Here is a 110,590-nt window from a genome sequence, read left to right as displayed (position 1 = left end):
CGTCGACACCGTGGAGTTGCGGGTGCCGCTGCGGGAGACGTTCGGCGGGAAGGCGAAGGGGCACGGGCGGCACGTGAAGCAGTCCGGCGGGCACGGTCAGTACGCCGTCTGCGACATCGAGGTGGAGCCGCTGCCGGAGGGGTCCGACTTCGAGTTCGTCGACAAGGTGGTCGGCGGGGCCGTGCCGCGGCAGTTCATCCCGAGTGTGGAGAAGGGCGTGCGGGCCCAGATGGAGAAGGGGGTCGCGGCCGGGTACCCGGTGGTCGACATCCGGGTCACGCTGCTCGACGGGAAGGCCCACAGCGTCGACTCGTCCGACATGGCGTTCCAGATGGCCGGTGCGCTGGCGCTGCGGGAGGCGGCGAACGCGACGAGGATCAGTCTGCTCGAGCCGGTGGACCTCGTGTCGGTGATGGTGCCGGACGAGTTGGTCGGCGCGGTGATGAGCGACCTGTCCGGGCGGCGCGGACGACTGCTGGGGACGGAGCGGGTGGGCGAGGACCGGACGCTGGTGAAGGCCGAGGTGCCGCAGGTGGAGATCACCCGCTACGCCATCGACCTCCGGTCGCTGTCCCACGGCGCCGCGTCGTTCACCCGGTCGTTCGCCCGGTACGAGCCGATGCCGGAGTCCGCCGCGGCGAAGGTGAAGGCCTCGTCGTCCTGAGTAGGTCGGGCAGGCGCGGCCCCGCGGTCGTGCCTGCTCAGCCCTTGGCGTCCCGGCTCAACCGGCGGCGCACGTCCCGGGACTTGAGGTACGACGCGACGTCGTCGTACCGCTCGCTCTGGTTGGCGAACTCGATGTACGAGCGGACCCGGTGCAGCCAGTCGAGCGTCGACGGCTTGACCGTGGGCAGCACCTCTGTCAAATGACGCATGGTCAGCGGCGGCTCGCCTCCGCTGCGGAGCGCGTCGTCGATCACCCGGTCGATACCGCGCTCGATCAGCGCGCGCAGGTCCGCGCCGCTGAACATCGGGGTCTGCCCGGCGAGCGCCTTCAGGTCCAGGCCGTCCGCGGGCACGTCCTTCACCAGCACCTGCAGGATGTCGGCGCGGGCCGGCTCGTCCGGCGGCGGCACGAAGATCACCCGGTCGAACCGGCCCGGGCGGAGCATCGCCTCGTCGACGTCCCACGGCGCGTTCGTCGCGGCCAGCACGAGCAGGCCGTCGTTCTCGGAGCCGATCGCGTCCAGTTCCTGCAGCAGTACGTCGACCAGTCGCCGGGCCTCGGAGCCGCCGTGCTTGTGCCGGGCGAAGGCGAGCGCGTCGAGCTCGTCGAGGAACAGCACGCACGGCGCGTTCGCCCGGGCGCGTTCGAAGGCGGCGTGCAGGTTGCGCTCGGAGACGCCCAGGTACGGGTCCATCACGTCCTCGATGCGGACGTTGACGAACGGCAGACCGCACTCCCCCGCGGTCGCCCGGGCCAGCAGCGTCTTTCCGCAGCCCGGCGGCCCGTAGAGCAGCACGCCGCCGCCCGACTTCCGGCCGTACTTCTGGTACAGCTCGGGTCGGCTCTGCGGCAGGATCACCATCCGGTGGATGACCCGCTTGACGTCGTCCATCCCGCCGACCTGGTCGAAGGTGGTGGTCTCCTTCGGCGTGTCCACCTCGTACGGCGTCTCGGCCTCGGGACCGACCTTGATCTTGACCCCACTGCGCTCGGCGATCATCTCGTCGACGAGTTGCTGCAGCCGCCCGGTCCCCTCGACGACGCCCCTCTGCCGGGCCGCCTCGAGCAGGCTCCGCAGCAACGCCAGCCGCCCGTTGGCCGCCGCCAGCTCACCGACCGGAACCAACTGGTCGTCCGGCAACCCCTGCTGGTCGAGCAGTAAGACGTACTGATCCAAAGCCGACTCGATGTCGCCGGCCGTCACCAGCGACTCGGCCAGCACAAGCCGCAACAACACATCCTCCGGATTAGCCTCGACCGCTTTCCGTAAGGCCTCGATCCGGTCGTTCCTCATGCTCCCCACCTTCGGTTGAGCCAGCGGCGGAGCAGGGGTGGTGCCACCCAGGAGTAGATGCAGAAGCCGAACCAGCCGATGGCGGCGACGAACGCGAGAGGGGCCAGGCCGGCCACGCGGAGGCCGTAGATCACCGCGACCGCGCCGATCCACACGACCAGCGGGTTGAACCGCTGGAACGGGCGGAGCGGGCGCATCAGCGGGTGGTTGATCAGCTTCGCCTCACGAGCGGCCGCGCGCAGGTCCGCGTCGCCGGGTTGGGACGCGGCAGCGGAGGCGAGGGAGTTGTAGCCGGACCGCGAGTCGCCGGTCAGCATCGACGCCGTGCCGTGCAGCGCACGGGCGCCGGGGTCCTCCGGGTCGTGTGAGAGCGCTTCGGTGCTGTGGCGGTGCATGTCGCGGTCCTTGCCGAGGGCGAACGCGACCTGTGCCCGCGCGGCCGAAACCGCGGCGCTCTCCGGCGCATGCGAGGCGGCGCGCTCGACCAGGGCGCTCGCCTTCTCGGCCTGTCCCGCGGCCAGACACACGTGCGCGTACCCGATCAGCAGGTCCGGGTCGTTCGGGTCGAGGCTCAGGCCTTGCAGGAACGCGGCCTCGGCCTCCGGCAGGCGGCCCTCGGCACGCAACGAGGAACCGAGCACGTGCAGCATCGGGAGGAACGGCCCGTGCTGGGCGAGACCGTCCTTCAGCACGTCGATCGCCTCGGCGTTGCGGTTGAGCGCGTGCAGGGCGGCTCCGCGGAACAGGTACGCGCGGTAGTCGAGCGCGGCGTCGCCCCAGAGGCCCTGGAGTTCGTCCAGGGTGCGTTCGGGGTGGCCGATGCTGAGCCAGTGGCCGGCCAGTTGCAGGCGGGCCTCGGTCGGTTCGTTCACAGTGCCCCCGCAACGATGACCAGGATGAATGCTTCCGCGATCGCGCCGCCGATCGCCACCGCGACGCCTGGGCCCCACAGCGAGGCGTAGTCGGTCCCGCGGAGCTGGAAGGCGCGGTCCAGCCGGCGCTGGATGCGAAGCTGGACGAGGCAGCACAGGACGGCCACGACCCGGACCGCGACGCGGAAGCCGGAGGTGACGTCCTCGTCGGCGTTCAGCAGGGCGAAGACGGCGATCACCGCGACCAGCCCGGCCGCGCCGGTGAGCAGGATCAGGCGGCGCCCGGCCGCGTCCACGCCGAGCCGGCGGGCGTTGAGGAAGGCGATCACCGTCGAGGCGATCACGCCGCCGAAGAAGGCGACGTACGTCTGGGACATCAGCCGCCACGGGCGAACCTTCAGGTCCACACCGGCCGCGATGGTCGGGCGCAGCAGTTCGTCCGGCATGGGGCTCCTCGGTGGGCGCTTCGACCGGCCCTCGGGTCGGTGGGGTCCGGCCCGCGCAGTCTAACGCCGAGGCGGGCACTAGCCTGGGCCGATGACCGAGAACTGTCTTTTCTGCGGGATCGTGGCCGGGGACATTCCGTCGACGCAGGTGGCGTCGAACGAGCGGGCGGTCGCGTTCATGGACATCAATCCGGCGACACCGGGGCATCTGCTGGTGGTGCCGCGGGCACACTCGACCGACCTCCGCGAGGCGGACGCCGAGGACCTGACGGCCGCGACCCTGCTGGCTCAGTCGCTGGTCAGCCGGGTGATGGAGCGGCTGGACGCGGACGGCGCGAACCTGCTCAGCTGCATCGGTGCGACGGCGTGGCAGAGCGTGTTCCACACCCACCTGCACGTGGTGCCGCGCTACAAGGACGACCCGCTGCGGCTGCCGTGGCACCCGGCTCCCGGTGACATGGAGGAGATCCAGGCGACCGCGGCCAAGCTCGTGTAACACTCCGGGCCGCTCGTGACACTGCAGGGCTGACCGGATAACCCGAGCCCTGCAGAGGTCGTCATGTCCAACATCACCACCGCGGTTGAACCTCACGAGTGCTCCGCGCTGCGCGCCGGGGTGACGGAGGAGGCGGCGACGCCGGCCGGTCGAGCAGACGTTCGCGACCGCTCGGCGCTCGGTCGACGGCTGCGGCTCGGGCGGCGGTTCCGGCTCGGCCGCAGGTCGGCGCTCGGAGCGCGGCTGGGGGCGTTGTGGGTGGGGACCTTCCTGCAGGGGTTTGCCTTGTGGGTGCCGGTCGAGAAGCTCTTCATGAGTGAGATCGGGTTCGACGCGGCGACGCTCGGGGTCATGGTGGCGGCGTACGCGGCCCTGGTCCCGCTCGCCGAGGTGGCGTCGGGGATCCTCGCCGACCGGTGGTCCCGCCGGGGTGTGCTGAGGCTCGCGGGGGTCGCCCTGGTGTTGAGTGTGTTCGTCGGCGCGGTGAGCTGGAACGTGCCGACCTACATCGTGGCGGCTCTGCTCTTCGGTGTGTACGTCGCGATGTTCACCGGGACCATCGAGGCCGTCGTGTACGACGTGGTGCTCGAGGAGACCGGCGACAGTACGGCGTACGAACGGGAGATCGGCCGGGTCCGCTTCGTCGAGAGCGTGGCGCTGGTGGGGAGCGCCCTGGCCGGCGGCTGGCTCGCCTCCGTACTGTCGACCCGGGCGACGTACTTCCTCACCCTCCCGTTCGTGGTGCTCTACCTGGTCGCGCTGAGCCGGTTCTGCGAACCACGACTCCACCAGACCGGCGAACGGGTCTCCCTGCGGCGGCACCTCACCATCACCTACCAGGCGATCACGCACCGCGGGCGGCTCGTTCCGATCGCGACGGCGTCGATCACGGCGGCGATGATCCTGCAGGCGATGTTCGAGTTCGGACCGCTGTGGCTGATCACGCTCGAGGCGTCGGCGGTGTACTACGGCCCGTTCTGGGCTCTCTTGGTCGCCACGCTCGGTCTCGGCGGGCTGCTCGCCGGCCGGCTCCACCTGGATCGGCCGGTGCCGCTGACGATCGTCGTCCTGGTCATGCTCGCCGCCTGCCTGACGCTGACGAGCAGCCGCGACCTCGGCCCGCTGACCGCCGCGATGGTCGTGCTCACGCTTCTGCTGGTGGTGATCGGTATCCACCTCAGCCGGTTGATGCACGACGCCGTACCGTCGACGATCCGGGCCGGTGTCGCGTCCGGGATCGGGGCGGCGTCCTGGCTGGTGCTCACGCCCTTCGCGTTGGTGTTCGGTGCTGTGAGCAAGCAGTTCGGCGTCTACGTGTCGGGGTGGATGCTGACCGGCGCGGTCGCGCTGGCCGGTGCGGCACTGGTCTGGGTCCGGCACCGTGCTGCACTACGCTGAGCCGATGGCTGGGTTGCCGGCTGACGACATACTGGCCGAGCGGTTGCGGAGCGGCGACGAGGACACGTTCGCGCTGCTGCTGGACAGGTGGTCGGGCGGGATGCTGCGGGTGGCGCGGTCCTTCGTGTCGACCGAGGAGTCGGCCGCGGAGGTCGTGCAGGAAACCTGGCTCGCGGTGATCGAGGGCATCGAGGGGTTCGAGGGCCGGTCCTCGCTGAAGACCTGGGTCTACCGGATTCTCACCAACACGGCGAAGCGGCGCGGCACCCGGGAGCACAAGGTGGTGCCGCTGAGCAGCGTCGACGACTCCGGCCCGACCGTCGACCCGAGCCGCTTCCGCCCGCCCGGAGATCCGTTCCCCGGTCACTGGTGGGAGTTCCCACCGGCCTGGCCGTCGCCCGAACAGGGCCTGCTGAGCGGCGAGGTCCGGGAACGCCTCAGCGAAGCCCTGACCGAGTTGCCCGAGCGGCAGCGGCTGGTCGTCGTACTGCGTGACGTCGAGGGACGCCCGTACGACGAAGTGTGCGAGCTGCTCGGGATCACGGCCGCGAACCAACGGGTGCTGCTGCACCGTGCGCGGGCGTTTCTGCGCGGCAAACTGGAGGAGTATTACAGGCAGGAGGGCCGAGCCTCATGAGCGATTTGGAGTGTCGGGAGTTCGTCGAGCAGGTCACGTCGTACCTGGAAGGCGACCTGAGTACGGCGGCCGAGCAGGACTTCATCGACCACCTGGCGCTGTGCGACGGCTGTGAGCGCTATCTGGAGCAGATGCGCCTCACCGCGGCGTCGCTGGCCGACCTGCCCGCCGACTCCATCCCGACCGACGCACGCGCCGCGCTGCTCGACGCCTTCCGGGCCCGCCGCGCCTGACTCCGCGCCCGGTGGGTACCGGGAGACCCCGGAGTGGAAGGAGTGCCGATGGGCGAGGGTGTGATGGTGTTCGCGCCGCTGCCGCAGCTGACCGTGATGGTCGAACAGGTGAGCGAAGAACCCGAACTCCACCTGCACGCCGGCGGCCAGGGCCTGTGGCAGGCCCGGATGATCACGGCCCTGAAGGTCCCGGTGACGTTCTGCGCCCTGCTCGGCCAGGGCGAGGTCGGGCGCGTGCTGACCTCCCTGATCGAGACCGAAGGGCTGGATCTCAAAGCGGTACGACGCCACGCGGACAGCGGCTGGTACATCCATGAGCGCCGCGACGACGAGCGGCACGTGCTCGCGGAGAACCCAGGCTCACCGCTCGGCCGGCACGACGGCGACGAGTTGTACGCGCTCGCTCTGGCCGAGGGCCTGAAGGCGAAGATCTGCGTCCTCAGCGGTGCCGCGGACCCGTCCCTGGTCCCGCCCGACTTCTACGCACGCCTCGGCTCTGACCTGCAGCGCAACGGTACGGCGATCGCCGCCGACCTGTCCGGTGACCATCTGAACGCCGTACTCGAGGCGAAGCCCGCCTTCATCAAGGTCAGTGACGAGGAACTGCACGCCGACGAACTGGCCGACAAGGACGACGAGAAGTCGATCGTCAAGGCGGCCCGGATGCTGCAGGACCGCGGCGCGGGCACGGTCGTGGTCAGCCGGGCCGAAAAGCCCGCGATCGCGTTGATCGAGGGCGAGGCCTACCAGGTGAAGGTCCCCGAACTGACCGTGCGGGACCACCGTGGCGCCGGCGACTCGTTGACCGCCGGCGTGGTCGCCGTGCTGGCTCAGGACGGTGACATGAAGGAAGCGATCCGCACGGGTGCGGCGGCCGGCACACTCAACATCACCCAGCACGGACTGGGCGCCGGCCGCGCCGACGCGATCGCCGAACTGGTCAAGCTGGTCGAACTCGAACCACTGGAGTCGTCGTGACCCAACGCGTCCTCATCACCAACGACGACGGTATCCACTCCCCCGGCCTGCGGGCGCTCGCCCGGGCAGCCGAGCAGGAGGGCTTCGATGTCGTTGTCGCCGCCCCCTCCGAGGAGGCCAGCGGTGTCAGCGCGGCCCTGAGTGCCTATACGGCCGACGGCCGGGTCGCGATCACCCGCAACGACTTCGACGGCATACCGGCGTACGGCGTTGCGGCCTCGCCGGCGTACATCGTCGTGCTGTCCACTCTCGACACCTTCGGCGCCGCACCCGATCTGGTGCTGTCGGGAATCAACCGCGGCGCGAACGCCGGCCGGGCGATCCTGCACTCCGGGACGGTCGGGGCTGCCTTCACGGCGGCGGCGTACGGGATGCCGTCGATGGCCGCGTCGCTCGACGTGCTGTCGCCGCTCAGCGCCGAGCGCGGCGGCAACGCACTGCAGGTCCTCGACGAGGCCAGCGACGAGGCTCACCACTGGTCGACGGCCGCCGACTACGTTCGCCGGCTCCTGCCGAGGCTCACGACGCTCCAGGACGGGTTCGTGCTCAACCTGAACGTGCCGGACCGGCCGGCCGAAGAGGTGAAGGGCCTGGAACAGGCGACGCTGGCAACCTTCGGTCAGGTGCAGATGGCGGTCGCCGAGGCCGGACAGGACTTCGTGCGTACGGCGGTGGAGGAGAACCGGGACCGCGCCGACGAGGGCACGGACCTGGCTCTCCTCACGGCCGGCTACGCGACGCTGACCACCGTCCGCGCCGTCGCCGAACTCACCTGAGTCCGGCGAAGAACTCGCGAAGGTCGCCTACCAGCAGGTCGGGTGCGTCCTGGGTCGCCCAGTGGCTGCCGCGGTCGAATTCGTGCCACGACACGATGTTCGCGTGGTCGCGCTCGGCGAACCGGCGCAGCGGGCGGAAGTCGAACGCGAAGCTGGCCAGCCCCGTCGGCGCGGTGGTCGGCTCCTTCGGGTGGTCGGCGTGCTTGTCCTCGTAGTAGAACCGCGCCGAGGACGCTCCGGTGTTCGTCAGCCAGTAGATGGTCGCGTTCGTGAGCACGTGCTCGTCACTGCATCCACTGAGCAGCTGTGCGATCCACGCGAGCTGCCCGGTCGGTGAGTCGGCCAGCGCGTGTGCGATGTTCTGCGGCGCCTGCTCCTGCAGCTTCGCGTACGCACCGAGGTTCTCGTTGAAGTACTGCAGGAACTGCAGATATCCCTGCTCCTCTTCGGTGAGGTTCTCCAGCTCCGCCGGGTCACCACTCGGGAACGAGAACAGCTGCGTCACGTGCACGCCGATCACGTGCTCGGGATCGACCCGGCCGACCTCCGGCGAGACGTACGAACCGCCGTCGTTGCCGTGGGCGCCGTACCGCTCGTAGCCAAGCCGGCGCATGAGCTCCGCCCACGCGGCCGCGGTGCGATAACGGTTCCAGCCACGGTCGTGGGTCGGCCCGGAGAAGCCGAATCCGGGGATCGACGGGATGACGAGGTCGAAGGCCTGCTCGCCGTTCGGCGGCGCGGTCAGCGGTTCGATCAGGTCGACGTACTCGAGGAAGGTGTTCGGCCAGCCGTGGGTGAGGATCAGCGGGATCGCGTCCGGGTCGGCCGAGCGGACGTGCAGGAAGTGGACGTTCTGGCCGTCGATCTCGGTGACGAACTGCGGGTACGTGTTCAGCCGCTCCTCCACTTTGCGCCAGTCGTACGACGTCAGCCACTGCTCGACCAGACGCCGGACGTACGACAGCGGGACGCCGTACTCCCACTCCGGCGGAAGCGGTCCGGTCTGGACGGCGTCGGTGTGGTCGAGGTCGAGTTCGTTGGCCCAGCGGGTCCGGGCCAAGCGGTCACGCAGGTCGTCCAGATCGGCCTGCGGAATGTCGATGCGGAACGGTCGGATCTCGGTGTTGTTCGTCATGTCTTCTACGCTAGGAGTCCATTAGGCGAATTAGCTTCCTAATGGTCTGGCAGAGTTGTACACATGATCGAAACGTCCGCACGGCTGCTCAAGCTGCTCACTCTGTTGCAGTCACCCCGCGACTGGACCGGTGCCGAACTCGCGGAGAAGCTGCAGGTCAGTGCACGAACGGTGCGAAGCGACATCGAGCGGCTGCGCGGGCTGGGCTACCCGGTCGACGCGACCCGAGGGTCCGTGGGTGGTTACCGGCTGGGCGCCGGTGGAACGCTGCCCCCGCTGTTGCTGGACGACGACGAAGCTGTGGCAGTCGTGATCGGTCTGCGGAGGGCGGCCGGCATTGCGGGCGTCGAAGAAATGTCTCTTCGGGCGTTGACCAAGCTGGAGCAGGTGTTGCCGCCACGGCTGCGTCGTCGGGTCAACACGCTGGCGAGCTACACGGTGCAGGTGCCGCAGGATCGTGACGGACCGCAGGTTGATCCGGAGTTGCTGACGCAGTTGGCCGCGTTGTGCAGGGACCGGGAGCAGCTGCGCTTCGACTACTCGTCTCACTCAGGTGCTTCCTCTGTACGGCGGGTGGAGCCACATCGACTGGTGAACTGGGGCCGCCGGTGGTACCTGGTCGCTTTCGACCTGGAGAAGCAGGACTGGCGGACGTTCCGGGTCGACCGGGTGCAGCCGCGCATCCCGACCGGGCCGCGGTTCACTCCCCGGGAGCTGCCGGAAGGTGGGGATGTGGCCGCGTACGTGTCGCGGCGGGTGTCTGCGGCGGCCTGGCGGTGGCGGGCGTCGGTCGTCGTACACCTGCCGGCTGCCGCACTGGCAGACCGGCTCACACCTGCCGTGGGGACCGTCGAGCCGCTGGACTCGGAGACCTGCCTGCTCGAGACAGGCGCTGATTCGGTGGAGAGCCTCGCGGTGCATCTGAGTCTGCTCGACGCCGACTTCGTCGTACGCGAAGGCCCCGCGGAGCTGATGGACTACCTGGACCGACTTGCGGAGCGCTACCGCCGCGCGACCAGCTCGTAGACGGACAGGATCTCGGGAAGCAGCACCGACCAGTCATAGCGCTGTACGGCGCCCAGACCGGCACGGCGGAGCTTGTGACGCTCTTCAGGCGTACTCAACAGCCGCAGCGCGCGCGTGGTGAGCTCCTTGTGGTCACCTGGTTCGAACAACTCCCCTAGGCGCCCGCCGTCGAGCACCTGCCGGAACGCAGCCAGATCGCTCGCCAGCACCGGCGCTCCGGCGGCCATCGCCTCGAGCAGGACGATGCCGAAGCTCTCACCGCCGAGATGCGGCGCGATGTACACGTCCGACCCCGAGAGCATGTCCGCCCGGGCCCGATCGTCGACGGCGCCGAGGAACAGGACGTTGTCGCGGCAGCCCGCCGGCAGCGATCGCCGTGCCTCCTCGGCCTGACCGGCCCCGGCGACGATCACCTTCAGCCCGGGGCGCTCGGCAACCAACGCCGGAACGGCCTTCAGCAGGACCTCGAGTCCCTTGCGCGGCTCGTCCATCCGGCCGAGGAAGCTGATCGTGCCGTCGTCGCCCTGCCACTCCGGGCGCGGAACGCCGTGGAACCGGTCGACGTACAGGCCGTTGGGGATGACGACCGCCTCGCCACCGATGTGCTGCACCATCATCGACCGGGCGTTCTCCGACACCGCGATCCGGGCGTCGATCTTCTCCAGCGCCGGCCGCAGCAACCCGGCCGCGGCACTCATCGCACGCGATCTCACCTGCCAGGTGTGGAACGTCGCGACGAACGGCCCGTCGGACGACCAGAGCGCGATGATCGAGGCGCTCGGAGTGGTCGGTTCGTGCACGTGGACGACGTCGAAGCGGCCCTCGGCCAGCCAGTTCTTCACCCGGGCCGCCGTCCGCGGGCCGAAGGTCACGCGAGCGACGGAGCCGTTGTACGGGACGCCGACGGCGCGACCGGACGAGACGACGTACGGCGGGACCGCGTCGGTGTCGTCGACCGGCGCGAGCACCGAGACCTGGTGACCGACGGCCAGCAGCGCCTCGGCGAGATCGCGGACGTGGTTCTGCACCCCGCCGGGCGTGCCCAGCGAGTACGGGCACACCACACCGATCCTCACAGGACGATTCTTACTCGTCCAGGAAGATCCTCTGCAGCATGTGCCAGTCCTCGGGGTGCGCCGCGATGCCCGCGGCGAACGCGTCCGCGCAGCGCTGTGTCATCGCCGCCGCGCCGCCCTCCGGTTCGACCGCGTCGTGGAACGTGATCACCAGGTGCGGCCCGTCGTAGTGCAGGGTCGCCGGGATCAGCGGCGCACCGGTCCGCAGACTCAACGCGGCCGGCCCGGCCGGCATCCGCGACGGGCGGCCGAAGAACCTCACCGGGACACCCCGCTCCGACAGGTCCCGGTCGGCCACCAAACAGACGAAACCGCCGGCCCGCAGGCGTTCGGCCAGAACGATGGCGACGTCCTGGTCCCCACCGGTGAGCGGGAGCACGTCCATGCCGAGCTTCTTGCGGTAGGCAATGAAGCGGTCGAACAGCGACTCCGGCCGCAGCCGCTCCGCCACGGTCGTGACCGGCATCCCGGTCCGGCCCGCCCAGGCGCCGGCATGGTCGTAGTTCGCCAGGTGCGGCAGCGCGCAGATCACACCGCGGCCGGCCGCGTACGCGTCCCGCAGCAGCTTCTCGTTGACCGTCCGGACCCGGCCGACGATCTCCTGGTCGCTCAACTCCGGCAGCCGGAACGCCTCCTGCCAGTACCGCAGGTACGACCGCATCCCGGCGAGCGTGAGCGCGTCGAGTTCCGGCGCCCCCGCATCCGGGCGGACCACGGCCAGGTTTGCGCGCAGCCGCCGTACGCCGCGCCCGTTCCGCCGGAAGGCCAGGTCCGCGGCCTGCCGGAACAGCCCGCTGAGGACGCGCTCGGGGAGGCGGCGCACCAGCATCCACGCAAGGGCGAAGACCAGGTCGACAACCCGGTGCCGGACCCCGTCCATCACGTCAGTTCTTCGAGTCCGGCTCAGCCGGTGGAGTGTCCAGACCGGCGTTCGCCGGGTCGGCCAGGGCCTGCTTGCGGACCGACAGGGACCGCTGGATCACCGTGATCGTGCTCGCCACCGCGACCGCCCAGATCACGATCTTCAGCAGGATCGGCAGGTCCAGCACGTCGGAGAAGAACGCGATGACCAGGGTGAACACCAGCCGGTCCGCGCGCTCGGCCAGACCACCGCTCGCCTTCAGGCCGAGGCTCTCGGCCTTGGCCCGCGCATACGACGTGACCGCACCCATCACCAGCGCCCACAGCGTCACCGCGGCCATCAGCGTCGAGTCACCGGCGCGCGAGTTGGCGTAGTACATCACCAGGCCGCCGTAGATCGCGCCGTCGCCGATCCGGTCCAGGGTGGAGTCCAGGTACGACCCCCACTTCGACGACGTGCCCGACGTCCGGGCCATGTGGCCGTCGATCAGGTCGGAGAAGACGAAGCAGGTGATGACCACCACGCCCAGCCACAACTGGCCGCGCGGGAAGAAGATCAGCGCACCGGCGGACACCCCGAGGGTGCCCACCAGCGTGACCACGTCGGCGCTCACACCGAGCTTGAGCAGGAGGTTGGCGATCGGGGTGATCACCTTGGTCCAGAACTGCCGGAATCTGTTAAGCATGGCGACGCGATCGTAGTCGAGCCGGATCACCTTCCGGTCACACACCACCCGACCGACGACCGATCGGGCCCCCGCGCTCCTGCGCGATCACCGGTTTCGCGCGATGCTTGAGGCAGCACGGTGAGGGTTGGAGGTGCCTGCATGCGACGGAGGACCCGGCCGCTCTGCGCCGTCGCCTGTGTGGTCGCGCTCGGCCTGGCGACCTCCGGCTGCTCGATCGCCCGCCGCGCCGACGGCGCCCGCCCGCTCCCCAGCCCGTCCCCCGCGCCGGCCGTCGTACCAACCGTGATCGCCCCGCCCCAGGCCAAGGGCCTCGACGGTACGGCGGGCGCACCCGGACCACAGGTGTGTACGGCGATCGCCGGCACCCTCACCACATCCCTCCGCGTCGCCGTCACCGCCAAACCGAACTCCTGGAACGACGGCGGCCTGCCAGCGATGGACCTCTGCACGCTCCTGGTCGGAGGACGGCCGGTGACGATCGGAGTCAGCGCGCTCGCCCGCCAGTCCGACACCCTCGACCGGCTCCTCGCCGGTGCCGGTTCCCCCGAGCCCCTGACCGAACTCGGTCCGGATGCCCGGATCGCCGAGTCCCGGGTCGTCTTCCCAGTGGACGACCGAGCCGTCCGGATCACAGCGGCCGGCGGTATCGACCGCAGTACCGCTGCCGGCATCGACCGGACCAAGGCGGTGGCGATCGCGTCGGCCACTCGGGACGCCGTACCGAAGACACTTCGCAAGGCAAGGCAGTCGGATGCCGCCTGCCAGCTCTCGAACTCGGCAGCGGAGCGGTTCGTCGGAGCACACGTCCAACTGCGCCGGGACTACCGGGTGAACGGCGCCTTGACCTGCATCTGGGGCACGTACGACGCCACCGTCTCGATCGTCGAGGCCTTCGGCCAACCCGACATCCCGGAGGCGCAACGGGTGCCGCCACCCCGCCTCGCCCCGATCGGCCGGCCCGGCTACTACCTGCCCGGCGAGGGCGTGCTCGTCTTCCGGCAAGGACGCCGCGTCGTCCGCGTCAGTGGTCTGACGAACCCTGCCCGCGAGGTCTCGCTCGACACGCTGCTCGGCATCGTCGACCCGCTGCTGCCGTTGTTCCTCCGCTGACAACTTCCCGGTTCGGTCCGCATCCAACCGCCGTCGACGCACCGCGATTCGGAGAGTGATCGAACTTTCCGGTCCAGTCCGGCATCCAACGACCGACAACGCAGAAAGTGGGGGCTTCACACATGACCAACTGGACCAAATACGGCGGCTTCGTGGCTGCCGGTGTACTCGCGACGGGGCTGCTGACGACCGGCCTGGCGTCGGCACAACCGAGCACCACGACCGCGCCGAACCGGGCCGCGGCGACGTGTCAGCTGTCGGTCGGTTCGGTGACGGCCGGCGGCCATCACCGGCTGCAGACCTTCACCGCCACCGGGGCGAAGGTCGCCGACAAGATCGTTGCCAAGGACATCTACCCGGACGGGCAGGTCCGGCTGAGCGCGACGATGCGGTACGGGAAGGGCGACGTCGGCGCCGAGTCGCACAGCGGCCCGGTCATCATGGGATCGACGCTGTACGACACCGACTACCTGACGCCGTACGGCGGCGGGCCGGTGTCGCAGAAGAAGGTGACCCGGGTCGGCCCCGGGTGGGGGGTCTACCGCACCCTCGACCGCTCCACCTTCGTGACCGCGACCAAGCAGCGGGACACCGAGTACTCGCTGCACACCGACGGCACGATGTACCGCCGGAACGTCGGCTACACCAACGGCACCCCGTACCGGCAGGTCACCGGCTACCAGTCCGGCTATCGGGGGGTCAAGGCGCTCACGCTGATCAGCCAGACGTCGACGTACGACACGTTCCTCATGACGCTGACCAGTGGCAAGCTCTACACCGCGCGGCTGCCGCTCGCCGGTGGGCACATCATCCCCGGTGTCGTGAAGCAGGTCCGCGGCTCGACCTGGCAGGGATTCGAGTCGCTGGTGGCGGCGCCGTGCGGCACCGGCACGCTGCTGCTCGGCATCGACAAGGACACCGGCTCGGGCTACCTGTACTCGATGGGGCACGCGAACGGGACGGCAACGGCGATCAAGGGACTCGGTAAGGTCCCCGGCTCGTTCACCGACCCGGTGTACTTCCGGTGGGCCAACTACGCCGACCCGCACCTGGCCGGCGAGTGATCAAGCACTGATCGGATCGCCCCACCCGGCATCCCGGGTGGGGCGATCTGCCGTCTACGGCTCGCTGGGCCAGGACTTGGCCAGCAGGGCTCTGGTGTCGGGGAGCAGTTGCGGCAGCACCTTCGTGTGCGCGATGGCCGGCATGAAGTTCGTGTCGCCGGACCACCGTGGTACGACGTGCTGGTGCAGGTGGGCCGCGATACCGGCCCCCGCGATCTCGCCCTGATTCATGCCGATGTTGAAACCGTGCGCCCCTGACACCGCCCGGATCGCGTGCATCGCCTGACGGGTCAGCGTCGCGACGTCCGCCACCTCGTCCCCGGTCAGCTCGGTGTAGTCCGCGACGTGGCGGTACGGCACCACCATCAGGTGGCCGGGGTTGTACGGGTACAGGTTCAGCACAGCGTACGCCGCCGTACCCCGATGCACGATCAGCGCGTCGGCGTCCGGCAGCCCGGGCAGCCGGCAGAACGGGCACCCCGACCCGGCCTCGGCGCTGGTCGGCTTGTTCTCACCCTCGATGTAGGCCATCCGGTGCGGCGTCCACAGCCGCATGAACGGATCCGGCACCCCGACGCCGTCCTGCGGCACCACCTCGCCCGGCGCGTACGGCGAATCCGGCACCCCGCTCCGTTCGGCACCGGACGGCTGGTCGGGGGTATCGGTCATACTTGCACGCGCTTCGAGACTGCCTCGACGATCTCGGTGACCGCGTCGGCGATCGGGACACCGTTCTTCTGCGAGCCGTCCCGGTACCGGAACGACACCGACCCGGCGGACATGTCGTCGTCACCGGCGATCAGCATGTACGGCACCTTGGACTTCTGCGCGTTGCGGATCTTCTTCTGCATCCGGTCGTCGGAGGCGTCCACCTCGATCCGGATGCCTTGCGCCTTCAGCTTCGCGGCCACGTCGTACAGGTAGTCGACGTGCCCGTCGGTGACCGGGATGCCGATCACCTGGACCGGGGCCAGCCAGGGCGGGAACGCGCCGGCGTAGTGCTCGGTCAGGACCGCGACGAACCGCTCGATCGAGCCGAACAGCGCCCGGTGGATCATCACCGGCCGCTGCCGCGAACCGTCCGGCGCGGTGTACTCCAGCTCGAACCGCTCCGGCAGGTTGAAGTCCAGCTGGATCGTCGACATCTGCCAGGTCCGGCCGATCGCGTCCTTGGCCTGGACCGAGATCTTCGGGCCGTAGAACGCCGCGCCGCCCGGGTCCGGGACCAACTCGAGACCGGAGCCCTCGGCAACCTCCCGAAGCGTCTCGGTGGCCTCTTCCCAGACCTCGTCGGAGCCGACGAACTTGTCCGGGTTCTTGGTCGACAGCTCGAGGTAGAAGTCGTCCAGGCCGTAGTCGGCGAGCAGGCCGAGCACGAACGTCAGCAGGTTGCGCAACTCGTCGCGCATCTGCTCGCGGGTGCAGTAGATGTGCGCGTCGTCCTGGGTGAACCCACGGGCCCGGGTCATGCCGTGCACGACGCCCGACTTCTCCAGCCGGTAGACGGTGCCGAACTCGAACAGCCGCAGCGGCAACTCCCGGTACGACCGGCCGCGGGCCCCGAAGATCAGGTTGTGCATCGGGCAGTTCATCGGCTTCAGGTAGTAGTCCTGGCCCTGCTTGCGGAGCTGCCCGTCCGCGCCGCGCTCCTCGTCGAGGTGCATGGGCGGATACATGCCGTCGGCGTACCAGTCCAGGTGGCCGGACGTCTCGAACAGCTGCGCCTTGGTGATGTGCGGTGAGTAGACGAACTCGTAGCCGTCCTCGACGTGCCGCTGACGGGAGTAGTCCTCCATCACCTTGCGCAGCACGCCGCCCTTGGGGTGGAAGACCGCGAGGCCGGAGCCGATCTCGTCGGGGAAGCTGAACAGGTCCAGCTCGGTGCCGAGCTTGCGGTGGTCGCGCTTGGCGGCCTCCTCCAGGCGGGTCAGGTACGCCTTCAGCTCGTCCTTCGACTCCCAGGCCGTGCCGTAGATGCGCTGCAGCTGTGGGTTCTTCTCGCTGCCGCGCCAGTACGCCGCCGCGGTCCGCATCAGCTTGAAGTGGCCGAGATACCCGGTCGCGGGCACGTGCGGGCCGCGGCAGAGGTCCTTCCACGCCACCGAGTCGTCACGCCGTACGTTGTCGTAGATCGTCAGCTCGCCGCTGCCGACCTCGACCGAAGCGCCCTCGGCCGCGTCGGCCGCGGCGCCCTTGATGCCGATCAGCTCGAGCTTGTACGGCTCCGCGGCCAGCTCGGCGCGGGCATCGTCGTCGGAGACCACCCGGCGGCTGAACCGCTGCCGCTCCTTGATGATCTGCTGCATCTTCTTCTCGAGCTTGCCCAGGTCGTCCGGGGTGAACGGCGTGGGCACGTCGAAGTCGTAGTAGAACCCGTTCTCGACCGGCGGGCCGATGCCCAGCTTGGCCTCCGGGAACAGCTCCTGCACCGCCTGCGCGAGCACGTGCGCGGTCGAGTGCCGGATGATCGCGCGGCCGTCCTCCGACCCGGCCCTGACCGGCTCGATCTCGTCACCGTCGGCGACCACGCGGGACAGGTCCCGCAGTTCGCCGTTGACCCGGGCGGCGATGGCGGAGCGGTCCTGACCGAAGATCTCGGCGAACAGCTCCCCGATCGTCGTCGTCTCGGTCACACTCCGCTCAGCCTCGCCCTCGACGCCGATCAGACGGACCTTGACTTCCGACACGTTCACTCCTCGGGACAGCGTTGCGTCTCTCGGACGGCTCGCGGAACTGCGGGCCGTTCACGCACAGATGGTATCGACTCCCCGACCGCGCCCCGACGCCGTATCCACAGCCGCCGATCACCTGACGAAAGTAGGGGGTCGGACCAGTCGTCCGTCCGATGTGGCCGGGGTGCCCGGGTTCCTAGGTTCGAGTCAACTACTCGTAGCAGGAGGGGCCCGGCGTGATAACGCTCGAAGGACTCAGCAAGAGGTACGGCGACACGGTCGCGGTGGACTCACTCGACCTCACCGTCGCGCCCGGCCGGGTGACCGGCTTCCTCGGCCCGAACGGCGCGGGCAAGTCGACCACCATGCGGATGATCCTCGGACTCGACACCCCGACCGAGGGCAGCGCACTGATCGACGGCCGCCCGTACGCCGCCTGGCCCCGGCCACTGACCAAGGTCGGCGCCCTGCTCGACGCCAAGGCCCTGCATCCGCGCCGGAGTGCCCGCAACCACCTGGTCGCGATGGCGCAGAGCAACGGCCTCCCGGTCAGCCGGGTCGACGAGGTGCTGTCGGTCGTGGGGCTGGACTCGGTCACCCGGAAACGGGCCGGCCAGTTCTCGCTCGGCATGGGCCAGCGACTCGGCATCGCCGGCGCCCTGCTCGGCGACCCGGAGGTGCTGATGTTCGACGAGCCGGTGAACGGCCTCGACCCGGACGGCGTCCGCTGGGTCCGCCGGCTGATGCGCTCACTCGCGGCCGAGGGCCGGACCGTGTTCGTCTCCAGCCACCTGATGAGCGAGATGCAGCTGACCGCCGACCAACTCGTGGTGATCGGCCGAGGCCGGCTGATCGCCGATGCCCCGGTCGCCGAGGTGATCGCGGGCTCGTCCCGTACGACGGTCGTCGTCCGCGTGCCGGATCGCCACGATCGCGTCGTACTGCGGGATCGGCTCGCCGGCGAGGCGGACCGGGTGGAGTCGGCGGACGACCGGTTGATCGTGACCGGCGTACAGGTCGAGCGGGTGGGTGACCTGGCGCACGAACTGGGTGTGCGGTTGCACGAGCTCCACACCGAGCACGCCTCGCTGGAAGAGGCCTACATGGAGCTCACCGCCGACAGCGTTCAGTACGGCGTCGCGTCATGAGTGAAGCGATTCTGCACCTTACCGAGCAGCTGATGTCGTCGTGGTGGATCTATGTGGCGCTGTGGGGGTTCGCAGCGCTGGACGGGTTCTTCCCGGCCATCCCGAGCGAGACGCTGGTCGTCACGGCCGGAGTGTTTGCAGCCACCGGCGAGCCCAAGCTGTGGGGCGTCGTGGTCGTTGCAGCCGCAGGCGCCTTCGTCGGTGACCACGTCTCGTACGCACTGGGCCGTGGGGCCGGTGGACGGCTTCTGGACCGGTTGCAACCAGGGACGAAGCGCCACGCCATGAGCTTGTGGGCGCGGCGAACACTGGCCGAGCGAGGCGGACTGGTCCTGGTAGTCGCCCGCTACATCCCGGGCGGCCGGACCGCTGTCACGCTGACGATGGGGTCGGTGCGCTACCCGCTCCGGAAGTTCTCCTTCTTCGCCGGGCTCGCGGCGATCAGCTGGGGCCTGTACTGCGCCCTGGTCGGCTACATCGGCGGCAAGGCGTTCGAGGACAACCCGCTGAAGGGTGTCGTCCTCGGTATCGGTCTCGCCCTCACGGTGACGGTGATCGTCGAGATCGTCCGTCACCACCTCCGCAAGCGTCAGGCTCGAGCTGAGGTCGAGCCGGTACTGGTCGAAACAGGTGGAAAATGACGACGGCAACCAACACGCTCAGGTCGAGGTCGCGGCTGGCTGACGCGGCACGATCCGAGTGGACCAAGCTCTGGACCGTCCGGTCCAGCTGGCTGAACATCGTGTCCGCGGTAGGGCTGACCGCGCTGCTGGGCGTCCAGTTCGGCTTCAGCACTGCGTACGACAACACCCACCCCGAGCCGGGACGGGTCGTCGGGCCACAGGCGGTGGGCGGGTACGGCATCTCGGCCGTCCTGATCCTGCAGGTGATCGTCGCCGCGTTCGCGTTGCTGGCAGTCACGTCGGAGTACGCGACCGGCAGCATCCGCTCGACGATCCAGTGGACTCCCGTACGGCGGAACGTCGTACTGGCCAAGGCGGTCGTCCTGGCGCCCGTGCTGTTCGTCTACGGGCTGGTGCTGGCGGCGATCGCTGCTGTCGCAGGAGGCCTGGCCGCGGGCTCCTGGGCCGACTGGACTGCCCGTCCGCTGCTGACGGACCTGCTCTCGGTCGCCTTCTATTTGACTGCGGCCGGGTTGTTCTCGGCGGGCATCGCGTGGGTCGTCCGCAGTACAGCAGGGACTCTGACCGCAGCGTTCCTGTTGCTGATGGTGCTGCCGCTGATGCTCGGGCAGAGCGGCCTCCGACCGCTCGTCTGGGTCGCCGCCCTTCTCCCGGGAGGCGCGGGCCAGAACTTCCTGAGCCGCTCCACCGACCCGCTCTCCCCCACGCTGAGCGTCGTCGTCCTGCTCGCCTGGACCACGGCCGCCCTGATCCTGGGCACCCGAGTGCTGAGCCACCGAGACGCGTAGAAAGACGAAGTCGCCCAGGCCCTGCGTGGGCCTGGGCGACTTCGACGTGCTGACTAGCGCGGGACGTTGAGGGCGATGGTGATCTGCTCGGACACCTTGGCCGCCAGCTCCAGGGCGGCCCGGCGGGTGGCCGGCTGCAGCGCCGAGTGGTCGAGCGGCCCCTCGGCCGCGATGTGCGGGTCCGTGGGGATGTCGACCACGGCGGCCGCCCGGGAGTCGAAGTACGGCCGGAGCTGCTTCTCGACCTCCTTGTTCACGTCGCCCGGACCGTTGGAGACCGCGATCACCGCGCGGCGGATCAGCCGCTGCGCCTCCGGGCCCTGGTTGTCCAGCTCCTCGAGCATCTGCACGGCGGCCGCGCAGGACAGGCTCTTCCACTTGATCGGGATGACCAGGGCGTCGGCCGCCTTCATCGCCTCACGCCAGTTGCTGGAGCCCTCGTTGTTCCCGGTGTCGATCACCAGGACCTTGTAGAACCGGCTGAGCAGCCGGTGGATCTGGTCGAAGTCCTTCGCCTCGATCTGCGCGTACGTCGTGGTCGCGGACGTCAGTACGTCGTACTGCCCGGCGACCTGGTGACGCAGGTAGGCCGCGACGTCGCCGAGCCGGGCGTCCGGCTGGGTCAGCATCGGCATCGCCTGCAGCATGTCCGTGACCGTGGACCGGCTGTTCGTGTCGTGCGTCCGCAGATGCATGTTGCCGCGCAGCTCATTGTTGTCCCAGGCGACGACACCGCCGCCGCGGGCCTGACCGAGCGCACCGGCCAGCAGCAGCGTGGTCGGCGTCTTGCCGGAGCCGCCCTTGGGGTTGGCGACCACGATCGTCACCGGCCGCCGGAACGCGGTCGCCGCGGTCGCCCGCGCGATCCGCTCCGCCCGCTCGGCGCTACCGGGACGCAGCCGCAGCACACTGCGCACACCGCGCTCCGCCGGAGCCTCCCGCGGCAGCGGCAACGCCTGGATCAGCTCGTCGGTCCGGTACGACACCTCACGCTGCTGCGGGGGGTGCTGGCCGGGAATGCCCTGTGGGAAGAACTGCTGGGCAGCCGGAGACAGCTGCTGACCGCCCGGAGCCGGGCTGCTGGGCACCTGACCGCTGCCGGAGCCGTGGAAGGAGGAGCCGCCGAACACCGGCGCACCCGACGGCACACCCTCGGCCGTGCCGCTCGCACCACCGGCCACACGGGCGCTGCCTGCAGCGCCCGCCAAACCGGCTCCCGCCACACCGGGGCCGCCCGCGCCGCCCGCGAGACCAGCACCCGTCACACCGGCGCCGCCTGAAACGCCCGCCACGCCGACACCCGTCACGCCGGAGCCGCCTGCGCCTGCTGTATCCGCCACGTCAGAGCCCCTGGCCCCCGCCGTACCGGAGCTCGCGGCGCCTGCTGTGCCCGTGCTGCCGGCGCCGTGCTTGCCCGCAGGGTGGTCATCACCGGCGCCGGGCTCACCAGCCGGCTTGTCGGCCTCGTCGAACTCGTCCGGCTCACTCGCCGGCTGTGTCCACGAGGCGCCCGGATCGGCCACCGGCTGCGTCCAGGACGGGCCAGCCTGCGAATGGGCGGGCGGCTGGGACTGAGGCTGAGCCCAGGGCGCCGGCTGGGCGGCGGGCCGGGACCAGGAGTCGCCCGGGAAGTCCGCGGACAGCGCGTCCGGCTGCTCCTCGGCGTTCTCGGCCGGTTCGGGGTCGCGGGCGGGCACCGGGTTCGGGTCCGGCTGGGTCCAGGAGGGAGTCGGTTGCCACATTCTCCGGACCTCGGCCGCCGCCGCTTCCCGGTCCTTGTGCTGTCCGGAGTTGTGCGAGTCGGTCACGACCTGGATCCCCGATTCTGTGAGAGGGGGCCGGTGGCCCCAGAGCTTGCTGGATCGGTTCCGGAGGTGAGGTCTCCGGGGAAGGTCCACTATCCCATGACCGGGTGTCCACACGGTGTCACCACCCGGAGCGTCGTACCACCACCTGACCACCGATGCCGGACCCGGGGGCACGGGTGTCAGCAACAGGTCAGCCGGCGACCAGACCGGCTTCGTAGGCGACGATCGCGGCCTGGACCCGGTTCCTCACGCCCAGCCGGAGCAGGATGGCGCTGACATACGCCTTGACCGTGCCCTCGACCAGGAACAGACGCCGGGCGATCTCGGCGTTGGACAGACCCGCGCCGACCAGGCCGAGGACCTCCAGTTCGCGCGGGCTCAGGACGGTGACCTGCTCCTTCGCGGCCGCGGCCCGGGCCATCGCGCCGCCGCCGGATCCCGCGCCCAGTTCGGCGATCACCCGCTTCGCGACCCGCGGGGACAGGTAGGCGGCACCTTCCGCGACTGCTTTCAGGCCGGCGATCAGTTCGCGCGGATCGCCGGACTTGAGCAGGAACCCGCTCGCGCCGTCGCCGAGCGCGCGGGCGATGTACGCGTCCTCGGAGAACGTCGTCAGGATGACCACCGCCGTCTCGGGCATCGTGCGCCTGATCTCCGCACCGGCGGCCAGCCCGTCCATCCGCGGCATCCGGATGTCCAGCACGGCCACGTCCGGGCGATGCCGGCGGACCGCTTCCACCGCCTCGATGCCGTCGGCCGCCTCGGCGACGACCTCGATCTCGTCGTCGGTCCCGAGGATCGCCCGTACGCCGGCCCGCACCATGGCCTCGTCGTCGGCCAGCAGAACCCTGATCACGCGGTCATCCTGTCGTCTCGGCGGTCGGGGGCACGGAACCACTCTGCACGATCGCCTTCGCCACCAGGACGCCGTCGGCGAAGCAGAGCCGGTAGGCATAGGTGATGGAGAACGGCGCGTCCGGGCGGTAGTAGCGGCAGGTCCACCCCGCGGGAGGTGTGTAACCCTCGCCCGGCGGGTCGATCATCTGCATCGCGGGCAGCACCTTCTCCACCTCGTCTTCCGGCTGCCCGACGCTCAGGCCGTCGTACTCACCGGGCTTCAGGATCGAGCTGTAACCGGCGATCAGGTAGTAGCCGAGGGCAACCACGCCGATCACCGCGCCGAGGATCAGCGGTGCGGCGAAGACCGTGATCAGTCCGCGCCGCACACTGCGACGTACCGTGGCACGTTCCGCGGCCGCCGCGGAGACCGGCTGCTCCTCCGGCTCGGGCCGGCCACCCGCCCGCGGCATCGTCGCCACGACCTCGAACCCGCCCTTGCTCGGTCCGGCGGTCAGCGTCCCACCCACGAGCCGGACCCGCTCACGCAATCCTTCAAGACCGCGACCCGACGACGGGACCGACGACGGGACCGGCCGCACGGCTCCGGTGTCGGCGACGCGCACGCGTACGTCGTCCTCACCCATCGTCACGGTGACGGTCACGGACGCGCCGGGCGCGTGCTTGCTCGCATTGGTCAGCGACTCCTGTACGACGCGATGCACGGCCCGATCCACCATCGGCGACAGCTCGGCGTCACCCTCCTGGACGAGTCGCACCGAGAGCCCGGAGGCGGCGGCCCGGTCGACCAGCGAGGCCACGGTCTCGTCGCGCGGGACCAGCGGGGCATCGGTGTCCCGCAGTACGCCGATGATGTCGCCGAGCCGGTCGGTCGCCGTACCCGCCATCTCCCGCAGTTCGGACGCGGCGCGACGATGTTTCTCCGGCAGCGAAGGATCGAGCTCGAGCGCCGCGGCCCGTAGCGCGATCAGACTCAGCTCGTGGCCGACCGAGTCGTGCATGTCCTGAGCGATCCGCGAACGTTCCCGGAGTCGCTCCTGGTCGATCGCCATCCGCTGCTCGCGTTCGATCCGCTCCGCCCGGTCCCAGCCCGCGGACACGAGGAGCGCCTGCTGAGCCCGGTAGCGCCCGACCAGCCATGGCAACACGACCAGCAGCAACGCGAGCAGCAGCATCCCCAGCCAGGTCAGCACCGCCTCCGTCGCCTGCTCCTCCCGACGCACGATCAGGCTGAGCAGGAGCATCCCGATCAGCGACCAGCTGCACACCAGGACGAAGTGCTTGAGCTGTGTCTCCCGCCGCCCGGCCAGATAGGCCAGCAGGGTGATGGCCGGGACCAGGGCGATCTGCACGCCGTTCGTCGTACCGAGGGCGAGGGCGAGGATCACGATCTGCGCCCAGGCCACCACCGTGAAGGCGAGCAAAGGTCGCGCCCGGCGGAGGAAGACCCCAACGAACAGAACGGCGAAGCAGGCGCCCTGCAGCCAGTACGGATCGTTGCGGGCGCCACTCTCCGCGAGCACGAGGGAACACAGCCCGGCCCACAGGCCGACGTCTCCCACGCGTCGCCAGGTCATGCTCAGACGCTACACAGTCGCGCCGACGGCGCCGTACTGCCGAAAGTCAGGTTCCTCAGTTGCCTTCCGCATCGACGAGCTCGAACGGCACCAGCGTCAGGTTCGGCACCGACTCACCGCGCAGCTGAGCCATCAGCAGGTCGACCGCGCGCCGGCCCATCTCCCGCTGGTTCTGCCGGACATGCAGGTACGGCGGCCCGCCGATCGAGTCGCCCGGGGAGTCGAAGCAGGCGACCAGCAGCTCACCGTCCAGTGCCCGGTCGACCATCCGGGCCAGGTTGTACTCACAGGCGATGTACGCCGTCACGTCCGGCACCCGCTCGCGGAAGGCCCGGATGACGTCGATGTCCGCCCGGATGCTCTCCGGCGTGGTCGAGCCGGGCAGAGTGCTCCGCAGCTCGGTCAGCTCGTACGCCTGGCCGCGGCCCTTGAAGGCGGACCGGAATCCCTCCAGCCGTTCTTCGATCGACGAGGTGTTGACCGGCGGCGGCGAGACGAACGCGATGCGCCGATGCCCGCGGTCGAGGAGCCGGGTCGTCAACGCCCGCGACGCCGCCACGTTGTCCGTGTGCACGGCTGCGACCGGGATGCCCGACAGGTGCCGGTCGACCAGGACCACCGGATAGCCGTCCAGCACCTGACGCAGCAGGCTCGCGTTGTAGAAGTCGCCGTGCACCGGGAAGACGATCAGTCCGTCCACCTCGCCGGTCGCGACCAGGGAGTCCACGGCCTTCTCCTCGTCGGACTGCCGGCCGTGCGTCCGCCGTACCACGAGGTGAGCGCCGTACTCGGCACATCGCTCCTCGATCGCGTTGAGCAGATCCAGGCCGTACGCCTCGGACATGTCCGGTACGACGAACGCCACCGAACGGGCCTCGTGCCTCGGCCGGGACACCCGGCCCTTGAGCGGGACGGTGACACCGGTAAGGTCGGGCAGGTTCCGCACCACGAACGTGCCCCGGCCGCGGATCCGCTCGACCAGACCGGCCTCGCGCAGCACCTCGAGCGCCCGCTTGGAGGTGATCCGGCTGACCTCGAACTGGGTCGCGAGCTCCATCTCGGACGGCACCCGGTCGCCCGGCCGCAGCGCGCCGCGGCGGATCTGCTCCAGCACGTGTGTGCTGAGCTGCTCGTAGAGCAGGCCGGTTCGTTGTCCGGTTGACATACCAACATCATGTCGCATTGTCGGTGGGCAGTGGCACCGTGGGTTCCGGAGGTGGTCATGGATGCGGATCGACGGGAAACGGGCAGTCGTCACCGGGGCAGCGGTCGGCATCGGGCGCGCCGTCGCCCAACGGCTGGCGACCGAAGGCGCCGAAGTGGTCGTCGCGGACATCGACGTGGCCGGCGGGCGGGAGACGTGCGACGCGATCGGCGCCGCCGCGCGCTTCGTCGAGGTCGACCTGCGGGACGACGACGCGGTCGCGGACCTGATGGCATGTCAACCGCAGATCCTGGTCAACAACGCGGGCGGCGGCCCGTCGCTGCGGCCGTGCTTTCCAGAGGCGTCGGTCGAGCGTTGGTCGGCGTCGCTGGCACTGAATCTCCGGGCACCGATGCTGACCACGCAGCTCGCGCTGGAGGCGATGCGCGAGGCCGGCGGTGGGGCGGTCGTCAACGTGGGCTCGACGGCTGGAGTGGGATTCGGGCCGCATATTTCGCCGGAGTACAGCGCCGCGAAGGCGGGACTGATCCGGCTGACGGCGACACTGGCTCCGCTCGCTCACAGCCACGGCGTGCGAGTGAACTGCGTGGTGCCTGACTGGGTGGCGACGGAACGCGGTCTTCGGGAACAGGCCGAGTTGCCCGCCGACGAGCGCGGCCCGGAACTCGTTCCGCTCTCGCTGCTGACCGATGCGGTGGTCCGGTTCGTCGAGGACGAGACGCTGGCCGGCCGCGTCCTGCTGCTCGACCGCGCGGAGCGGCCGTTCTTCCTCAACTGAACCGCTGGTTCTGGCCCTGTCCGCCTGCCAGCATTCCGTCCATGACCGCCACGCGTCCGCCGGTGCCCGCATTCGCCACCGTTCCCGTCTTCGCGGTCGCTGCGGTCGTGGCCGCCGTACTCACTGCCCTGTCCGGGCGGTACGGGTACCACCGGGACGAGCTCTACTTCGTGGTGGCCGGTCAGAAGCTGGCCTGGGGGTACGTCGACCAGCCGCCGCTCACCCCACTGCTGGCTCGGGTCTCCTCGGAGGTGTTCGGCGACACCCCTGCAGGCCTGCGGGTCATAGCGACGATGGCGTGCGCGGTCACGATCGTTGTAGTCGCGTTGATCGCGCGGGAGTTCGGCAGCGAGCGGCGCGGGCAGGTGCTGGCTGCGGTGTGTGCGGCTGTGTCCGGGTTCGTCCTCGGTGTCGGGCACATGGTGTCGACGGCCACGTTCGACCTGCTGGCATGGATGCTGATCTGTCTGTTCGCGGTGAAGCTGCTGCGGACTGGTGACGGTCGCTGGTGGTTGGCGCTCGGTCTCACGGCCGGTGTGGCTTTGGAGAACAAGTACCTGGTCGTCCTGCCTGTCGGCGCGTTGTTGCTAGCGCTGCTGATCGTGGGGCCGCGTGGAGTCCTGCGTTCCTGGTGGCTGCCGGCCGGTCTGGTGGTGGCTGGGCTCGTAGCGTTACCCAACGTGCTGTGGCAGTTCCAGCACGACTGGCCGCAGCTCACAGTGGCTGGTGGCATCAGCGAGGACGACGGCACCGAGAACCGAATCATGTTCGTCCCGCTGCAGGTACTGCAACTCTCGCCGTTCCTGGTCCCCGTCTGGGTGCTCGGCTTCCGGCGGCTGTGGCGAATGCCGTGGGCGCGGGCCGTGGCGTTGGCGTATCCCCTGCTGTGCGTCGTCGTGCTGGCTGTCGGCGGGAAGTCGTACTACGCCTTGCCGTTGCTGCTCGTCCTGGTCGCGGCCGGTGCAGAGCGGGTGCTGTCGTGGTCTCGTGGGGTTGTGGCTGTCGGTCTGGCGCTGACGGCTGTGACGTCCGCCGTCTTCACCTTGCCGGTGTTGCCGGTGTCGGCGGTCGACTTCGTCATCCCGGTCAACAAGGAGCAGGGTGAGCAGATCGGCTGGCCCGGTTTCGCTGCTGCTGTCGCCGACCAGTGGAACCGCATACCGGCGGAGCAACGCTCGTCGGCCACGATCTTCACCGGCAACTACGGCGAGGCCGGTGCCCTGCGCCGCTACGGGCCTGAGCTCGGGCTGCCGCCGGCGTACTCGGGCCACATGAGCTTCGCGGACTGGGAACGTCCCGCGGACACCCAGAACGGTCCGGTGCTCCTGGTCGAAATGGAACGCAGTCCGGCGTACGAGGCCCACTTCCGCGGCTGCGAACAGGTCGGCACGATCGACAACGTCGTCGCCAACGACGAGGACGGCGCCGCCATCGTCCGCTGCGACTCCCCCGCAGAGCCGTGGTCAATCCTGTGGCCGAAGCTCAGGCGCTACTACTAGGGTTCCCGGATGGCGCGGACGGCGTACCCCTCACCGACCTGAGCTGGTACGCCGCCGTTGCCTTATGCAACCAGTAGTCGGCCGAGGCTCCACGGTCCGCCGCCGCTCCCATCCCACCTTCGCCATCGAAGACCTGGGGCTTCGGGTGGCGCAGTCCGGCTAGGGCTTCAGTGCGATCTTTCCGACGGTCGCGCGTGCCTCCAGCTCTGCCAGGGCCTTCGGGCCGTCGGCCAGGTCGTACACCGTCGGCTCGCCGGGCGGGTACACGCCGATCTCGATCAGCCTGCCCAACTCCTCGTGGAGTTCGGCGAACGTCTCCGGCGCATGCTCGGCCAGCAGGCCGATGTGCAGCCCGATCACGTGCACCTGGTGCTTGAAGTTCAACTCCCAGTTGCTGACTGACGCCTCCCCACCCGCGACGCCGAACACGACCACCTTCCCCGTCACCGGTTTCGCGACCTGAAGGCTCTTGCGGAACGTCTCGCCACCAACGGACTCCAGTACGACGTCCACACCCTTGCCGTCGGTCAGCCGCCGTACCGCGTCGGTGATGTCCTCGGTCCGGTAGTCGACCACGTGATCGGCGCCGAGCCGCCGTACCACCTCGTGCTTCTCGGACGACGCCGTTCCGATCACGGTCGCCCCGTAATGCTTCGCGAGCCGCACCGCCGCCTGTCCCACCGCCCCGGCTGCCGCGTGGACCAGCACGGTCTGGCCGGCTTTGAGCTGTCCCAGAGGCCTGAGCGCGGCCAACGCAGTCGCCCAGTTCAGCACCAACCCGAGTGCCTGCTCGTCCCGCCAACCCTCCGGCACCCGAGCGAGGTTGGCTGCCGCCATCACCATGTACTCCGCAAACGCCCCTGGGCCGGTCCCGATCACCCGGGTCCCCACGAGCGCGGGATCCACCTCGGCGCCCACGGCAACCACTTCACCCGCCGCCTCGAAACCCGCCACGTAAGGCGCTTGAGGCCCACCGTCGTACGTCCCCCGGGTCTGCATCACGTCCGCAAAATTGACCCCCGCGGCCCCGACCTTCACCAACACCTCCCCCACCCCGGGCGCCGGCACCGCCACCCCGTCCCGCACCGACAGCCCTCGCGGCCCTACCAACTCCTCCAGCACCAACGCCCGCACAACTCACCCCTAATTCGACGCCGATCGTAGTTCGACGATGATCGTATCGACACGTCGCGGGCTCATCCCGGCATCCGCCCAGCAATACACCCACCAACCCGCACCAACCCCAGTCGGCGGCCGCGGGCAACTAACGTCGGACGGCTGGCCGCGTCAAGCCCTCCGGGAAGGCCAACCGCGGCGCGCAACCCCGCGGGACAGCCGAACCGCGGCGATCAGCCCAGGACCGGGAAGCGGACGGCGGGGGCTGGCCCGAGACGCCGAGCGAAGCGAAGGCTCCAGAGGTGCGGGGGGCGAAGCCCCCGGCCCGCGGGGAGCGCAGCGGAGGGCGCGCAACACGACGAAGGCGACCCGGTCCGCGCTGTGCGCGGGCACGAGTCGCCCATTGTCTTCGTGGACGATACTGGGATCGAACCAGTGANNCACTCCACCAGTGAGAAAGCTGGCCTGCCGAACCCTCTCCGAGCGGACGACCGGGTTCGAACCGGCGACCTCAACCTTGGCAAGGTTGCGCTCTACCAACTGAGCTACGTCCGCGCTGCGACCCGGGATTCCGTGTCCCCCGGCGCGAGAAGAACATTAGCCCATCTCCGCCGGAGTTCAAAAATCGGGGTCCCCCGGAGTACGACGTACGGTCATCGGCCGGTCACCTGTGGACAGCCCGAACGGCCCGGATCGCCTGCGCACTAAGGTGTTCTGCGGAAGGAGCATCCATGCGTATCTGGCTGAACGGCACCCTGCAGGACGACCACGCCGTCGTCTCGCCACTCGATCACGGGCTGACGACCGGTGACGGGGTGTTCGAGACGATCAAGATCGTCGACGGTCGCCCGTTCGCGGTCACCAGGCATCTGGACCGGCTGGTCCGGTCGGCCGTCGGCCTGGGCCTGCCGGAGCCGGATGTCGCGCAGATCGAGGAGGGCATCGCGGCGGTCGTGAAGGCCGACCCGGACATCCCGTTCGGCCGGCTGCGGATCACCTACACCGGCGGCGTCTCCCCGCTGTCGTCCGATCGCGGTACGTCGGGTCCCACGACCGTGGTCGCGTCCCAGGCCATCGAGCGCCCTGGCCGGACGTCGGCGGTCGTGACGGTCCCCTGGGTCCGCAACGAACGCAGCGCGGTGGCCGGCCTGAAGACGACGTCGTACGCCGAGAACGTCCGCGCCCTCGCCTACGCGAAGGAACGCGGCGGCAGCGAGGCGATCTTCGCCAACACCGTCGGCAACCTCTGCGAGGGCACCGGCTCGAACATCTTCTGCGTGTACGACGGTGAACTGGTCACACCGACCCTCGAGTCGGGCGCACTGGCCGGCGTGACCCGAGCCCTGGTCCTCGAATGGTTCGGCGCCACCGAACGCGACGTACCTCTGGAACGCCTCTTCGACGCCGACGAGATCTTCCTCACATCCACAACCCGCGACGTCCAAGCCATCCACCGCGTCGACAACCACAACCTCCCAGCCCCGGGCCCCATCACCACCCAGGTAGCCCAAGTCTTCACAGCCCGCTCCACCGAAGACCTGAACCCGTAACACGGCCGCCGCAGTAGGAACGGCCAGATTCACGCAGTACGACGAGACACTCCGCCCGGCACCGGGACCCATCCGCCCTCTCGGGCGCAAACCAAAACAGCTCTCCGCGTGGAGCGGAGAGCTGTGGGATGGGGACTATTCGCCTGAGGCTTTGCGGCGCTCGCGGTAGGCGGCGACGTGGAGGCGGTTGCCGCAGGTGCGGGCGTCGCAGTAGCGCTTCGAGCGGTTGCGGGACAGGTCGATGAGGGCGTCGTCGCAGTCCGGGGCTTCGCAGCGACGGAGGCGTTCGCGTTCGCCGGCCGAGATCACCTGGGCAAGCGCGATCCCGCACTCGACGGTTATCCGGCACGCCAGCGACGCACCGTCGCGCGAGTAATGGATGTGCCACGGGTGACCGTCGTGGTTCGTCAGCCGCGGCGTCGTCGTACCGCGGGCGATGATCGCGTTGATCATCGCCGCCGCGGTGGCATCGGAATCCGTGGTGAAGACCGGCGAGAACAGCGGCCGTAGGTCCCGCACGTCGGCGAGATCCTTCTCCGTCAGCGTCCCGACCGCACTGAACTCCCGCTCCTGGACGAACTTCTCCAGGTCCTCCAGCGTTGCCATCGTGTCGACCTGGCTGTTCGGCCCGGGCAGCGTATTGACCAGCCGGACCAGCGTGCCGAGCGCCTGCTCGGTGTCGTGCGAGAAAGTCACAATCACGTCTCCAACGCGACGGGGTCTCCGTCTTGCAGCAAGAGTAGCCCGGCCCGATTAGATCGTCGCCGACTGATGCGCTATGGTTTCACCCGCAAGGCACCACAAGGCAACACCAGCACCACCTGTCCGGGCGATTGGCGCAGTGGTAGCGCGCTTCGTTCACACCGAAGAGGTCACTGGTTCGAACCCAGTATCGCCCACCCATACCGAGGCCGGTCCCCATCGGACCGGCCTTTTGCGTGCCGGGGACGAACCACGCGAATGACTGCGTTGACGACCGCTCTCTCCGTCGAGGTCGGGACCCGGCGGGAATGACGTCAGAGGCTGCAGAATGGCGAGATGGGTTTGCTGGGGCGGGGTAAACGGCGGTCGGCGCGAGTGGTGTGGGCGGAGTGGGCGGAGGCCGGCCGGGCTGGGGATGCGGAGGGCGCGGGGCGGCTGGTGCGTGAACTGGTGGAGCTGGCGCCGGAGTCGTTCGATGCCTGGTTCGAGGCGGGGTTGTACTCGAAGGCACGTGGTGAGTGGGCGGAGTCCGCGGCGCGGAACCAGCGGGCCATGGAGTTGTTCACGCCGCGGGTCGCCCGAGAATTCGATGGTGTCAATCCGGCAGCCTGGAACCTGGGGATCGCGGCCACCGCTCTCGGCGATTGGGCGACTGCTCGGCGGGCTTGGGCGGCGTACGGGATCGACGGGATCGCATCCGGGTCCGAGCCGATCGACGAAGACTTCGGCCTGACGCCCGTCCGGCTGAATCCCGATCGGCCGAGCCTGTCGCATCAAGTAGCCCCGAACCTGGGTGACACCGAGGTCGTCTGGTGCTGGCGTCGCAGCCCGGCTCATGCCGTGATCTCGAGCGTTCCGCTGCCGGAGTCCGGTCATCGTTTCCGGGACGTCGTACTGCACGACGGCGAACCCAAGGGACAACGGCGCCTCGGCGACCGGGAGGTGCCGGTCTTCGACGAACTGGCCCGGCTCGAAGAGTCGGGTCTGCCGACCTGGCAGGCGCAGTTGCTGGGCGCCGGGCCTTCCGACCTGGCGGCTCTCGCCGACATCATCGGGCCCCGAGGGCTCGGACTCGACGACTGGTCGGGGATCCGGTTGATGTGTTCGGAGTGCTCCCACGGGTCGCCAGGTCCGGCACACGACCACGCGCCCGCGCCGACCGACACGACCGTCGTCGGACTCGCCGGCTCGGAGGATGACCTGCGTGCTGGTTTCGACGAATGGCTCGCAGACCGACCGCAGGTCACCCTGGCGGAACTCGCCTTCCTTTGGTGACGGTTCGCCGGGCTAGACGAGCCAGACGCCGTCCTGCATGAGAAGACGGTCCTTCAGTTCGTTGACCTCACGCCAGGCTTGGATTCTGGTGGGGGTGATGCGGAAGTACGGGTAGCCGGACTTCCGCGGGTCGAATCCTGCCTTGGCCGTGAACGCGTCTCCTTCGGTCTCCGTGAGGTCATCGGCGTCCACGAACTGCGAGGTGCCTGCGATGTGGATGACGTCTCGGGTGTGGCCGAGGGTCAGGTGGGTGGTGGGGTTCGCGCGGAGGTTGCGGGCGGTGGGGTTGGCGGCGGCTGTGGAGAGGAGGAAGGTCTTGCCGTCCCACAGGAAGGAGAGGGGCATCAGGTACGGCGCGCCGTCGGGGGACGCGGTCGCGACCCAGAGGTCGACGTCCTGTTCGAGGCGGCGCAGCGTGTCCTGCTTGCGTACGGACAGCGGGCGGGCCGGCTCTGTCATGGTCAACTCCTCCGAGGATGGGACTGCAGTGTCACATGTACGGCGAATTCTCCGTCAGACCCATGACGACGCCCGGCCGCGGGTGTGACCGGTGGAGAGGAACGTGGTGGAGATGAGTGAACACGACTGGCTGGCGGCGCGGTTCGAGGAGAACCGCGACCATCTCCGGGCGGTCGCGTTCCGGATCCTGGGCTCTCCGACCGAGGCCGAGGACGCCGTGCAGGAGGCGTGGATCAGGTTGAGCCGTTCCGACGCCGACACGATCGAGAACCTCGGCGGCTGGCTGACCACGGTGGTCGGGCGGATCTGCCTCGACATGCTGCGGTTGCGGCGTGCGCGGCCCGAGCAGCCCGTCGATGACCACTCCCCTGCGCTGGCCGACGTCGACGTACCCGATCCTGAGCTCGAAGCGGTTCAAGCTGATTCGGTCGGTCTTGCCCTGCTCGTCGTACTGGAGACGTTGACGCCTGCTGAGCGGTTGGCGTTCGTTCTGCACGACATGTTCGCCGTACCGTTCGAGGACATCGCGCCGATCCTGGGAAAGTCACCGGCGGCGGCGCGGCAGCTGGCGAGCCGGGCGCGGCGGCGGGTGCAGGGCGCGCCGGAACCGTCCGACGCCGACGCGAGCCGGCAGAAGGAGATCGTCACCGCGTTCCTCGCGGCGTCGCGGGGTGGGGACTTCGAGGCGCTGCTGGAGATGCTCGACCCGGAGGTGGTGCTGCGCGCCGAAGAGGCGGTCGTGGCGCGCGGTGCGAACGCGTTGGTGCGCGGGGCAACGGCCGTGGCGGAGCGGTTCTCCGGCCGGGCGCAAGCAGCCCGGCTCACCCTGGTCGACGGCCTCGCCGGCGCCGTCTGGTCCCACCGCGGCGAACCCCAGGTCGTCTTCAACTTCACCATCACCAACGGCCGAATCACCACCATCGAACTCCTCGGCAACCCCGACTACCTCTCATCCGTCGACCTGGCCCCGCTCGAAACCTGACCCCCGGGTACGACGTCTCGCCGTACGCCTGGCCCGGGGATGGAGGTGCGTTGTCGGTGCCAAGAGGCAGCTGTGGGCGGGTCGGCGAGCCGTGGGTGTGGGTGTGGCTGGTGGTGCTGGTGTGACGGAATCCACGCTGGAGGGTTCGGGAATGCGACACCCCGGAATCCGGTTTTTACAGACGCGGAAAGTGCGCTACTGTTCTGCTCTCGCACCGAGCGGAACAGTCGCCGGAGCGATGCGGACGTAGCTCAGTTGGTAGAGCGCAACCTTGCCAAGGTTGAGGTCGCCGGTTCGAACCCGGTCGTCCGCTCGGAGAGGGTTCGGCAGGCCAGCTTTCTCACTGGTGGAGTGGCCGAGAGGCGAGGCAACGGCCTGCAAAGCCGTGTACACGGGTTCGAATCCCGTCTCCACCTCGAAACCCGCACTGCCAGGTTTCACCACGTTGGACGATTGGCGCAGCGGTAGCGCGCTTCCCTGACACGGAAGAGGTCACTGGTTCGATCCCAGTATCGTCCACGAAGACAATGGGCGACTCGTGCCCGCGCACAGCGCGGACCGGGTCGCCTTCGTCGTGTTGCGCGCCCTCCGCTGCGCTCCCCGCGGCCGGGTGCTCCCCCCGCCCCCCTCGCACTGTCGGCTGTCCCGCGGGGCTGCCGTGAGGGGCTACCTGCGGGTAATGTCTGGGTATGGTGCTTGGGCGGCGGGTGGTGGGGTGGGGGGTGTTGGTTGCCCTGGTGCAGGGGCGGCGGCGGGTTTCGGATGAGCGGTTGGCGGGGGCTGTTCGGGGGCGGGTCGTGCTGGTCACCGGGGCGTCGTACGGGATCGGGGAGGCGACGGCTCGGCGCCTCGGCCGGGCTGGGGCCCGGGTGCTGCTGGTGGCGCGGACTGCGGAGCGGTTGGAGGAGGTCGCCGCGGAGATCCGGGCCGCGGGCGGGGAGGCATTCACGTACGCCGTGAACCTCGCCGACCCGACAGCCGTCGAGGAGCTGGTCCGGGACGTGCTCCGCGACCACGGGCATGTGGATGTGCTGGTGAGCAACGCGGGACGGTCGATCCGGCGGTCGATCGCGGACTCGTACCAGCGGTTCCACGACATCGAGCGAACGAATGCGATCAACTATCTCGGCCCGTCGAAGCTCGTGCTCGAGTTGCTGCCGTCGATGCGCGAGCGCGGGTCCGGCCACATCGTCAACGTGTCGACGGCCGGCGTACGGACGCCGCCGATGGCGCGTTGGTCGGCGTACCTGGCGTCGAAGAGCGCATTCGACGTCTGGCTGCGCTGTGTCGCCCAGGAGATCCGCGGCGACGGCGTGACCGTGTCGACCGTCTACATGGGGCTCGTGCACACAAGGATGAGCGAGCCGACGCCGGTGCTGAACAAGATGCCGGGGCTGACGCCGGAACAGGCCGCGGATCAGGTGTGTACGGCGATCGCCGAAAGAACCCACAACATCACGCCGCCCCTGGTCCGGCCCGCCGAGCTGCTCGGCAACCTGTGCCGCGTCCCGACCGACCGGCTGCTGGAACTGTACTTCCGGCTGAGTGGTGGCGGCTCCAAGCGCAGGCGGACAACAGGAGGCGACCAGTCGTGAGGCCGCCGCGCCCGATCCCACCGATCCGGCCGCCGGACTGGCTGGTGCAGACCGCGGCCGAGCTCGGCGGCGTGTCCGTCGCCCTGATCAAGTCCGGCGTATGGCGCCCGGCGCGCCCGTCGCACCTGGTGGGCATCGAGCGGGCGCTGCGCCACTGGGGTCAGTCGATGGCCGCGCTCGGCGCCATCGCCGCGATCAGGTTCCCGGACCGTCTCGCGGTGATCGACGAAACAGGCAGTACGACGTACGCCGAACTGGACCGCCGCTGCGAGCGGATCGCCTCCGCCCTGCACGCCGACCACGGGATCGTTGCCGGCAGCAAGGTTGCTGTCCTGTGCCGGAACCATCGCGGCTTCCTCGAGGCGACGCTCGCGGCGTCTCGGGTCGGCGCGGACGTGCTGTTCGTCAACACCGAGTTCGCTCCCCCGCAACTGCAGGCCGTCCTCGAGCGGCACGCACCCGACGTACTCATCCACGACGCGGAGTTCGAGCCGCAGACCGACACCCCGGCCGTCCAGGCCGAGCAGCTCGACCACCTCGCCGGCTCGAAGGCGCCCGCGGCTCCCAAACCCGCCACGCCCGGTCACATCACGATCCTGACGTCAGGTACGACGGGTACACCGAAGGCGGCCCCGCGCGTCCCGACCGCGCTGGGCCTCGCCGGGCTGACCGCGAGCGCGCTCAACCGCTTCGGGCTGCGGTCCGGTGAGCCGATGATCATCTGCCCGCCGTTGTTCCACGGGCTCGGTCTGCTCACCTCGATGCTCGCGCTGCTCCTGGGGTCGCCGATCGTCCTGTCCCGCCGGTACGACGCTCGCGTCGTACTGGCCCAGGTCGAGCAGACCCGGGCCGGCTCGATCGTCGCCGTACCGGTGATGCTGCGTCGCATGCTCGACCTCGGACCGGCCGAGATCGCCCGGCACGACCTTCGTTCTCTGCGCGCGGTGATCTCCGGCGCCTCGGCGCTCGGCGCGCCACTGGCCGAGCGGTTCATCGCCCAGTTCGGTCCCATCCTGTGCGACGCGTACGGCTCCAGCGAGATCGGCATCGCCACGATCGCGACCTCCGCCGACCTGATCGCGGCGCCCGGGACCGTCGGCCGGCCGTGTCTGGGCAGTACGGTCCGGATCCTCGACGACGACGACAAGCCGGTCCCGGTCGGCCGGACCGGGCGGATCTTCGCCGGCGGCGGGCTGGTGTTCGGCGGGTACTCCGACGGCTCGTCGAAGACCGTGGTCGACGGGCTGATGAGCACCGGTGACCTCGGACACCTGGACCGGGCCGGGCGGCTGTTCGTCGACGGCCGCGAGGACGACATGATCGTCTCCGGCGGCGAGAACGTGTACCCGGTCGAGGTCGAGGAGTGCCTCGCCCGTCACCCGGCCGTCGCCGAGGCGGCGGTGGTCGGCGTACCGGACGACGAGTTCGGCCAGCGGCTGATCGGCTACGTCGTACTCCGCGAACCGGCCACCGAGGAGGAGTTGCTGGACCACGTCAAGGCCAACCTGGCCCGCTACAAGACCCCGCGTCAGATCGTGACCCTCGACGAGTTCCCCCGCAACGCCACCGGGAAAGTTCTTCGCAACCGACTCACGCCCCCATCCTGAGCGCCGTGGGCCGGCGCTACTGGGGCAGGAGCCGCGCGAAGCTCGTCATCCGATCCAGCGCACCGGTCTCGTCACCGAACGAAACCGCGAGCGTCTCGGCACCGGCGTCGATCAGTTCGTGAGCGAGCTTGACGATCGCGTCCACGTCCCCACCCGGCCAGTCGAGCCGTGTCCCCACCTCGACCGGCCGGACCGCCTCGGCCCGGATCCTCTCGACCGCGGCCGCGAACCCCGGGCCGTCCAGCCTCAGCCCCTGCCACTCGTCCCCGAAGCGAGCAGCCCGGCGCAAGGCCGGACCCGTCGTACCACCGATCATGATCGGCAGCGGCGCCCGCAGCTTCGGCTCGAACACACCTCCGCGGTCCTCTCCCTCGAACAAGCCACGGATGATCTCCAGACCCTCGTCCGTACGACGGCCGCGCTCGTCGAACGACGCGCCGACCGAGGCGAACTCGGTCGCGTTCCACCCGGCACCGATCCCGAGGACGACGCGCTCCCCGGAGAGACGATGCAGCGTCGCCGCCTGCTTCGCGACGACGTACGGACTCCGCATCGGCAACACGAGCACGGACGTCCCGAGCCGGATCCGAGTCGTCCGGGCGGCCAGGAATCCGATCGTCACCAGCGGCTCGTAGACACCGCCGTACGTCGGGCCGAACTCTCCCGGCGGCAGCAGGTGGTCGGGCAACCAAGCCGTACCGTAGCCGAGCTCCTCCGCCGCGACGGCGAGGTCGGTCAGCCGCTCCGGCGGCATGGACGGGGATTCGTCGGGCAGTACCACCTGCAGCTCAACCATGCGTTCGACGCTAATCCCTCACATCAATGGAAGAGTCAAGCAACGAGCGAGATGGCAGTGACCCGACCCGCTCACGAACCGCCTGAGCTCCGGCAGGGACCAAGGATGGGAGAGTAGGCCTGTGAAGATCCTGGTGGGCTACGTGCCAACTCCTGAGGGCGAGGCCGCGTTGGCGGCCGCGGCGGCCGAGGCGGAACTGCGGGGCGCGTCCGTGCTGCTCCTCAACACGAGTCGTGGCGACGCCTACGTGAACCGCCGGTATGCGAACGCCGAGGAGCTCGCCGCCGCCGAGGCCGCCCTGCGCGAGCGCGGCGTCGACGTCACGATCCAGCAGGCAGTCTCGACCGGCGACGTCGCCGGGGAGCTCATCAAGGCTGCCGCCGGCGAGGACGTCATCCTCATCGTCCTGGGCCTGCGCCGCCGTAGCCCCGTCGGCAAACTCATCCTCGGCAGCACCGCCCAACGAGTCCTCCTCGAATCTCCCGTCCCCGTTCTCGCCGTCAAGGCTCCCTCCACCCGCGACTAGTCGTGTCTGCCGGACCACCACCGCCGCGGACGGGTGCCGCCCAGTAGGCGGGGGGGCGTCGCACACGACCGAAACCCAGGTGAAGGGCTGGGGGTGGACGCCTAGACTGGTCTGGTTATGCCTGATGCACGGACCGAGTCGTCGAGTCCCTCCCCAGTTGCCGGTCCTGAGCAGGATCCCGCGGCGCGCCCGCGGAGGCCGCGTCGTCGCGGGCGGAGACCGAGTGGGGGCGCCGGACCAACCGGTTCCGGTACGCCGTCCGCCGCACAACCCGGCAAACCCAACACCGCGGCAGCCGCACAACCCGGCAAACCCAACACCGCGGCAGCCGCAGAACGCAGCAAACCCAGTACGACGGGAGCTGCGCAGACCGGCGAGTCCGGGGTGGCCGGAGTGAGTTTGAATGAGGTTTTGCCTCGGCTTGACGGGTTGACGGTGTACGACCGGGAGCAGCTCGGCCGGCGGCTGGAGCGGGTTCGCAGTATCAAGGACACCCGGAAGCGCGAGCAGGCGCTGCTCGGTGTGGTCGGCGCGATCGAGCAGGCCGAGCGACGGGTGGAGTTGCGGCGGCTCGCCGTACCGGAGATCTCGTATCCGGAAGAGCTGCCGGTCAGTCAGCTGAAGGACGACATCGCGGACGCGATCCGGGAGCACCAGGTCGTGGTGATCGCCGGTGAGACCGGCTCCGGGAAGACCACGCAGATCCCGAAGATCTGTCTGGAGCTCGGGCGTGGCGTCCACGGCATGATCGGGCACACGCAGCCGCGTCGGCTGGCCGCGCGGACGGTCGCCGAGCGGATCGCGGAGGAGCTCGGCACCGAGCTCGGCGAGACGATCGGTTTCGCGGTCCGGTTCACCGACAAGGTGAGCGACCGCTCGCTGGTGAAGCTGATGACCGACGGCATCCTGCTGAACGAGTTGCAGCGCGACCGGGACCTGACCCGCTACGACACGCTGATCATCGACGAGGCGCACGAGCGCAGCCTCAACATCGACTTCATCCTCGGCTACCTCAAGCAGCTCCTCCCCCGCCGCCCTGACCTCAAGGTGATCATCACCTCGGCGACGATCGACCCCGAACGGTTCGCCGAGCATTTCAGTGACAGCGAGGGCAAGCCGGCCCCGATCGTCGAGGTGTCCGGCCGGACGTACCCGGTCGAGGTGCGGTACCGCCCGATCAACGACCCGGACGAGCCGAGCACGATCGAGCGGGACCAGACCCAGGCGATCCTGGACGCGGTGGACGAGCTGTCGCTCGAGCCGTCCGGCGACATCCTGGTGTTCCTCAGCGGTGAGCGCGAGATCCGGGACACGGCCGACGCGCTCAACGACAAGTACGCCGCGCAGCGCGGCCGTCCGGGTGCGGTCGAAGTACTGCCGCTGTACGCCCGGCTGTCGAACGCCGAGCAGCACCGGGTCTTCCAACCGCAGAGTGCCGGATCACGGGGCCGGCGGATCGTGCTCGCGACCAACGTCGCGGAGACCTCGCTGACCGTCCCGGGCATCAAGTACGTCATCGACCCCGGCACGGCGCGCATCTCCCGCTACAGCCATCGCACCAAGGTCCAGCACCTGCCGATCGAGCCGGTCTCGCAGGCGAGCGCCAACCAGCGCAAGGGCCGTTGCGGCCGGACCAGCGACGGTATCTGCATCCGGTTGTACTCCGAGGAGCACTTCGAGAGCCGGCCGGAGTTCACCGACCCGGAGATCCTGCGCACCAACCTGGCCTCGGTCATCCTGCAGATGACGGCGATCGGGCTCGGCGACATCGCCGCGTTCCCGTTCATCGACGAGCCGGACAAGCGCAGCATCAACGACGGCCTGCAACTGCTCACCGAGCTCGGCGCGATCGAGACGCCGAAGGGCGCGCACCGCCGACTGACCCCGGTCGGCCGGCAGCTGGCCCAGATCCCGCTCGACCCGCGGCTGGCGCGGATGATCGTCGAGGCGGACAAGCACGGCTGCGTCCGCGAGGTGATGGTGATCGCGGCCGCGCTGTCCATCCAGGACCCGCGCGAACGCCCGATCGAGGCGGAAGCACAGGCGCAGCAGGCACACGCCCGGTTCCGCGACCCGAACAGCGACTTCCTCGGCTACCTGAACCTCTGGAACTACCTGAAGAAGCAGCAGAAGGAGCTGTCCGGCAACCAGTTCCGCCGGATGTGCCGCAGCGAGTACCTGAACTATCTGCGGGTCCGCGAGTGGCAGGACATCTTCGCCCAGCTCCGCCAGGTCGCGGGCCAGATCGGCGTGACCCTGAACAGTGGCGAGCCGGCCGACCCGCAGAGTGTGCACATCTCGCTGATGGCCGGCCTGCTGTCTCACCTGGGCATGAAGGACCCGGCGAACCAGCACCAGTACATCGGCGCCCGCGGCACCAAGTTCGCGATCTTCCCGGGCTCCGGCCTGTTCAAGAAGCCGCCGCAGTTCGTGATGGCCGCGGAACTGGTCGAGACGTCCCGGCTCTGGGCGCGGGTGAACGCGAAGATCGAGCCGGAGTGGGCCGAGGACCTCGCTCAGCACCTGATCAAGCGGACGTACTCCGAGCCGCACTGGGAACGCAAGGCCGGCGCGGTGATGGCCTACGAGAAGGTCACCCTGTACGGCGTTCCGATCGTGGCGCGGCGCAAGGTCAACTACGGCAAGGTCGACCCGGAGGTGTCGCGTGAACTGTTCATCCGGCACGCGCTGGTCGAGGGCGACTGGGACACCCACCACAAGTTCTTCCACGAGAACCGCAAGCTGATCGAGGAGGTCGAGGAGCTCGAGGAGCGCACCCGGCGGCGCGACCTGCTGGTCGACGACGAGACGCTGTTCGCGTTCTACGACGAGCGGATCGGCAGCGAGGTCGTCACCGGCCGGCACTTCGACACCTGGTGGAAGAAGGCACGGCAGCGCGATCCCGACCTGCTCGACTTCGAGCGGTCGCTGGTGGTCCGTGAGGGTGCGGAGGTCAAGGAGGAGGAGTTCCCGCTCACCTGGACGCGGAACGGGATGACCTTCGACCTGACGTACGCCTTCGAGCCCGGGACCGACGCGGACGGCGTGACCGTGCACATCCCGCTGCTGGTGCTGAACCAGGTCACCGCGGACGGTTTCGAGTGGAGTGTGCCCGGGTTCCGCGAGGAGCTGGTCACCAGCCTGATCAAGTCGTTGCCGAAGGCCATCAGGAAGAACATCGTGCCGGCCCCCGACCACGCCCGTCAGGTCCTCCCCCGGCTCGATCCGGCCTCCGGTCCGCTGACCGACGCGCTCGCCCGTGAACTGCGGAACCTCCGCGACGTGGTCATCGAGCCGGGCGACTGGGACTGGAGCCGGGTGCCCGAGCACCTGCGGATGACGTTCCGGGTGGTCGACGACAAGGGCAAGACCGTGGCCGAAGGCAAGGACCTCGCGAAGCTCAAGGAACGGCTCAAGCCGAAGACCAAGGCCGCGATCTCGCAGGTCGCGTCGAAGGCGGTCAGCGGGCTGGAACGGACCGGTCTGAGCGACTGGACCTTCGGCGAGTTGCCGCGCAGCTTCTCCGAGCACCGCAACGGTCTCACCGTCGCGGGCTATCCGGCGCTGGTCGACGAGGGCAAGACGGTCGCAGTCCGGCTGCAGGAGACCGAGCGCGATCAGGCGGCGTCCATGTGGGCCGGGACTCGGCGCCTGCTGCTGCTCACGATGCCTTCGGTGATCGACGTCGTCCAGCGGAACCTGTCGAACCAGGCCAAGATGACGCTGATGGGTGGTCCGCACCGCAACGTCGGTGATCTGCTCGACGACGCGGTGTCCGCGGCCGTGGATCAGTTGATGACCGCGGCGGGCGGGCCGGCATGGAACCGTGACGACTTCGCTCGGCTACGGGACGCCGTACGAGCCGACCTGGCCGACACTGTGCTCGCGATCCTGAAGCAGGTCGAGCAGGTGCTGTCGCATGCGCGGGCGGTCGACCGGCAGATCTCGCGGGCCTCGAGTCCGGCGCTGCTGGCGACGCTGTCCGACGTACGAGGTCAGCTTGAAGGGCTCGTGCATCGCGGTTTCATCACCGAGACCGGCGCCGAGCGCCTGCCGGATGTGGTGCGCTACCTCAAGGGCATCGAGCAGCGGCTGGACAAGGTGGCCGCGAACGCGATGCGGGACCGCTCGGGCATGGCGATCGTCCAAACCCTCGACGACGAGTACCGCGCCCGCCTCGACGCCGTACCGACCGGGAAGTCACCGAGCCCGGAGCTGCTCGAGGTGCGCTGGATGCTCGAGGAACTCCGGATCAGCCTGTTCGCCCAGACGCTCGGTACGCCGTACCCCGTCTCGGAGAAACGGATCCGCAAGGCACTACAGCAGGCCTGACCTGTAGGCGACGGCCACTGCAGCAGCGCGGTCCCTGACCTCGAGCTTCGCGTAGATGTGGATGAGGTGTGTCTTCACCGTGGCTTCGGTGATGAACAGCTGCGCGGCAACGTCCCGGTTGGTCGCTCCACCAGCGATCAAGCCGAGTACTTCGACCTCCCGGGAGCTGAGGGTGTGTCGCGGTTCGGGGCGCTTCAGCACCTCGGCGACAGCCGGTGAGATGACGCTTTCACCGCGAGCGGCTGCCTGGACCGCACGTCGAAGCTCCGCTCGCGGTGTGTCCTTCAACAGGTATCCGATGGCGCCCTCCTCGATCGCGGGCAGTACGTCGGTGTCGTCGCCGAAGGTCGTGAGGACCAGGACCCTGACGCCTGGCTGCTGTTCGCGGAGGCGGCGGATGACCTCGGCGCCGGGCATGGTGGGCATCCGGAGGTCCATGAGTACGACGTCGGGCTCGGTCTGCCGGGCGAGGGCCAACGCCTCAGGTCCGTCGCCTGCCTCGCCGACCACCTCGAAGGCGTCGTCCGCGGCGAACATCCCGCGCAGGCCGTCCCGGACCACCGGATGGTCGTCGACGATGATCAGCCGGATCGTCACCGATCCTCCCGGCGGTCAGGAGCCTGGATGGCGGGCACAGTGGCGGAGATCCCGGTTCCCTCGCCAGGCGTACTCTCGACCTCGAACGAACCGGCGAGCCGCGTCACCCGTTGTCGCATTCCGATCAGACCGACGCCGGCCGTCGTACCTGCGGTGAAGCCTCTGCCGTCGTCACGGATGTCCAGAGCTACCACGTCGTCCATGTAGGACAGAGTGACGCCCACGCGCGTCGCCTCCGCGTGCTTGCCGACATTGGTCAGGGCCTCTTGTGCCACCCGGAGCAGTGTGTGTTCCACCTCTGGATGCAACGCCCTCGGGTCGCCGGTCACTGCAACCGCCACGGGAATCCCAGCCCTGTCCGCGGTCTGCCGGAGGGCGGACACGAGGTCGTCATGCTCGAGTTGGGCGGGGCGTAGAGCGTGGACTGAACGGCGGGCTTCGTCCAGACTGTCACGCGCAAGGGCTCTAATGGTGTCGAGGCGGCGTGTCGGTCCACCCTCGTCCTCAGCAGCCTCCACCTGAGTGAGGATGCCGGTGAGGGCCTGAGCGATGGTGTCGTGGATCTCGCGGGCCATCCGCCGACGTTCGTCGAGGACGCCGGCCTGGTGAGCGCTCGAGAGTAGCTGGGCCTGCAGGTCCGCGTTCTCCTCGGCCAGTTCCCGCAGGCGGTTGATCAGTTGGCGCCGTTCTTCGCTCTGGCGCGCGACGGCGTTGAAGAGCATGCCGGTCGCCGAGGCGATCAGGAGTGCGACGACGAACGACGCCAGCAGTTCGCGAATGGTGTCGGTGCCGCGAGGACGAGCCAGCACGAGTACGGCGGAGGTCGCGGCGACACCGGCGTAGGCCTTCCAACCCGGCAGGAGCGTGAAGACCTGGACGAACAGGCCGACACCGGTCACGGAGAACAGCGAGTCCTGGTGAACGAGGGCCGCGAGCACGGCGAGCATCCCCACGAGGTAGACCAATGCGAGGCGTTCGCGGGCCCCGGACGGCCGGTAGAGGCCGGCGGTCCAGCCGACGCCCACCATGGTCAGCAGCAGGACGAGCGGTCGCCACTCGTCGAGCAGGGCGAAGGTGGCAGGGACGAGCAGGAAGAGGTACGGCAACGCCGGCAGCGCCCGCTCCCACCGCTCGATCGGGGCGGTGCTCACGCGCGGAAGACCTTGGCCGCCGTCGCGGTGGCGACGACAGTGATGATCGCCATGAGCGCAAGCGTAGTGGCGGACAGGTCGCCGCTGGACCAGGCCGCACGGATCGTCGAGACCACCGGAGCCATCGGCGTCAGGTCCCCGACTGTCCGCATCGCACCGGACGTCAACTCCCGGGGAACCATCGCCCCGGACACGAACACCATGGGGAAGAACACGGTCAGCCCGACCAGCGTCGCACTTCGGCTGTTCGGCACGAGCGCACCGATGAGCATCCCGATCGCGCCCAAACTCGACGCCCCCAGGATCCAGGCGATCGCCACTTTCACCACGCTCGCCGGCGCCGCCAGATCGAAGCCGATCGCTCCGGTCAGCACCAGGACCGCCGTACCGAGCAGAGCCAGCAACAGATGCGCGACCCACTGCGCACCGAGCAGCATGCCAGGAGCCGCCGGCGTCGCCAGCAGTCGCTTGAGGATGCGGCGTTCGCGGTACTGGGCGAGGGTCCCCGGCAGCACAACCAGCGCGGCCAGGCCGATGACGAAGACACTGAGCATCGGCACGGTGGCGTCGATCTCGCGAACTCCGCCGGGCAGGTCGTCACCGCCGCGCATCTTGACCCACAGCAGCACGACGGGGAACGCGAGTGCGAAGAAGGCCGACATCGGGTCCCGGACGATCAGCGTCAGCTCGATCGCGATGACGTTCAGGATGCCCTTCACGACAGGTCCTTTCCGGTGAGTTCGAGGTATGCCGTGTCGAGGGAGTCGGCGCCGGCCAGGCTGACGAGTTCGCTCGGGCTCCCGGTCGCGAGGATCCGCCCGTCGTCGACGATCGACACCCGATCGCACAGCGCCTCGGCCTCGTCCATGAAGTGCGTGACCAGGACGACGGTCAAGCCGTCGTCGCGCAATCTCTTGATCAGTCCCCACGTCATGCGGCGGGCGGCCGGATCGAGACCGGTCGTAAGTTCGTCGAGGAACACGACCTCCGGCCTGCCGACGAGCGCGAGCGCAATGAAGAGCCGCTGCTTCCAGCCGCCGGACAAACTGCCGAACCGAGCGCGCCGGCGTTCGAGCAGCCCCCAGTCCGCCATCAACCCGCGCCAGTCGGCAGGATCGTCGTACAGCGAGGCGTACACCCGGAACGCCTCTTCCACCTTCAGCGCATCCGGTAGCGCGGATTCCTGCAGCTGCACTCCGATCCGCTGGTGTAGCGCACGGCGACCGGTCCGCGGGTCCAGGCCGAGAACCCGCAGTACGCCGCTGTCGGGGCGCCGAAGTCCGGAGGCGCATTCGACCAGGGTGGTCTTACCCGCACCGTTGGTGCCGGCGATCCCGTGGATCTCACCGAAGTCCACCGTGAGCGTGATGCCGTCGACCGCCGTCCGCGATGCGTAGGTCTTGCGGAGGTTCTCGATCTCGATTGCTGTCATGTCTCGAGAATCCCGGCCGAGGCGCTTCCCCACATCAACCGATCGGTGGATGTGGTTACGGCACGAAGGCGCGTTGGGAGCGGCGGCGGAACTCGCGGGGTGGGAGGTGGTGGGCGGCGGTGAAGCAGCGGCTGAAGTAGGACTGGCTGGCGAAACCGGAGCGGACGGCGACGGCCGCGACCGGGTCGTTTGTTGCTGCTAGCAACGACGCCGCGTGTTCGAGGCGGAGGTCGGTGACGAAGTCGGTCGGGGTCACGCCGTACGCGGCTCGCATCGAGCGGGAGAGGTGCGCGGCGCTGACGCCGGCGAGTTCCAGGAGTCGCGGCACGCCGCCGCGGAGGTTGTCCTCGGCGCGCATCGCCGTACAGGCCTTGGCCAGCCAGTCTGGCGTCCCGGGGCGGGTTGTGGGTTCGTGAGGCGAGACCAGCGGGAGCAGGTCGATCCAGAAGCGCAGCAGGTCGTACGCGGCCGGGTCGTGCTGGAAGCGTTCGAGGGCCTGCTCGAAGACGGCGATCGCCTCCGGCGCGTGGAACGCGACGGGCTGTCGCGCGGCCGCCCAACTCGCCGTCGGGTTGGACCGGGTCAGGTCGAGAAACCCTTGCCAGGCCGAACTCGGGAAGGCGATGTTCACGAACTCCAGGCCGTCGGGTGCCGAGCCGCGGATCGCGTGCCGGTCGCTGGGCCGGACCAGGACCACGTCACCCGGCCGCAACTGCTGGGTGCCGGTGGTCAGCAGGTGTTCGCCGCCGCCGGACACGACGCCCATGAACTCGTGGAAGTCGGCATGGGTGTGCAACTCGGTGTCGCGGGCCCGCGCCGGGATCCGCACCCGGGCCGCGTGATACGGCCGGCCGAACGCGTGCGCTCGAACCGCAGCACCTGGTCCACATCAAGAGGTTACAAGTTCTCGTCAGCTCGCTGCTAGTCGCCGGACCAGTTCCGCCGGGAGCATGGACGTACGGCGACCCTCCAAGGAGCAGCAATGTACGAACGTGACGGCTATGTCATCTTCCGCGATGTCATCGACGAGGGACTGATCAAGGAGGTGAACGATCATGTCGAGTGGCTCCAGGCCCGGCATCCCGACGTACGGCCCGAGCAGCTCGGGCACGTGTACCTGCGCGACGACCCGTTCTGGGTCCGGCTGGTGAGCGACCACCGGCTGCTCGACATCGCGGAACAGTTCGTCGGTCCGGACATCGCGTTGTTCGCGTCCCACTACATCTCCAAGCCGCCGTACTCCGGTCAACCGGTGCTGTGGCATCAGGACGCGGCGTTCTGGCCGCTCGAACCGATGAAGGTGGTGACATTGTGGCTGGCCGTCGACCACTCGACACCGGAGAACGGCTGCGTGCGGGTCATTCCCGGCAGCCATCGGTCGGAGGTGGCCGGCATGCGGGACAACACCGGGGTGGAGAGCGTGCTCGGCAAGGAGATCGCGGTCGAGGTGGACGAGTCGCGGGCCGTCGACATGGTGCTGGCGCCCGGTGACGTCGAGGTGCACCACCCGAACATCGTCCACGGCAGCAACGCGAACACCTCGCCGAACCGGCGGTGCGGGCTGACGATCCGCTACATCCCGACCTCCACGCGGATCACCGATCCGGAGGTGCCGTACCCGAGCGCGTTCCACCTGCGCGGCGAGCCGGGTGTGAACAGCTATCAGCCGCGTCCCCGGTACGTCGAGGGCCGCCACTTCCCGTTCAACGGCAGCGGCGAGTGGGCCTGACACAAGCAGAAGCCCGCCCCGGCCGGCTGGCCGGGGCGGGCTCTCGGATCAGCGCCTACTCGAGGCAGATCCGGAACGGATGGCCTGCGGGGTCGGCGTAGATGCGCCAGCCGCGGGCGTTCTCAGCGGGTGGTGGGTCCAGCGGGTCGAGCGGTTCGGCCCCCAGCGCGGTCACCCGGGCGTGTCCGCTGGAGAGGTCCTCGACGATGAGGTCGAGGTGCAGATCCTGCGCGTCGGCGCCGGGCCACGTGGCCGGCACGTAGTCCTCCGAGCGCCGGAAGGCCAGCGTCGAGAACCCGAGCGAGGAGCCGGGGCCGGTCAGGCTCCGCCAGTCGTCGTCACCGTTCTCGTCGATCTCCAGCCCCAGCAGCGCCGAGTAGAACTGGGCGAGCTCGAGTGGGTCCGGGCAGTCCAGCACCACCGAGCCGAGCCGCCCGGCAGTACTGCCCGGCTGCTCTGCCACCTGCGTCATCTGTCCTCCAACTTCTGTTTCGTCAGCCGGCCCCGTGTTCGGGGCAGGCCCGGCCAGGCCCGTCGCGGTCGGAAGGCCGGGCCGCCTACGATGACAGGTCGGACGGACAGTTCGCACCTTTCGACACGCGTTGTTGACGTCTCACGCGAATGCGGACGGTGAGCGACCGTTCGCCGTACCGGCAAAATGGTCAGTCAGTGGAAGCAGATCGGCGGCGTTCGCTGAGCTTGCGGATCTTGGCCCGGGTCCCGCAGTCCTCCATCGAGCACCACCGGCGCGACCCGTTCCGGCTGCGGTCCAGAAAGAGCCAGCCGCAGCCGCCCTCCTCGATCGGGCAGGAACGCAACTGCCGCAGGTCGACGGTGCGCAGCAGTTCGACCGCGGCGCTGACCAACCGGTCCGGAATCATCGACGCGGGCGACGTACCGACCATCAACTCGGCGACAGCACCGCCCGGGACGAGCATCGAACGGGCCGCGGCCGCCGACCACCGCAGCGTCAGAAGCTCAAGCGCAGCAGCCGTTTCGGCGGACTGGTCACGTCGACTGAGGACGGTGTAGACAGCCTCACGGATCTCGACCGTCGCATGCAGCGCCTGCTCGGCCGCGCCCGGCGCGCTGCCCCAGGCCGCGCCGACAGCGGCCGCCTCGGCCTCGTCGAGCAACCCGGTCCGCCGGCTCCATGCCAGCAGCCGGCCGGCGTCCGGGATGTAGTCATGCTCGTCGTCCGCACCGCCGACGACGCGCGGGGCGACCGTGTTCACCAGCTCGAGGGCGGGATGCCCTCCGACGATCCGGAATACCTCGTTGCGCGCTTCAGCCATACGTGACATGCTACCACCAATAACCCAATTTACTGGAATCACAGGTGACGTCATGCTCAACACGTCCCGCCGAACCCAGGCCGCGCTCGCCGTTCTCGGCGCCGGAACCTTCTCCTACGTGACGATCGAGATCCTGCCGATCGGCTTACTGACCGTGATCGCGGCGGACCTGGGCCGGAACCGTTCCGATGTCGGCCTCCTGGTCAGTGGGTACGCCGTGATCGTCGTGCTGGCCGCCATCCCGCTGGCCCGGCTCACCCTCGGTCTCCCCCGCCGGCTCGTCCTCGGTGCCACGCTCGGCCTGATGGCCGTCGGAGCGGCCGTCTCCGCGGCGGCGCCGACGTACGAGGTGCTGCTCGTCGGGCGGCTGCTGACGGCGCTGTCGCACGCGCTCTTCTGGTCGATCATCTTCCCGATCGCGACCGGCTTGTTCCCGCCCGGTCTTCGCGCCCGCGTGGTCGCCAAGCTGTCGATCGGCTCCGCGCTCGCTCCGGTGATCGGTGTCCCGCTCGGCACCTGGCTCGGCGAGCAGGCCGGCTGGCGGATTCCGTTCGTTCTGATGGCCGTCGTCGGGGCAGCGACCGGCCTCGGGGTGGTGAGCCTCCTGCCGCGCGTCAACGCCTGCCAGGCCGGGTCCCGTCGGGGAAGCGCTCCCGATGTACGCCGGTACGCCGTACTCGTAGCGAGCACGGCTGTCGGAGTGGCCGGCTTCCTGACCTTCAACACCTACGTCACCCCGTTCCTCCTGGACATCAGTGGCTTCGACTCCGGTGCACTCGGACCGATCCTGCTGGCCTGCGGACTGGGTGGCCTGGCCGGCACTCTGCTCATCGGCCGGGTCCTCGAGCGTGACTCGTGGGCTGCGGTCGCCCTGCCGCTGGCGTTGGTGGGAGCGTCGCTGCTCGGCCTGTACTCGCTCGGACACCAGCAGGCGCCGACCGTGCTGCTGATCGCGCTCGTCGGGATGGCCTTCAGCATGCTGGCGATCGGCCTGCTCAACCGGACGCTGGAGGTTGCGCCAGGCAGCACAGACCTCGCCTCCGCGGGCACCAACGCCGCCTTCAACGTCGGGATCGCCGCGGGTGCGGTACTCGGCGGTGCGCTGCTCGACAGTACCGGTGTACGCAGTGTGGCACTGGTAGGCGGCCTGCTGGCGATCGTCGCGCTGGTCGCCATGACGGCAGACGAGCCGGTGCTGGCTCGGCGTCGCGTGCGGATGGCAGAGTGCGAGGATGACTGTCCTGGGCGACAGCTTTGTGAAGAGGCGGCATGACGCCGGGCCATTAGCGCTGCAGGACTCGGTCCAGTAGCCAGGCCGTGGTCCGGTCCAGGTCCTGCTCGGCGACGGTGAGGTGGGTGGCGTCCGCATTCGGGGCGTCGCGCACCTCCAGCCGGTACACGTACCGGTCCGGCTGCGGCCGACCGGTGCCGAGTCTGTCCTGGTCGAGCGCGCGGATCGCGGCCTCGAGTTCGGCCGCGTCCGGCTCGGACGCAGTGTCTAGCTCACCCTCGGCAATCAGGCCGGCGAAACCTCCGCTGCGGGTCACCTTGACGATCAACCGTCCTCCTTCCGGTCACCATTGCGTATCGCGCAACGATTGTCCACAGGCGCGCGACACGCCGGGACATTCGATCAGGTTCGCGCGTCCATCACCCGGCGTACCGGTGGATTGTCCGACGATGCGACCCTCAGGGCCGGGTCGCGACCGCAAATCAGCAGGTCGCGGGGCGATTTCCGGGCCGGCCCGGGCGCCCCGGGAAGTGAATCGGGACAGACACGGAGCGTGGCGACCGGCGACTATTAGCGACACGTGTTCGTGGTCACCCCTTCCCCACGGCCGGATAACGGCTACAGTTATCGCGTTGCAGTTTTGGACTCCCTGACTTTTGCTGTGCTGCATGGCCGGTCTGTCGTCTGGGGCCTTTCGGCGACGCGTGGCTCATGAGGTGTGGGTCGCGGATTGTTACAAGCCATCGAGGAGATAGACACAAATGGCTGTCGGTACTGTCAAGTGGTTCAACGCTGACAAGGGCTTCGGCTTCATCACCCCGGATGACGGTGGTGCGGACGTGTTCGCGCACTACTCGGCCATCCAGATGTCGGGCTTCCGTTCGCTGGACGAGAACCAGCGGGTCGAGTTCGAGATCACCCAGGGCCAGAAGGGCCTGCAGGCGGAGAACATCCGCCCGATCTGATCCCCAGGATCAACCCTTCTCGAATCCGAAGCGGAGGGGCCGCACACCGACCGGCGTGCGGCCCCTTCGCCGTTTCCAGAACGGGTACCGTCTGGGACATGACCGATCGTGAGGCTCGGTACGACCGCGGCGGCGAGGACGAGGCCGAGCGGCTGGACCGGCACTGGAACGAACTTCTGCAGGAGCTGCGGCTGGCGCAGACCGGCACCCAGATCCTGTTCGCGTTCCTGCTCAGCATCGCCTTCCAGGCCAAGTTCCAGGAGGCGGACGAGTTCACCCACGACGTGTACGCCGCGACGCTGGTCGCGTCGGCGCTGGCCGTCGGCCTCTTCCTCGCGCCGGTGTCCTTCCACCGGCTGGTCTACCGCCAGAGGCTGCGCGACCGGATGCTGCCGATCGCCGGTCACATGGCCGCGGCCGGACTGGCGTTCCTCGTCATCGCGATGGCCGGCGGCGTCCTCCTCGCGCTGGACGTCGTCCTGTCCCGGGGAATGGCGATTCTGATCGCCGCGATCGTCCTGGTCTGGTTCACCGTCTTCTGGTACGTCATCCCGGCCTGGGTCCGCGCCAACGCCAACGGGGGATGACCTCCGCCGCCACCGCCTCCAGCACGTCCTCGGAGCCGGCGTACACGCCCTCGGCGCGGGGCCAGTGGGTGATCACGTCGGTGAAGCCGAGTTCGGCGGCACGGCCGACCACGTCCTCGAACGCGTCCACGCTGCTCAGTGAGAAGCGGGCCGAGTCCAGCGCCAGGTAGCGGTCGAACGACGAGCTGTAACCGCGCTGCCCCGCCCCGCCGTCCTGATCCGCCCCGTCGTCCTGCGCCGCGAGTACGTCGTCCAGCCGGTGACTCAGGTCCGCCACGGACGCGAACCAGGTATCGAAGTCCGGTGACTTCACTCCGGTCGTCACCCAGCCGGCGCCGTACCTGGTCGCCAGCCTCAGCGACCGGGGCCCGTTCGCGGCCATCACGAACGGCACCCGCGGCTGCTGCACGCACCCCGGCAGCGTCCGGCCGTTCCGCGTCTCGAAGTACTCCCCCTTGAAGTCGACACCGTCCGTGGTCAGCAGCTTGTCCAGCAGTACGACGAACTCCTCGAACCGGTCCACCTTCTGCCGCGGACTCAGCTCCTCGCCGCCCTGGATGGTGGTGTCGATCCCGCCGCCGGAGCCGACACCGCAGAGGAACCGGCCGTTCGAGACGTCGTCCAGCGCCAGGATGTCGCGGGTGAGGGTGAGCGGGTGCCGGAAGTTCGGCGAGGTGACGAACGTGCCTAGTTTGACGGCGGACGTGACCAGCGCGGCCGCGGTCAGCGTCGGGGTCGTCCCGTACCAGGGCGAGTCCTGCAGACCGCTCCAGGTCAGGTGGTCGTAGGTCCAGGCGTGGTCGAAGCCGAGCTCCTCCGCCCGCCGCCAGCGCGGTGCCGCCTCGCTCCACCGGTACTCGGGCAGGATCGTGATGCCGAATCGCATGAGCGCACCCTAAGCCCTGATCCGTGCGTCAAGACTTCGCGAGTGTGGCCGAGACCACGTTAGTTGCGTTTTGCCACGATCTCCGACACGGTCGTACGGCAGTTCCCCTGACGAAACGAAACGGAGGCGCGCCGAAGCGAGGCGTGATTCACCTGTGGCCATCGACATCGACAGCCCGGCAGAGAACACGAACCCCGACCATGCAGAACATCCCGCGATCGCAGCACCACCGCCGCCCGGCAGCCGAAGTCGCGGCTCCGGCCTCGACCGCGTCGTCTTCGGTGTCACCGCGGTCATCGCCCTGGCCTTCGTCGGCTGGGGCTTCGCCGACGCCACCGGTCTCGGTACGGCGTCCACCTCGGCCCTGACCTGGGTCGAGACCAACACCGGCTGGCTGTTCGTCCTGCTGGCCTCCGGCTTCGTCGTCTACGTGCTCTGGCTGGCCGCCGGCCGGTACGGCCGGATCCCGCTCGGCGCCGACGACGAGGAACCCGAGTTCAAGACCGTGTCCTGGGTGGCGATGATGTTCAGCGCCGGCATGGGCATCGGCCTGATGTTCTACGGCGTCAGCGAACCGCTGACCCACTTCACCAGCCCGCCGCCCGGGACCGTCGAGGCCGGCTCGGCCCCCGCGCTCCAGACGGCGATGGCGACCACCCTGTTCCACTGGACCCTGCACCCGTGGGCGATCTACGCGGTCGTCGGCATAGCCATTGCCTACGGCACCTTCCGGCGCGGGCGGTCGCAGCTGATCAGCTCCGCGTTCGCCCCGCTGCTCGGCCGCCGGACCGAAGGACCGATCGGCAAGGTGATCGACAGTCTCGCGATCTTCGCGACGCTGTTCGGCTCCGCCGCGTCCCTCGGCCTGGGCGCGCTCCAGATCGGCTCCGGTGTCCAGATCCTCGGCTGGCTGGACAAGACCGGCAACGCCGTGCTGGTCGGCGTCATCGCCGTACTCACCGCGGCCTTCGTGGCGTCCGCGGTGTCCGGAGTGGCGAAGGGCATCCAGTGGCTGTCCAACATCAACATGGTGCTGGCCGTCGTCCTGGCGCTGTTCGTCTTCGTCGCCGGGCCGACCGTGCTGATCCTCAACCTGGTGCCGACCGCGATCGGCGACTACTTCCGCGACCTGGCCGAGATGGCGGCGCGGACCGAGGCCAGCGGCGGCGACGCGATGGCCACCTGGCTGTCCGGCTGGACGGTCTTCTACTGGGCCTGGTGGATCTCCTGGACGCCGTTCGTGGGGATGTTCATCGCGCGGATCAGCCGGGGCCGGACGATCCGGCAGTTCGTCACCGGTGTCCTGCTGGTGCCGTCCCTGGTCAGCCTGGTCTGGTTCTGCATCTTCGGCGGAACGGCGATCGACCTGCAGCGCAACGGGGTCGACGTCGCCGGTCAGTCGACCACCGAGGCCCAGCTGTTCGGCGTACTCGACCACGTCCCGCTCGCCGCGGTGACGACGATCCTGGTGGTCGTCCTGGTGGCGATCTTCTTCGTGTCCGGTGCGGACGCCGCGTCCCTCGTGATGGGTACGCTCTCGGAGCGGGGCGCGATCGAGCCGAAGAAGCCGCTGGTCGTGTTCTGGGGTGTGCTCACCGGTGCCGTCGCGGCGGTGATGCTGCTGGTCGGCGGTGGCGGCGACGAAGCCCTCACCGGCCTGCGGAATCTGACGATCGTCGCCGCACTGCCGTTCGCGCTGGTGATGGTCGGGCTCGCGGTCGCGCTGGCCAAGGACCTGCGCACGGATCCTCTGATGCTGCGGCGTGCGATCGGCTCGGAGGCGGTCGAAGCGGCAGTCATCGAGGGCGTGAGCATCCACGGTGACGACTTCTCCCTGGTCGTCGCCGGGAACGGGCACGACGCCGGAACCGACATACCGGAGTCGCCGCAGCCGCGCGGCGAGGTTCCGCCGCCGAAGCCCGAGCTCTGACGGGCCGCTCCCAGCCCTTGGCGCGCACCGCCGCCGGCCGACGACAGGTCGAGCCGGCGGCGGCCCGCGCCCGGTTCAGCGGGGCGGCGTGGGAAACGTGGCGAGGGTGTTGGTGGCGATGCTGCCGAGCCATACGCGGCCGTCGCGTTCGCGGACGCCGGTGGGCATGTGGAAGCTCGGATGGTGCGCGCGGAGATCGTGGACCAGCGTGCCGTTGTCGTCGTACGCCTGGATCTCGATCACGTCGGCGGCCTTGGGCTTCAGGGCCTCGGGCAGGTTCCAGACGAGGGTGCGCAGGACCGGCGGCTTCGGCAGCAGGAAGTCCAGCAGCGCGTTGCGCGGTGAGCCGATCGTCACCCAGATCAGACCGTCGGAGCCGCGCGCGATGTTGTCCGGCAGACCCGGAATCGCCGTGACCAGCTGAGGTTCGGCGGCGTCCGTGGTGAGGTCGAGCTTGTACAGACCGTACGCCGCAGTCTCGGCCCAGAAGAGCGTACGGCGGTCGCCGCTCAGCGCCACGCCGTTCGGAAAGGCCCGGCCCGTGGTCAGCCGCGTCAGCTCGCCGTCCGGCGTCAGCCGGTACACGCTCCCGGTCGCGGAGTGTTCGAGCAGGTCCGCCATCCACTCGTCGATGCCGAACCGCGTCGACGAGTCGGTGAAGTAGATCGTCCCGTCCGGCGTCACGTCCGCGTTGTTGCAGAACCGCATCGGCCGGCCCTCGACCTCGGACAGCAGCGTCGTGACCCGCCCGTCCTTGTCGAGTGTCAGCAGGCCGCGGTTCGCGTCGCAGACCAGGACCTTCCCGTCCGGCAGCCACTCCAGCCCGAGCGGCCGCCCGCCGGTATCGGCCAGTGTCGTGATCGTCTTCCCGTCCGCGCTGACGCGCAGGATGCGTCCGTCGTACAGCCCGGTGAGCACGCTGCCGTCGTCGTCGATCAGCGTGTCCTCCGGCCCCTTCCCCGGCAACGCGACAGTCTCGACGTCGATACTCGTGGGTTCCGGGCGAGGCGGCGCAGGCGGAGGCGTCCAACGGACCGGAGCAATCCTCGATTTCATGCGCCGACCCTAGCGCTTACCTCCCTCTCCATAATCCGGAGCAGATGCCCGATCCGGGTCGTACCGCGCGGTGGAAATCAGGTAGTGCCCGCCCGGCGGGCGCCGATCATGCACGCCGCGAAGCACTGCGGCCGGGGTTAGGGTTCGCGTGTGCGATGGGTGGGTGGTGAGGAGGGGCATCTTGATCGGCCCTCGGCCGAGGCGGTTGGGCGACTGGTGCTTGGGCGGTACGGCGGTCGAACCGAAGCGGGGGCCGAGAAGAATGAGGACGCCGCGTTTCTGATGGAAGGGGCGGACTGGGAGTTCGCCGCGGTTGCTGACGGGCATGCCGGCGCGGACAGTTCAGCGCTCGCCGTGGAGTTGCTCGAGGGAGACCCGGCTTTGCCCGATCTGATGGAGCTGCCGGTCTCGTCCGCGTTGAGCGTGGTGCGTACACACCTGTTGCAGCTGTTCATGGACGCGGACACCAGCCAACTCCAGGGCGAGACCTCAGTGCTGGCTGTGGCTCGCAAGGATCGCTACCTGTTGTGGCTGAGCATCGGCGACTGCGTGGCGTACGCGGTACACCCGGAGCTGACCGAACTGGGTCAGTACGCGCTGAACCAGCGCTCGTTCTACGAGTGGTTCGGCCGGGTCGACAGCTTGCAACTGGAGGTGCCTTGCTTCGCCTCGGGCGTCCACGCGCTCCGACCGGGACGGACCCGGATCGCACTGGTCACCGATGGAGTTCTGGACGTCTGTGGAGATCTCATCGCGGAATTCGCCGAAGGGGCGGCCAGAGGAGCAGTGCAACACACCATGCAGGCCGTCCACGACGGCAACGGTTTGGACAGTGCAACCATCGTGGCGTGGGATGTGGTGGCCGGGCCGTCCCCTATGCACTCATCCGGCTGAGCCCGGGTAGACGCCGGGTACGGCGGCCGGGGGCGGGGTGTAATCCGGGACGTTTCCGCCAGTTGCACCGAGGAGACGGCGGGTGAGGGCGTCGCGGGACGAAAGGAGCTCGGCTACCGCGGTCCGTAGGTGGTCGGCGTCGGGGGTGGCTCCTGACTCCGCGGCCAGCAGGACGGTACGGCGTACCAGCTCCTTCATGAACGAAGCCGTCGTACCTTCCGTTTGGGCGACGATCTCGTCGATGACGGCGGGGCGGAGGTTCAGGTCCGGGCCGTAGAGGTCCAGGAGTCGAGCGCGGCCCTCGGCGTCCGGGAGGGGTACCTCGACGGCCAGGTCGACGCGGCCGGGGCGCTGCATCAGCGCGGGCTCCAGGAGATCGGCGCGGTTCGTGGTGAGGAGGAAGGCGACGTCGGCCTCCTCCGCGAGGCCGTCCATCTCGTTGAGCACCTGGAACAGCAGCGGGTTCTCCATCCCGTGCGAGAAGTCGCGAGCCTCCGCCACCAGGTCACAGTCCTCCAGCACCACCAAAGCCGGCTGCAGCATCCGCGCCAGCGCACACGCCTGGGAGATGAATCCGATGCTCGTCCCGGCCAGTAGTACAACGGTGAACGACGGCAGCCGCGACAACAGGTACCGGACGGTGTGCGTCTTCCCCGTCCCGGGCGGACCGTACAGCAGCACCCCACGACGCAGGTGCTGACCGGCATCGAGCAGCGTCTGGCGGTGGTCGGCGATCCCGATCACCTCACGCTCGACCCGCTCCAGCACACCTTCCGGCAGTACGACGTCCGCACGCGTGATCCCCGGCCGCGGATGCAACCGGAACGGACCCACGCCGTGCCCGAACTCGTGCCCCTCGAACGAGACCACCTTCCCGCGGAAGATGTTGTGCTCACGGATCAGCTCCGGCAGCGCATCGAGGAACCTGTTCGCCTGCCCGGTCGCCAGCACCTCCAGGTCGACGCTCATCCGCCCGTACTGCGGGCTGGCGGCCCGCAACAGGGCGACGTACCGATCCTCACCGCGCGCCCCGAGGTAGAACCCGAACGCGACGCAGTCCATCTCCCTGTCGACGTCGACCTGCAGCCGCTGGTAGTCGACCGCGCCGATGCCGAACCGGTCGTACTGCGCGAGTTCGAGCAGCTCACCGAGTGAGTGGTGACCGCGGTTCGACCCGGCCAGCCCGACCACCTCGAACGAGTCGAACCACGCCTCGACCGCGAGTTGCACGTTCGGCAGGTCGTACGACGGGAAGCTCGCCGCCACCACCGGCACCTGCTCGGGGTCGGCGCCGAGATGGTCGCGCAGCCGGTCCCGCAGGCTCTCCCGGTCGCGGCCGGAGCGGTGCTGCTGCATCCGCTCCAGGAACCCGGTGAACAGTCGTGCGAACTCGTCGATCTCGGTCTCGTCCGCCATCGCGTCGTACCCCCTGAACGTTCGGATACCGGGCTGATCCGGAGGGTCCTCCGCAACGCCGGATAGGATCTCCACCATGACAGATTCCGAGTCCACCGACCGTCCGTACGCCGCCTTCCCGGTGCGGATCGGCCTGCAGATCCAGCCCCAGCACGCCCAGTACGCCGACATCCGGCGGACCGTCGCCGCGGCCGAGGAGATCGGCGTCGACGTGGCGTTCAACTGGGATCACTTCTACCCGCTGAGCGGTGAGCCGGAGGGCCTGCACTTCGAGTGCTGGACCATGCTCGCCGCCTGGGCCGAGGCGACCGAGCGGATCGAGTTCGGCGCCCTGGTCACCTGCAACTCCTACCGCAACCCCGACCTGCTCGCCGACATGGCCCGTACGGTCGACCACATCAGCGACGGCCGGCTGATCTTCGGCATCGGCTCGGGGTGGTTCGAGAAGGACTACGACGAGTACGGGTACGAGTTCGGTACGGCGGGCGGCCGGCTGGACGCGCTCGGCGAGGCGCTGCCGCGGATCGAGCGGCGCTGGGCCAAGCTCAACCCGCGGCCGACCCGGGACATCCCGGTGCTGATCGGCGGCGGCGGTGAGAAGAAGACGCTGAAGCTGGTCGCGCAGCACGCGAACATCTGGCACGGGTTCGGCGACGCGGAGACGATCGCGCACAAGCACGCCGTCCTGGACGAGCACTGCAAGACGATCGGCCGCGACCCGGGTGAGATCGAGCGGTCGGCCGGTGTCGGCAACAAGTCGCCGGAGGACCTGGGCAAGTCGCTGCTCGACGTCGGCACCCGGCTGTTCACGGTCTCGTCCTCCGGGCCGGACTACGACCTTGGTCTGCTCCGCGAGTGGGTCGCCTGGCGCGACGAGGTCAACAGCAAGTAGCGGCTGGTGCCGGGTGGCGCGGTGTGCCACCCGGCACCCACCCGGCCGGTCGCGGCCGGCGGGGCGGCTAGGATTTCCGGCATGTCTGACTTGCCTGCGAACGGTTCGGTGCGGCCCATCACCCGGTGGGGCGAGGACGTGATGCACCGGGTCAACAAGCCTGTGACGGACTTCGGCGACGAGTTGCAGACGCTGGTCGCCGACATGGTCGCGACGATGAACGCGGCCGAGGGTGTCGGCTTGGCGGCCAACCAGATCGGCGTGGATCTGCAGGTGTTCGTGTTCGACTGCCCGGACAAGGACGGGAACCGCGTCCAGGGCGTCGTCTGCAACCCGGTGATCGAGCTGCCCGAGGGCAAGGACCGCCGCCTCGACGAGGGCGATGAGGGCTGCCTATCGCTGCCCGGCGCGTTCACCAAATGCGCCCGACCGGACTTCGCCCGGGTCACCGGGGTCGACCAGCACGGCAACCCGGTCACGTACGAGGGCACCGGACTGCTGGCTCGTTGCCTGCAGCACGAGACCGACCACACCCAGGGCATGGTGTTCGGCGACCGGCTCTCCCGCAAGTACCGCAAGCGGCTGTTCGCCGAGGCCGAGGAACTGGCCCCCGACTACCCGGACGACTGGCCCGTCTCCCCCATGGTCGAGCACGAGGACCACCACCATGAGGAGACCCCGGCGACCTGAGGCCGACCGCGGTCTCGGCGGCCTGAGGCCATTCGGGGTTTCGGCGGTCTGAGCTACCAGCGCGCCTTCGGCAGGTCCGCGAGGATCGCCTCGACCGACTCCTCCGGGGTCAGGTCGGACGTGTCCAGCCACAGGCCCCGGCGCGGCGTGTTGTCGACGTACGTCTGAAAGGCCCGGACGGCATCGAGCAGACTGCCGGACGCGCCTTGCCAGTCGCGGTAGGCGTTGTTGCCCCCGCGCGCGAGTTCGCGTTCGGCGACCGACTCGACGGACGGCGTCAGCATGACCAGGTACGGGTCGACGCCGTGGAGCTTGCCGAACCAGCGCTCGACGTGGTGCTCGAAGATGTTGTCGCTGCAGACGACATCGAATCCGGCGTCGGCGTAGTGCTGCGCGATCAGCGCCGAGGCGTCGTACCGAAGCTCCAATTGGCGCAGCGCCTCGGGTGACGGGTCAGGCGTCATGTCCACGCCGCCGGCAACGACCCCGTGGTAGAACACGTCGCCATCCAGTGTTGCGGCGGGCGGACCCAGCCGACTCGCCAGCAGCGGCGCGATCGTCGACTTCCCCGCAGCCTGCATCCCCGTGACCAGAACCACCTTCGGCATGCGGCCATCACATCATGCGCGTCCACCCGTTTTCGCGCCAAGCGGCCGCCGTCATCGAGTAGACGGTGGCATCGAACGGTACGCCGTCGTCCTCGAGCACCGCCTCGTGGTCGAAGCTCATGCCGAGCCGGCGCATGACCGCGATGCTGCGCAGGTTCGGTGTGTCGGTCACGGAGATGACGCGTGGCAGGTCCATCGTCGTGAAGGCGTGTTCCAGCCACGACGCCGCGGCTTCGGTCGCGTAGCCGTGGCCCCAGTACGCGCGGGCCAGCCGGAAGCCGATCTCGAAGTCGTCCGGGTACCACGGGGTGAACTGCAATCCGGACGCGCCGATGAAGGCTCCGTCGGTACGGCGCTCGATCGCCAGGAACCCGGTGCCGTCGGCCGCGTACCGCTGGTTGACATGTGAGGCGATCCGATCGGACTCCTCCCGGGTCAACGGCCGGCCGCCGAGGTACTTCATCACCTCGGGATCGGAGTTCAGGGCCGCCCAGGGCTCCAGGTCCTCTTCGCGGAACGGGCGCAGTACCAGGCGTTCCGTCGTACGCATAGCTCCCCCTCTCAGCGCGTCGCGTAGAAGGCGACTGCTGCCGAGGATGCCACGTTGAGGGAGTCCACACCTCCCGCCATCGGGATGCGTACGGTCAGATCTGCCTTTTCGAGCACGTGCGGCTTGAGGCCGTGCCCTTCCGTGCCGAAGATCAGTGCCAGCCGCTCGTCCCGCCGCGCCACCAGTTCGTCGAGCGTGATCGCGTCGTCGGTGAGTGCGAACGCTGCCGCGACGAACCCACGGTCCTGAAGGATCTCGAGGTCGCCCGGCCACGACCGCAGGCGCGTCCAGGGCACCTGGAAGACCGTCCCCATCGAGACCTTGATCGACCGCCGGTACAGCGGGTCCGCGCAGGTCGGCGTGACCAGCACGAGCCCGACCCCCATCGCCGCGGCGGCGCGGAACCCGGCGCCGACGTTCGTGTGGTCCACGATGTCGTCGAAGATCGCGATCCGCCGTACGTCCGGGGTGAGCAGGGTGTCCAGCGGCGCGCTCGCCCGACGCTTGTACGACGCCAACGCGCCGCGGTGCACGTGGAAACCCGTGACCTGCTCGGCCAGTTCCTCGGATACGACGTACACCGGCGCATCCGGCCATTTCGCGAGCACGTCCTGCAAGGAGTCCAGCCAGCGCGGCGCGAGCAGGAACGACCGCGGCTCGTACCCGGCGTCCGCGGCGCGGCGGATCACTTTGTCGCCCTCGGCAATGAACAGCCCGTGCTCCTCCTCCAGGAGCCGGCGCAGGTTCACCTCCCGCAGCCGGACGTAGTCCGCCAGCCGCTGATCGGCCGGATCGTCCACCGGGATCAGCTCACTCATCCCCGTCCTCGCTTCGCTGCGGGCGCGGATGAGGCACAAGGGCGCTGTGGATGATGAGCCCGCTTCGCTCGCTCATCCCGAACCAGGCCGCGCGTTGTCGCCCACCTGCGCCGCCACCTCGACCACGTTGCCGATGACAACGATCGCCGGCGCGCCGACGCCGGCGTCCTTCATCGCGGCGGCGATTCCGGCAAGGTCGGACGTCACCATCCGCTGGCCGGGCAGGGTGCCGTCGGCAATGGCCGCGGCCGGTGTCCCGGGCGGGCGGCCGCCGGCGATCAGCCGCTCGGTGATCGCGGGCAGGTTCTCCACCGCCATCAGCAGGACAAGCGTGCCGGACAGCTGCGCGAGCGCGTCCCAGTTGATCAGGGAGTCCGGGTGCGACGGCGGGATGTGCCCGGACACCACGGTGAACTCGTGCGTCACGCCGCGATGCGTGACCGGGATCCCGGACACGGCCGGCACCGAGATCGAGCTGGTGATGCCGGGTACGACGGTCCACGGCACGCCGGCCTCCGCGCAGGCGAGTGCCTCTTCGAAGCCGCGGCCGAACACGTACGGGTCGCCGCCCTTCAGCCGTACGACGACCTTTCCCTGCTTGCCGCGGTCGACCAGGATCCGGTTGATCTCCTCCTGCTGCGCCGCCCGCCCACGAGGGAGTTTGGCCGCGTCGAAGAGCTCCACCTCCGGGTGCAACTCGTCCAGCAACTGCTGCGGCGCGAGCCGGTCGGCGACCACAACATCCGCCTCGGCGAGCAGCCTGCGCCCGCGGACGGTGATCAGGTCCGGGTCGCCCGGTCCCCCGCCGACGAGATAGACACCGGGTCGTCTGTCGGTCTCGCGGGCGGCCAGCGCGCCGGTGCGGAGCTCCTCCAGGATCGCGTCGCGGACAGCGGCCGATCGCCGGTGGTCGCCGCCGCCCAGGACGCCGATCGTCACGTTGTCGTGCTGCCCCGACGCCGGCGTCCAGGCCGTCGCGCGGGACCGGTCGTCCGACCGGACGCAGAAGATCCGCCGCTCCTCGGCTTCCTGTGACACCTGGTCGTTCACCGCGGTGTCGTCGGTCGCGACGACGACGTACCAGGCGCCGTCGAGGTCGCCGTACTCGTATCCGCGCCGGGTCCAGGTGAGCGACGGGTTGGAGAGGAGTCCTTCGATCGTGGGGGTGATCGACGGCGAGATCAGGTCGATCTGGGCGCCGGACTCGAGCAGCCGCGGCAACCGCCGCTGGGCGACACCGCCGCCACCGACGACGACCACCCGGCGTCCCTCGAGCACCAGGCCGGAGAGGTACTGACTCGTCACGAGTTGATCCCCGCGGACTCGAAGGTGGCCATCTCGCCGAGCGCGCGGACCGCGCAGGTGAGGATCGGGTACGCCAGGACGGCGCCGGTCCCCTCCCCCAGCCGCAGGTCCAGATCGACCAGCGGCTGCAGACCGAGCGTCTTCAAGGCGACCGCGTGGCCCGGCTCGGCGGACCGGTGTCCGGCGACGCAGTAGTCGATCGCCGCGGGGTGGAACGCCTGCGCTACGAGCGCGGCCGCGCCCGCGATGACGCCGTCGAGGATGACCGGCACCTTGTTGGCCGCTCCGCCGAGGATGTAGCCGGCCAGGGCCGCATGTTCGAGGCCGCCGTACGCCTGAAGAGCCTTGAGCGGCTCGGTCGCAGGTACGTCGTGCAGCGCGAGAGCTCTGCTGATCACGGCGGTCTTGTGCGCGAGCGTGGCGTCGTCGATGCCGGTGCCACGGCCGGTGACGACGTCCGCGGTCGAGCCGGTGAACGTCGCGATGAGCGCGGCCGACGCCGTGGTGTTGGCAATGCCCATGTCGCCGGTGAGGAGGCAGCGGTACCCGTCCCTCACCAGGGTGTCGGCGAGGTCGAAGCCGACCGCGATCGCCGCCTTCGCCTCCTCCTGCGTCAGGGCCGGCTCGGCGGACAGGTCGCGCGTGCCCGGGCGAACCTTGGCGTGGACGATGTCGAGATCTTCCACATCCGACGCCACGCCGACGTCGACCACGCGGACGTCGACCCGGTTGTTCGCGGCGAACGCGTTCACGGCGGCACCGCCGGCCGCGAAGTTCGCCAGCATCGCGGCCGTCACCTCCTGCGGCCACGGCGACACACCCTGCGCGTGGACGCCGTGGTCGGAGGCGAAGACCGTCACCACGGCCGGCGCCGGCACGGCAGGCGGGCAGCTGCCGGTCATCCCGGCGACGCGAACCGAAAGCTCCTCCAGAACCCCGAGGGAACCGGCCGGTTTCGTCAGCTGCCGCTGCCGCTCCGCGGCGGCGCGCATCGCCGCCTCGTCCGCCGGGCCGATCCGGGCCAGGTACTCCTCCACCGCACGCCTCCAGTCGTCGTCTGGTCCGATCTTCGCATCCCCAGCCAGGTGCCCCTGGACCGATCGGCGGGATGTGGACAGTAATGTCGGAATCACCACACGTCGCGAGATCCCGGAGGATCACAGATGTCGCTCGATCGGCCCGTCGCACCGGACCCGTACGAACTCCTCCCGAAGGCCGGGAGTTTCACCGTCACCAGCACCGACGTCGCCCACGGTGAACCGCTGTCCGACGACCACGCCTTCGCCGGCGGCAACACCTCGCCGCAGCTGAGCTGGTCCGGGTTCCCGGAGGAGACCAAGGGCTTCGTGGTCACCTGCTTCGACCCCGACGCCCCGATCGTCTCCGGCTTCTGGCACTGGGTCCTGGTCAACCTGCCCGCGACCGTCACCTCCCTGGACACCGGCGCAGGCACCACCGAACGCCTCGACAACGGCGCCTTCCACGTCCGCAACGACTTCGGCACCAAGAACTACGGCGGCGCCGCCCCGCCGGCCGGCGACCAGGTCCACCGCTACTACTTCGTCGTCCACGCCATCGACGTCGAGGCCCTCGACGTAGACCCGGACGTGACCCCAGCCGTAGTCGGCTTCAACCTGGCCTTCCACACCCTGGCCCGAGCCATCCTCACCCCCACCTACCAAATCCCCGAATAACTCCCTCAGCGGCCGGACCGCTGTCGTTCCACGTCAGGACGGGGCGAGGACGCAGAACTCGTGGCCTTCCGGGTCGGCCAGGCACGTCCACGGGACGTCACCCTGGCCGACGTCGAGGTCGGTGGCGCCGAGTGCCCGCAGCCGGGCCACCTCCGCTGCCTTGTCGTCACCGGGGTACGGCAGCAGGTCAAGGTGGACGCGGTCTGGCACGGTCTTCACGTCGGGCGTGCGCAGGAACTCGAGATACGGCCCGACACCATTGGCGGAGCGCAACACCGCATGATCGTCGGACACCTCGTGCAGGGTCCAGTCCACCGCCTCGCCCCAGAACCGGGCCATGGCCCGCGGGTCCACGCAGTCGACCACCACCGCGGCGATCGGCCCGGTGTCCCGGTAGATCTCCCGAGGCTCCAACACGCAGAACTCGTTGCCCTCCGGGTCCGCCAGAACCGTCCACGGCACGTCACCCTGGCCCACATCGGCCGGCGTCGCACCGAGCTCCTTCAGGCGCGCCACCAACTCCTTCTGATGATCCGCAGAGGTGGTGGCGAGATCGAGGTGCACCCGGTTCTTCGTTGTTGTCTTCGGTTCCGGGACGGGAACGACGTCGACGCCGACGCCAACCGGGTCCGGCCAGACGAGGCCGCCGCCGGGACCGACGTACGTGGTCACGCCGGGGCTGTAAGCACTCCAGCCAAGCGCCTCCGCCCAGAACCGGCCAACCACCGGCGCATCAAGCGCCTTGATGTTCACCTGAACAGGTCGCAGTGCCATGCCGGCGATCCTAAGCGCCCGCTCCACCACGACGTCGCCGACCACGGTGGGGCGGTGGCTCACAGTTGGGTGGGCTGTGTCGTCGGAGAGGTATGTCGCAAATCAACGAGCGTGCGCATGAGTCGGTCAGTTCGGGCGAGGTTGACGTCGGGGAGGTGTTGGAGCGGCGGGTCGAGGCCTGCCGGGCGAAGGACATCGATGCGCTGATGGCGCTCTACTCGGAGGACATCGTGTACTTCGACGTCGTGGAGCCGTTGCAGTTCATCGGGCACGACTCGGTCCGGGCGAACTTTCTGCGGTGGTTCGCCGAGTACGCCGGGCCGATCGGCTTGGAGACCCGGGATCTGAGCGTCGCCGTGAGTGGGGATGTGGCGTTCGCACACATGCTTCACCTGGACAGCGGGACCCGCAGGAACGGGTTGGAGCTGGCGGTCTGGGTGCATTCGACCGTGTGCCTTCGGCGGTTGGACGGCCGGTGGCTGATCACGCACGAGCACATCTCCGTCCCCCACGACCTCGAGGACTGGACCATCGTCGTCGACGCCAAGCCCTGACCAGCAAGCCTGAGCGGTCGCCCCGGTTCGCGGACTGTCCGGCTTCGGGGCGGCCGCTCAGCCGTGCGCAGACTGTCTCTCCTCGGGCTGCTGCTGCGGGATCGAGACTTACGAGACCAACCGCTCACGGGTGTGGTGACCAGACCTGCTTGGTTCAACACCACCGTCGGGCGGGTTGATCTCGGCCCACACCGCATCGAGGGAGAGGTCCAGGACATCGGCGATCGCGGCGATGGTCTGGAAGGCAGGGGTCGCTACACGGCCCGACTCGATCTTCCGGAGGGTCTCCGGTGAGACACGGGCATCGAGCGCGATCTCGAGCATCGAGCGCTCTCCCCTGGCGCGACGCAACAACGCGCCGAGGCGCTGTCCGCGCTCGACCTCGGCGGGAGTGAGCGGCAACCTGACCATGATCCGATTCTAGTACCGGGATAGTATGACCGGTATAGTTATTGGTACATGAGGAAGGCGCCGCATGATCGAGATCCTGAACCCCACCCAACTGGCCCGAGCAAGAGACACCGGCGCCCTGGTCGCTGACATTCTGCAGACACTGAAGAGTCGCAGCACCGTCGGCACGAGCCTCCTGGACATCGATCAGTGGGCCAAGTCCATGATCGTCGAGGCTGGGGCTCAGTCCTGTTACGTCGACTACGAGCCGTCCTTCGGACGCGGGCCGTTCGGCCACTACATCTGCACCGCCGTCAACGACGCCGTACTCCACGGAATGCCCAACGACTACGCGCTGGCCGACGGCGATCTGCTGACCCTCGACCTCGCCGTCTCCCAAGGCGGAGTCGCCGCAGACTCTGCCATCAGCTTCATCGTGGGCGACTCACAACCCCCGGAGAGCGTCGCGCTGATCAGCGCCACCGAACGCGCACTGACCGCAGGGATCGCCGCTGCCGAGCCCGGGGCTCGCATCGGCGACATTTCTCATGCCATCGGCTCGGTCCTCAGTGAGGCGGGCTACCCGATCAACACCGAGTTCGGAGGTCATGGCATCGGCTCGACGATGCACCAGGACCCGCACGTCGCAAACACCGGACGGCCCGGCCGGGGATACAAACTGCGCCCCGGCTTGCTGCTCGCCCTGGAGCCGTGGGTCATGGCGGACACCGCCGAACTCGTCACCGACGCCGACGGCTGGACGCTCCGAAGCGCGACAGGCTGCCGCACAGCCCACAGCGAACACACGATCGCCATCACCACCAACGGACCCGAAATCCTCACCCTGCCCCAACCCTGAGCCCGAAGCCACGCCTTCCGGCGGGGGTGGGGTTGTCCGGCGGGGAGCCTGGTGGACTCCCCGCCGGGGTCTGTCAACTCCGGGGATGAGTTGAACTCTGTGGGTTCACCGCTTCACGGCTGTTCGTCGATCGGACCGGCGCGTCCAACGACGGGCGGCGCCGACGGAGTCGGCCGATAGAACTGCCGCCGCCGAAGGCGGTGTCGTTTCTCGGCGGAGGTGGTTGTGGTCAGTCTTTGAGGCCGGATTGGGTTACTCCTTGGATCAGGTAGCGCTGGAGGAAGGCGAAGATGAGGACCAGCGGGAGGATGGAGACGGCGGCTGCCATGAAGAGTTCGTGGATGTTGATGGTTTGGGCGGTGACGAACGTCGACATCGCCACCTGAACCGTCCACGACGACGAGTCCTGGCCGATCACCAGCGGCCACAGGAACGAGTTCCAGTTGCCGATGAAGGTGATGGCGGCCAGCGCCGCGAAGAACGGCAGCGAGTTCGGTACGACGATCCGCCAGAACACCCCGAGGTGGCCGGCACCGTCGACCCGGGCCGCCTCCTCCAGTTCACGCGGGAAGTTCATGAAGTACTGGCGGAACAGGAAGGCGGCGAAGCCGCTGAACAGGGTCGGGATGATCAGGCCGCGCAGCGAGCTGACCCAGCCGAGGGACGACACCACGATGAAGCTCGGGATGAAGGTCACGGCGCCGGGGATCATCAGCGTCGCGATGATGGCGTAGAACACCTTGTCCGCGTGACGGTACGGGATCCGGGCCAGGCCGTACCCCGCCATCGATGCCAGCAGCAACTGTCCCGCCGTACCGAGGATGCCGACCACGGCCGAGTTGTACAGCGACCGGGCCATCGGGACCTCGGTGTCGTTGAACAGCTCACCGATGTTTCCCCACTGCAGGTTCGTGGGGAACAGCGTCCACTCCGGCGCGGTGATGTCGGCCTCGGTCGACAACGCGTTGCGCAGGATCAGGTAGAACGGCAGCAGGAACAGCACCACCGCGACGAACAACGCGATCCAGCGCAGCACCATCCCGATCCGGCCGGCGGTGCTGCGGCTGAACCCGATCGGTTGCGGTGTTCCCGACGTACGTTCGGATGCGGCCATCAGTCACCCGCCTTCCCGAATCCGAAGATCCTGTTCTGCAGCAGCGTGACGAGCATGATGATCACGGCCAGGATCAGCGCACCGGCCGAGCCGTGGCCGAGGTCCTGGATCGACCCGAGCGAGATGCCGTAGAGATAGACCAGCGGCGGCCGGGCGAAGTTCACGTTGCCGATCAGGTTGTAGAACTCGTCGAACGCCTGGTACGCCGCGATCAGGTTCAGGATCAGTACGGCGACCGACGTCGACCGCAACTGCGGCAGCGTGATGTACCGGAACACCTGCCACCCGGGCTTCGCCCCGTCCACGTACGCCGCCTCGTACAACGTCGGCGAGATGCGCTGCAGACCGGCGATGAACAGGATCATGTAGAAGCCGAGTTGCAGCCAGAGCCGGACGGTGACGAGCGGGATCCAGTACCACGGCGGATCCACCGTCGACAGCCACGCGATCCCGTCGATCCCGAACCAGCCGAGCACGGTGTTCGCCAGGCCGAACCGGACGCCGTTGAAGATCGACAGCTTCCAGATCAGCGACGCCACCACGTACGAGCACGCGGTCGGCAGGAAGAACACCGACCGGAAGAACGCGCGGGCGATCTTCACCTGGTTGACCAGCAACGCCAGCGCGAGCGACAGCACGAAGGTCAGCGGCACGATGAACACCGCGAAGATCGTGAACGTGCCGAGGCTGGACAGGAAGGCCTGGTCGGTCAGCATGTCGACGTAGTTCTGGAACCCGACGAACTTCGACGGCGTGACGGTGTTGTACGCCTCGAAGAAGCTGAGGACCAGGCTCCAGATGATCGGCAGGTACGAGAAGACCAGCAGACCGGCGACGAACGGGCCGACGAAGATCCAGAACCACCGGGTGTTCCCGGCGATCCCCTTCTGCCGCCGCGCGCCCCGCCGTTCACCAGTGGCGGCGGGGCCGGTCGTCTTCGGGGTGACAGTGCTGGTCATCCGAACAGCCGGGACAGTTCGGCGTTGACGGTCTTCTCGGCCTTGGTGATCTCGGCGGCGGGGTCGGCTCCCTTCCGGATGATGTTGGTGAGCATGTCGCCGAACGCCGTACCCATCTTCGGGGTCCAGGCCGGGTTGTCGGTGTGGCCGTGGTCCTGGGTCAGCTTGACGGTCTCGGCGGCGACACCGCTCTGCAGCTTGGACGCCTTGGCGGCCAGGGACTTGCGCGGCGGGATGTGGAAGCCGTAGTTCAGCGACCAGTCCTCCTGGAACTCCGCCTTGTCGATCCACAGCCACTTGACGAACTTCTTGGCCGCGTCGATGTTCTGGCTCTTCGCCGAGACGAACTGCGTCCAGCCGCCGGAGTACACGGCCGGCTGCCCCTGCGCGTCCAGCTTCGGGAACGGGATGACGCCGATGTCGTCGCCGAGCACCTTCTGCATCCCCGGCACGGCCCACATGCCGATCCACTGCATCGCGACCAGGCCCTGGTTGATCGCACCCGGGTCCCACCAGTCGGTCGGCGCACCGAGCAGCACGCTCTTGTCGGCGTACAACTGGCGCAGCTTGGAGAACGCCTGCGCGGCACGATCTCCGGTGAAGCCCGGCTTGTTGTCCTCGGTCAGGTAGGAGCCACCGGACGACCAGAGCGCCGGGCCGCCCAGGGCCAGCCCGCCGTCGTTGCCGACGAAGATGCCCTTCACCTTGTTCGTGGTGAGTTCCTTGGCCGCGGCGATCAGGTCGTCGATCGTCTCCGGTGGCTTGATGCCGGCCTTGTCCAGCAGGCTCTTCTTGTAGTAGATGACCTGCGGGTCGACGATCATCCGGATGCCGTAGATCTTGCCGTCGACCGTGTTGGTGGCCAGGTCGCCCGGCTGGAAGTCGTCCTTGACGTCGGCGACGATGTCGTCGAGCGGCACCACCTGGTTGCTCTTCACCATGCCGATGTTGAGCTGGCTCTCGAAGACGTCCGGGCCCTTGTTCGACAGCAGGCCGGACGACAGCTTGCTGCCGTAGTCACCGGGCGTCCATTGCACCGCGACGTTCGCGTCGGGGTACGCCTTGGCGTACTTCAGGGCGGCTTCCTTCGTCCCGGCCTCGCCGTACTGGTGGTACCACTGCGACAGGGTGACCTTGGCGCCGCCGCCGTCTCCCCCGCCGCCGGACGGTCTGCCGGTGTTGCCGCCGCACGCCGCGGTCAGCGCGGCCAGAGCGGCGAGACCGCCGGTCCGCTTGAGCAGATCGCGCCGGGTCAGACCGGCGTTCGGAACATGAGCAGGCATGACTTCCACCTTCCCGAGAGCGGCGCCGCAGGGGTACGGCGCCGGCGGTTCCGAGTTACTTAACAGCGTTAAGCATCTCCGATTTCGCACACGGTACAACTCGCTCGAACATCGCAACAGCCTTCGGCACATGACGTTTCGGGCACGGAGTCTCCCGCCCTCGACGTCCTTGCGCTTCCGGCCGTCAGGTGAATCGTTGGAGAAGTGCCTAGCACCTTCGCTCAAAAGCGCGCCCGGCGCAAGACCGGACGCGCTGTTCTTTGTTCGAATCTGTGGGGTGTTGGTACCTGTTCGTGATCAGCCGAAGGTTTCGCCGGCCTCGGCCTTGCGGACCAGCAACGCCGGCGGCTCGAAGCGGGCGCCGTACGACGCCGCCAGCTCACGGGCCCTGGTCACGAACCCCGGCAACCCGTAGGCGTTGACGTACTGCAGCGCCCCACCGTGCAGCGGCGGGAACCCGATGCCGAAGATCGACCCGATGTTGGCGTCCGGGACGGATCGCAGTACGCCTTCGTCCAGGCATCTCACCGTCTCGAGCGACATCGCGAACGTCAGCCGCTCCTGCAGATCGATCAGCGGTACGGCGTCCGTCGCGCGCTCGAAGTGGTCCCACAACCCGCGCCACAGCCGCTTCGGCCCGTCGGCCGGGTAGTCGTAGAACCCGGCACCGGCCGCCTTTCCGCGGCGGCCGAACTCGTTGACGAGACGGTCGGTGACCGCCATGCCGGGGTGGTCGTCGAAGGCGCCCGCGTTGTCGCCCGCCGCCTTCGCCGCGTCGCGGATCTTCTGCGGCAGGGTCAGGGTGACCTCGTCGAGCATCGCCAGCGGCGGGGCCGGGAAGCCCATCAGGGTCGCGGCCCGCTCGATCGTCACCGGGTCCACGCCCTCGGCAACCATGGCCGCTCCCTCCATCACCAGGGTGCCGAACACCCGGGAGGTGAAGAAGCCGCGGCTGTCGTTGACCACGATCGGCGTCTTCTTGAGCTGCCGGACCACGTCGTACGCCTTGGCGACGGCCCGCTCGGAGGTCTTCGCGCCGACGATCAGCTCGACCAGCGGCATCCGGTCGACCGGTGAGAAGAAGTGCATGCCGAGGAAGTCGTTCGGCCGGTCGATGCCGTCGGCGAGCGAGGTGATCGGCAGGGTCGAGGTGTTGGAGCAGAGCAGCGCGTCCGGCTCGACCACGCCGGCGATCTCGGCGAAGACCTTCTGCTTGAGCTCTTCACTCTCGAACACGGCCTCGATCACCAGGTCGCATCCGGCCAGGTCGTTGGGGTCGGCGGTCGGCGTGATGCGGCTGAGGAACTCCTCGACCTCCGCCGCGGTCTTCCGGCCCTTCTGCACCTGCTTGGCCAGCAGCTTCTCCGAGTACTCCTTCCCGCGAGCGGCCGCCTCGAGCGAGACGTCCTTGAGCACCACCTCGATGCCGGACTTGGCACACACGTACGCGATGCCGGCGCCCATCATCCCGGCGCCCAGTACGCCGACCTTGCGGGTCCGGTACTTCGGTACGCCGGCCGGCCGGGAAGCGCCGGCGTTGATCGCCTGCAGGTCGAAGAAGAACGCCTGGATCATGTTCTTCGCGATCTGCCCGGTCGCGAGCGACACGAAGTACCGCGACTCGATGCGCGACGCGGTGTCGAAGTCGACCTGGCTGCCCTCGACCGCGGCGCTCATGATCGCCCGCGGCGCCGGGTAGGGCGCGCCCTTGAGCTGCTTGCGCAGGTTGGCCGGGAAGGCCGGCAGGAACGCGGCCAGTTTCGGGGACGACGGCGTACCGCCGGGGATCTTGTAGCCGTCGCGATCCCACGGCTGTTTGGCGTCCCCGTCGTACGCGTCGATCCACCGGTAGGCGGCGTCGAGCAACTCGGACGCCGGAACGACCTCGTCGACGATGCCGACCTCCAGCGCCTGGGCCGGTTTCATCCGCGGGCCCTGGAGCAGCACCTTCATCAGCGCGTCCTGGAGGCCGAGCATCCGGACCGTGCGGGTCACGCCACCGCCGCCGGGCAGCAGGCCCAGGGTCACCTCGGGAACGCCGAGCTCGATCCGCTGATCGTCGGCGACGATGCGGTGATGACAGGCGAGCGCGATCTCCAGACCGCCGCCGAGAGCCGATCCGTTGATTGCGGCAACGACCGGGACCCCGAGCGTCTCCAGGGAACGCAGCTGACGCTTGACTTCCTCCAGTGTCTCGAAGACCTCGGCCGCGTGCTCCGGCTGGATCTTCGACAACATCTGCAGGTTGCCGCCGGCGAAAAAGGTCGGCTTCGCGCTGGTGATCACCACGCCCTTGAGGTCGGCCCTGGCCGCCTGCAACCTGGCGACGGTCTCGCCCATCGCGGCGATGTAGGCGTCGTTCATGGTGTTCGCCGACGCGTCCGGATCGTCCATCGTCAGCGTGACGACACCGTCGACGTTCTGCCAGGAGATCATGCGGCAAGCCTCTCGATGATCGTCGCGACGCCCATGCCGCCGCCGACGCACAGGGTGGCCAGTCCGTACCGGAGCTCCCGCCGCTCCAGTTCGTCCAGCAGGGTTCCGATCAGCATGGCGCCGGTGGCACCCAGCGGGTGGCCGAGCGCGATCGCGCCGCCGTTCACGTTCACCTTCTCGTGCGGTACGCCGAGATCCTTCATGAAATGGAGTACGGCGGCCGCGAACGCCTCGTTCATCTCGAACAGGTCGATGTCGCTCACCTCGAGACCGGCCCTGGCCAGCGCCTTGCGGGCGGCAGGTGCCGGGCCGGTGAGCATGATGGTCGGGTCGGCGCCGCTGACGCCGGTGGCGACGACCCGGCCACGAGGTGCCTGGCCGAGCGCTTCACCGGCCTTCTCGTTGCCGATGACAACCAGAGCGGCACCGTCGACGATGCCCGACGAGTTGCCGGCGTGGTGGACGTGCTCGATCCGCTCGACGGTCAGGTACTTCTCCAGCGCGACCGCGTCGAACCCGCCGTGCTCGCCGATCGCCGCGAACGACGGCGGCAGTCCGGCCAGCGTCTCGACCGTCGTCCCGGGGCGGACCAGCTGGTCGTGGTCGAGGATCTGCAGGCCGTTGCGGTCCCTGACCGGGATCACCGAGCGGGCGAAGTAGCCGTTGGCCCAGGCCTTGGCGGCCCGCGCGTGCGACTCGGCGGCGTACGCGTCGACGTCGGTCCGGGAGAATCCGTCGAGGGTGGCGATCAGATCCGCGCTGATGCCCTGCGGGATGAAGCCGGTCTGCAGCGCGGTCTCGGGGTCCATCGCCCAGGCACCGCCGTCGGAGCCCATCGGCACCCGCGACATCGACTCGACACCACCGGCCAGGATGAAGTCCTCCCACCCGGACCGGACCCGCTGAGCGGCCTGGTTGACGGCCTCCAGGCCGGACGCGCAGAAGCGGTTGAGCTGTACGCCGCCGGTCGTCTCCGGATAACCGGCCGCAAGGACCGCCGTCCGCGCGATGTCCATGCCCTGGTCGCCGATCGGCGTGACGACGCCGAGGACGACGTCGTCGATCGCGGCCGGATCGAGGCCGGGGTGCCGGTTCCGCAGCTCGTGCAGGAGGCCGGTGATCAGCTGGATCGGTTTGACCTCGTGCAGCGCGCCGGTCGGTTTGCCCTTGCCGCGCGGCGTACGGATCGCGTCGTACAGGAAGGCGTCACTGGTCCCGGAAGTGGTCATCGGTGATCCCGTCGGTCGAGTCGTCACCCCGATTGTGACAGTTCTGGTGTCACGATGGTCAAGTAGGGCTCGTTATGATCTCCGCCATGTCTGAAGTCGCGGGGGACGATGCGACCCTCACCGTCGACGAGTTGTCGGCGAGGGTCGGGATGACGGTGCGGACGTTGCGTTTCTACGCCGGCCGCGGGCTGATCCCGCCGCCGATCCGGCGCGGGCGGGTCGGGTACTACGGGCCGGAGCACATCGCGCGGCTCGACCTGGTCCGGGAGTTGCAGGCGCACGGGTTCACCCTGTCGGCGATCGAGGGCTACCTGGACCGGATCCCGGCCGACGCGACGCCGCAGGACATCGCACTCCACCGGACCCTGCTGACGCCGTGGATGCGGGATCTGCCCGAGACCCTGGATCGGGCCGCGCTGGTACGGCGTACCGGACGCGAACTGAGCGACGACGACATCGAGATGCTGGTCGCCCTCGGCGTGGTCGAGCCGACGCCGGACGAGGACGTCTTCCAGGTCGCGACCGCGCACCTGAGCCTGGGCGTGGAACTGCTCGACCTGGACCTGCCGGTCGAGGCGGTGCTGGACGCCGGCCGGATCTTCACCGAGCACGGCCGCGCGATCGCCGAGGAACTGACCGAGGTCTTCCGCACCAAGGTGTGGCCGCACTACCGGGATTCCGGTGGGCCGCCCGAGCACATCCAGCAACTGGTCGAGCGGTTCAAACCGGTGACGATCCAGGGCCTGGTCCTCGCCTACGAGCGTGCCGTCGGCGAGACCCAGCGCGACACCATCCGCCGGACCGGGAGCAAGCCGCCGCGGCGTGCGCCGAAGAAGTAGCTAGCGGGTGACGGCGAAGCCGCTGCGTCCGCTCGGCTGCTCCTCGGTCACGTCGACGCGTTCGACCCGCGCGTACGGAGGCCCGTGCCGAACCCACTCCAGCATCCGCTCGACGTCGTCCTCCGCACCCTCGAAGAGCGCCTCGACCGTGCCGTCCGGCTGGTTCCGCACCCATCCGCTGACGCCGGCCCGCTGAGCCTCACGACGGCAACTGTCCCGGAAGAACACACCCTGAACGAGGCCGTGCACCACCACCCGACGACAGATCACTGGCTGTCGTTGGGCAGCTTGAGGTAGGTCAGTCCGCGCATGTCCACATAGGTGTCGGTCGGTGTCGTGACAACGCGGACGAGTACGCCGTCGCAGCCGGTGCACCGGGCGACCAGGCCCGGCGCGTTCACGTAGAGCCGGGTGTCGGCGAACACGCCTTCCTGGCCGCAGCCGGCGCAGCGGGCGATCGCCGCGGTGATGTCCACGGCGAACAGCTGGCTCAACGCACCGGCGGCCGCGTTGCCGTCGAGGTAGGTGGCTTCACTCACTGCGGGCCTCCGGTTGGTCCGAAACGTTCGGTTCTCACACGGGCCGGGTCGTGACCGGCCGCGACCAGCAGGTCCGCCACCGCCTCGACGAACGGCGTCGGCCCGCACACGTACGTCGTCGGCGCGTCCGCCGGCGGGAACGCGAACTGCTCGAGCAGGTCGGCGTCGATCCGGCCGACTCGCGGCTCCCCCGCCGGCGCCTCCCGGGTGTAGACCAGCCGAATGTCGACGTGGTTCGCAGCCGCCACCGACTTCAGGTCGTCCACGTAGAGCACCGAGGTGGGCCGCCGTACGGAGTAGAGCAGGCGGACGGGCGCCGTACTGTCCGCCTGCTTGTGCGCGCGCAGCATCGCCATCAGCGGGACGATCCCCGATCCCCCGCCGATCAGCTGCACCGGCCCCTCCTGCTCCGGTTTCCAGACGAACCAGCCGCCGACCGGCCCGCGGATCTCCAGCGGATCGCCGACCTTCAGTACGTCGACCAGGTACAGCGAGACCTCGCCGTCCGGCACCTGCTCGACGGTCAGCTCGATCGTGTCACCGGTCCAGGCCGACGCGAGCGAGTACGACCGGGAGGCCCGGTAGCCGTCCGGTGCGGTCAGCCGCACGTCGAGGTGCTGACCGGCCAGGTGTCCCGGCCAGTCCGGTACGTCGAGGACCAGCGTCCGGGCGGTCGCGGTCTCGCGCCGTACGTCGGTGACTGTGGCGACCTGCCAGCTCAGTCGCCGGCGTATCGCTGTTCTTTCCATGGATCTCCGTACTCGTGGTAGCCGGCGGTCTCCCAGAACCCGAGGTCCTCGGTGTCGGACAGGACCAGACCGCGGACCCACTTGGCGCTCTTCCAGAAGTACAGGTGCGGCACGAGCAGGCGGGCCGGCCCACCGTGCTCGGGGTCCAGCGGCTCGCCGTCGTACTCGTACGCGATCCAGGCCTGGCCGTCGAGCAGATCGTCCAGCGGCAGGTTCGTCGTGTAGCCGCCGTAGCTGTGGGCGAGCGCGAAATCGGCCGAGGTCTCCACGTCCGCGAGCAGGGTGTCGAGCGAGACGCCCTTCCAGGAGGTCTCGAGCTTCGACCACCTGGTCACGCAGTGGATGTCCTTGGTGATCTCCTCGGCGGGCATGCCGAGCAGACCGGCCCAGTCCCACCGGTGCGCCTCGCCCGTCTCGGTGGTGACGGTGAATTCCCAGTGCTCGGTCCGGATGTGCGGCGTGGGCCCGGCGGACAGCACCGGAAAGTCCTCTGTCAGGTACTGCCCGGGCGGCAGATCCGACCCGCCCCGCCGACGCCCGGTGAACCCCGGCGACACGATCCCCATGGCGACCTCCCTCGACGCGCCTGAGGGAAGTCAATCACGCCTTGCTCAGATTCCCATCGTCCGGCCGATGATTTCCTTCATGATCTCGGTGGTGCCGCCGTAGATCGTCTGGACCCGGGTGTCGAGGTAGGCCTTGGCGATCGGGTACTCGGTCATGAAGCCGTAGCCGCCGTACAGCTGCAGGCAGCGGTCGACGACCTTCTTCTGCAGCTCGGTGGTCCACCACTTCGCCATCGCGGCCTCGGCCACGGTCAGCGTGCCGGCGTTCAGCTCCTGGATGCAGCGGTCCACGAAGACCCGGGCGATCTGGGTCTCGGTGGCGATCTCGGCGAGCACGAACCGGCTGTTCTGGAACGAGCCGATCGGGCGGCCGAACGCCTTCCGCTCCTTCACGTACGCCAGCGTCCCGGCCAGCAGGTTCTCGCACGCCGCGGCCGCGACGACGGCGATCGCGAGGCGTTCCTGCGGCAGCTTCTCCATCAGGTAGACGAAACCCTTGCCCTCGTCGCCGAGCAAGTTCGCCACCGGCACCTTGACGTCGTCGAAGAACAGCTCGGCGGTGTCCTGCGCCTTGAGGCCGATCTTGTCCAGGTTCCGGCCGCGCTCGAACCCGGGCATCCCGCGCTCGACCACCAGCAGCGAGATCCCCTGCGCGCCCGCGGCCGGATCGGTCTTCGCGACGACGATGACGAGATCGGCCAGGATGCCGTTCGAGATGAACGTCTTCTGGCCGTTCAGCACGTAGTGGTCGCCGTCCCGCCGGGCCGTGGTCCGGATCCCCTGCAGGTCGCTGCCCGCACCGGGTTCGGTCATCGCGATCGCGGTGATCGTCTCCCCGGAGCAGAACCCGGGCAACCAGCGCGCCTTCTGCTCGTCGGTGGCGTAGTCCAGCAGGTACGCCGACGTGATGTCGGTGTGGATCGCGAACCCGACCCCGCTCGCCCGGGCCCGGGTCAGTTCCTCGATCAGTACGGCGTTGAACCGGAAGTCGCGGGTGCCGCCACCGCCGTACTCCTCCGGCATCATGAAGCCGAGCAGACCCGCCTGGCCGGCCGCGGTCCAGACCTCCCGGGGCACGATGCCGGCCTCCTCCCAGGCGTCGTGGTGCGGCACGATCTCCTTGTCGCAGAACGCCCGCGCGGTCTCCCGGAAGGCATCGTGATCGGCGTCGAAGAGCTGACGTTCCACGGGCGGTTTCCTCTCAGTCCTGTACGGCGGCGCCGGCAGCCAGCAGGTCGTCGATGTCGGTGATGCCCCAGTCGCCGAGCGCCTCGCGGGTGTGCTGGCCGGCCCGCGCGGGCGGGCGGGCGAGGCTGGTCGGCGTACGGGAGAAGCGTGGGGCGGGTGCGGCCTGGCGGACGCCGTCCTTGTCCACGAAGGTGCCCCGGGCAACGAGGTGGGGATGATCGGCGGCGAGCGGCAGCACCGGCGCGACGCAGGCGTCGGAGCCGTCGAACACCTCCGTCCACTCGGCCTGGGTCCGCCGAACGAAGGTCTCGGAGAGCAGCTTGCGGAGCTCCGGCCAGTTCGCCGGATCGTTGCGGTCCGGGGCGTTGATGCCGAGCCTGGTGATGAGCTCGTCGTAGAACGGCTGCTCCAGCGCGCCGACCGCCAGGTGCTTGCCGTCGGCGGTCTTGTACACGTCGTAGAACGGCGCGCCGGTGTCCAGCAGGTTCGTGCCGCGCTCCTGCTTCCAGGCCCCGGCGGCGAGGGCGCCGAGCATCATCGTGGTCAGGTGCGCCGATCCGTCGACGATCGCCGCGTCGACAACCTGACCACGCCCGCTCCGCTGCGCCTCGTGCAGCGCGGCCAGGATGCCGACGACCAGGTACAGCGACCCGCCGGCGAAGTCTCCGAGCAGGTTGGACGGCACCTGGGGCGGTCCGCCGGCGCGGCCGATCAGGTGCAGGGCACCGGACAGCGCGATGTAGTCGATGTCGTGCCCGGCGGTCTGGGCGAGCGGCCCGTCCTGCCCCCAGCCCGTCATCCGGCCGTACACCAGCTTCGGGTTGATCGCGTGCAGGTCCTCCGGCCCGAGCCCGAGCCGCTCGGCGACCCCCGGCCGGAAGCCTTCGACCAGTACGTCGGCCTTCGTGGCCAAGCGCCGTACGACGTCGATCGCCGCCGGGTTCTTCCGGTCCAGGGCGACGCTGCGGCGACCGCGGTTGACCAGGTCGAGCTCGGGTGGCCCGAACGACAGGCCGCCGCCGGGCCGGTCGACCCGGAGAACCTCGGCGCCGAGCTCGGCGAGCATCATGCAGGCGAACGGTGCCGGGCCGATCCCGGCCAACTCGACGACCTTCACCCCCTGCAGAGGACCCATGCCCGCTATTGTGACAGTTCTACTGTCACAGTCGTCAAGTCAGCTTGCGTGCGGCGACCAGAGCGCTCGCCGGCACGAGCACGCTGAGCGTCGTGACCACCGCCACGACGGCGGACCAACCCGGCGAGTCGCCCTCGAGGTGCCCGAGGTGGAAGTACAGGTGAGGCACCGCAAAGGCCAGGTACGCCGACAGCGCGACAACCGTGAGGAACCGGTCGAAGCGGATCGCCGCTGCGACGAGCACGACCGCCACCCCGAGCGTCGCACCGCCGAAGTCGCGGAAGAGATGCTCGCTGTACGGCGGCGTCCAGTCGACCGTCGGCAGCTGGTAGAAAGACGCCGGGAAGAACGTCAGCCACACGCCGAGGATCAGTTCGTACGCCGCGAACACCATGAGGACGGACCGCACGTAGCCCCTCATCCGAGGTACTCCTCGAAGGTGATCGATCCGTACGACGGCCCGTCGACGATCGCCGCACCGGAGGCGTACGCACGGAACACCTTCCCGGGAAGACGGACTCCGACCACCGGCCGGCGAGCTGACCGGGCCGCCTTCCACGCGCGGGCGAGGTCGGTGACCCGACGACGCTCAGGCCCGCCGATGTCCGGCGCCCGGCCGTTGACCGGCGGTTCGGCGACGAGTTCGGTGAGGCGTACGGCGACGTCCTCGACCGCGATCGGCTGGAGCGTGACCGGCGGGGCGAGGACGACCGGAACCTTCACGCTGAAGATCCGGTCCAGCAGGTTGTGGAACTGCGTCGCCCGCAGGATCGTGTGCGGCGTTCCCGACGCGGCGACGAGCCGCTCGACCTCGAGCTTGTGCCGGTAGTACGGCAGCGGAATCCGGTCGATGCCGACGATCGACATGACCACCAGGTGCGCCGAGCCGCGTGCCGCCTGCAGGAGATTGCGCGCCTGCTGCACGTCCCGCCGGCCGAGGCCGGTCGCGAGGTGGACGATCGTGTCGACGCCGTCGGCCGCCGCCTGGATGCCGCTGCCGGTCGTCAGGTCGCCGGTGACCAGGCCCGGTCCGGTCCGACGGCTGAGGACGCGGACCTCATGGCCGGCCGCCCGGAGGTGGTCGACGGTGGGCCGGCCGAGGGTGCCGGTGCCGCCGGTGACGAGGATGGTTCCCATCTGGTGTCCTTTCGTTCACCAGCCGAGATCGGGTAGCCCTCCGATTCGTGACAACTGCCCGACCGCGAATCCCAGCTTGTCCGGATTCAGCACGAACCGGAGCTCGCTCACCCCGTCGTCGCCGAACTCGACGAAACAGACGGCCTCGACACCGTCGGCGCTGACGGCAACCAGCGCGGGCCGGCCGTTCGCCTCGGCGATCCGCGGCTCGATCCCCGCGCCGAAGCGTTCCACGACGCCGATCAGGTAGCGGGCCACGCGCTCGCGGCCGGTCAGCGCGTTGCGCGCGGCAACGACCTTGCCGCCGCCGTCGGCCCGCGCCACGACGTCCTCGGCGAGCAACTTCTCCAGCTCACCGACCTCACCGAGCTGCGCCGCGGCGACGAACCGCTCGACCAGTTTGCGCCACTCCGCGGGATCGACCCGGCGCTCCCGCTTCGGCTCGGCGGCGACGCGCCTGGCCGCCCGGGAGGCGAGCTGGCGCGCGTTCGCCTCGGTGGTGCCGATCAGTTCGGCGACCTCGCGATGGCTGTAGCCGAACGCCTCCCGCAGTACGTACGCCGCCCGCTCGGCCGGCGTGAGTCGTTCGAGCAGGAGCAACAACGCGAACGAGACCGAATCGCGCTCGGCGACCACGTCGAGCGGTCCGAGCTCGCCGAACTCGGGCCGGCCGGTGAGCACCGGCTCCGGCAACCACTCCCCGAGGTACGTCTCTCGTCGTACCCGGGCCGAGGTGAGCTGCTGGATCGACAGGTTCGTGACCACCTTGGCCAGGTAGGCACCGGGGTCCTTCACTGTCTCCCGGTCGACGCCCTGCCACCGCAGCCACGCCTCCTGCACGATCTCCTCGGCGTCGGTCGCCGTGCCGAGCATCCGGTAGGCGATCCCGAACAACCGCCCTCGCACCCGCTGAAACGCGGTCAGTCCGTCGGTGGTCACCTGATCAGCCCGGCAGGAACGTCTCGGCGGCGCGCTGGATCTTGGCGTAGAAGTCGGTCCAGCCGGCCTCGTCGAGCATGCCGGAATCCGCACCGCCCTGGCCGTCGATCAGCTCCCGAATGATGTCGGCGTGGCCGGCGTGGTGCGCGGTCTCGTCGACGACGCGGACCAGCAAGGCGCCGAACGTCGTACGACGCTTGTCCTCGGCCCAGTGTGGGACCTCCGCAGGGGTGTCCAACGAGAACTCGGCGATGCTGCGGTCACTGTGGGCGCAGGCAGCGCGGTACAGGTCGGTGATGTAGTCGGAGCTCTCCGACGGAAGCGCCCACATGTCGCCGCCCTCCCAGACCGAGCCGTCCTCGTCCCAGGGCAGCGGCTTCTCCGGCGGTCGCCCGACGCTGGTCCCGAGGTAGACGTACTCGACCCCGGTGAGGTGTTTGACCAGCCCCAGCAGGTTCGTCCCCGAAGGCACGAGCGGACGACGCCGGTCGTACTCACTCAGGCCCTCCAGTTTGGAGAGCATCAACGCTCGGGTCGCCTGGAGGTACTCCTGCAGCTCAGCCTTCATAGCCGACGACGCTAGCTCACGCCCCGGACAGTTTCGGCGCACCCGGTGGAATGAACGGCGGTGCCACCGGCCCGTGCTCGATCAGTTTCATCAGCGCGTCCGTGTCGACGTACTCGTCGATCGCGTCGGCAAGCCGGTCGAGTCGGGCCTCGCGCAGCGCGGCGAACGAGACCGTGCCGCCCGGCGCCGGTTTGCCGGTCAGCCCGGCCACTTCGGCCAGGAACGCGTGGCGCGCCGCATCGTCGTCGAGCAGCCCGTGCCAGATCGTCCCCCAGGTGTTGCCGACCCGGCAGCCACCGGCGAACGCGTCCGCCTCCCCGGCCACCGTCACCACACCGTGATGGATCTCGTACGCCGTCGCGGCCGGCCGGGCCAGCACCTTCCCGGCCTCGAACACGGTTGCTACCGGCAACAACCCGAGCCCGCTGTGCTCCCCGCCACCCTCGACACCGTGCGGATCCGTGATCGCACCGCCCAGCATCTGATATCCACCGCAGATGCCGAGCACCGGCCGCCCGGCCGCGACCCGGGCAGTCACCGCCTCCGCCAGCCCCTGCTCCCGCAACCACCGCAGGTCCGCCACGGTCGCCCGTGATCCGGGCAGGACGACCAGATCGGCGTCCCGTACCTCGGCCGGGCTGGTGGTGAAGAACACACTGTTCGTCGGCTCGACCGCGAGCGCGTCCAGATCGGTGAAGTTGCTGATCCGGGGGAAGCGCACCACCGCCACAGTGAGCAGGTCCGCCGGCGAGCTTCGTCGTACCGGGATGTCCAGGGCGTCCTCCGAGTCCAGCCAGAGCTCGGGCAGCCACGGGAGTACGCCGTACGTCGGCCGGCCGGTCGCGGACGTGAGCATGTCGATCCCCGGCTGCAGCAGCGACACGTCACCACGGAACTTGTTCACCAGGAACCCGCTGATCAGCGCCTGGTCCGCGGCGTCGAGCAACGCGACCGTGCCGAACATCGACGCGAACACTCCCCCGCGGTCGATGTCGCCGACCACGACCACCGGAGCCTTCGCATGCTGGGCCAGCCCCATGTTCACGTAGTCCGACCGGCGCAGGTTGATCTCCGTCGGGCTCCCGGCCCCCTCGCTGATCACTACGTCGTACCTGGAGGCCAGATCGTCGTACGCCGCGAACGCCGCCTTGGCCAACTCGGCCCGCTCGGTGAGGAAGCCGCGGGCGGTGAGCTCACCCCACGGCTCCCCCATCAGCACGACGTGGCTCCGGCGGTCGCTGCCCGGTTTGAGCAGCACCGGGTTCATCGCGGCCTCCGGTTCGGCGCCGGCGGCGACGGCCTGGATCCACTGCGCCCGGCCGATCTCGGCGCCGTCGGCACAGACCATCGAGTTGTTCGACATGTTCTGTGCCTTGTACGGCGCCACCCGGACACCCTGGCGCGCCAGCCACCGGCACAGCCCGGTCACCACGGTCGTCTTCCCGGCGTCGGACGTCGTACCGGCAATCAGGAGCGAACCCACCGGCCTACCTTACGGCGGGGCACCCGCGACGGCACCGGTCAGCTCACGGGACCAGCGAGTTGCAGCACCTCGGCGGTGGGGAGCTTGGCCAGGTCGGCGCCGTCGACGAGCAGCTTGGACGCCCGGACGCCGCTGCCGATCACGACCGGTCCGGCGTTCGCGACCGCCTCGTCGACCAGGACCGGCCAGTCCGCCGGCAGTCCGATCGGTGTGATGCCGCCGTACTCCATCCCGGTCCTGCCGACCGCGTCGTCCTGGGCGGCGAACGAGATCTTCCGCACACCGAGGTGCTTGCGGATCACGCCGTTCACGTCGGCCCGGTGGGTGGCGAGCACCATCACCGCGGCGTACGTCGACTCACCGGCGCGCTTGCCGTGGACGATCACGCAGTTCGCCGACGCGGCCATCGGTACGTCGTACTCCGCGCAGAACGCGGCCGTGTCGGCCAGGCCGGGGTCGATCGCGGCGGCGTACGCCGGGATCGAGCCGAGGCCGTCGCGGACCGGATCGGCCAGCAGTTCCGGCACCTCGGCGGCCTGCCGCCACTCGAGTTTGCCCAGCACCGGCTCCCTCACTCGCCCTCCCGCTTGGTCAGGTCGGCGTACTCGGGGTGTTCGGCGAGGTAGTCCTGGTAGAACGGGCAGGCCGGCTTGACCCGCAGCCCGAGCGCCCGCGCGTCGTCCAGGGACTTGGTGGCGATCCGGCCGGCCACGCCCTGGCCGCGGAACTCCGGCAGCGTCTCGGCATGCAGGAAGGTGATGACACCGGGGTACAGCTTGTAGTCGACGAAGCCCATCAGGTTCCCGTCGGCGTCGACCGCCTCGTACCGGCTGCGTTCCTTGGCGTCCACCACGCTGATCTCGTTTCCCATGCCGCCACTGTAGGCCGTGTCTGTGGACGGCTTGCCGCCTGTTGCCGTGGACAGACGGTAGGCTCGCGGGCTGAAATGGGTGAGTGGACGGGTGCGGGGTGTGGGTGACCAGGTGACGGTGGCTGCGGGAGACGGTGGACCGACCGCTCTCCGGATCATGCTGGGCGGACAGCTGCGGCGGATGCGGGAGCAGGCCGGGATCAGCCGTGCGGACGCCGGCTGGCAGATCCGCGCCTCCGAGTCCAAGGTCAGCCGGATGGAACTCGGCCGGGTCGGGTTCAAGGAACGCGACGTCAGCGACCTGCTCGACCTCTACGGCATGCGGGACGAGGAGGAACGCTTCCGGCTGATGGAGCTGGCCCGGGCGGCGAACAACCCGGGCTGGTGGTCCCGGTACGGCGACGTGATGCCGACCTGGTTCACCAACTACGTCGGCCTGGAGGTCGCGGCCACCCTGATCCGGACCTACGAGGTGATGTTCGTCCCCGGTCTGCTGCAGACCGAGGACTACGCCCGGGCCGTCGTCCAGATGGGCAGGGCCTACCTGCCCGCGGAGGAGATCGACCAGCGGGTCGCCCTCCGGGTGACGCGACAGCAGATCCTCACCCGGCCGACCCCGGTGCGTCTGTGGGTGGTCATCGACGAGTCCGTGCTGCGCCGCCCGGTCGGCGGCGAGAAGATCATGCGGGCGCAGATCGAGCACCTGATGATGTGGGCGCAGCAGCCGAACATTACGCTGCAGGTGATGCCGTTCAGCAGCGTCGGTTACCCGGGCGCCGGCGGCGCGTTCAGCATCCTGCGGTTCCCCGAGGGCGACCTGCCGGACATCGTCTACATCGAGCACGCGGCCAGCGCGCTGTACCTGGACAAGCTCGAAGAGGTCGACGAGTACGTCGCGATCATGGAGGCACTCACCATCGCGGCGGCGCCGGTGTCGCAGACCGAGACCCTCTTGAAGGACGCCCTCGCCCGGATGGACTGACCTCAGGCGACCCGGAGGTCGACCTTGATGTTGCCGCGGGTGGCGTTGGAGTACGGGCAGACCTCGTGGGCCTTGGCGACCAGCTCCTCGGCGACCGCGTGGTCGACACCGGGCATGCTCACCTCGAGCACGACCTCCAGGCCGTAGCCGGCGCCACCGTTGATCGGGCCGATGCCGACCTCGGCGGTGACGGTCGAGCCGTCGGCGTCCTGACGGGCCTTGCGGGCGACCAGCTTCAGCGCACTGTGGAAGCAGGCGGCGTACCCGGCCGCGAACAGCTGCTCCGGGTTGGTGCCCTTGCCGTTGCCGCCCATCTCGACCGGCGGCACCACCACCACGTCGAGCTTGCCGTCGCTGCTCGCGACCTTGCCGTCGCGACCGCCCTGGGCCGTGGCCTTGGCGGTGTACAGAACCTTCTCTACTGCGATCGTCATAGCTGTCGTCTCCGGAATCAGCGGGTCGGGTCGAGGAGGAGCTTGCCGACGGTGCGGCGGGCCCGGAGGTCTTCGTGGGCCGTCGCGACGTCGGACAGCGGATAGTCGCCGCCGATGATCGGGCGGAGCTTGCCGCTCGCGGTCAGGTCGAACAGTTCTGCCAGCGGCTCGGCCAAGAGGGCCGGGTTGCGGAAGCAGTCGGCCAGCCAGAAGCCGGCGACCGTCTTCGAGCCCTTCATCAACCGGGCCGGATCGATCGGGGCGGCGGCCTGCCGCGACGCGGCACCGAAGGTCACCAGGCGGCCGAAGCGCCCCAGCGCGGCGAAGGACTCGTCGAACGTCGGACCGCCGACCATCTCGAGCACGATGTCGACCGGCTTGCCGGCGTTCGCATCGAGGATGCGGTCCTTCAGGCCCTCCGGCTCGCCGTCGATGGCGGCATCCGCCCCGAGCTCGACCGCCTGCTTGCGCTTCTCCTCGCTGGACGCGGTCGCGATCACCCAGCCGGCACCCCACAGCTTCGCGAGCTGTACCGCGAGGGATCCGACCCCACCAGCTCCGGCGTGCACCAGCACGGACTCCCCAGGCTGCAGATGCGAGGACGTCCTCAGCAGGTGCCAGGCCGTGGTGCCCTGCAGGACAAGAGCGAGCGCGGCGCCGTCGCTGACACCGTCCGGCACGTCGAAGGCGTACGGCGCCTGGGCAACAGCCTTCTCGGCGTAGCCACCGGAACCGACGAGCGCGACCACGCGGCGACCGTCGGCCGTCCGTCCGACGACCTCGCCACCCGGGATCAGCGGCAGCTGGGTCTTCGACAGGTAGCTGTTCTCGACCTGGTGCGTGTCCGCGTAGTTGATGCCGGCCCGGTCGACCGTGATCAGGACCTGGCCGTCACCGGCGACCGGCTCCGGAACCTCGCTGATCTCGAGCACCTCGGGTCCGCCGAACTGAGTAATCCGTATCGCTCGCATACACCGTACTATACACTGTACGTTAAGACGCCGACGGGAGGTGCGTCACATGGCGAGGACGCCGCGCAACACGCTCAGCTCCGAGCTGATCGTGCGGACCGCCCTGGAGTTGATGGAGTCGAAGGGTCTCAACGGGTTCAGCCTGCGCGGGGTTGCGGCCGAGCTCGGGGTCGGGCCGATGGCGCTCTACACGTACTTCCGGAACAAGGCCGACCTGTACGACGCCGTCCGCAACCACCTGATGGCGTTGCTGCCCGCCGTACCGGAAGATCTGCCGTGGCCGGATCAGGTCCGGGCGGTGTGCCGCGGACTGCGGCTGCTGATGCTGCAACATCCTTGCCTGGCGCAACTTCTGTCCGGCCGGCCGCTGAGCGGCGACGAGACGGCTCGGGTCGCCGAGGGGCTGCTGAGCGTGCTGCGGAAGGCCGGATTCGCGCCGGAGATCGCGGCGCGGACGCACACCACGTTGTTCACCTACGTGCTCGGGGCAACGTCCTGGGAGATCCAGATGGCCGCCGAGCGCCGCGACCCGGAGGCGTGGCGACGGTTGCGGACGACGATGGAGTCACTGTCAGCCCGGGAGTTCCCCAGCGTTGTCGAGTTGGCTCCCGAGCTCGCCCGGACAACCGGTGGCGACGAGCAGTTCGACTACGGCTTGGACCTGCTGCTGGCCGGGTTGCAGCTCAGAACACCATCGTGACGATGGCGAGGACGCCGATGCAGACGATGAGGGCACGCAACGCGATCGGCGGCAGCTTGCGGCCGTAGCGGGCACCGAGGAAGCCGCCGATCGTGGAGCCGACCGCGATCAGCACCGCGGCCGTCCAGTCGACATCGGCGACGATGATGAACAACACGGCGGCGACCGTGTTCACGACGGTCGCGAGGACGTTCTTCAGGCCGTTCATCCGTTGCAGGTTGGAGTCCAGGCCGAGGCCGAGGATCGCCATCAGCAGCACGCCTTGCGCGGCGCCGAAGTACCCGCCGTAGACACCGGTGGCGAACACCGCGGGGATCACCCACCAGGCACCCCGGTGGTGATGCGACGGCACGCTGATCCACCGCGACAACCAGGGCTGGAAGGCGACCAGCACACACCCGAGCAGGATCAGCACCGGTACGACGGCGTCGAACGCGGAATCGGGCAGCGTCAGCAGCAGCACTCCCCCGACGACGCCGCCGACCAGCGACGCCGGGATCAAGCGGATCATCCGCCCGCGCTGGCCCTCGAGCTCACGCCGGTAGCCGATCGCGCCGGCCGCCGTACCCGGTGCCAGACCGACGCTGTTGCTCACGTTCGCGAGCACCGGCGGGATGCCGACGGCAAGCAACGCGGGGAAGGTCAGCAGCGTGCCCGAGCCCACCACGGCGTTGATCGTGCCCGCGCCCATCCCCGCCAGCAGGACGAACAGCGCCTCGAACCATGTCATCGCTGCCAGACTCTACGCACCTGACCGGATCCATCGCTCAGCCGTCCGTCCGTTGAGCACTCATCCGGCGGCCGGCACAGCAGAACCGCCCCGGGCCAGGCCGGGGCGGTTCGGGGTCAGCGTTCGAGTGGCGGCTCGGGTGACGGCGGAGCCGGGGGCTCCTGGTTCTGCCCGATCGAGGGCGGCGGCGTGACCGGTTGCTGGCCGCGGCTGCTGACGGCCGCGTTCTGCGCCGCGGCGATCGCCTCGGCGACCGCGTGGTCGGCCTCGGCCACCGCGGCATCCTGCGCGGCATCCGATCCCGCCTCGACCTCCGGCACCTGGCCGTTGTCGATCTCCGGCGCCTGCCAGGAACCCTCGGCCTTCTGCGGGATGCCGGCCACCTGACCGACCGCGCTGCCGAGACCCTTGAGCGCGTCACCGATCTCACTCGGCACGATCCACAGCTTGTTCGCGTCGCCCTGAGCGATCGACGGGAGCATCTGCAGGTACTGGTACGCGAGCAGACCCTGGTCCGGCTTGCCGGCGTGGATCGCGTTGAACACCGTGGTGATGGCCTGCGCCTCACCCTGGGCCTTGAGGATCCGCGCCTCCCGCTCGGCCTGCGCCCGCAGGATCCGGGATTCCTTGTCACCCTGGGCCGTCAGGATCGCGGACTGCTTCTGCCCCTCGGCCGACAGCACGGCGGACTGCCGCATACCCTCGGCGGTCAGGATCGCCGCGCGCTTGTCGCGGTCGGCCCGCATCTGCTTCTCCATCGAGTCCTGGATCGACGGCGGCGGGTCGATCGAGCGCAGCTCGACCCGGTTGACCCGGATACCCCACTTGCCGGTGGCCTCGTCGAGGACGTACCGGAGCTTCTCGTTGATCTCCTCACGCGAGGTCAGCGTCTGCTCCAGATCCATGCCACCGATGATGTTCCGCAGCGTGGTCATGGTGAGCTGCTCGATCGCCTGGATGTAGTTGGAGATCTCGTACGTCGCCCGGACCGGGTCGTTCACCTGGAAGTAGATGACAGAGTCGATCGACACCATCAGGTTGTCCTCGGTGATGACGCCCTGGGGCGGGAACGCGACGACCTGCTCGCGCATGTCGATGGTGTAGCGCACCTTGTCGACGAACGGCATCAGCAGGTTCAGGCCGGGCTGGAGACCGGTCTTGAACTTCCCGAACCGCTCGACGATCCCGACGGTCTGCTGCTGCACCACCCGAACGGACTTCGCCAGCGTGACGATCACCATCACGGCGACCACTGCCAGCACTACGAGGAACGCGGTCATTCCGACCCTCCACTCGACAGAACCTCAGGACGGACAGTCTTTCCTATCGACGGTCCACTCGGCGTACCGGTTCCCCGGCGCGTGGGCTGCCTGATCGGACAAGTACTTCTGTCGTCCTCCGCTCCGACAGTACTGCGGTCACCCGGTCACGCAACCGGGGTCGGCCCTCAGCTCTGCGGCGGGTCGGTGGGGTTCGACTCGGGGTTGTTCAACTGGTGGTGCAGCGGGTCGCCGACCGGGTAGACGACCGCGGTCGCACCGTCGATCGACATCACCTCGACCCGCGTCCCCGGGGCGATCGTCGACACCTCGTCGTACGGACGGGCCGTCCAGAGCTCACCGCCGAGCCGGATCGAGCCGCCGCCGTCGGGATGGATCTCCTTCACCACGGTCCCGGTCCGGCCGATGACGTGCGCGGAGCCGGTCTTCAGCTCGGCGCCGTGGTGGAACTTCCGGGCGAGCAGTGGACGGATCGCGACCAGCATCGCGGCGGCGGTGATCAGGCCGACGACGATCTGCAGCCAGAGCAGTCCCGGGAAGACGGCACTCACCCCGGCGGCGGTCAGCGCGCCGGCCGCCAGCATCAGCAAGGTGAAGTCGAGTGAAGCCAGTTCGGCCAGACCGAGGACGGCGGCAATCGTCAGCCACGCCGCCCAGATGTTGTCCCGCAGCCAATCCATCATTTCCCAAGCCTATCCGCGTTCCGGGCCCCAAGCAGGTCCACAACGATCGGACGCACACCGCCGTCCACCCGATCCAACCTCCCCGCCCCCGAACACATGAGCGGATAACCCCCGCAGTTGCCCGTTCTCGCCTCCGCATACCGGGGCAGAACGGGCAACTCCAGGGGTTAACCCCTGAAATGCCCGGCCGGCGTCAGAGGGCGCGGGCGGTGTAGCGGGCGTCTTCCTGTTTGAGGGAGAGCGCCAGGTCGAAGGTTTCGCTGAGGGTCTCGGAGGTGAGGGCCTCCTGCATGGGGCCGGCGGAGACGATCCGGCCCTCCTTCAGCAGCAGCGCGTGGGTGAAGCCCGGTGGGATCTCCTCGACGTGGTGGGTGACCAGGACCATCGCCGGTGCGCCGGCCGCGGTCGCGATCGAGCTGAGCGAGCGGACCAGCTGCTCGCGGCCGGTGAGGTCGAGTCCGGCCGCGGGCTCGTCCATCAGCATCAGCTCGGGGTCGGTCATCAGCGCGCGGGCGATCTGGACCCGCTTGCGCTCCCCCTCCGACAAGGTGCCGAAGGTCCGGTCGGCGAGGTGGCCGATGCCGAGCTCGGTCAGCAGCTCCTTGGCCCGCTGGTGGTCCAGTTCGTCGTACTCCTCGCGCCAGCGGCCGAGTACGGCGTACGACGCGGAGACGACGACGTCCGACACCCGTTCGCCGCGCGGCAACCGGTCGGCCAAGGCGGCACTGGTCAGCCCGATCCGCGGCCGCAGTTCGAACACGTCGACCGCCCCGAGCACCTCGCCGAGCAGCCCGGCGACGCCGGCGGTCGGGTGGATCTGCGCCGCGAGGATCTGCAGCAGCGTCGTCTTGCCGGCGCCGTTCGGGCCGATCACGACCCAGCGGTCGGCCTCGTCGATTGTCCAGTCGATCCCGTCGAGCAGTCGCGCCCCACCACGAACGATCGACACCCCGGCCAGCTCCACCACTGCACTCATGCCCCAAAACCTACGGGGTCGCTCCCCCCGGTCTCGCGCCCACCCTGCTGGTGTCGTACGGCGGACGGGGTGATGGGAGACTTGCGGGCGTGTTGACGACCTCCGCCTCGGTTCGGTTCACCGTGTGGACCAACGCGATGCTGACCGGTGCCTGCGACCCCGACACGGCCGCCCACAAGATCCTCGGGGACGACGTCGGGCACCACGTGGCCGGCCTTGCCGCGCACCCGGCGCCGGCCACGCTGCCGGTCGCGCTGAACCTGTTGCGGGCCGCGGGTGCGACCCAGGCGCACCTGGCGTTGCCGATCCCGGGCGATCCGATCGGACTGGCCGGCCCGCCGGCCTTCAACGAGGCGGCGTTGGAGTCGGGTGAGGCCGTCGTCCTGACCGGAGCCGAGCTCGGGCTGGTTCCGTCGTACGTCGGTCCGGCCGTGCAGTGGACCGTGATGGCCGCGACCAGCCCGGTGCCGGCCGACTTCGGCGAAGCCGACCGCGGACTGCGGATGGCGCTGATCGAGGCGGCCGAATCGCTGGCGGCGCTCGACGTCGCGCGGTGGAAGCCGGAGATCGCCGACGCGCTGATCGACATCCGCAAGATCGGCACCGGCCGCAACGACGACCTTGCCCCCGGCTACCAACCGCGAGCCGTGAAGACGGCCGCCACCGCGCGCCGGTGCCTGGCCATCGCCGACGCCGCGCTCGAGGACGACGGCGCCGCGGTGACCGGCGCCGAGGCCGACGCCCGCCGGCGGACGCTGACGGAGTTGGCCGCGGCCGCCCGTCGTGCTCTCGTCGCGGCATGTGGACCGCCGGTCCGCGACTGATGTGGTTTGGGTACCGTTCGTGCTGCCATGACTGGACAGGCTGAGCTCGAGACGCCCTCGCCCGATCGCCCGACGCTATTGGTCATTCTGACCGGCACAGACCGCCCGGGCCTGACCTCCGCTGTGCTCTCGACGCTCGCCACCCGAGGGGTCGAGGTGATCGACGCCGAGCAGGTCGTCCTCCGGGGCCGGCTGGTGCTCGGTGTGCTGGTGTCCGCGCCGCGCGACCACAAGAGCCTCAAGGAAGAACTGAAGGCGCTCGAGACCGTCCTCGACGTCGACATCTCGGTGAAGAAGGGCATCGGCGACAACGAGCCCCGGCGCAAGGGCCGCACCCAGGTGACCGTGATCGGGCACCCGCTCACCGCGGCCGGCCTGGCCGCGATCGCCGGCCGGATCGCCGACACCGGCGCGAACATCGACCGGATCAGCCGGATGGCGCGCTACCCGGTGACCGCGATGGAGATCGCCGTCTCCGGTGCCGATCCGGACGCGTTGCGGGCCGTGCTGGCGATGGAGGGGGTCCGGCAGAAGCTCGACGTCGCCGTCCAGGCCGGCGGGTTGTACCGGCGGGCGAAGCGGCTGATCGTGATGGACGTCGACTCGACCCTCATCCAGGGCGAGGTCATCGAGATGCTCGCCGGCCACGCCGGCCGGCTGGAGGAAGTTGCCGCCGTCACCGAACAGGCGATGCGCGGCGAGCTCGAGTTCGCCGAGTCCCTGCACCACCGGGTCGCGCAGCTGGCCGGCCTGCCCGAGTCAGCGCTCGACGAGGTGTACCAGGCGATCCAGCTGGCGCCCGGAGCGCGCACGCTGGTTCGCACGCTGAAGCGGCTGGGGTACCAGTTCGCGATCGTCAGCGGCGGGTTCAGCCAGATCACCGACAAGCTGGCCGCCGATCTCGGCATCGACTACGCCAAGGCCAACGAACTGGAGATCGTCGACGGCAAGCTGACCGGCCGGGTGGTCGGCGACGTGGTCGACCGGGCCGGCAAGGCGACCGCGCTGCGCGAGTTCGCGGAGATGTCCGGTACGCCGTTGTCGCAGACGGTCGCGATCGGTGACGGCGCCAACGACCTCGACATGCTCGCCGCCGCCGGGCTCGGGGTCGCCTTCAACGCCAAGCCGGTCGTCCGCGAGGCGGCCGACACGCACCTGAGCGTGCCCTACCTGGACACGATCCTGTACCTGCTCGGCATCAGCCGCGAGGAAGTCGAAGCCGCCGACGCGGACAATCCGGCCTGACCGGTTCTGCCCCGCCGGTGCGCGATGATCGGGGCATGCTCCCGCACGGGTTCACGAGCCGTCCCGCGACGATCGACGACGCAACAGCGATCTACCGGCTCCTGGCCGAGGGCGAGATCCGCTGGCACGGCCGGGCCGAGGTGGTCCCGGATGCGGTCGCTGCGGATCTCCGGCGGCCGGAGTTGGACATGACACGCGACACCCTCGTCGTCGAGGCGCCCGACGGCGAACTGGCCGGGTGGGCCTGGGTGCACCTGGGCAAACGCGCTCAGGTCGACGTGCACCCGTCGTACCGGGCCCGGGGAATCGGCACGGCGCTGCTCGACTGGGCGGAGGCGCGGTCGCGCGAGGAGGGCAGCGAGTGGCTCGCGCAGGCGGTCGACGACGCCGACCGGGCCGGAACCGAGCTGCTCCGGTCGCGCGGGTACGAGGTGCTGGCGACCAACTGGCTGCTCGAACGGCCGATCGTCGCGCCAGGACCGAGGAAGGTGCCGGACGGCATCACGCTCACGCCGTACGACGAGGCCCGGGCGCGCGAGGTGCACGAGCTCATCGAGACGGCGTTCTCCGAGTTCCAGCAGCGGCGGAAGTCGTACGACGAATGGGCCCGGCTGACTGTGGAGCGTTCCACGTTCCGGCCGGATGCCTCGACGCTGGCGTTCGCCGGTGACGAGCTGGTCGGTGCCGTCGTCGCCCTCGACCTGCCGGAGACCGACGAGGGGTACGTCGAGCAACTCGCCGTACGCGCCGATCATCGGGGCAAGGGCGTGGCGCGGGCGATGCTCGACGACACGTGTGCCGTCTTTCACCGGCTCGGTCGGCGGGACTGCATCCTCTGGACGCATTCCGGCACCGGAGCGCTCGGGATGTACGAACGCCTCGGCATGCGGGTCCGGCGGAGTACGACGGTCTATCGCCGCACGCACTGAAACCCAGCCTGTGACGAGCTGTTGACACACCGGAATGAGAGCGCTCCCATAGACTAACCCCTGAAGGAGGTAGTCATGCGTTCCCGCCCCTTGATCGCCGCATTGATCGCCCCACTCCTGGTCACCGGCGCCCTGGCCGTCGCGGCCGACGCCAGCGTCCCGCCACCGGCCAACGGCTGGACGACCGTGTGGAGTGACGACTTCGACGGACCCGGCGGCACGCTGCCGTCGAGCGCCAACTGGATCGTCGACACCGGCCACGGCTATCCCGGCGGCCCCGCGAACTGGGGCACCGGCGAGATCCAGAACTACACGAACAGCACCAGCAACCTCGCCCTCGACGGCACCGGCAACCTGCGCATCACACCCCGCCGCGACGCGGCCGGCAACTGGACGTCGGCCCGGATCGAGACCCGGCGCGGCGACTTCAAACCGCCGAGCGGCGGCGTGCTCGCGATCGAGAGCCGGATCCAGATGCCCAACGTCACCGGCGCCGCGGCCCTCGGCTACTGGCCCGCGTTCTGGGCGCTCGGATCGCCGTACCGCGGGAACTACTGGAACTGGCCGGGCATCGGCGAGTTCGACATCATGGAGAACGTCAACGGGATCAACTCGGTCTGGGGTGTCCTGCACTGCGGTGTGAACCCCGGCGGCCCGTGCAACGAGACCAGCGGCCTCGGCGCCAGCCGCGCGTGCCCGGGCTCGACCTGCCAGTCCGGCTTCCACACCTACCGGTTCGAGTGGGACACGAGCATCTCGCCGAACCAGTTGCGCTGGTACGTCGACGGGCAGCAGTACCACTCGATCAGCCAAGGGCAGTTGCCGGCCGACACCTGGTCGAACATGACCTCGCACGCCGGCTACTTCATCCTGCTGAACGTCGCCATCGGCGGCGCCTTCCCGGACGCGCTCAACGGGCCGACGCCCCGGCCGGAGACCGTTCCGGGGCATCCGATGATCGTGGACTACGTGGCCGTGACTTCACGCGGTGGCGGCACCACTCCCCCGACCACACCGCCGCCAGGCGGCAGCAGTGCCTACAGCACGATCCAGGCCGAGTCGTACGGTCAGCAGTCCGGGATGGGTCTGGAGGCGACGACCGACACCGGCGGCGGTCAGAACCTCATGCAGATCAGCAACGGCGACTGGGCGCTGTACCGCGGCATCGATTTCGGCAGTACGGCGGCAACGCAGTTCGTCGCGCGAGTCGCGTCCGGCGCGGCCGGCGGAGTCAGCGGCCTGGTCGAAGTACGCCTGGACAGTCGGTCGAACGCCCCGATCGGCAGCTTCGCGATCGCCAACACCGGCGGCTGGCAATCCTGGCGAACCGTCCCCGCCAACATCTCCGCCGTCACCGGAGTCCACGACGTCTACATCACCTTCACCAGCGGCCAACCCGCCGACTACGTCAACCTCAACTGGCTGGCCTTCGGCCGCTGACCGCGGTACGACGACGGGGCCAGACGGCTCCGGAGGAGGTGAGCACCTATCCTTCGGCTATGTCTGAACAGCAGCGTGGGGTGAGCAGGGGTCCGGGGGCCCTGTTCGCCATCGGTGGCGCCGAGGACAAACTCAAGAAGCGGATGGTGCTGCAGGAGTTCGTCGAGGCGGCCGGTGGGTCGAAGGCCCGGATCGTGGTCGTGCCGACCGCGTCGGCGCTCGGCCCCGACATCGTCGACGTTTACCACGCGTTGTTCGCCGCCCTCGGCGCCGAGAGTGTCGTCGGCGTCCGCCCGGAGAACCGGGAGGACGCCGACGACCCGGCCTTCGTTCAGCCGCTCGACGACGCCACCGGCATCTTCATGACCGGCGGCAACCAACTGAAGCTCGCCGGTGTCGTCACCGGTACGGCGTTCGGCCGCGCGATCACCGCCGCCCACGCGCGCGGCGCCGCGGTCGGAGGTACGTCGGCCGGCGCCAGCATCCTGGCCGAGCACATGATCGCGTTCGGCCGCTCCGGCGCCACCCCGCGGCAGCGGATGAGCCAGCTGGCCGGTGGCCTCGGCCTGGTCCAGGGCGCGATCGTCGACCAGCACTTCGCCCAGCGGAACCGGTACGGCCGGCTGCTGTCGCTCGTCGCCCAGTCCCCCGGCCTGCTCGGCATCGGCGTCGACGAGGACACCGCGGCCGTGGTCCGCGGAACTCACCTCGAGGTCGTCGGACGCGGCGCGGTGACGATCTTCGACGGCAGCCGGATCACCTCGAACGCGCACTACGCAAAGCGATCCGAGCCGATCCTGGCGTCGGGCGTCGTACTGCACGTGCTGCCCGCGACCGCGACGTTCGACCTGCAGGCGCGGGTGCTGCTGTCGTACGGGCCGCAGCCGCCGGCCGAGGAGATCGCCGAGTTGCAGGCCGCCGAGCGGGACCTGCGGAAACTGGCCAAGGAGATCGCCGCCGAGGGCGTGTCACCCAAGTACTACGCGGAGCGGAAGCGGCGGGAGGGACGCCGGACGTCGAGATCCACCAGACCGGTGGCCGCCGGGGAGTCCAGACCGGAGGCGACCGAGCCGATCACGGCCGGCGCCGAACTCGACCTCCCCTCAGGCACGCCCGACCGCACGCAACCAGACAATGGACACGCATGACCATTAACGGCACCCACGGAACCCCCGCCCCCGACCTCAAGATCATCGAGACCCGCGTCTACCGCGGACCGAACGTCTGGAGCTACGACCAGGCGATCCACCTGGTCGTCGACCTGGGATCGCTGGAGAACTTCCCGTCGAACACGATCCCCGGGTTCACCGACAAGCTGCTCGAGTACCTGCCCCGGCTCGACCAGCACCACTGCTCACGCGGCCGTAAAGGCGGCTTCATCGAGCGGCTGCACGAGGGCACGTGGCTCGGCCACATCACCGAGCACGTCGCCCTGCAGCTGCAGCAGGAGGCCGGCCACGACATGCGGCGCGGCAAGACCCGCCAGGTGAAGGGTTTCCCCGGCCGCTACAACATCACCTACGCGTACGCCGACGAGTTCGTCGGACTCGCCGCCGGTGAGCTCGCCGTCCGGTTCGTGAACCACCTGGTCCAGCCGGACCCGGCGTTCGACTTCACCGTCGAGCTGGAGAAGTTCATCAAGCAGGCCGAGCGGACCGCGTTCGGCCCGTCGACGCAGGCGATCGTGGACGAGGCGGTCTCCCGCGACATCCCGTGGATCCGGCTGAACAAGGCCAGCCTGGTCCAGCTCGGCCAGGGTGTGCACGCGAAGCGGATCCGGGCGACGATGACGTCCGAGACCGGGTCGATCGCGGTCGACATCGCCGGCGACAAGGACCTGACGACGCGGCTGCTCGCGTCGGCCGGTCTGCCGGTGCCGCGGTCGGAGTCGGTCCGCACGGTCGAGGAGGCGGTCGCGGTCGCCACCAAGATCGGGTACCCGGTCGTCTGCAAGCCGCTCGACGGCAACCACGGGCGCGGCGTCTGCCTCAACCTGTCCGACCCGGACGCCGTCCGGGAAGCGTTCCCGATCGCCGCCGAGCAGTCCCGCCGCGGCTGGGTGATCGTGGAGAACTTCGTCACCGGCAAGGACTACCGCTGCCTGATCATCAACGGCCGGATGGAGGCGATCGCCGAACGCGTGCCGGCGCACGTGGTCGGTGACGGCGTCCACACCGTCGCCGAACTGGTCGACATCACCAACGCCGACCCGCGCCGCGGCGTCGGGCACGAGAAGATCCTGACCCGGATCACGATCAACAACGCGGCCCGGGAACTCGTCCGCAGCCAGGGGTTCGAGCTGGACGACGTACCGCCGGAGGACGTGATGGTGAAGCTGACGCTCACCGGCAACATGTCCACCGGCGGCATCTCGATCGACCGCACCTTCGAGGCGCACCCGGAGAACGTCGAGATCGCCGAGGAGGCGGCCCGGATGATCGGGCTGGACATCGCCGGGATCGACTTCATCTGCCCCGACATCACCCAGCCGGTCCGCGAGACCGGCGGCGCGATCTGCGAGGTGAACGCGGCCCCCGGGTTCCGGATGCACACCAACCCGACGATCGGTGAGCCGCAGTACATCGCCAAGCCGGTCGTCGACATGCTGTTCCCGCCGGGCTCGACCAGCCGGATCCCGATCGTCGCGGTCACCGGGACCAACGGCAAGACCACCACCGCGCGGATGATCAGCCACGTCTTCAAGGGCATCGGCCGCAAGGTCGGGATGACGTCCACGGACGGCATCGTGATCGACGAGCGGCTGGTCATCCGGGCCGACGCGTCCGGTCCGAAGTCCGCCCGGATGGTGCTGCAGAACCCGCGGGTCGACTTCGCGGTCTTCGAGGTGGCCCGCGGCGGGATCCTGCGCGAGGGTCTCGGGTACGAGCGCAACGACGTGGCCGTCGTCCTGAACATCCAGCCCGACCACCTCGGTCTGCGCGGTGTGGAGACCCTCGAGCAGCTGGCCGACGTGAAGGCGGTGCTCGTCGAGGCGGTTCCGCGGACCGGGTTCGCCGTACTGAACGCCGACGACCCGCTGGTGCGCAAGATGCGGCGGAAGTGCTCCGGCCAGGTGGTCTGGTTCAGCATGGCCGAGGCGGGCAGCGAGGTGCGCGACTACATCGAGGGGCACTGCCGGCGCGGCGGCCGGGCCGTCGTCCTGGAGCGGTCGGACCTCGGTGACATGATCGTGGTCAAGCACGGCCGCCGGTCGATGCAGCTGGCCTGGACTCACTTGCTGCCGGCAACGTTCGGCGGGCGGGCGATGATGAACGTGCAGAACGCGATGGCGGCCGCCGCGGCCGCGTTCGCCGCCGGCGCGCCGCTGCACGACATCCGGCAGGGGCTCCGGACGTTCAACACGTCGTACTACCTGTCCCCCGGCCGGCTGAACGAGATCGACGTGGACGGCCGGACGGTGATCGTCGACTACTGCCACAACGCGCCGGCGATGCGGATGCTCGGTGACTTCGTCGACCGGCTCGGCGAGAGCCTGAGCGCGTCGTCGGAGACCGGCCGGCCGTCGCGGATCGGTGTGGTCGCGACCGCCGGCGACCGGCGTGACGACGACATCCGTGAACTCGGCGAGGTCGCCGCACAGCACTTCGACGTGGTCGTCGTCCGCGAGGACGCACGGCTGCGCGGACGGAAGCGCGGTGAGTCGGCAGCGCTGGTCGAGGCCGGCGTACGGGCCGCGATGGAGAACGGCGCCCGGTGCCGTCGGGTCGACATCGTGCTGGACGAACTCACCGCTGTCCGGCACGCGCTCGGCCGCTCCAACCGCGGCGATCTGGTCGTGTTGTGTGTCGACCAGCACCAGACCGTCCTGGCCGAACTCGAGTCCGTCTCCCACTTGGCGCAGGCCGGCGCCCGGTCGGGCGACGAGGGCGGCGACCCCGACTACGTCCAGCCCGACGAGGAGCCCGCCGACCCGGCCGACTGACAAGCCCCGGCGGCCGGCTGGTCGGAAACTCCTCGGCTGACCTGTCACCCTGCGACGCCGGCGACGGCGTTCAAGGGGTGAGGAAGGGATGCCGATGAGACAAGACCCGACCAGCGACGATTTCGACGCCTTCGTGCGGGCTCGCTGGAGCACGACCGCGCGGCTCGCCTATGCGCTCACCCTGGACCATCAGACGGCGGAGGACCTCGCGCAGGAGGCGTTCACCAAGCTGTGGTTCCACTGGCGCAAGGTGAGCGCCGGGAACCCCGAGGCCTATCTGCGCAAGATCGTCACGACCACGTTCCTGTCCGGCCGGCGCCGCCGCTGGATCGGTGAACGCCCGACGGAGACGCCACCCGACACCGCGGTCGGCTCGTCCACCGGACAAGTGGACGAACGACTCGCCCTCCGCGCCGCGATGGCCCGGCTGAGTCCACGCCAACGCGCCGCCGTCTACCTGCGGTACGCCGAGGATCTGTCCGAGCAATCCGTCGCCGACCTGCTCGGCTGCTCGGTCGGCGCCGTGAAGCAGCACACCCGCCGCGGTCTCGACGCACTCCGCACCGACCATCGCTTCAGCACACCCGACGAACTGGCCGACCTGGCCGGGAGGGGAATCGCATGACCGACGACCTGAGCACCAAGTTCGCCGTACTGACCGAAGCCCGTCCCGAGCCGGCCGACCCGGCCGCGCCGATCCGGCTCCGCATCAAGAGCCGTCAGCGTCGACGCCGCGGTACGGCGGTCGTCGTGGCGACAGCCGCAGCCACCGCCGCGGTCCTCGCCGCCGGCCCGGTCCTCGACAACGTCCGCTCGGCAGGCAACGAGCCCGGCGTCGCCGGCTTCGCCCCGTCGGTACCGGTGCAAACCACTCCGTCGACGACTCCGGCCGCGTCCCCCACCGGCGACCACCAGACCATGATGCCGGCGCCGTGGTCGGACAAGGTCTTCACCAAGATGCCGGACGCCAACGCCTACCGGCCCAAGGCCTATTACGTCGCGACGGGCACGATACCGACCGAGAGCTGGGCAGTGCTCGCCTTCTCGAACCAGGGCTGCATGGTCACCGACGAGGGCCCCGCGAACAGCTTCGGGCGCCCGTACGTGTGCTTCAACGAGTGGAGGCCCGGTCAGCGCGTCAGCCATCACGTCGTGCAGGGGCACGCGAAGGAGAAGAACGCCGCGAAGATCGCCCAGACGCTCGTGATGGGCGCCGTCTCGGCCGACGCGCGGAAGGTGGTGATCAAGGCAGGCGGGAAGACCTACACGGCCGACGCGGTGGGCACCCCCGCGACGAACCGGCTGCGGTTCTTCGCCCTGGTGATCCCGGCCAAGGACCTGAAGGTCACGCAGACCACTGCGCTGGACGCGGCCGGGAAGCTCGCCGACCCGCCCACCGGGATCCCGACTGGCCTGCCGTGTGACACGGATCCGGGCGCCGAGTGTGGAACGGCGACACCAGCCAAGTAATCAGGCACACCCGTTGCCCGGGAGAGGACTCGACCTCCCGGGCAACACACTCAGGAGCTGGCTTGTGGCCGCCGCGGCAGCAGTCGGCGCTGAGGCTCGTCGCGGTCGATCCAGTCGAGGTCGTCGGAGAGTACGGCGTCGTTGGGGCGCTCGGCGTACGGGTCGGGCGGTGGCGGTGGCGGTGGGAGGGCCCGGAGCTTGAGTGCCACCATCGGGATCGCCAGCAGCACTGCCAGCACCATCCACGGCCAGTACTCGCGCAGGACCGGCTCGAAGGACCGGAAGAACGCGTCGGTCGCCGCGTCCGCCGTCTTGCCGGTCGACTGACCGGCAGGCGCCTGGCTGATCGTGCGGACCGCGGCGACGATCCCGAACGCCACCAGATAGAAGCCCGCCAACGGCAACCAGAAGTACGCCGATCTCCAGCCGCGTCGCCAGCAGGCGACGTACAACAGGATCGCCAGTCCGGCAGCGACCAGCAGGCCGTTCAGCTGCCACAGCCAACGCCAGTCCTGCAGCTGGTTCGCCGGGCGGAGCGCCAGCCAGGCGACCGGAATCGCCAGGGCGAATGCGGCCGCGACCGAGCTCCTGGTGCCCAGGGCACCGAACAGTCCGCCGAGCACGCTTGCCACCAGCAACGTGATCAGCAACCCGCTCTCGGTGAAGGAGTTCCCGGTCAGCCACCACATGCCCGAGGCAACGACCACGACGAGGGGCAGGGTGAACCGGATCCGGCCGACGAACAGCCCGGCCGCGACCCCACCGGCGAACCCGCCCAGCACGAGCAGGTCCAGGCGCGGTGGCACGAAGTACGTCGTCCCGCCCGGGAGTCCCTGCAGGTACGTGGCGGCGAACCCGGCCACGAACCACGCGGCGACCGCGGACGGCACGGACCACAGGTAGCGCATGACACCCCGTTTCCGCCCCTATCGCGGCGGACGGGGCCGGCCTTCTGCGTTCCCGGCCCCACCACCCCGGTCAGGCGTGGGCTCTCTCGACCTTGCTCTTCAAGATCTCCGGTGTGTCGACGGTAGCCCCCTCGGCCCGCAACCAGGCGTCAAGACTCGCCCGATCCTGCAAGGACATCACCGCGACCACGTCGCCGGGCTTCGCCTCCGAGACCAGCGCCTGCGCCGCGGCCAGCTCGGTCGGGAACGACGGTACGTCGTCCATGCCGACCGACGCGGCACCTTCCCGGAACACCGCGTCGAGCTCCTCCGGCGGCCGCCCGCGCAGGTATTCGCTCTTGTGGCCGATCACCACCCGGTCCGCCGCCCGGGCCCCGATCGCACCCAGCGCGGACACCATCTCGTCGGCCCGGTCCCCGGGCGAACCGAGGGCCAGCAGCAACCGTCCGTCCGGCGGCCGGACGCCGTTCATGATCTCGAGCAGCGCCTCCAGCCCGGCCTCGTTGTGGGCGAGGTCGATCACCACGGTGAAGTCGCGCAGCGAGTACATGTTCATCCGGCCGGGGTTGTTCTCGTTCGGCGCGAACGAGCTGAGGCCCTCGATCACCGCGGCCCGCGGCAGCCCGAGCCCGAGCGCCGCCGACGCCGCGGCCAGCGCGTTCTCCACGTTGTAGTGGGACAGTCCGGACAGGGTCATCGGTACGTCGACGACCTTGAGCAGCGGCTCCGGGTCGCTGGACTGGTCGAGCACCGTGATGAAGCCGTCCAGCACCGTGGTCGCCCGGCCGCCTTCGTCGAGCACGGTCCGGATCGACGGCGAGTCGGGGTCGCGGGAGAACACCCAGCACTTGGCCGGCGAGCCGAGCCGCATCGCGAACGTCCGCGGGTCGTCGCCGTTCACCACACACCAGCCGCGCGGCCGGGTGATCTGCGTGATGACCGCCTTCACCTCGGCCAGCTGGTCGATGGTGTCGATCCCGCCCAGGCCGAGGTGGTCCGCGGTGACGTTGGTGACCACCGAGACGTCGTTCGAGGCGACGCCGACACCGCGGCGCAGGATGCCGCCACGCGCGGTCTCGGTGACGGCGAGCTGGATGCCCGGCTGGGAGAGCACCTGACCGGCACCGCTCGGGCCGGAGAAGTCGCCGTACTTGACCAGCTTGCCGTCGAAGTAGACGCCGTCGGTGCTGGACCAGCCGACATGCAGTCCGGCCGCGCGCCCGATGTGCGCGATCATCCGCGAGGTCGTGGTCTTGCCGTTCGTCCCGGTCACCGCGACCACCGGCACCTTCGGCCGCAGCGTCGGCGGCGGGTTGCCCGGCGGCTCGTTGCGCACCCGGTCCCCGACCGTCGCGATCAGGTCGCTCAGGTCGTCGGTGCCGAAGGCGTCCACCACGTCGGCGATCGCCTGCCCGAGTGCCCGGGCCCGGCCCTCGTGTGCCCACGGGAAGGCCACGACGAGACGCCGTACGTCGGACTCCGGGCGGACCCGGACGCCGATCCGGCCGATCCCGGCCTCGCGGGCGATCCGCCGGACGACGTGACCCGCGACCCGGATCGCGAACCGCTGCCGGAACCCGGAGCCGATCCGGCCGGGCCGGGTTGCGCCGAGACCGATGGCCTGGGCGTACGCCTTCGCGGCCGGGGCCGGGGCGTCGACGAGTGCGGACACGTCGAGCGTGAGCTTGACGGCGGCACGACTGAAGTAGAGGTTGGCGCCGTCCAGGACCCGGAGCTCAACCAGAGATGTGGCCAACCCCTACGCTCCCATCGCGTGGTAGCCGCCGTCGACGTGCACGATCTCGCCGGTGGTCGCGGGGAAGAAGTCACTGAGCAGGGCGACGATGGTCCGGCCGGTCGGCTCCAGGTCGGACGGGTCCCACCCGAGCGGGGCCCGGTCCAGCCACGGCTCCTCGAACTTCTCGAAGCCCGGGATCGCCTTGGCGGCCAGCGTCTTCAGCGGGCCGGCCGAGACCAGGTTGCAGCGGATGCCCTGGGCGCCGAGGTCACGGGCCAGGTAGCGGTTCGTCGACTCCAGCGCGGCCTTGGCCACGCCCATCCAGTCGTACCCGGGCCAGGCCACGGTGGCGTCGAACGTCAGCCCGACGATGCTGCCGCCGCGGCTCATCAGCGGCGCGCAGGTGACCGCGAGCGCCTTCAGCGAGTACGCCGACACGTGCACGGCCTGGGACACGTCCTCCCACGGCCCGTCCAGGAACTTGCCGCCGAGGATCGTCTCCGGGTTGCCGTACGCGATCGAGTGCACGACGCCGTCGAGGCCGTCCACGTGCTCGCGTACGGCGTCCGGCAGCGCCGCGAGGTGGTCGGGATTCGTCACGTCCAACTCCAGGACAGGCGGCTCGACCGGCAGGCGTTTGGCGATCCGTTTGGTGATGCTCAGCGCGCGGCCGAAGTTCGAGATCAGCACGGTGGCGCCCTGTTCCTGCGCCACCTTGGCCGTGGCGAAGCCGATCGAGGAGTCCAAGGTGACTCCGGCGACCAGGATCCGCTTGCCGTCGAGGATGCCCACCGGCGTCCCTTTCGTAGTGAGGTTTGCTAGAGAGTTGGTTGTCTCAGTTGCCCATGCCGATGCCGCCGTCGACCGGGATCACCGCACCGGTGATGTAACCGGCCTCCGCGGAAGCGAGCCAGCGCACCGCGTTGGCGATCTCCTCGGTCAGCCCGAACCGGCCGAGCGGGATCTGGCTCAGGTACTGCTTCTGGGTCTCCTCCGGCAGCACCGCGGTCATGTCGGTCTCGACGAAACCCGGAGCGACGACGTTCGCGGTGATGCCGCGACTGCCCAGTTCGCGGGCCATCGAGCGGGCCATGCCGATCAGGCCGGACTTGCTGGCCGCGTAGTTCACCTGGCCGGGTGAGCCGAGCATGCCGACAACCGAGGAGATGAACACGATCCGGCCCTTGCGCAGCCGCAGCATCCCCTTGGCCGCCCGCCGGGCGACCCGGAAGGAACCGGTGAGGTTCGTGTCGATCACCGAGGACCAGTCGTCGTCGGACATCCGCAGCAACAGCGTGTCGCGGGTGATGCCGGCGTTCGCCACCAGCACCTCGACCGGGCCCTGCTCCTGCTGGATCGTCTCGAAAGCCGCGTCGACCTGCTCCTGGTCGGTGATGTCGCACTTGACCCCGAGGAAGCCCTCGGGCGGTTCACCGCTGCGGTAGGTGACGGCGACCTGGTCGCCGGCCTCCCGGAACGCGGTCGCGATCGCCAGCCCGATCCCCCGGTTGCCACCGGTCACCAACACCGACCTGCTCACAAGCCCTCCTCACACGTCACCAGTCGCACGAACGCTATCGCCACTCGCCGGGCGCCCCGCACAGCGGGTCGACCGCCGCCGCAGCCGACCCATCCCAGGGGCCAACCCCTCACGTGGTGGGTTGCCCCGGGTGCATGCAGGGTGGCAACCCACCATCTCAGGGGTTGACCCCTGAGATGGTGGCGTCAGCGGGGTGGGGGTGGGCGGTGCAGCTAGGCGTCTTCGAGGCGGAAGCCGACCTTCATGCCGACCTGGTAGTGGTCGATCTGGTTGTCGACGATGTGGCCGCGGATCTCGGTGACCTCGAACCAGTCGAGGTGCCGCAGCGTCTCGCCGGCCCGGGTGATCCCGTTCGTGATCGCCTGGTTCACCCCTTCCTTCGAGGTTCCGACGATCTCGGTGACGCGGTAGGTGCGGTCGGTCATGAGCCAGTCCTTTCGAAGTTGCGCAGCCTCGCGATGCTGGCTGCGCCTGTGCCGAGGGCACGGCGTACCGTGGGTGTTGGTGAGGAGGATAGATGTCGAGACGCCGTGAGCGGGCCGGTGAGACCGTGGTGTCGGTGACGACCGCGCAACCGGGCCGGTCCGAGGATCTGGACAGCCGGATCGCTCGGTACGCGTGGATGATGTCGATCCGGATCGTCTGCTTCGTCCTCGCCGTCCTCACCCCGTCGCCCTGGCGCTGGATGTTCGTCGTCGCGGCGATCGCGCTGCCGTACTTCGCCGTCGTGCTGGCGAACGCGCACCGGTCGACGAAACTGTCCGGCGCCGACGCCTACGTGGCCCCGGATCGCCCCGCGATCGGATCGCACCACATCGTCGTCACACCGCCGGATACGGACCCCGATCAGGGCCGGAAGATCGACACCGAAAAGTGATCTGGGCCGGGACTGGAAACTTCGGCGTCGTTCGTGTCAGAATCTCCCGCGTGCCTTGAAGTTCACGGATGAAATTCAGGGACTTGATGCGGCGTCGGACGGCTCCCCCCGTGGCTGTCCGACGTCGCTTCATTTTCCCCACCGTTTTGATAATTGAGTGGTCAGGAACAATTCGCCTGTCCACTCGGGAAAGACCGGCGCGGTGGGGCGGGGACAGCATTCAGGAGAGCCACTCATGACCGAAGAAGCACTGCCGTCGCTGTGCTCTGCCAAGGGATGCGGCGCGCAGGCTCAGTGGGCGCTGCTGTGGAACAACCCGAAGATCCACACCCCGGACCGGCGTAAGACCTGGCTGGCCTGTGACGAACACAAGGAGAGCCTCTCGGACTTCCTCGCCCGACGGTCATTCCTGCGCGAGGTCGAGCCATTCTCCGGATGAATCCCGAGCCGAAAAACTACATTTCCGGATTGGGCCGGTTCGGTACGGCGTTCAGCCGGTTCAGCCGCCGATCGCGGACATCGGACGAGTGGGCTGCAAGAAGCTCGGATCGTTGATCCCGTGGCCCGGAAGTTTGCCCCGCATCGCCCGCCGCCAGCGGTCGGCCAACTCCTCGTCGCCGGCCCCCGAACGCAGCGCCGTCCGGAGGTCGGATTCGGTGCGCGCGAACAGGCAGTCGCGGACCTGTCCGTCGGCGGTCAGCCGGACCCGGTCGCAGTCGCCGCAGAACGGGCGCGTGACCGACGCGATGATGCCGACGGTCTGCGGCCCGCCGCGCACCGTGAACTGCTCGGCCGGCGCACTCCCCCGGGCCGCCGCGTCCGTCGGCTCGAGATCGAACGGCTCGGCGAGCTGGGCGAGGATCTCGTCGGCGGTGACCATGGTGGCGCGGTCCCAGCCGTGCTGCGCGTCCAGCGGCATCTGCTCGATGAACCGCAGTTCGTAGCCACGCTCCAGGCAGAACTCCAGCAGCTCGGGCGCCTGCTGGTCGTTCAGCCCGCGCATCAGCACCGCGTTGACCTTGACCGGTGTCAGCCCCGCGTCCTGGGCCGCTTCCAGCCCGGCCAGGACGTCCTTGAGCCGGTCCCGCCGGGTGAGCTGCTGGAACGTGTCCGGCCGGATCGTGTCGAGGCTCACGTTCACCCGGTCCAGCCCGGCGTCCTTGAGCGCCTGGGCCTGCCGGGCCAGGCCGATCCCGTTGGTCGTCAGCGACACCTCGGGCCGTGGCAGCAGTTCCGTCGTACGGGCGACGATGCCGACCAGGCCGCGGCGCAGCAGCGGCTCGCCGCCGGTGAAACGGATTTCGTGTACGCCGAGTAACCGAACCGCCACCGAAACGAGCCGAACCACCTCGTCGTCGGTGAGCAGCTCCGGCTTCGCCAGCCAGTCCAGGCCCTCTTCGGGCATGCAGTACGTGCAGCGCAGGTTGCAGCGGTCGGTCAACGACACCCGCAGGTCCGTGGCCACCCGGCCGAACCTGTCCGCCAGGCCCAGCTGCGTCACCTCGTCCGTCGCTGTCACGGCTCCAGCCTACGTGCCGGACGCCAACGGTTTCAGCCGATGGCTTAAGTTCGAGATGTGCGTCGTCTGCTGAATGTCCGCTGGATCGCTGCCGCACTGGCGGTACTGCTGCTCGCCGGGGTGTGTGTCCAGCTCGGCCGCTGGCAGTTCCACCGCCTCGACGAGCGGAAGGCGCGCAACGACGTCACCCGCGCGAACCTGGCCGCTCCGCCGGCGCCGATCGACCAGATCGTCGGCCCGGACGGAGTCGTCGGCGAGCAGCACGACTGGCGGGCGGCGGTCGTCACCGGCCGGTACGACGCCTCGAAGCAGATCGTCCTGCGGTACCGCAACGTCAAGGACCGGCCCGGGTTCGAGATCGTCACCCCGCTGCTGCTCCCGGACGGCAAGGCGATCCTGGTCGACCGCGGGTTCCTGGCCCGTCAGGGTGCCGAGCTCGCGCCGGGCCACATCCCCGCCGTACCGCCGGGCGAGGTGACGATCACCGGCCGGCTGCGGCGCAGCGAGCGCGGCGGGCACACCACCGGCGGTACGCCGGACAACGGGACGGCGCGGCTGATCAACGGACCCGACTACGCCAAGGTGCTCGGCCTGAACCTGTACGACGGGTATCTGACGATCGACCAGCAGGAGCCGGCCAACGACCCGGCGTTCGGCGCGTTCCCGGGTCCGGAGATCGACGACGGGCCACACTTCTTCTACGGGCTGCAATGGTTCTTCTTCGCCCTGCTCGCCATCGGCGGGCTGATCTACTTCTCCCGACAGGACGGATCCGGTGACTCCTCCGACGACGACTCGTCCGACCCGGCCCGACCCGGCGTCCGTGCCGGAGCGGCGGATTGAGGACTACGCGCTGATCGGTGACACCCAGACCGCGGCACTGGTGTCGAAACAGGGCTCGATCGACTGGATGTGCCTGCCGCGGTTCGACTCGCCGGCCTGCTTCGCCGCGCTCCTCGGCACCGACGACAACGGCCACTGGCGGCTCGCGCCGCGCGACGCCGATGCCCGCAGCAGCCGCCACTACCGCGGTGACACGCTCGTCCTGGAGACCGAGTGGTCGACCCCGGCGGGTTCGGTGCGAGTGATCGACTTCATGCCGCCGCGCGACAAGGCGCCGGACGTCGTACGCATCGTGGAAGGCATCCGCGGCCGGGTCGCGATGCGGTCCGAGTTGCGGCTGCGGTTCGACTACGGCCACGTGGTCCCGTGGGTCCGCAGTGTCAACGGTCAGGTGGTGGCGATCGCCGGTCCGGACGCGGTGTCGCTGCGGTCCGACGTCCACCAGTACGGCCGGGACTTCGCGACGTACGCCGACTTCGAGATCTCCGCGGGCGACCGGGCCTGGTTCGTGCTCACCTGGCATCCGTCGCACGACGCCGTACCGGAACCCATCGACGCAATCGACGCGCTCGGACCCACCGAGACGTACTGGACCGACTGGATCGCCCATGGCAACGACGTCGACGGGTTCGACGAGGAGGTCACTCGGTCGCTGCTCACGCTGAAGGCGCTGACCTACTCGCCGTCCGGCGGCCTGGTCGCGGCTGCGACCACGTCCCTGCCCGAGACGCTCGGCGGCGAACGGAACTGGGACTACCGGTTCTGCTGGCTGCGGGACGCGACGATGACGCTGACCGCGTTGCTGCGGTCCGGGTTCACCGAGGAGGCGCGCGCCTGGCGCGACTGGCTGCTGCGGGCCATCGCGGGGTCGCCCGCCGACCTGCAGATCATGTACGGCGTCACCGGCGAGCGGCGGCTCACCGAACTCGAGGCCGGCTGGCTTCCCGGGTTCGGCGGCTCGCAACCGGTCCGGATCGGGAACGCCGCCGCGGAGCAGTTGCAGCTCGACGTGTTCGGCGAGGTGATGGACGTCCTCGCGCTCGCCCGGGAGTCCCAGGTCGGGCCGAGCGACGACGCATGGTCGATGCAACGCGGTCTGATGCGGCACCTGACCGACGTCTGGAGGCAGCCGGACGAGGGGATCTGGGAGGTCCGCGGCGGCCGGCAGCACTTCACGTACTCGAAGGTGATGGCCTGGGTCGCGTTCGACCGGGCCGCGCGGGCGGTTCAACGGTTCGGCATGAGCGGACCGGCCCAGCAGTGGCGGGCGACCGCGGACGAGATCCATCGCGAGGTCTGTGAGAAGGCGTTCGACACCGATCGCGGCACCTTCACCCAGGCCTACGGCAGCAAGGCGCTCGACGCCGCCGTACTGCTGATCCCGCAGGTCGGCTTCCTGCCGCCGGACGACCCGCGGGTGGTCGGCACCGTCGAGGCGGTGCAGAAGGAGCTCGGGTACGACGGATTCGTCCGCCGGTACATCACCTCGCACGTCGACGACGGGCTGGCCGGCGACGAGGGCGTGTTCCTGATCTGCTCGTTCTGGCTGGCCGACTCGCTGGCGCTGATCGGCCGGGTCGGCGAGGCCCGCAACCTCTACGACCGGCTTGTTGCCTTGCGCAACGATGTGGGCCTGCTCGCGGAGGAGTACGACCCGGCGACCGGGCGGATGCTGGGCAACTTCCCGCAGGCGTTCTCGCATCTCGGCCTGGTCAACACCGGCTGGCATCTCAACAGCAGCGAGAGTCCGTTGCGCAGGTCGGCGTACTAGTCGCCGAGAACTTGCCGTCGGCCACCAACCGGCGTCGGCGTGCGAGATCGGGTGCGGTGAGGCAGGATGGTGCCCGTGGACCTCGGACTGCGCGATCGCACGTACATCGTCACCGGCGCGAGCGCCGGTCTCGGCTTCGCCACCGCGAAAGCCCTCGCCGCGGAAGGTGCCCGGCTGGTCATCTCCAGCCGCAGCGAGGAGTCGATCTCACGCGCCGCCGCCGAGCTCGGTGAGAACGTGGTCGGTATCCCGGTCGACAACGCCGACCCGGAGAGTGCCGAGCGGCTGGCCGCGACCGCGATCGCGAAGTGGGGTGCGCTGCACGGCGCCCTGATCAGCGTCGGCGGCCCGCGGCCGGGGACCGCGCTGGACACCGACGAGGACGACTGGCGGAACGCCTTCGACAGCGTCTTCCTCGGCGGCCTGCGGATCGCCCGCTCGGTCGCCCGGGCCGGTTCGGAGGGTACGTCGGTCGCCTTCGTGCTGTCGTCGTCGGTGAAGTCCCCGATCCCCGGCCTGGCCATCTCGAACGGGCTGCGTCCGGGGCTGGCGATGGTCGCCAAGACGCTGGCCGACGAGCTCGGGCCGAACGGGATCCGCGTCAACGGCCTGATGCCGGGCCGGATCGCCACCGACCGGGTGAAGGAACTCGACGCCAAGGGCGGCGACCCGGAAGCGGCCCGCCGCGCCTCCGAGAAGACCATCCCGCTCCGCCGCTACGGCACCCCCGACGAGTTCGGCCGCGTCGCCGCCTTCGTCCTCTCCCCCGCCGCCTCCTACATCACCGGCGCCATCCTCCCGATCGACGGCGGCG

General features: G+C 69.4%; 114 protein-coding genes and 5 tRNA genes (2 of these 119 cut by a window edge). 53 read left to right on the top strand and 66 right to left on the bottom strand.

Annotation, left to right across the window (positions count from 1 at the left end):
* Positions 1-664 carry the end of an elongation factor G-like protein EF-G2 gene (locus ACYVOK_RS08485; protein WP_460661717.1) on the top strand. The gene continues 1,472 nt to the left of window position 1, outside the view, so the window shows 664 of its 2,136 coding nt (coding positions 1,473-2,136); its start codon lies off the left edge, out of view; it ends in the stop codon at positions 662-664.
* Positions 665-701: 37 nt separating this feature from the next.
* Here the strand turns inward: ACYVOK_RS08485 and ACYVOK_RS08480 are convergent, their stop codons facing one another.
* Genes ACYVOK_RS08480 through ACYVOK_RS08470 form a run of 3 tightly spaced genes read right to left on the bottom strand, consistent with a single transcriptional unit; the run spans position 702 to position 3,279 of the window.
* Positions 702-1,961 (bottom strand): tetratricopeptide repeat protein, encoded by a 1,260-nt coding sequence (locus ACYVOK_RS08480; protein ID WP_460661716.1) that lies wholly within the window; start codon positions 1,959-1,961, stop codon positions 702-704.
* Positions 1,958-2,833, bottom strand: a complete 876-nt coding sequence (locus ACYVOK_RS08475; RefSeq protein WP_460661715.1) for a tetratricopeptide repeat protein — start codon at positions 2,831-2,833, stop codon at positions 1,958-1,960. Before ACYVOK_RS08475 ends, ACYVOK_RS08480 begins: the two co-directional genes overlap by 4 nt.
* Positions 2,830-3,279 carry a hypothetical protein gene (locus ACYVOK_RS08470; protein ID WP_460661714.1) on the bottom strand — a complete coding sequence of 150 codons (450 nt, stop codon included), beginning with the start codon at positions 3,277-3,279 and terminating at the stop codon, positions 2,830-2,832. Before ACYVOK_RS08470 ends, ACYVOK_RS08475 begins: the two co-directional genes overlap by 4 nt.
* 91 nt (positions 3,280-3,370) lie before the next feature.
* On the opposite strand from ACYVOK_RS08470, the gene ACYVOK_RS08465 reads away from it, so the two are divergent.
* From ACYVOK_RS08465 to surE, 6 genes are all read left to right on the top strand, one after another.
* On the top strand, positions 3,371-3,775 hold the full coding sequence (locus tag ACYVOK_RS08465) for an HIT family protein (protein WP_460661713.1): 405 nt from the start codon (positions 3,371-3,373) through the stop codon (positions 3,773-3,775).
* Between the two features lie 63 nt (positions 3,776-3,838).
* Entirely contained in the window at positions 3,839-5,173 is a 1,335-nt protein-coding gene (locus ACYVOK_RS08460; RefSeq protein WP_460661712.1) for an MFS transporter, read from the top strand.
* Between the two features lie 4 nt (positions 5,174-5,177).
* The gene (locus ACYVOK_RS08455; RefSeq protein ID WP_460661711.1) at positions 5,178-5,810 is read left to right on the top strand and encodes an RNA polymerase sigma factor; all 633 of its coding nucleotides are present in this window, start codon (positions 5,178-5,180) and stop codon (positions 5,808-5,810) included.
* Positions 5,807-6,043: an anti-sigma factor family protein gene (locus tag ACYVOK_RS08450; RefSeq protein ID WP_460661710.1), complete on the top strand. Its 237-nt coding sequence runs from the start codon at positions 5,807-5,809 to the stop codon at positions 6,041-6,043. The genes ACYVOK_RS08455 and ACYVOK_RS08450 overlap by 4 nt, the downstream gene beginning before the upstream one ends.
* A 48-nt stretch (positions 6,044-6,091) precedes the next feature.
* Positions 6,092-7,021 (top strand): 1-phosphofructokinase family hexose kinase, encoded by a 930-nt coding sequence (locus ACYVOK_RS08445; protein WP_460661709.1) that lies wholly within the window; start codon positions 6,092-6,094, stop codon positions 7,019-7,021.
* Positions 7,018-7,797, top strand: coding sequence for a 5'/3'-nucleotidase SurE (surE, locus tag ACYVOK_RS08440; protein ID WP_460661708.1), 780 nt, complete (start codon positions 7,018-7,020; stop codon positions 7,795-7,797). The genes ACYVOK_RS08445 and surE overlap by 4 nt, the downstream gene beginning before the upstream one ends.
* On the opposite strand, the gene ACYVOK_RS08435 is transcribed toward surE, so the two are convergent.
* The gene (locus ACYVOK_RS08435) at positions 7,790-8,932 is read right to left on the bottom strand and encodes an epoxide hydrolase family protein (protein ID WP_460661707.1); all 1,143 of its coding nucleotides are present in this window, start codon (positions 8,930-8,932) and stop codon (positions 7,790-7,792) included. The two genes, surE and ACYVOK_RS08435, sit on opposite strands and share 8 nt — an antisense overlap.
* 63 nt (positions 8,933-8,995) lie before the next feature.
* On the opposite strand from ACYVOK_RS08435, the gene ACYVOK_RS08430 reads away from it, so the two are divergent.
* On the top strand, positions 8,996-9,958 hold the full coding sequence (locus tag ACYVOK_RS08430) for a helix-turn-helix transcriptional regulator (protein WP_460661706.1): 963 nt from the start codon (positions 8,996-8,998) through the stop codon (positions 9,956-9,958).
* On the opposite strand, the gene ACYVOK_RS08425 is transcribed toward ACYVOK_RS08430, so the two are convergent.
* The 3 genes from ACYVOK_RS08425 to pgsA are packed head-to-tail and all read right to left on the bottom strand — an operon-like array spanning position 9,934 to position 12,581.
* The gene (locus ACYVOK_RS08425) at positions 9,934-11,034 is read right to left on the bottom strand and encodes a glycosyltransferase family 4 protein (protein ID WP_460661705.1); all 1,101 of its coding nucleotides are present in this window, start codon (positions 11,032-11,034) and stop codon (positions 9,934-9,936) included. The genes ACYVOK_RS08430 and ACYVOK_RS08425 overlap by 25 nt on opposite strands.
* A 10-nt stretch (positions 11,035-11,044) precedes the next feature.
* On the bottom strand, positions 11,045-11,914 hold the full coding sequence (locus ACYVOK_RS08420) for a phosphatidylinositol mannoside acyltransferase (RefSeq protein WP_460661704.1): 870 nt from the start codon (positions 11,912-11,914) through the stop codon (positions 11,045-11,047).
* A 4-nt stretch (positions 11,915-11,918) separates the two neighbouring features.
* Positions 11,919-12,581, bottom strand: coding sequence for a phosphatidylinositol phosphate synthase (pgsA, locus tag ACYVOK_RS08415; RefSeq protein ID WP_460661703.1), 663 nt, complete (start codon positions 12,579-12,581; stop codon positions 11,919-11,921).
* Between the two features lie 141 nt (positions 12,582-12,722).
* Between pgsA and ACYVOK_RS08410 the strand changes: the two genes are divergently transcribed.
* Both ACYVOK_RS08410 and ACYVOK_RS08405 read left to right on the top strand, forming a co-directional pair.
* On the top strand, positions 12,723-13,694 hold the full coding sequence (locus ACYVOK_RS08410; RefSeq protein WP_460661702.1) for a hypothetical protein: 972 nt from the start codon (positions 12,723-12,725) through the stop codon (positions 13,692-13,694).
* 122 nt (positions 13,695-13,816) lie between these two features.
* Positions 13,817-14,758, top strand: coding sequence for a hypothetical protein (locus ACYVOK_RS08405; RefSeq protein WP_460661701.1), 942 nt, complete (start codon positions 13,817-13,819; stop codon positions 14,756-14,758).
* 54 nt (positions 14,759-14,812) lie between these two features.
* Here the strand turns inward: ACYVOK_RS08405 and ACYVOK_RS08400 are convergent, their stop codons facing one another.
* Positions 14,813-15,313 (bottom strand): HIT family protein, encoded by a 501-nt coding sequence (locus ACYVOK_RS08400; protein ID WP_460662185.1) that lies wholly within the window; start codon positions 15,311-15,313, stop codon positions 14,813-14,815.
* Positions 15,314-15,423: 110 nt separating this feature from the next.
* Complete coding sequence (gene thrS, locus ACYVOK_RS08395) at positions 15,424-17,445, bottom strand: threonine--tRNA ligase (RefSeq protein ID WP_460661700.1); 2,022 nt, start codon at positions 17,443-17,445, stop codon at positions 15,424-15,426.
* 221 nt (positions 17,446-17,666) lie between these two features.
* On the opposite strand from thrS, the gene ACYVOK_RS08390 reads away from it, so the two are divergent.
* Genes ACYVOK_RS08390 through ACYVOK_RS08380 form a run of 3 tightly spaced genes read left to right on the top strand, consistent with a single transcriptional unit; the run spans position 17,667 to position 20,010 of the window.
* Complete coding sequence (locus tag ACYVOK_RS08390) at positions 17,667-18,578, top strand: ABC transporter ATP-binding protein (protein ID WP_460661699.1); 912 nt, start codon at positions 17,667-17,669, stop codon at positions 18,576-18,578.
* Positions 18,575-19,219 carry a DedA family protein gene (locus tag ACYVOK_RS08385; protein ID WP_460661698.1) on the top strand — a complete coding sequence of 215 codons (645 nt, stop codon included), beginning with the start codon at positions 18,575-18,577 and terminating at the stop codon, positions 19,217-19,219. Before ACYVOK_RS08390 ends, ACYVOK_RS08385 begins: the two co-directional genes overlap by 4 nt.
* Positions 19,216-20,010: an ABC transporter permease gene (locus ACYVOK_RS08380; RefSeq protein ID WP_460661697.1), complete on the top strand. Its 795-nt coding sequence runs from the start codon at positions 19,216-19,218 to the stop codon at positions 20,008-20,010. Before ACYVOK_RS08385 ends, ACYVOK_RS08380 begins: the two co-directional genes overlap by 4 nt.
* 53 nt (positions 20,011-20,063) lie before the next feature.
* Here the strand turns inward: ACYVOK_RS08380 and ACYVOK_RS08375 are convergent, their stop codons facing one another.
* From ACYVOK_RS08375 to ACYVOK_RS08360, 4 genes are all read right to left on the bottom strand, one after another.
* Positions 20,064-21,818, bottom strand: a complete 1,755-nt coding sequence (locus ACYVOK_RS08375) for a MinD/ParA family ATP-binding protein (protein WP_460661696.1) — start codon at positions 21,816-21,818, stop codon at positions 20,064-20,066.
* Positions 21,819-22,008: 190 nt separating this feature from the next.
* Positions 22,009-22,674 (bottom strand): response regulator transcription factor, encoded by a 666-nt coding sequence (locus ACYVOK_RS08370; RefSeq protein WP_460661695.1) that lies wholly within the window; start codon positions 22,672-22,674, stop codon positions 22,009-22,011.
* Between the two features lie 4 nt (positions 22,675-22,678).
* On the bottom strand, positions 22,679-24,253 hold the full coding sequence (locus tag ACYVOK_RS08365) for a sensor histidine kinase (RefSeq protein WP_460661694.1): 1,575 nt from the start codon (positions 24,251-24,253) through the stop codon (positions 22,679-22,681).
* 55 nt (positions 24,254-24,308) lie between these two features.
* On the bottom strand, positions 24,309-25,418 hold the full coding sequence (locus ACYVOK_RS08360; RefSeq protein WP_460661693.1) for a GntR family transcriptional regulator: 1,110 nt from the start codon (positions 25,416-25,418) through the stop codon (positions 24,309-24,311).
* A gap of 61 nt (positions 25,419-25,479) precedes the next feature.
* On the opposite strand from ACYVOK_RS08360, the gene ACYVOK_RS08355 reads away from it, so the two are divergent.
* Both ACYVOK_RS08355 and ACYVOK_RS08350 read left to right on the top strand, forming a co-directional pair.
* Positions 25,480-26,196 carry an SDR family NAD(P)-dependent oxidoreductase gene (locus ACYVOK_RS08355; protein WP_460661692.1) on the top strand — a complete coding sequence of 239 codons (717 nt, stop codon included), beginning with the start codon at positions 25,480-25,482 and terminating at the stop codon, positions 26,194-26,196.
* A gap of 41 nt (positions 26,197-26,237) precedes the next feature.
* Entirely contained in the window at positions 26,238-27,695 is a 1,458-nt protein-coding gene (locus ACYVOK_RS08350; protein ID WP_460661691.1) for an ArnT family glycosyltransferase, read from the top strand.
* Between the two features lie 159 nt (positions 27,696-27,854).
* Here ACYVOK_RS08350 and ACYVOK_RS08345 read toward each other — a convergent pair whose 3' ends face one another.
* Positions 27,855-28,829, bottom strand: a complete 975-nt coding sequence (locus tag ACYVOK_RS08345; protein WP_460661690.1) for an NADPH:quinone oxidoreductase family protein — start codon at positions 28,827-28,829, stop codon at positions 27,855-27,857.
* Between the two features lie 464 nt (positions 28,830-29,293).
* A tRNA-Gly gene (locus ACYVOK_RS08340) sits at positions 29,294-29,366 on the bottom strand.
* A 176-nt stretch (positions 29,367-29,542) separates the two neighbouring features.
* On the opposite strand from ACYVOK_RS08340, the gene ACYVOK_RS08335 reads away from it, so the two are divergent.
* Positions 29,543-30,361 carry an aminotransferase class IV gene (locus ACYVOK_RS08335; protein WP_460661689.1) on the top strand — a complete coding sequence of 273 codons (819 nt, stop codon included), beginning with the start codon at positions 29,543-29,545 and terminating at the stop codon, positions 30,359-30,361.
* Positions 30,362-30,496: 135 nt separating this feature from the next.
* Here the strand turns inward: ACYVOK_RS08335 and ACYVOK_RS08330 are convergent, their stop codons facing one another.
* Positions 30,497-31,063 (bottom strand): CGNR zinc finger domain-containing protein, encoded by a 567-nt coding sequence (locus ACYVOK_RS08330; RefSeq protein ID WP_460661688.1) that lies wholly within the window; start codon positions 31,061-31,063, stop codon positions 30,497-30,499.
* Between the two features lie 125 nt (positions 31,064-31,188).
* Between ACYVOK_RS08330 and ACYVOK_RS08325 the strand changes: the two genes are divergently transcribed.
* Both ACYVOK_RS08325 and ACYVOK_RS08320 read left to right on the top strand, forming a co-directional pair.
* Positions 31,189-31,260 (top strand) — tRNA-Val (locus ACYVOK_RS08325).
* 139 nt (positions 31,261-31,399) lie between these two features.
* On the top strand, positions 31,400-32,338 hold the full coding sequence (locus tag ACYVOK_RS08320) for a tetratricopeptide repeat protein (protein ID WP_460661687.1): 939 nt from the start codon (positions 31,400-31,402) through the stop codon (positions 32,336-32,338).
* A 12-nt stretch (positions 32,339-32,350) separates the two neighbouring features.
* Here ACYVOK_RS08320 and ACYVOK_RS08315 read toward each other — a convergent pair whose 3' ends face one another.
* The gene (locus tag ACYVOK_RS08315; RefSeq protein WP_460661686.1) at positions 32,351-32,797 is read right to left on the bottom strand and encodes a pyridoxamine 5'-phosphate oxidase family protein; all 447 of its coding nucleotides are present in this window, start codon (positions 32,795-32,797) and stop codon (positions 32,351-32,353) included.
* A 112-nt stretch (positions 32,798-32,909) separates the two neighbouring features.
* On the opposite strand from ACYVOK_RS08315, the gene ACYVOK_RS08310 reads away from it, so the two are divergent.
* The 6 genes from ACYVOK_RS08310 (at position 32,910) to ACYVOK_RS08285 (ending at position 36,981) form a co-directional block, all read left to right on the top strand.
* Positions 32,910-33,779 (top strand): sigma-70 family RNA polymerase sigma factor, encoded by an 870-nt coding sequence (locus tag ACYVOK_RS08310; RefSeq protein ID WP_460661685.1) that lies wholly within the window; start codon positions 32,910-32,912, stop codon positions 33,777-33,779.
* 240 nt (positions 33,780-34,019) lie between these two features.
* A tRNA-Gly gene (locus tag ACYVOK_RS08305) sits at positions 34,020-34,092 on the top strand.
* 32 nt (positions 34,093-34,124) lie between these two features.
* Positions 34,125-34,195 (top strand) — tRNA-Cys (locus ACYVOK_RS08300).
* 31 nt (positions 34,196-34,226) lie between these two features.
* Positions 34,227-34,298 (top strand) — tRNA-Val (locus tag ACYVOK_RS08295).
* A 170-nt stretch (positions 34,299-34,468) separates the two neighbouring features.
* Positions 34,469-35,374 carry an SDR family NAD(P)-dependent oxidoreductase gene (locus ACYVOK_RS08290; protein WP_460661684.1) on the top strand — a complete coding sequence of 302 codons (906 nt, stop codon included), beginning with the start codon at positions 34,469-34,471 and terminating at the stop codon, positions 35,372-35,374.
* On the top strand, positions 35,371-36,981 hold the full coding sequence (locus tag ACYVOK_RS08285; protein WP_460661683.1) for an AMP-binding protein: 1,611 nt from the start codon (positions 35,371-35,373) through the stop codon (positions 36,979-36,981). Before ACYVOK_RS08290 ends, ACYVOK_RS08285 begins: the two co-directional genes overlap by 4 nt.
* 16 nt (positions 36,982-36,997) lie before the next feature.
* On the opposite strand, the gene ACYVOK_RS08280 is transcribed toward ACYVOK_RS08285, so the two are convergent.
* Entirely contained in the window at positions 36,998-37,777 is a 780-nt protein-coding gene (locus tag ACYVOK_RS08280) for a TIGR03619 family F420-dependent LLM class oxidoreductase (RefSeq protein WP_460661682.1), read from the bottom strand.
* A gap of 121 nt (positions 37,778-37,898) precedes the next feature.
* Here ACYVOK_RS08280 and ACYVOK_RS08275 point away from each other — a divergent pair, with 121 nt between their 5' ends.
* Positions 37,899-38,303, top strand: coding sequence for a universal stress protein (locus ACYVOK_RS08275; RefSeq protein ID WP_460661681.1), 405 nt, complete (start codon positions 37,899-37,901; stop codon positions 38,301-38,303).
* Between the two features lie 411 nt (positions 38,304-38,714).
* Positions 38,715-42,635, top strand: coding sequence for an ATP-dependent RNA helicase HrpA (hrpA, locus tag ACYVOK_RS08270; RefSeq protein ID WP_460661680.1), 3,921 nt, complete (start codon positions 38,715-38,717; stop codon positions 42,633-42,635).
* Here hrpA and ACYVOK_RS08265 read toward each other — a convergent pair.
* From ACYVOK_RS08265 to ACYVOK_RS08245, 5 genes are read right to left on the bottom strand one after another with little or no spacing between them, the layout of a single operon-like run.
* The gene (locus ACYVOK_RS08265) at positions 42,621-43,232 is read right to left on the bottom strand and encodes a response regulator (protein ID WP_460661679.1); all 612 of its coding nucleotides are present in this window, start codon (positions 43,230-43,232) and stop codon (positions 42,621-42,623) included. The genes hrpA and ACYVOK_RS08265 overlap by 15 nt on opposite strands.
* Complete coding sequence (locus tag ACYVOK_RS08260; RefSeq protein WP_460661678.1) at positions 43,229-44,383, bottom strand: sensor histidine kinase; 1,155 nt, start codon at positions 44,381-44,383, stop codon at positions 43,229-43,231. The genes ACYVOK_RS08265 and ACYVOK_RS08260 overlap by 4 nt, the downstream gene beginning before the upstream one ends.
* Entirely contained in the window at positions 44,380-45,102 is a 723-nt protein-coding gene (locus tag ACYVOK_RS08255) for an ABC transporter permease (protein ID WP_460661677.1), read from the bottom strand. The genes ACYVOK_RS08260 and ACYVOK_RS08255 overlap by 4 nt, the downstream gene beginning before the upstream one ends.
* On the bottom strand, positions 45,099-45,815 hold the full coding sequence (locus ACYVOK_RS08250) for an ABC transporter ATP-binding protein (protein WP_460661676.1): 717 nt from the start codon (positions 45,813-45,815) through the stop codon (positions 45,099-45,101). The genes ACYVOK_RS08255 and ACYVOK_RS08250 overlap by 4 nt, the downstream gene beginning before the upstream one ends.
* Before the next feature lie 55 nt (positions 45,816-45,870).
* Complete coding sequence (locus ACYVOK_RS08245; RefSeq protein ID WP_460661675.1) at positions 45,871-46,644, bottom strand: helix-turn-helix transcriptional regulator; 774 nt, start codon at positions 46,642-46,644, stop codon at positions 45,871-45,873.
* Between the two features lie 153 nt (positions 46,645-46,797).
* Between ACYVOK_RS08245 and ACYVOK_RS08240 the strand changes: the two genes are divergently transcribed.
* Positions 46,798-47,544 carry a phytanoyl-CoA dioxygenase family protein gene (locus ACYVOK_RS08240; RefSeq protein WP_460661674.1) on the top strand — a complete coding sequence of 249 codons (747 nt, stop codon included), beginning with the start codon at positions 46,798-46,800 and terminating at the stop codon, positions 47,542-47,544.
* A 55-nt stretch (positions 47,545-47,599) separates the two neighbouring features.
* On the opposite strand, the gene ACYVOK_RS08235 is transcribed toward ACYVOK_RS08240, so the two are convergent.
* Together ACYVOK_RS08235 and ACYVOK_RS08230 are read right to left on the bottom strand one after the other, a co-directional pair.
* Positions 47,600-48,016, bottom strand: coding sequence for a VOC family protein (locus ACYVOK_RS08235; protein WP_460661673.1), 417 nt, complete (start codon positions 48,014-48,016; stop codon positions 47,600-47,602).
* A 190-nt stretch (positions 48,017-48,206) separates the two neighbouring features.
* Positions 48,207-48,839: a CGNR zinc finger domain-containing protein gene (locus ACYVOK_RS08230; protein WP_460661672.1), complete on the bottom strand. Its 633-nt coding sequence runs from the start codon at positions 48,837-48,839 to the stop codon at positions 48,207-48,209.
* Positions 48,840-48,891: 52 nt separating this feature from the next.
* On the opposite strand from ACYVOK_RS08230, the gene ACYVOK_RS08225 reads away from it, so the two are divergent.
* A complete protein-coding gene (locus tag ACYVOK_RS08225) occupies positions 48,892-50,112 on the top strand; it encodes an MFS transporter (protein WP_460661671.1) in 1,221 nt (406 codons plus the stop codon).
* 10 nt (positions 50,113-50,122) lie between these two features.
* On the opposite strand, the gene ACYVOK_RS08220 is transcribed toward ACYVOK_RS08225, so the two are convergent.
* Positions 50,123-50,398 carry a protealysin inhibitor emfourin gene (locus ACYVOK_RS08220; RefSeq protein WP_460661670.1) on the bottom strand — a complete coding sequence of 92 codons (276 nt, stop codon included), beginning with the start codon at positions 50,396-50,398 and terminating at the stop codon, positions 50,123-50,125.
* 433 nt (positions 50,399-50,831) lie between these two features.
* On the opposite strand from ACYVOK_RS08220, the gene ACYVOK_RS08215 reads away from it, so the two are divergent.
* The gene (locus ACYVOK_RS08215; protein WP_360533635.1) at positions 50,832-51,035 is read left to right on the top strand and encodes a cold-shock protein; all 204 of its coding nucleotides are present in this window, start codon (positions 50,832-50,834) and stop codon (positions 51,033-51,035) included.
* Positions 51,036-51,133: 98 nt separating this feature from the next.
* Positions 51,134-51,622, top strand: coding sequence for a DUF6328 family protein (locus tag ACYVOK_RS08210; RefSeq protein WP_460661669.1), 489 nt, complete (start codon positions 51,134-51,136; stop codon positions 51,620-51,622).
* Here ACYVOK_RS08210 and ACYVOK_RS08205 read toward each other — a convergent pair.
* The gene (locus ACYVOK_RS08205; protein WP_460661668.1) at positions 51,582-52,508 is read right to left on the bottom strand and encodes an LLM class flavin-dependent oxidoreductase; all 927 of its coding nucleotides are present in this window, start codon (positions 52,506-52,508) and stop codon (positions 51,582-51,584) included. The two genes, ACYVOK_RS08210 and ACYVOK_RS08205, sit on opposite strands and share 41 nt — an antisense overlap.
* A 154-nt stretch (positions 52,509-52,662) precedes the next feature.
* On the opposite strand from ACYVOK_RS08205, the gene ACYVOK_RS08200 reads away from it, so the two are divergent.
* Positions 52,663-54,438: a BCCT family transporter gene (locus ACYVOK_RS08200; protein ID WP_460661667.1), complete on the top strand. Its 1,776-nt coding sequence runs from the start codon at positions 52,663-52,665 to the stop codon at positions 54,436-54,438.
* A gap of 75 nt (positions 54,439-54,513) precedes the next feature.
* Here ACYVOK_RS08200 and ACYVOK_RS08195 read toward each other — a convergent pair whose 3' ends face one another.
* Positions 54,514-55,494 (bottom strand): SMP-30/gluconolactonase/LRE family protein, encoded by a 981-nt coding sequence (locus tag ACYVOK_RS08195; RefSeq protein WP_460661666.1) that lies wholly within the window; start codon positions 55,492-55,494, stop codon positions 54,514-54,516.
* Between the two features lie 159 nt (positions 55,495-55,653).
* Between ACYVOK_RS08195 and ACYVOK_RS08190 the strand changes: the two genes are divergently transcribed.
* Complete coding sequence (locus tag ACYVOK_RS08190) at positions 55,654-56,388, top strand: protein phosphatase 2C domain-containing protein (protein WP_460661665.1); 735 nt, start codon at positions 55,654-55,656, stop codon at positions 56,386-56,388.
* Here ACYVOK_RS08190 and ACYVOK_RS08185 read toward each other — a convergent pair.
* On the bottom strand, positions 56,377-57,804 hold the full coding sequence (locus ACYVOK_RS08185) for an AAA family ATPase (protein ID WP_460661664.1): 1,428 nt from the start codon (positions 57,802-57,804) through the stop codon (positions 56,377-56,379). The two genes, ACYVOK_RS08190 and ACYVOK_RS08185, sit on opposite strands and share 12 nt — an antisense overlap.
* 76 nt (positions 57,805-57,880) lie before the next feature.
* Between ACYVOK_RS08185 and ACYVOK_RS08180 the strand changes: the two genes are divergently transcribed.
* Both ACYVOK_RS08180 and def read left to right on the top strand, forming a co-directional pair.
* Positions 57,881-58,696: an LLM class F420-dependent oxidoreductase gene (locus tag ACYVOK_RS08180; protein ID WP_460661663.1), complete on the top strand. Its 816-nt coding sequence runs from the start codon at positions 57,881-57,883 to the stop codon at positions 58,694-58,696.
* Positions 58,697-58,777: 81 nt separating this feature from the next.
* Entirely contained in the window at positions 58,778-59,386 is a 609-nt protein-coding gene (def, locus tag ACYVOK_RS08175) for a peptide deformylase (RefSeq protein WP_460661662.1), read from the top strand.
* A gap of 53 nt (positions 59,387-59,439) precedes the next feature.
* Here def and ACYVOK_RS08170 read toward each other — a convergent pair whose 3' ends face one another.
* The 5 genes from ACYVOK_RS08170 to cobT form a co-directional block, all read right to left on the bottom strand.
* Positions 59,440-59,994, bottom strand: a complete 555-nt coding sequence (locus tag ACYVOK_RS08170) for an AAA family ATPase (protein ID WP_460661661.1) — start codon at positions 59,992-59,994, stop codon at positions 59,440-59,442.
* A gap of 7 nt (positions 59,995-60,001) precedes the next feature.
* Complete coding sequence (locus ACYVOK_RS08165; protein ID WP_460661660.1) at positions 60,002-60,544, bottom strand: GNAT family N-acetyltransferase; 543 nt, start codon at positions 60,542-60,544, stop codon at positions 60,002-60,004.
* A gap of 11 nt (positions 60,545-60,555) precedes the next feature.
* Positions 60,556-61,362, bottom strand: coding sequence for a TrmH family RNA methyltransferase (locus tag ACYVOK_RS08160; protein WP_460661659.1), 807 nt, complete (start codon positions 61,360-61,362; stop codon positions 60,556-60,558).
* A gap of 72 nt (positions 61,363-61,434) precedes the next feature.
* Complete coding sequence (gene cobA / locus ACYVOK_RS08155; protein ID WP_460661658.1) at positions 61,435-62,667, bottom strand: uroporphyrinogen-III C-methyltransferase; 1,233 nt, start codon at positions 62,665-62,667, stop codon at positions 61,435-61,437.
* Positions 62,664-63,704, bottom strand: a complete 1,041-nt coding sequence (gene cobT, locus ACYVOK_RS08150) for a nicotinate-nucleotide--dimethylbenzimidazole phosphoribosyltransferase (RefSeq protein WP_460661657.1) — start codon at positions 63,702-63,704, stop codon at positions 62,664-62,666. The genes cobA and cobT overlap by 4 nt, the downstream gene beginning before the upstream one ends.
* A gap of 126 nt (positions 63,705-63,830) precedes the next feature.
* Here cobT and ACYVOK_RS08145 point away from each other — a divergent pair, with 126 nt between their 5' ends.
* Positions 63,831-64,361, top strand: a complete 531-nt coding sequence (locus ACYVOK_RS08145; RefSeq protein ID WP_460661656.1) for a YbhB/YbcL family Raf kinase inhibitor-like protein — start codon at positions 63,831-63,833, stop codon at positions 64,359-64,361.
* A 33-nt stretch (positions 64,362-64,394) separates the two neighbouring features.
* On the opposite strand, the gene ACYVOK_RS08140 is transcribed toward ACYVOK_RS08145, so the two are convergent.
* Positions 64,395-65,135, bottom strand: coding sequence for a VOC family protein (locus ACYVOK_RS08140; protein WP_460661655.1), 741 nt, complete (start codon positions 65,133-65,135; stop codon positions 64,395-64,397).
* Positions 65,136-65,227: 92 nt separating this feature from the next.
* Between ACYVOK_RS08140 and ACYVOK_RS08135 the strand changes: the two genes are divergently transcribed.
* Complete coding sequence (locus ACYVOK_RS08135) at positions 65,228-65,689, top strand: YybH family protein (protein WP_460661654.1); 462 nt, start codon at positions 65,228-65,230, stop codon at positions 65,687-65,689.
* A 108-nt stretch (positions 65,690-65,797) separates the two neighbouring features.
* Here ACYVOK_RS08135 and ACYVOK_RS08130 read toward each other — a convergent pair whose 3' ends face one another.
* A complete protein-coding gene (locus ACYVOK_RS08130) occupies positions 65,798-66,100 on the bottom strand; it encodes a helix-turn-helix domain-containing protein (RefSeq protein WP_460661653.1) in 303 nt (100 codons plus the stop codon).
* Positions 66,101-66,164: 64 nt separating this feature from the next.
* On the opposite strand from ACYVOK_RS08130, the gene map reads away from it, so the two are divergent.
* Positions 66,165-66,938, top strand: coding sequence for a type I methionyl aminopeptidase (gene map / locus ACYVOK_RS08125; RefSeq protein ID WP_460661652.1), 774 nt, complete (start codon positions 66,165-66,167; stop codon positions 66,936-66,938).
* A 229-nt stretch (positions 66,939-67,167) separates the two neighbouring features.
* Here map and ACYVOK_RS08120 read toward each other — a convergent pair whose 3' ends face one another.
* The 5 genes from ACYVOK_RS08120 to ACYVOK_RS08100 all read right to left on the bottom strand — a co-directional run bounded on the left by ACYVOK_RS08120 (position 67,168) and on the right by ACYVOK_RS08100 (position 73,959).
* Positions 67,168-68,052 (bottom strand): carbohydrate ABC transporter permease, encoded by an 885-nt coding sequence (locus tag ACYVOK_RS08120; RefSeq protein WP_460661651.1) that lies wholly within the window; start codon positions 68,050-68,052, stop codon positions 67,168-67,170.
* Positions 68,052-69,011, bottom strand: a complete 960-nt coding sequence (locus ACYVOK_RS08115; protein ID WP_460661650.1) for a carbohydrate ABC transporter permease — start codon at positions 69,009-69,011, stop codon at positions 68,052-68,054. The genes ACYVOK_RS08120 and ACYVOK_RS08115 overlap by 1 nt, the downstream gene beginning before the upstream one ends.
* Positions 69,008-70,294 carry an ABC transporter substrate-binding protein gene (locus ACYVOK_RS08110; RefSeq protein WP_460661649.1) on the bottom strand — a complete coding sequence of 429 codons (1,287 nt, stop codon included), beginning with the start codon at positions 70,292-70,294 and terminating at the stop codon, positions 69,008-69,010. Before ACYVOK_RS08110 ends, ACYVOK_RS08115 begins: the two co-directional genes overlap by 4 nt.
* Positions 70,295-70,591: 297 nt before the next feature.
* Positions 70,592-72,730: a 3-hydroxyacyl-CoA dehydrogenase NAD-binding domain-containing protein gene (locus ACYVOK_RS08105; RefSeq protein WP_460661648.1), complete on the bottom strand. Its 2,139-nt coding sequence runs from the start codon at positions 72,728-72,730 to the stop codon at positions 70,592-70,594.
* The gene (locus ACYVOK_RS08100) at positions 72,727-73,959 is read right to left on the bottom strand and encodes an acetyl-CoA C-acetyltransferase (RefSeq protein WP_460661647.1); all 1,233 of its coding nucleotides are present in this window, start codon (positions 73,957-73,959) and stop codon (positions 72,727-72,729) included. Before ACYVOK_RS08100 ends, ACYVOK_RS08105 begins: the two co-directional genes overlap by 4 nt.
* Before the next feature lie 86 nt (positions 73,960-74,045).
* Here ACYVOK_RS08100 and ACYVOK_RS08095 point away from each other — a divergent pair, with 86 nt between their 5' ends.
* Positions 74,046-74,798 (top strand): MerR family transcriptional regulator, encoded by a 753-nt coding sequence (locus tag ACYVOK_RS08095; RefSeq protein WP_460661646.1) that lies wholly within the window; start codon positions 74,046-74,048, stop codon positions 74,796-74,798.
* Here the strand turns inward: ACYVOK_RS08095 and ACYVOK_RS08090 are convergent, their stop codons facing one another.
* From ACYVOK_RS08090 to ACYVOK_RS08030, 13 genes are read right to left on the bottom strand one after another with little or no spacing between them, the layout of a single operon-like run.
* Positions 74,799-75,068 (bottom strand): acylphosphatase, encoded by a 270-nt coding sequence (locus tag ACYVOK_RS08090; RefSeq protein ID WP_460661645.1) that lies wholly within the window; start codon positions 75,066-75,068, stop codon positions 74,799-74,801.
* The gene (locus ACYVOK_RS08085) at positions 75,065-75,337 is read right to left on the bottom strand and encodes a DUF6510 family protein (protein ID WP_460661644.1); all 273 of its coding nucleotides are present in this window, start codon (positions 75,335-75,337) and stop codon (positions 75,065-75,067) included. The genes ACYVOK_RS08090 and ACYVOK_RS08085 overlap by 4 nt, the downstream gene beginning before the upstream one ends.
* Positions 75,334-76,086: a ferredoxin reductase gene (locus ACYVOK_RS08080; RefSeq protein ID WP_460661643.1), complete on the bottom strand. Its 753-nt coding sequence runs from the start codon at positions 76,084-76,086 to the stop codon at positions 75,334-75,336. Before ACYVOK_RS08080 ends, ACYVOK_RS08085 begins: the two co-directional genes overlap by 4 nt.
* The gene (locus ACYVOK_RS08075; RefSeq protein ID WP_460661642.1) at positions 76,056-76,652 is read right to left on the bottom strand and encodes a sulfite oxidase-like oxidoreductase; all 597 of its coding nucleotides are present in this window, start codon (positions 76,650-76,652) and stop codon (positions 76,056-76,058) included. The genes ACYVOK_RS08080 and ACYVOK_RS08075 overlap by 31 nt, the downstream gene beginning before the upstream one ends.
* A 45-nt stretch (positions 76,653-76,697) precedes the next feature.
* The gene (locus ACYVOK_RS08070; RefSeq protein ID WP_460661641.1) at positions 76,698-77,840 is read right to left on the bottom strand and encodes an acyl-CoA dehydrogenase family protein; all 1,143 of its coding nucleotides are present in this window, start codon (positions 77,838-77,840) and stop codon (positions 76,698-76,700) included.
* Between the two features lie 13 nt (positions 77,841-77,853).
* Entirely contained in the window at positions 77,854-78,975 is a 1,122-nt protein-coding gene (locus tag ACYVOK_RS08065) for a CaiB/BaiF CoA transferase family protein (protein ID WP_460661640.1), read from the bottom strand.
* A 34-nt stretch (positions 78,976-79,009) separates the two neighbouring features.
* Positions 79,010-79,396, bottom strand: coding sequence for a hypothetical protein (locus tag ACYVOK_RS08060; RefSeq protein ID WP_460661639.1), 387 nt, complete (start codon positions 79,394-79,396; stop codon positions 79,010-79,012).
* Entirely contained in the window at positions 79,393-80,112 is a 720-nt protein-coding gene (locus tag ACYVOK_RS08055; protein WP_460661638.1) for an SDR family oxidoreductase, read from the bottom strand. The genes ACYVOK_RS08060 and ACYVOK_RS08055 overlap by 4 nt, the downstream gene beginning before the upstream one ends.
* A gap of 15 nt (positions 80,113-80,127) precedes the next feature.
* Positions 80,128-81,051 carry an RNA polymerase sigma-70 factor gene (locus ACYVOK_RS08050; protein ID WP_460661637.1) on the bottom strand — a complete coding sequence of 308 codons (924 nt, stop codon included), beginning with the start codon at positions 81,049-81,051 and terminating at the stop codon, positions 80,128-80,130.
* A 4-nt stretch (positions 81,052-81,055) separates the two neighbouring features.
* The gene (locus ACYVOK_RS08045; RefSeq protein ID WP_460661636.1) at positions 81,056-81,619 is read right to left on the bottom strand and encodes a DinB family protein; all 564 of its coding nucleotides are present in this window, start codon (positions 81,617-81,619) and stop codon (positions 81,056-81,058) included.
* Between the two features lie 16 nt (positions 81,620-81,635).
* Positions 81,636-83,102, bottom strand: a complete 1,467-nt coding sequence (locus tag ACYVOK_RS08040; protein WP_460661635.1) for a cobyric acid synthase — start codon at positions 83,100-83,102, stop codon at positions 81,636-81,638.
* 38 nt (positions 83,103-83,140) lie between these two features.
* Entirely contained in the window at positions 83,141-83,677 is a 537-nt protein-coding gene (locus ACYVOK_RS08035) for a YbaK/EbsC family protein (protein WP_460661634.1), read from the bottom strand.
* Positions 83,674-83,973, bottom strand: coding sequence for a GNAT family N-acetyltransferase (locus ACYVOK_RS08030; protein ID WP_460661633.1), 300 nt, complete (start codon positions 83,971-83,973; stop codon positions 83,674-83,676). The genes ACYVOK_RS08035 and ACYVOK_RS08030 overlap by 4 nt, the downstream gene beginning before the upstream one ends.
* Before the next feature lie 157 nt (positions 83,974-84,130).
* Here ACYVOK_RS08030 and ACYVOK_RS08025 point away from each other — a divergent pair, with 157 nt between their 5' ends.
* Complete coding sequence (locus ACYVOK_RS08025; RefSeq protein ID WP_460662184.1) at positions 84,131-84,955, top strand: helix-turn-helix domain-containing protein; 825 nt, start codon at positions 84,131-84,133, stop codon at positions 84,953-84,955.
* Positions 84,956-84,957: 2 nt separating this feature from the next.
* On the opposite strand, the gene ACYVOK_RS08020 is transcribed toward ACYVOK_RS08025, so the two are convergent.
* Positions 84,958-85,389, bottom strand: coding sequence for an organic hydroperoxide resistance protein (locus ACYVOK_RS08020; protein WP_460661632.1), 432 nt, complete (start codon positions 85,387-85,389; stop codon positions 84,958-84,960).
* Between the two features lie 17 nt (positions 85,390-85,406).
* Entirely contained in the window at positions 85,407-86,360 is a 954-nt protein-coding gene (locus ACYVOK_RS08015) for a quinone oxidoreductase family protein (protein WP_460661631.1), read from the bottom strand.
* Positions 86,361-86,409: 49 nt separating this feature from the next.
* Here ACYVOK_RS08015 and ACYVOK_RS08010 point away from each other — a divergent pair, with 49 nt between their 5' ends.
* The gene (locus ACYVOK_RS08010; protein ID WP_460661630.1) at positions 86,410-87,060 is read left to right on the top strand and encodes a TetR/AcrR family transcriptional regulator; all 651 of its coding nucleotides are present in this window, start codon (positions 86,410-86,412) and stop codon (positions 87,058-87,060) included.
* Here ACYVOK_RS08010 and ACYVOK_RS08005 read toward each other — a convergent pair.
* From ACYVOK_RS08005 to ACYVOK_RS07990, 4 genes are all read right to left on the bottom strand, one after another.
* Positions 87,044-87,790, bottom strand: a complete 747-nt coding sequence (locus tag ACYVOK_RS08005; protein ID WP_460661629.1) for a sulfite exporter TauE/SafE family protein — start codon at positions 87,788-87,790, stop codon at positions 87,044-87,046. The two genes, ACYVOK_RS08010 and ACYVOK_RS08005, sit on opposite strands and share 17 nt — an antisense overlap.
* A gap of 116 nt (positions 87,791-87,906) precedes the next feature.
* Complete coding sequence (locus tag ACYVOK_RS08000; RefSeq protein WP_460661628.1) at positions 87,907-89,070, bottom strand: SPFH domain-containing protein; 1,164 nt, start codon at positions 89,068-89,070, stop codon at positions 87,907-87,909.
* 167 nt (positions 89,071-89,237) lie between these two features.
* Positions 89,238-89,753 carry an NfeD family protein gene (locus ACYVOK_RS07995; RefSeq protein ID WP_460661627.1) on the bottom strand — a complete coding sequence of 172 codons (516 nt, stop codon included), beginning with the start codon at positions 89,751-89,753 and terminating at the stop codon, positions 89,238-89,240.
* 193 nt (positions 89,754-89,946) lie between these two features.
* Positions 89,947-90,729 (bottom strand): ABC transporter ATP-binding protein, encoded by a 783-nt coding sequence (locus ACYVOK_RS07990; protein WP_460661626.1) that lies wholly within the window; start codon positions 90,727-90,729, stop codon positions 89,947-89,949.
* A gap of 89 nt (positions 90,730-90,818) precedes the next feature.
* On the opposite strand from ACYVOK_RS07990, the gene ACYVOK_RS07985 reads away from it, so the two are divergent.
* The 8 genes from ACYVOK_RS07985 to ACYVOK_RS07950 all read left to right on the top strand — a co-directional run bounded on the left by ACYVOK_RS07985 (position 90,819) and on the right by ACYVOK_RS07950 (position 100,580).
* Positions 90,819-91,553 (top strand): hypothetical protein, encoded by a 735-nt coding sequence (locus ACYVOK_RS07985; RefSeq protein ID WP_460661625.1) that lies wholly within the window; start codon positions 90,819-90,821, stop codon positions 91,551-91,553.
* A gap of 27 nt (positions 91,554-91,580) precedes the next feature.
* The gene (gene serB / locus ACYVOK_RS07980) at positions 91,581-92,798 is read left to right on the top strand and encodes a phosphoserine phosphatase SerB (protein ID WP_460661624.1); all 1,218 of its coding nucleotides are present in this window, start codon (positions 91,581-91,583) and stop codon (positions 92,796-92,798) included.
* A gap of 35 nt (positions 92,799-92,833) precedes the next feature.
* The gene (locus ACYVOK_RS07975) at positions 92,834-93,727 is read left to right on the top strand and encodes a GNAT family N-acetyltransferase (RefSeq protein ID WP_460661623.1); all 894 of its coding nucleotides are present in this window, start codon (positions 92,834-92,836) and stop codon (positions 93,725-93,727) included.
* 75 nt (positions 93,728-93,802) lie between these two features.
* The gene (locus ACYVOK_RS07970; protein WP_460661622.1) at positions 93,803-95,167 is read left to right on the top strand and encodes a glycoside hydrolase family 16 protein; all 1,365 of its coding nucleotides are present in this window, start codon (positions 93,803-93,805) and stop codon (positions 95,165-95,167) included.
* Positions 95,168-95,226: 59 nt separating this feature from the next.
* Positions 95,227-96,315 carry a cyanophycinase gene (locus ACYVOK_RS07965; protein WP_460661621.1) on the top strand — a complete coding sequence of 363 codons (1,089 nt, stop codon included), beginning with the start codon at positions 95,227-95,229 and terminating at the stop codon, positions 96,313-96,315.
* Positions 96,312-99,110, top strand: coding sequence for a cyanophycin synthetase (gene cphA / locus ACYVOK_RS07960; RefSeq protein WP_460661620.1), 2,799 nt, complete (start codon positions 96,312-96,314; stop codon positions 99,108-99,110). The genes ACYVOK_RS07965 and cphA overlap by 4 nt, the downstream gene beginning before the upstream one ends.
* 94 nt (positions 99,111-99,204) lie before the next feature.
* Positions 99,205-99,735 (top strand): SigE family RNA polymerase sigma factor, encoded by a 531-nt coding sequence (locus ACYVOK_RS07955; protein ID WP_460661619.1) that lies wholly within the window; start codon positions 99,205-99,207, stop codon positions 99,733-99,735.
* Entirely contained in the window at positions 99,732-100,580 is an 849-nt protein-coding gene (locus ACYVOK_RS07950) for a hypothetical protein (protein WP_460661618.1), read from the top strand. Before ACYVOK_RS07955 ends, ACYVOK_RS07950 begins: the two co-directional genes overlap by 4 nt.
* A 50-nt stretch (positions 100,581-100,630) precedes the next feature.
* Here the strand turns inward: ACYVOK_RS07950 and ACYVOK_RS07945 are convergent, their stop codons facing one another.
* The 5 genes from ACYVOK_RS07945 to ACYVOK_RS07925 form a co-directional block, all read right to left on the bottom strand.
* The gene (locus ACYVOK_RS07945; protein WP_460661617.1) at positions 100,631-101,488 is read right to left on the bottom strand and encodes a hypothetical protein; all 858 of its coding nucleotides are present in this window, start codon (positions 101,486-101,488) and stop codon (positions 100,631-100,633) included.
* A gap of 70 nt (positions 101,489-101,558) precedes the next feature.
* The gene (locus tag ACYVOK_RS07940; protein ID WP_460661616.1) at positions 101,559-103,244 is read right to left on the bottom strand and encodes a Mur ligase family protein; all 1,686 of its coding nucleotides are present in this window, start codon (positions 103,242-103,244) and stop codon (positions 101,559-101,561) included.
* Between the two features lie 3 nt (positions 103,245-103,247).
* Positions 103,248-104,018 (bottom strand): enoyl-ACP reductase FabI, encoded by a 771-nt coding sequence (fabI, locus tag ACYVOK_RS07935; protein WP_460661615.1) that lies wholly within the window; start codon positions 104,016-104,018, stop codon positions 103,248-103,250.
* Positions 104,019-104,061: 43 nt separating this feature from the next.
* Complete coding sequence (gene fabG, locus ACYVOK_RS07930) at positions 104,062-104,766, bottom strand: 3-oxoacyl-[acyl-carrier-protein] reductase (protein ID WP_460661614.1); 705 nt, start codon at positions 104,764-104,766, stop codon at positions 104,062-104,064.
* A gap of 212 nt (positions 104,767-104,978) precedes the next feature.
* Positions 104,979-105,191, bottom strand: a complete 213-nt coding sequence (locus tag ACYVOK_RS07925; RefSeq protein WP_460661613.1) for a dodecin — start codon at positions 105,189-105,191, stop codon at positions 104,979-104,981.
* Between the two features lie 92 nt (positions 105,192-105,283).
* Between ACYVOK_RS07925 and ACYVOK_RS07920 the strand changes: the two genes are divergently transcribed.
* Positions 105,284-105,643: a DUF3099 domain-containing protein gene (locus tag ACYVOK_RS07920; RefSeq protein ID WP_460661612.1), complete on the top strand. Its 360-nt coding sequence runs from the start codon at positions 105,284-105,286 to the stop codon at positions 105,641-105,643.
* Positions 105,644-105,878: 235 nt separating this feature from the next.
* Complete coding sequence (locus tag ACYVOK_RS07915) at positions 105,879-106,082, top strand: hypothetical protein (protein WP_460661611.1); 204 nt, start codon at positions 105,879-105,881, stop codon at positions 106,080-106,082.
* A gap of 60 nt (positions 106,083-106,142) precedes the next feature.
* On the opposite strand, the gene moaA is transcribed toward ACYVOK_RS07915, so the two are convergent.
* The gene (gene moaA / locus ACYVOK_RS07910; protein ID WP_460661610.1) at positions 106,143-107,162 is read right to left on the bottom strand and encodes a GTP 3',8-cyclase MoaA; all 1,020 of its coding nucleotides are present in this window, start codon (positions 107,160-107,162) and stop codon (positions 106,143-106,145) included.
* Positions 107,163-107,219: 57 nt separating this feature from the next.
* Here moaA and ACYVOK_RS07905 point away from each other — a divergent pair, with 57 nt between their 5' ends.
* From ACYVOK_RS07905 to ACYVOK_RS07895, 3 genes are all read left to right on the top strand, one after another.
* The gene (locus tag ACYVOK_RS07905) at positions 107,220-108,005 is read left to right on the top strand and encodes an SURF1 family cytochrome oxidase biogenesis protein (RefSeq protein WP_460661609.1); all 786 of its coding nucleotides are present in this window, start codon (positions 107,220-107,222) and stop codon (positions 108,003-108,005) included.
* The gene (locus tag ACYVOK_RS07900; RefSeq protein ID WP_460661608.1) at positions 107,938-109,776 is read left to right on the top strand and encodes a glycoside hydrolase family 15 protein; all 1,839 of its coding nucleotides are present in this window, start codon (positions 107,938-107,940) and stop codon (positions 109,774-109,776) included. The genes ACYVOK_RS07905 and ACYVOK_RS07900 overlap by 68 nt, the downstream gene beginning before the upstream one ends.
* Before the next feature lie 66 nt (positions 109,777-109,842).
* Positions 109,843-110,590: the 5' portion of an SDR family oxidoreductase gene (locus ACYVOK_RS07895; RefSeq protein ID WP_460661607.1), read on the top strand. Its footprint extends 17 nt past the window's final position; the window shows 748 of its 765 coding nt (coding positions 1-748); the start codon lies at positions 109,843-109,845; its stop codon lies beyond the right edge, outside the window.

The organism is Kribbella swartbergensis (assembly GCF_054784135.1).
Note: the sequence above shows the minus strand (reverse complement) of the source record. Positions and strands in the feature narration are given on the sequence as shown.

Coding starts and splice junctions, on each gene's coding strand:
- ACYVOK_RS08480 (WP_460661716.1), bottom strand. CDS start 1,961: ATGAGGAACGACCGGATCGAGGCCTTACGGAAAGCGGTCGAGGCTAAT.
- ACYVOK_RS08470 (WP_460661714.1), bottom strand. CDS start 3,279: ATGCCGGACGAACTGCTGCGCCCGACCATCGCGGCCGGTGTGGACCTG.
- ACYVOK_RS08465 (WP_460661713.1), top strand. CDS start 3,371: ATGACCGAGAACTGTCTTTTCTGCGGGATCGTGGCCGGGGACATTCCG.
- ACYVOK_RS08460 (WP_460661712.1), top strand. CDS start 3,839: ATGTCCAACATCACCACCGCGGTTGAACCTCACGAGTGCTCCGCGCTG.
- ACYVOK_RS08455 (WP_460661711.1), top strand. CDS start 5,178: ATGGCTGGGTTGCCGGCTGACGACATACTGGCCGAGCGGTTGCGGAGC.
- ACYVOK_RS08450 (WP_460661710.1), top strand. CDS start 5,807: ATGAGCGATTTGGAGTGTCGGGAGTTCGTCGAGCAGGTCACGTCGTAC.
- ACYVOK_RS08445 (WP_460661709.1), top strand. CDS start 6,092: ATGGGCGAGGGTGTGATGGTGTTCGCGCCGCTGCCGCAGCTGACCGTG.
- ACYVOK_RS08435 (WP_460661707.1), bottom strand. CDS start 8,932: ATGACGAACAACACCGAGATCCGACCGTTCCGCATCGACATTCCGCAG.
- ACYVOK_RS08430 (WP_460661706.1), top strand. CDS start 8,996: ATGATCGAAACGTCCGCACGGCTGCTCAAGCTGCTCACTCTGTTGCAG.
- ACYVOK_RS08420 (WP_460661704.1), bottom strand. CDS start 11,914: ATGGACGGGGTCCGGCACCGGGTTGTCGACCTGGTCTTCGCCCTTGCG.
- pgsA (WP_460661703.1), bottom strand. CDS start 12,581: ATGCTTAACAGATTCCGGCAGTTCTGGACCAAGGTGATCACCCCGATC.
- ACYVOK_RS08410 (WP_460661702.1), top strand. CDS start 12,723: ATGCGACGGAGGACCCGGCCGCTCTGCGCCGTCGCCTGTGTGGTCGCG.
- ACYVOK_RS08405 (WP_460661701.1), top strand. CDS start 13,817: ATGACCAACTGGACCAAATACGGCGGCTTCGTGGCTGCCGGTGTACTC.
- ACYVOK_RS08400 (WP_460662185.1), bottom strand. CDS start 15,313: ATGCGGCTGTGGACGCCGCACCGGATGGCCTACATCGAGGGTGAGAAC.
- ACYVOK_RS08385 (WP_460661698.1), top strand. CDS start 18,575: ATGAGTGAAGCGATTCTGCACCTTACCGAGCAGCTGATGTCGTCGTGG.
- ACYVOK_RS08380 (WP_460661697.1), top strand. CDS start 19,216: ATGACGACGGCAACCAACACGCTCAGGTCGAGGTCGCGGCTGGCTGAC.
- ACYVOK_RS08365 (WP_460661694.1), bottom strand. CDS start 24,253: ATGACCTGGCGACGCGTGGGAGACGTCGGCCTGTGGGCCGGGCTGTGT.
- ACYVOK_RS08360 (WP_460661693.1), bottom strand. CDS start 25,418: ATGTCAACCGGACAACGAACCGGCCTGCTCTACGAGCAGCTCAGCACA.
- ACYVOK_RS08355 (WP_460661692.1), top strand. CDS start 25,480: ATGCGGATCGACGGGAAACGGGCAGTCGTCACCGGGGCAGCGGTCGGC.
- ACYVOK_RS08350 (WP_460661691.1), top strand. CDS start 26,238: ATGACCGCCACGCGTCCGCCGGTGCCCGCATTCGCCACCGTTCCCGTC.
- ACYVOK_RS08335 (WP_460661689.1), top strand. CDS start 29,543: ATGCGTATCTGGCTGAACGGCACCCTGCAGGACGACCACGCCGTCGTC.
- ACYVOK_RS08320 (WP_460661687.1), top strand. CDS start 31,400: ATGGGTTTGCTGGGGCGGGGTAAACGGCGGTCGGCGCGAGTGGTGTGG.
- ACYVOK_RS08315 (WP_460661686.1), bottom strand. CDS start 32,797: ATGACAGAGCCGGCCCGCCCGCTGTCCGTACGCAAGCAGGACACGCTG.
- ACYVOK_RS08310 (WP_460661685.1), top strand. CDS start 32,910: ATGAGTGAACACGACTGGCTGGCGGCGCGGTTCGAGGAGAACCGCGAC.
- ACYVOK_RS08290 (WP_460661684.1), top strand. CDS start 34,469: ATGGTGCTTGGGCGGCGGGTGGTGGGGTGGGGGGTGTTGGTTGCCCTG.
- ACYVOK_RS08280 (WP_460661682.1), bottom strand. CDS start 37,777: ATGGTTGAGCTGCAGGTGGTACTGCCCGACGAATCCCCGTCCATGCCG.
- ACYVOK_RS08250 (WP_460661676.1), bottom strand. CDS start 45,815: ATGACAGCAATCGAGATCGAGAACCTCCGCAAGACCTACGCATCGCGG.
- ACYVOK_RS08240 (WP_460661674.1), top strand. CDS start 46,798: ATGTACGAACGTGACGGCTATGTCATCTTCCGCGATGTCATCGACGAG.
- ACYVOK_RS08235 (WP_460661673.1), bottom strand. CDS start 48,016: ATGACGCAGGTGGCAGAGCAGCCGGGCAGTACTGCCGGGCGGCTCGGC.
- ACYVOK_RS08230 (WP_460661672.1), bottom strand. CDS start 48,839: ATGGCTGAAGCGCGCAACGAGGTATTCCGGATCGTCGGAGGGCATCCC.
- ACYVOK_RS08225 (WP_460661671.1), top strand. CDS start 48,892: ATGCTCAACACGTCCCGCCGAACCCAGGCCGCGCTCGCCGTTCTCGGC.
- ACYVOK_RS08215 (WP_360533635.1), top strand. CDS start 50,832: ATGGCTGTCGGTACTGTCAAGTGGTTCAACGCTGACAAGGGCTTCGGC.
- ACYVOK_RS08210 (WP_460661669.1), top strand. CDS start 51,134: ATGACCGATCGTGAGGCTCGGTACGACCGCGGCGGCGAGGACGAGGCC.
- ACYVOK_RS08205 (WP_460661668.1), bottom strand. CDS start 52,508: ATGCGATTCGGCATCACGATCCTGCCCGAGTACCGGTGGAGCGAGGCG.
- ACYVOK_RS08195 (WP_460661666.1), bottom strand. CDS start 55,494: ATGAAATCGAGGATTGCTCCGGTCCGTTGGACGCCTCCGCCTGCGCCG.
- ACYVOK_RS08185 (WP_460661664.1), bottom strand. CDS start 57,804: ATGGCGGACGAGACCGAGATCGACGAGTTCGCACGACTGTTCACCGGG.
- ACYVOK_RS08180 (WP_460661663.1), top strand. CDS start 57,881: ATGACAGATTCCGAGTCCACCGACCGTCCGTACGCCGCCTTCCCGGTG.
- def (WP_460661662.1), top strand. CDS start 58,778: ATGTCTGACTTGCCTGCGAACGGTTCGGTGCGGCCCATCACCCGGTGG.
- ACYVOK_RS08170 (WP_460661661.1), bottom strand. CDS start 59,994: ATGCCGAAGGTGGTTCTGGTCACGGGGATGCAGGCTGCGGGGAAGTCG.
- ACYVOK_RS08165 (WP_460661660.1), bottom strand. CDS start 60,544: ATGCGTACGACGGAACGCCTGGTACTGCGCCCGTTCCGCGAAGAGGAC.
- ACYVOK_RS08160 (WP_460661659.1), bottom strand. CDS start 61,362: ATGAGTGAGCTGATCCCGGTGGACGATCCGGCCGATCAGCGGCTGGCG.
- ACYVOK_RS08145 (WP_460661656.1), top strand. CDS start 63,831: ATGTCGCTCGATCGGCCCGTCGCACCGGACCCGTACGAACTCCTCCCG.
- ACYVOK_RS08140 (WP_460661655.1), bottom strand. CDS start 65,135: ATGGCACTGCGACCTGTTCAGGTGAACATCAAGGCGCTTGATGCGCCG.
- ACYVOK_RS08135 (WP_460661654.1), top strand. CDS start 65,228: ATGTCGCAAATCAACGAGCGTGCGCATGAGTCGGTCAGTTCGGGCGAG.
- ACYVOK_RS08130 (WP_460661653.1), bottom strand. CDS start 66,100: ATGGTCAGGTTGCCGCTCACTCCCGCCGAGGTCGAGCGCGGACAGCGC.
- map (WP_460661652.1), top strand. CDS start 66,165: ATGATCGAGATCCTGAACCCCACCCAACTGGCCCGAGCAAGAGACACC.
- ACYVOK_RS08120 (WP_460661651.1), bottom strand. CDS start 68,052: ATGGCCGCATCCGAACGTACGTCGGGAACACCGCAACCGATCGGGTTC.
- ACYVOK_RS08115 (WP_460661650.1), bottom strand. CDS start 69,011: ATGACCAGCACTGTCACCCCGAAGACGACCGGCCCCGCCGCCACTGGT.
- ACYVOK_RS08110 (WP_460661649.1), bottom strand. CDS start 70,294: ATGCCTGCTCATGTTCCGAACGCCGGTCTGACCCGGCGCGATCTGCTC.
- ACYVOK_RS08105 (WP_460661648.1), bottom strand. CDS start 72,730: ATGATCTCCTGGCAGAACGTCGACGGTGTCGTCACGCTGACGATGGAC.
- ACYVOK_RS08100 (WP_460661647.1), bottom strand. CDS start 73,959: ATGACCACTTCCGGGACCAGTGACGCCTTCCTGTACGACGCGATCCGT.
- ACYVOK_RS08095 (WP_460661646.1), top strand. CDS start 74,046: ATGTCTGAAGTCGCGGGGGACGATGCGACCCTCACCGTCGACGAGTTG.
- ACYVOK_RS08080 (WP_460661643.1), bottom strand. CDS start 76,086: ATGGAAAGAACAGCGATACGCCGGCGACTGAGCTGGCAGGTCGCCACA.
- ACYVOK_RS08075 (WP_460661642.1), bottom strand. CDS start 76,652: ATGGGGATCGTGTCGCCGGGGTTCACCGGGCGTCGGCGGGGCGGGTCG.
- ACYVOK_RS08065 (WP_460661640.1), bottom strand. CDS start 78,975: ATGGGTCCTCTGCAGGGGGTGAAGGTCGTCGAGTTGGCCGGGATCGGC.
- ACYVOK_RS08060 (WP_460661639.1), bottom strand. CDS start 79,396: ATGAGGGGCTACGTGCGGTCCGTCCTCATGGTGTTCGCGGCGTACGAA.
- ACYVOK_RS08055 (WP_460661638.1), bottom strand. CDS start 80,112: ATGGGAACCATCCTCGTCACCGGCGGCACCGGCACCCTCGGCCGGCCC.
- ACYVOK_RS08045 (WP_460661636.1), bottom strand. CDS start 81,619: ATGAAGGCTGAGCTGCAGGAGTACCTCCAGGCGACCCGAGCGTTGATG.
- ACYVOK_RS08030 (WP_460661633.1), bottom strand. CDS start 83,973: ATGGGAAACGAGATCAGCGTGGTGGACGCCAAGGAACGCAGCCGGTAC.
- ACYVOK_RS08025 (WP_460662184.1), top strand. CDS start 84,131: ATGCTGGGCGGACAGCTGCGGCGGATGCGGGAGCAGGCCGGGATCAGC.
- ACYVOK_RS08020 (WP_460661632.1), bottom strand. CDS start 85,389: ATGACGATCGCAGTAGAGAAGGTTCTGTACACCGCCAAGGCCACGGCC.
- ACYVOK_RS08015 (WP_460661631.1), bottom strand. CDS start 86,360: ATGCGAGCGATACGGATTACTCAGTTCGGCGGACCCGAGGTGCTCGAG.
- ACYVOK_RS08010 (WP_460661630.1), top strand. CDS start 86,410: ATGGCGAGGACGCCGCGCAACACGCTCAGCTCCGAGCTGATCGTGCGG.
- ACYVOK_RS08005 (WP_460661629.1), bottom strand. CDS start 87,790: ATGACATGGTTCGAGGCGCTGTTCGTCCTGCTGGCGGGGATGGGCGCG.
- ACYVOK_RS08000 (WP_460661628.1), bottom strand. CDS start 89,070: ATGACCGCGTTCCTCGTAGTGCTGGCAGTGGTCGCCGTGATGGTGATC.
- ACYVOK_RS07995 (WP_460661627.1), bottom strand. CDS start 89,753: ATGATGGATTGGCTGCGGGACAACATCTGGGCGGCGTGGCTGACGATT.
- ACYVOK_RS07990 (WP_460661626.1), bottom strand. CDS start 90,729: ATGAGTGCAGTGGTGGAGCTGGCCGGGGTGTCGATCGTTCGTGGTGGG.
- serB (WP_460661624.1), top strand. CDS start 91,581: ATGACTGGACAGGCTGAGCTCGAGACGCCCTCGCCCGATCGCCCGACG.
- ACYVOK_RS07975 (WP_460661623.1), top strand. CDS start 92,834: ATGCTCCCGCACGGGTTCACGAGCCGTCCCGCGACGATCGACGACGCA.
- ACYVOK_RS07970 (WP_460661622.1), top strand. CDS start 93,803: ATGCGTTCCCGCCCCTTGATCGCCGCATTGATCGCCCCACTCCTGGTC.
- ACYVOK_RS07965 (WP_460661621.1), top strand. CDS start 95,227: ATGTCTGAACAGCAGCGTGGGGTGAGCAGGGGTCCGGGGGCCCTGTTC.
- cphA (WP_460661620.1), top strand. CDS start 96,312: ATGACCATTAACGGCACCCACGGAACCCCCGCCCCCGACCTCAAGATC.
- ACYVOK_RS07955 (WP_460661619.1), top strand. CDS start 99,205: ATGAGACAAGACCCGACCAGCGACGATTTCGACGCCTTCGTGCGGGCT.
- ACYVOK_RS07950 (WP_460661618.1), top strand. CDS start 99,732: ATGACCGACGACCTGAGCACCAAGTTCGCCGTACTGACCGAAGCCCGT.
- ACYVOK_RS07945 (WP_460661617.1), bottom strand. CDS start 101,488: ATGCGCTACCTGTGGTCCGTGCCGTCCGCGGTCGCCGCGTGGTTCGTG.
- ACYVOK_RS07925 (WP_460661613.1), bottom strand. CDS start 105,191: ATGACCGACCGCACCTACCGCGTCACCGAGATCGTCGGAACCTCGAAG.
- ACYVOK_RS07920 (WP_460661612.1), top strand. CDS start 105,284: ATGTCGAGACGCCGTGAGCGGGCCGGTGAGACCGTGGTGTCGGTGACG.
- ACYVOK_RS07915 (WP_460661611.1), top strand. CDS start 105,879: ATGACCGAAGAAGCACTGCCGTCGCTGTGCTCTGCCAAGGGATGCGGC.